Annotated in this window: 86 protein-coding genes, 1 tRNA gene, 4 pseudogenes and 1 riboswitch (1 of these 92 only partly in view); of the genes and pseudogenes, 68 read left to right on the top strand and 23 right to left on the bottom strand. The window is 46.8% G+C overall.

The window, feature by feature from the left end; all coding sequences use genetic code 11:
- The first annotated feature begins 187 nt into the window (after window positions 1–187).
- A tRNA-Ser gene (locus tag C557_RS0103420) sits at window positions 188–278 on the top strand.
- A 380-nt stretch (window positions 279–658) separates the two neighbouring features.
- On the opposite strand, the gene C557_RS0103415 is transcribed toward C557_RS0103420, so the two are convergent.
- On the bottom strand, window positions 659–856 hold the full coding sequence (locus tag C557_RS0103415) for a YjzC family protein (RefSeq protein ID WP_018750425.1): 198 nt from the start codon (window positions 854–856) through the stop codon (window positions 659–661).
- A gap of 270 nt (window positions 857–1,126) precedes the next feature.
- On the opposite strand from C557_RS0103415, the gene rpsF reads away from it, so the two are divergent.
- The 25 genes from rpsF to C557_RS0103290 all read left to right on the top strand — a co-directional run bounded on the left by rpsF (window position 1,127) and on the right by C557_RS0103290 (window position 29,099).
- A complete protein-coding gene (rpsF, locus tag C557_RS0103410) occupies window positions 1,127–1,411 on the top strand; it encodes a 30S ribosomal protein S6 (protein ID WP_018750424.1) in 285 nt (94 codons plus the stop codon).
- A 39-nt stretch (window positions 1,412–1,450) separates the two neighbouring features.
- Window positions 1,451–1,936 (top strand): single-stranded DNA-binding protein, encoded by a 486-nt coding sequence (ssb, locus tag C557_RS0103405; protein ID WP_018750423.1) that lies wholly within the window; start codon window positions 1,451–1,453, stop codon window positions 1,934–1,936.
- Window positions 1,937–1,957: 21 nt separating this feature from the next.
- Window positions 1,958–2,227: a 30S ribosomal protein S18 gene (gene rpsR / locus C557_RS0103400; protein WP_018750422.1), complete on the top strand. Its 270-nt coding sequence runs from the start codon at window positions 1,958–1,960 to the stop codon at window positions 2,225–2,227.
- 472 nt (window positions 2,228–2,699) lie between these two features.
- Entirely contained in the window at window positions 2,700–4,460 is a 1,761-nt protein-coding gene (locus C557_RS0103395) for an ABC transporter substrate-binding protein (protein ID WP_018750421.1), read from the top strand.
- A gap of 82 nt (window positions 4,461–4,542) precedes the next feature.
- Complete coding sequence (locus C557_RS0103390) at window positions 4,543–5,505, top strand: ABC transporter permease (protein WP_018750420.1); 963 nt, start codon at window positions 4,543–4,545, stop codon at window positions 5,503–5,505.
- A 12-nt stretch (window positions 5,506–5,517) separates the two neighbouring features.
- Window positions 5,518–6,441, top strand: coding sequence for an oligopeptide ABC transporter permease (opp4C, locus tag C557_RS0103385; protein WP_018750419.1), 924 nt, complete (start codon window positions 5,518–5,520; stop codon window positions 6,439–6,441).
- A 29-nt stretch (window positions 6,442–6,470) separates the two neighbouring features.
- On the top strand, window positions 6,471–7,460 hold the full coding sequence (locus tag C557_RS0103380) for an ABC transporter ATP-binding protein (protein ID WP_018750418.1): 990 nt from the start codon (window positions 6,471–6,473) through the stop codon (window positions 7,458–7,460).
- Window positions 7,457–8,419, top strand: coding sequence for an ABC transporter ATP-binding protein (locus tag C557_RS0103375; RefSeq protein ID WP_018750417.1), 963 nt, complete (start codon window positions 7,457–7,459; stop codon window positions 8,417–8,419). The genes C557_RS0103380 and C557_RS0103375 overlap by 4 nt, the downstream gene beginning before the upstream one ends.
- Before the next feature lie 213 nt (window positions 8,420–8,632).
- On the top strand, window positions 8,633–9,730 hold the full coding sequence (locus C557_RS0103370) for an LCP family protein (protein ID WP_018750416.1): 1,098 nt from the start codon (window positions 8,633–8,635) through the stop codon (window positions 9,728–9,730).
- Window positions 9,731–9,869: 139 nt separating this feature from the next.
- Window positions 9,870–10,295 (top strand): CBS domain-containing protein, encoded by a 426-nt coding sequence (locus C557_RS0103365; RefSeq protein WP_018750415.1) that lies wholly within the window; start codon window positions 9,870–9,872, stop codon window positions 10,293–10,295.
- A gap of 54 nt (window positions 10,296–10,349) precedes the next feature.
- Entirely contained in the window at window positions 10,350–10,652 is a 303-nt protein-coding gene (locus tag C557_RS0103360) for a MazG-like family protein (protein ID WP_018750414.1), read from the top strand.
- Between the two features lie 6 nt (window positions 10,653–10,658).
- Entirely contained in the window at window positions 10,659–11,576 is a 918-nt protein-coding gene (locus C557_RS0103355; protein WP_018750413.1) for a DUF2232 domain-containing protein, read from the top strand.
- Between the two features lie 10 nt (window positions 11,577–11,586).
- Entirely contained in the window at window positions 11,587–13,566 is a 1,980-nt protein-coding gene (locus C557_RS0103350; protein WP_018750412.1) for a DHH family phosphoesterase, read from the top strand.
- Window positions 13,563–14,006, top strand: coding sequence for a 50S ribosomal protein L9 (gene rplI / locus C557_RS0103345; protein ID WP_018750411.1), 444 nt, complete (start codon window positions 13,563–13,565; stop codon window positions 14,004–14,006). Before C557_RS0103350 ends, rplI begins: the two co-directional genes overlap by 4 nt.
- Before the next feature lies 1 nt (window position 14,007).
- A complete protein-coding gene (gene dnaB, locus C557_RS0103340) occupies window positions 14,008–15,372 on the top strand; it encodes a replicative DNA helicase (RefSeq protein WP_018750410.1) in 1,365 nt (454 codons plus the stop codon).
- 331 nt (window positions 15,373–15,703) lie between these two features.
- Window positions 15,704–17,365, top strand: coding sequence for a pyridoxal phosphate-dependent decarboxylase family protein (locus tag C557_RS0103335; RefSeq protein ID WP_018750409.1), 1,662 nt, complete (start codon window positions 15,704–15,706; stop codon window positions 17,363–17,365).
- An 88-nt stretch (window positions 17,366–17,453) separates the two neighbouring features.
- A complete protein-coding gene (locus C557_RS0103330) occupies window positions 17,454–19,121 on the top strand; it encodes a methyl-accepting chemotaxis protein (RefSeq protein WP_051082405.1) in 1,668 nt (555 codons plus the stop codon).
- A gap of 377 nt (window positions 19,122–19,498) precedes the next feature.
- Window positions 19,499–20,785: an adenylosuccinate synthase gene (locus C557_RS0103325; RefSeq protein ID WP_018750407.1), complete on the top strand. Its 1,287-nt coding sequence runs from the start codon at window positions 19,499–19,501 to the stop codon at window positions 20,783–20,785.
- A gap of 169 nt (window positions 20,786–20,954) precedes the next feature.
- On the top strand, window positions 20,955–21,644 hold the full coding sequence (locus tag C557_RS0103320) for a hypothetical protein (protein WP_240472906.1): 690 nt from the start codon (window positions 20,955–20,957) through the stop codon (window positions 21,642–21,644).
- A 204-nt stretch (window positions 21,645–21,848) separates the two neighbouring features.
- On the top strand, window positions 21,849–23,402 hold the full coding sequence (locus C557_RS0103315; RefSeq protein ID WP_018750405.1) for a peptidoglycan DD-metalloendopeptidase family protein: 1,554 nt from the start codon (window positions 21,849–21,851) through the stop codon (window positions 23,400–23,402).
- 251 nt (window positions 23,403–23,653) lie between these two features.
- Entirely contained in the window at window positions 23,654–24,370 is a 717-nt protein-coding gene (gene yycF, locus C557_RS0103310) for a response regulator YycF (protein ID WP_018750404.1), read from the top strand.
- A 1-nt stretch (window position 24,371) separates the two neighbouring features.
- Window positions 24,372–26,195 (top strand): cell wall metabolism sensor histidine kinase WalK, encoded by a 1,824-nt coding sequence (gene walK / locus C557_RS0103305; RefSeq protein WP_018750403.1) that lies wholly within the window; start codon window positions 24,372–24,374, stop codon window positions 26,193–26,195.
- On the top strand, window positions 26,192–27,505 hold the full coding sequence (locus C557_RS0103300; protein ID WP_018750402.1) for a YycH family regulatory protein: 1,314 nt from the start codon (window positions 26,192–26,194) through the stop codon (window positions 27,503–27,505). The genes walK and C557_RS0103300 overlap by 4 nt, the downstream gene beginning before the upstream one ends.
- A gap of 28 nt (window positions 27,506–27,533) precedes the next feature.
- Window positions 27,534–28,283 (top strand): two-component system regulatory protein YycI, encoded by a 750-nt coding sequence (yycI, locus tag C557_RS0103295; RefSeq protein WP_018750401.1) that lies wholly within the window; start codon window positions 27,534–27,536, stop codon window positions 28,281–28,283.
- Window positions 28,284–28,292: 9 nt separating this feature from the next.
- The gene (locus C557_RS0103290; protein ID WP_018750400.1) at window positions 28,293–29,099 is read left to right on the top strand and encodes an MBL fold metallo-hydrolase; all 807 of its coding nucleotides are present in this window, start codon (window positions 28,293–28,295) and stop codon (window positions 29,097–29,099) included.
- 102 nt (window positions 29,100–29,201) lie between these two features.
- Here C557_RS0103290 and C557_RS0103285 read toward each other — a convergent pair whose 3' ends face one another.
- Window positions 29,202–29,408, bottom strand: coding sequence for a hypothetical protein (locus C557_RS0103285; RefSeq protein WP_018750399.1), 207 nt, complete (start codon window positions 29,406–29,408; stop codon window positions 29,202–29,204).
- A 363-nt stretch (window positions 29,409–29,771) separates the two neighbouring features.
- Here C557_RS0103285 and C557_RS0103280 point away from each other — a divergent pair, with 363 nt between their 5' ends.
- Together C557_RS0103280 and C557_RS24330 are read left to right on the top strand one after the other, a co-directional pair.
- Complete coding sequence (locus tag C557_RS0103280) at window positions 29,772–30,992, top strand: S1C family serine protease (RefSeq protein WP_018750398.1); 1,221 nt, start codon at window positions 29,772–29,774, stop codon at window positions 30,990–30,992.
- A gap of 75 nt (window positions 30,993–31,067) precedes the next feature.
- The gene (locus tag C557_RS24330; protein ID WP_018750397.1) at window positions 31,068–31,235 is read left to right on the top strand and encodes a CxxH/CxxC protein; all 168 of its coding nucleotides are present in this window, start codon (window positions 31,068–31,070) and stop codon (window positions 31,233–31,235) included.
- 72 nt (window positions 31,236–31,307) lie between these two features.
- On the opposite strand, the pseudogene C557_RS22870 reads toward C557_RS24330, so the two are convergent.
- Window positions 31,308–32,143: pseudogene (locus C557_RS22870) on the bottom strand (AraC family transcriptional regulator).
- 174 nt (window positions 32,144–32,317) lie between these two features.
- Between C557_RS22870 and C557_RS25335 the strand changes: the two are divergent.
- Together C557_RS25335 and C557_RS0103265 are read left to right on the top strand one after the other, a co-directional pair.
- A pseudogene (locus C557_RS25335) lies at window positions 32,318–32,524 on the top strand (GNAT family N-acetyltransferase); the annotation flags it as partial.
- Window positions 32,525–32,800: 276 nt separating this feature from the next.
- The gene (locus tag C557_RS0103265) at window positions 32,801–34,540 is read left to right on the top strand and encodes an Imm51 family immunity protein (RefSeq protein ID WP_018750395.1); all 1,740 of its coding nucleotides are present in this window, start codon (window positions 32,801–32,803) and stop codon (window positions 34,538–34,540) included.
- A 222-nt stretch (window positions 34,541–34,762) separates the two neighbouring features.
- On the opposite strand, the gene C557_RS0103260 is transcribed toward C557_RS0103265, so the two are convergent.
- Together C557_RS0103260 and C557_RS0103255 are read right to left on the bottom strand one after the other, a co-directional pair.
- Complete coding sequence (locus tag C557_RS0103260) at window positions 34,763–35,323, bottom strand: hypothetical protein (protein ID WP_026263273.1); 561 nt, start codon at window positions 35,321–35,323, stop codon at window positions 34,763–34,765.
- Between the two features lie 377 nt (window positions 35,324–35,700).
- Window positions 35,701–37,116, bottom strand: a complete 1,416-nt coding sequence (locus C557_RS0103255) for an MFS transporter (protein ID WP_018750393.1) — start codon at window positions 37,114–37,116, stop codon at window positions 35,701–35,703.
- A 466-nt stretch (window positions 37,117–37,582) separates the two neighbouring features.
- On the opposite strand from C557_RS0103255, the gene rlmH reads away from it, so the two are divergent.
- Window positions 37,583–38,062, top strand: a complete 480-nt coding sequence (gene rlmH, locus C557_RS25330) for a 23S rRNA (pseudouridine(1915)-N(3))-methyltransferase RlmH (protein WP_083930068.1) — start codon at window positions 37,583–37,585, stop codon at window positions 38,060–38,062.
- A 639-nt stretch (window positions 38,063–38,701) separates the two neighbouring features.
- On the opposite strand, the pseudogene C557_RS25325 reads toward rlmH, so the two are convergent.
- A pseudogene (locus C557_RS25325) lies at window positions 38,702–39,739 on the bottom strand (recombinase family protein); the annotation flags it as partial.
- Window positions 39,740–40,312: a helix-turn-helix domain-containing protein gene (locus tag C557_RS24020; RefSeq protein ID WP_018750391.1), complete on the bottom strand. Its 573-nt coding sequence runs from the start codon at window positions 40,310–40,312 to the stop codon at window positions 39,740–39,742. It lies immediately after the preceding pseudogene.
- A gap of 360 nt (window positions 40,313–40,672) precedes the next feature.
- Between C557_RS24020 and C557_RS0103235 the strand changes: the two genes are divergently transcribed.
- Both C557_RS0103235 and C557_RS0103230 read left to right on the top strand, forming a co-directional pair.
- A complete protein-coding gene (locus tag C557_RS0103235) occupies window positions 40,673–41,731 on the top strand; it encodes a hypothetical protein (RefSeq protein WP_018750389.1) in 1,059 nt (352 codons plus the stop codon).
- A 58-nt stretch (window positions 41,732–41,789) separates the two neighbouring features.
- Complete coding sequence (locus tag C557_RS0103230) at window positions 41,790–42,752, top strand: hypothetical protein (RefSeq protein ID WP_018750388.1); 963 nt, start codon at window positions 41,790–41,792, stop codon at window positions 42,750–42,752.
- Window positions 42,753–42,972: 220 nt separating this feature from the next.
- Here C557_RS0103230 and radC read toward each other — a convergent pair whose 3' ends face one another.
- The 5 genes from radC to C557_RS0103205 form a co-directional block, all read right to left on the bottom strand.
- On the bottom strand, window positions 42,973–43,590 hold the full coding sequence (gene radC / locus C557_RS0103225) for a RadC family protein (protein WP_018750387.1): 618 nt from the start codon (window positions 43,588–43,590) through the stop codon (window positions 42,973–42,975).
- 112 nt (window positions 43,591–43,702) lie between these two features.
- Complete coding sequence (locus tag C557_RS0103220) at window positions 43,703–43,882, bottom strand: hypothetical protein (RefSeq protein WP_018750386.1); 180 nt, start codon at window positions 43,880–43,882, stop codon at window positions 43,703–43,705.
- 124 nt (window positions 43,883–44,006) lie between these two features.
- Window positions 44,007–44,192, bottom strand: a complete 186-nt coding sequence (locus C557_RS0103215) for a hypothetical protein (protein ID WP_018750385.1) — start codon at window positions 44,190–44,192, stop codon at window positions 44,007–44,009.
- Window positions 44,193–44,222: 30 nt separating this feature from the next.
- Complete coding sequence (locus C557_RS0103210) at window positions 44,223–44,441, bottom strand: hypothetical protein (RefSeq protein ID WP_018750384.1); 219 nt, start codon at window positions 44,439–44,441, stop codon at window positions 44,223–44,225.
- A gap of 324 nt (window positions 44,442–44,765) precedes the next feature.
- Entirely contained in the window at window positions 44,766–45,104 is a 339-nt protein-coding gene (locus tag C557_RS0103205) for a helix-turn-helix domain-containing protein (protein WP_240472905.1), read from the bottom strand.
- 199 nt (window positions 45,105–45,303) lie between these two features.
- Between C557_RS0103205 and C557_RS24015 the strand changes: the two genes are divergently transcribed.
- The 3 genes from C557_RS24015 to C557_RS24010 all read left to right on the top strand — a co-directional run bounded on the left by C557_RS24015 (window position 45,304) and on the right by C557_RS24010 (window position 48,057).
- Window positions 45,304–47,034, top strand: coding sequence for an S-layer homology domain-containing protein (locus C557_RS24015; protein ID WP_018750382.1), 1,731 nt, complete (start codon window positions 45,304–45,306; stop codon window positions 47,032–47,034).
- A 121-nt stretch (window positions 47,035–47,155) separates the two neighbouring features.
- The gene (locus C557_RS24810; protein ID WP_205621579.1) at window positions 47,156–47,347 is read left to right on the top strand and encodes a hypothetical protein; all 192 of its coding nucleotides are present in this window, start codon (window positions 47,156–47,158) and stop codon (window positions 47,345–47,347) included.
- 62 nt (window positions 47,348–47,409) lie between these two features.
- Window positions 47,410–48,057 carry an ankyrin repeat domain-containing protein gene (locus C557_RS24010; RefSeq protein ID WP_018750380.1) on the top strand — a complete coding sequence of 216 codons (648 nt, stop codon included), beginning with the start codon at window positions 47,410–47,412 and terminating at the stop codon, window positions 48,055–48,057.
- A 435-nt stretch (window positions 48,058–48,492) separates the two neighbouring features.
- Here the strand turns inward: C557_RS24010 and C557_RS0103185 are convergent, their stop codons facing one another.
- A complete protein-coding gene (locus C557_RS0103185; protein WP_018750379.1) occupies window positions 48,493–49,320 on the bottom strand; it encodes a DUF5677 domain-containing protein in 828 nt (275 codons plus the stop codon).
- Window positions 49,321–49,603: 283 nt separating this feature from the next.
- Window positions 49,604–50,005: a 23S rRNA (pseudouridine(1915)-N(3))-methyltransferase RlmH gene (locus C557_RS0103180; protein WP_018750378.1), complete on the bottom strand. Its 402-nt coding sequence runs from the start codon at window positions 50,003–50,005 to the stop codon at window positions 49,604–49,606.
- 237 nt (window positions 50,006–50,242) lie between these two features.
- Here C557_RS0103180 and C557_RS0103175 point away from each other — a divergent pair, with 237 nt between their 5' ends.
- The 12 genes from C557_RS0103175 (at window position 50,243) to C557_RS0103120 (ending at window position 65,939) form a co-directional block, all read left to right on the top strand.
- Window positions 50,243–51,703 carry an ATP-binding protein gene (locus C557_RS0103175; RefSeq protein WP_018750377.1) on the top strand — a complete coding sequence of 487 codons (1,461 nt, stop codon included), beginning with the start codon at window positions 50,243–50,245 and terminating at the stop codon, window positions 51,701–51,703.
- Window positions 51,704–54,436, top strand: coding sequence for a Z1 domain-containing protein (locus C557_RS0103170; protein ID WP_018750376.1), 2,733 nt, complete (start codon window positions 51,704–51,706; stop codon window positions 54,434–54,436).
- Complete coding sequence (locus tag C557_RS0103165; RefSeq protein WP_240472904.1) at window positions 54,423–55,361, top strand: PD-(D/E)XK motif protein; 939 nt, start codon at window positions 54,423–54,425, stop codon at window positions 55,359–55,361. Before C557_RS0103170 ends, C557_RS0103165 begins: the two co-directional genes overlap by 14 nt.
- A 19-nt stretch (window positions 55,362–55,380) precedes the next feature.
- Window positions 55,381–57,459, top strand: a complete 2,079-nt coding sequence (locus C557_RS0103160) for an AIPR family protein (protein ID WP_018750374.1) — start codon at window positions 55,381–55,383, stop codon at window positions 57,457–57,459.
- A gap of 16 nt (window positions 57,460–57,475) precedes the next feature.
- Window positions 57,476–59,167, top strand: coding sequence for a DNA cytosine methyltransferase (locus C557_RS0103155; protein WP_018750373.1), 1,692 nt, complete (start codon window positions 57,476–57,478; stop codon window positions 59,165–59,167).
- Window positions 59,094–59,528 (top strand): very short patch repair endonuclease, encoded by a 435-nt coding sequence (locus C557_RS25645; RefSeq protein ID WP_018750372.1) that lies wholly within the window; start codon window positions 59,094–59,096, stop codon window positions 59,526–59,528. Before C557_RS0103155 ends, C557_RS25645 begins: the two co-directional genes overlap by 74 nt.
- 21 nt (window positions 59,529–59,549) lie before the next feature.
- A complete protein-coding gene (locus C557_RS0103145; RefSeq protein WP_018750371.1) occupies window positions 59,550–59,942 on the top strand; it encodes a hypothetical protein in 393 nt (130 codons plus the stop codon).
- A 213-nt stretch (window positions 59,943–60,155) separates the two neighbouring features.
- Complete coding sequence (locus tag C557_RS0103140; RefSeq protein ID WP_018750370.1) at window positions 60,156–63,278, top strand: AAA domain-containing protein; 3,123 nt, start codon at window positions 60,156–60,158, stop codon at window positions 63,276–63,278.
- A gap of 141 nt (window positions 63,279–63,419) precedes the next feature.
- Complete coding sequence (locus C557_RS0103135) at window positions 63,420–64,370, top strand: VanZ family protein (RefSeq protein WP_026263272.1); 951 nt, start codon at window positions 63,420–63,422, stop codon at window positions 64,368–64,370.
- Between the two features lie 94 nt (window positions 64,371–64,464).
- Entirely contained in the window at window positions 64,465–64,857 is a 393-nt protein-coding gene (locus tag C557_RS0103130; RefSeq protein ID WP_018750368.1) for a cupin domain-containing protein, read from the top strand.
- A gap of 55 nt (window positions 64,858–64,912) precedes the next feature.
- Entirely contained in the window at window positions 64,913–65,389 is a 477-nt protein-coding gene (gene greA / locus C557_RS0103125; protein ID WP_018750367.1) for a transcription elongation factor GreA, read from the top strand.
- Window positions 65,390–65,702: 313 nt separating this feature from the next.
- A complete protein-coding gene (locus C557_RS0103120; protein ID WP_018750366.1) occupies window positions 65,703–65,939 on the top strand; it encodes a DUF6953 family protein in 237 nt (78 codons plus the stop codon).
- A 399-nt stretch (window positions 65,940–66,338) separates the two neighbouring features.
- On the opposite strand, the pseudogene C557_RS25640 reads toward C557_RS0103120, so the two are convergent.
- Window positions 66,339–66,505: pseudogene (locus C557_RS25640) on the bottom strand (aldehyde dehydrogenase family protein); the annotation flags it as partial.
- A 177-nt stretch (window positions 66,506–66,682) separates the two neighbouring features.
- Complete coding sequence (gene rbsK / locus C557_RS0103105; protein ID WP_018750364.1) at window positions 66,683–67,600, bottom strand: ribokinase; 918 nt, start codon at window positions 67,598–67,600, stop codon at window positions 66,683–66,685.
- A gap of 366 nt (window positions 67,601–67,966) precedes the next feature.
- Between rbsK and C557_RS0103100 the strand changes: the two genes are divergently transcribed.
- From C557_RS0103100 to C557_RS0103090, 3 genes are all read left to right on the top strand, one after another.
- Window positions 67,967–68,884 (top strand): hypothetical protein, encoded by a 918-nt coding sequence (locus tag C557_RS0103100; protein WP_018750363.1) that lies wholly within the window; start codon window positions 67,967–67,969, stop codon window positions 68,882–68,884.
- Between the two features lie 20 nt (window positions 68,885–68,904).
- The gene (locus C557_RS24805; RefSeq protein ID WP_018750362.1) at window positions 68,905–69,066 is read left to right on the top strand and encodes a hypothetical protein; all 162 of its coding nucleotides are present in this window, start codon (window positions 68,905–68,907) and stop codon (window positions 69,064–69,066) included.
- Window positions 69,067–69,285: 219 nt separating this feature from the next.
- Window positions 69,286–70,179: a class I SAM-dependent methyltransferase gene (locus C557_RS0103090; RefSeq protein WP_040676365.1), complete on the top strand. Its 894-nt coding sequence runs from the start codon at window positions 69,286–69,288 to the stop codon at window positions 70,177–70,179.
- A 117-nt stretch (window positions 70,180–70,296) separates the two neighbouring features.
- Here C557_RS0103090 and C557_RS0103085 read toward each other — a convergent pair whose 3' ends face one another.
- Both C557_RS0103085 and C557_RS0103080 read right to left on the bottom strand, forming a co-directional pair.
- Window positions 70,297–71,154: a hypothetical protein gene (locus C557_RS0103085; protein ID WP_018750360.1), complete on the bottom strand. Its 858-nt coding sequence runs from the start codon at window positions 71,152–71,154 to the stop codon at window positions 70,297–70,299.
- A 144-nt stretch (window positions 71,155–71,298) separates the two neighbouring features.
- Window positions 71,299–72,738 carry a hypothetical protein gene (locus C557_RS0103080; RefSeq protein WP_018750359.1) on the bottom strand — a complete coding sequence of 480 codons (1,440 nt, stop codon included), beginning with the start codon at window positions 72,736–72,738 and terminating at the stop codon, window positions 71,299–71,301.
- Window positions 72,739–72,943: 205 nt separating this feature from the next.
- Here C557_RS0103080 and C557_RS0103075 point away from each other — a divergent pair, with 205 nt between their 5' ends.
- The 7 genes from C557_RS0103075 to C557_RS0103045 all read left to right on the top strand — a co-directional run bounded on the left by C557_RS0103075 (window position 72,944) and on the right by C557_RS0103045 (window position 81,492).
- Complete coding sequence (locus tag C557_RS0103075) at window positions 72,944–73,783, top strand: AraC family transcriptional regulator (protein ID WP_018750358.1); 840 nt, start codon at window positions 72,944–72,946, stop codon at window positions 73,781–73,783.
- Window positions 73,784–73,943: 160 nt separating this feature from the next.
- A complete protein-coding gene (locus tag C557_RS0103070) occupies window positions 73,944–75,095 on the top strand; it encodes a Gfo/Idh/MocA family protein (protein WP_018750357.1) in 1,152 nt (383 codons plus the stop codon).
- Window positions 75,096–75,109: 14 nt separating this feature from the next.
- The gene (locus C557_RS0103065; RefSeq protein WP_018750356.1) at window positions 75,110–76,279 is read left to right on the top strand and encodes a dihydrodipicolinate synthase family protein; all 1,170 of its coding nucleotides are present in this window, start codon (window positions 75,110–75,112) and stop codon (window positions 76,277–76,279) included.
- A 39-nt stretch (window positions 76,280–76,318) separates the two neighbouring features.
- Complete coding sequence (locus C557_RS0103060; RefSeq protein WP_018750355.1) at window positions 76,319–77,140, top strand: sugar phosphate isomerase/epimerase family protein; 822 nt, start codon at window positions 76,319–76,321, stop codon at window positions 77,138–77,140.
- Between the two features lie 39 nt (window positions 77,141–77,179).
- Window positions 77,180–78,406 (top strand): Gfo/Idh/MocA family protein, encoded by a 1,227-nt coding sequence (locus tag C557_RS0103055; protein ID WP_018750354.1) that lies wholly within the window; start codon window positions 77,180–77,182, stop codon window positions 78,404–78,406.
- A gap of 451 nt (window positions 78,407–78,857) precedes the next feature.
- Window positions 78,858–80,156: a GntP family permease gene (locus C557_RS0103050; protein WP_018750353.1), complete on the top strand. Its 1,299-nt coding sequence runs from the start codon at window positions 78,858–78,860 to the stop codon at window positions 80,154–80,156.
- A gap of 199 nt (window positions 80,157–80,355) precedes the next feature.
- On the top strand, window positions 80,356–81,492 hold the full coding sequence (locus tag C557_RS0103045; protein WP_018750352.1) for a glycerate kinase family protein: 1,137 nt from the start codon (window positions 80,356–80,358) through the stop codon (window positions 81,490–81,492).
- Window positions 81,493–81,572: 80 nt separating this feature from the next.
- Here the strand turns inward: C557_RS0103045 and C557_RS0103040 are convergent, their stop codons facing one another.
- On the bottom strand, window positions 81,573–82,601 hold the full coding sequence (locus C557_RS0103040) for a CdaR family transcriptional regulator (RefSeq protein WP_018750351.1): 1,029 nt from the start codon (window positions 82,599–82,601) through the stop codon (window positions 81,573–81,575).
- 239 nt (window positions 82,602–82,840) lie between these two features.
- On the opposite strand from C557_RS0103040, the gene C557_RS0103035 reads away from it, so the two are divergent.
- The 3 genes from C557_RS0103035 (at window position 82,841) to C557_RS0103020 (ending at window position 85,072) form a co-directional block, all read left to right on the top strand.
- Entirely contained in the window at window positions 82,841–83,635 is a 795-nt protein-coding gene (locus C557_RS0103035) for an AAC(3) family N-acetyltransferase (RefSeq protein WP_018750350.1), read from the top strand.
- A gap of 374 nt (window positions 83,636–84,009) precedes the next feature.
- Window positions 84,010–84,492 (top strand): RNA polymerase sigma factor, encoded by a 483-nt coding sequence (locus tag C557_RS0103025; RefSeq protein ID WP_018750349.1) that lies wholly within the window; start codon window positions 84,010–84,012, stop codon window positions 84,490–84,492.
- The gene (locus C557_RS0103020; RefSeq protein WP_018750348.1) at window positions 84,482–85,072 is read left to right on the top strand and encodes a hypothetical protein; all 591 of its coding nucleotides are present in this window, start codon (window positions 84,482–84,484) and stop codon (window positions 85,070–85,072) included. The genes C557_RS0103025 and C557_RS0103020 overlap by 11 nt, the downstream gene beginning before the upstream one ends.
- A gap of 181 nt (window positions 85,073–85,253) precedes the next feature.
- On the opposite strand, the gene C557_RS22840 is transcribed toward C557_RS0103020, so the two are convergent.
- Window positions 85,254–87,905 (bottom strand): family 16 glycosylhydrolase, encoded by a 2,652-nt coding sequence (locus C557_RS22840; protein WP_018750347.1) that lies wholly within the window; start codon window positions 87,903–87,905, stop codon window positions 85,254–85,256.
- A 310-nt stretch (window positions 87,906–88,215) separates the two neighbouring features.
- Window positions 88,216–89,079, bottom strand: coding sequence for a DMT family transporter (locus C557_RS0103010; RefSeq protein WP_018750346.1), 864 nt, complete (start codon window positions 89,077–89,079; stop codon window positions 88,216–88,218).
- A 187-nt stretch (window positions 89,080–89,266) separates the two neighbouring features.
- Here C557_RS0103010 and C557_RS0103005 point away from each other — a divergent pair, with 187 nt between their 5' ends.
- The 4 genes from C557_RS0103005 (at window position 89,267) to C557_RS0102990 (ending at window position 93,627) form a co-directional block, all read left to right on the top strand.
- Complete coding sequence (locus C557_RS0103005) at window positions 89,267–90,154, top strand: LysR family transcriptional regulator (RefSeq protein ID WP_018750345.1); 888 nt, start codon at window positions 89,267–89,269, stop codon at window positions 90,152–90,154.
- A gap of 135 nt (window positions 90,155–90,289) precedes the next feature.
- Window positions 90,290–90,371: riboswitch (glycine riboswitch) on the top strand.
- Window positions 90,372–90,503: 132 nt separating this feature from the next.
- Window positions 90,504–91,838, top strand: a complete 1,335-nt coding sequence (locus tag C557_RS0103000; protein ID WP_018750344.1) for an amino acid permease — start codon at window positions 90,504–90,506, stop codon at window positions 91,836–91,838.
- A 69-nt stretch (window positions 91,839–91,907) separates the two neighbouring features.
- Entirely contained in the window at window positions 91,908–92,633 is a 726-nt protein-coding gene (locus C557_RS0102995; protein WP_018750343.1) for a 3-ketoacyl-ACP reductase, read from the top strand.
- 745 nt (window positions 92,634–93,378) lie between these two features.
- Window positions 93,379–93,627, top strand: a complete 249-nt coding sequence (locus tag C557_RS0102990) for a DUF3781 domain-containing protein (RefSeq protein ID WP_018750342.1) — start codon at window positions 93,379–93,381, stop codon at window positions 93,625–93,627.
- Between the two features lie 76 nt (window positions 93,628–93,703).
- On the opposite strand, the gene C557_RS0102985 is transcribed toward C557_RS0102990, so the two are convergent.
- On the bottom strand, window positions 93,704–94,789 hold the full coding sequence (locus C557_RS0102985; RefSeq protein ID WP_018750341.1) for a GntR family transcriptional regulator: 1,086 nt from the start codon (window positions 94,787–94,789) through the stop codon (window positions 93,704–93,706).
- 253 nt (window positions 94,790–95,042) lie between these two features.
- Between C557_RS0102985 and C557_RS0102980 the strand changes: the two genes are divergently transcribed.
- The 3 genes from C557_RS0102980 to araA all read left to right on the top strand — a co-directional run bounded on the left by C557_RS0102980 (window position 95,043) and on the right by araA (window position 98,918).
- Window positions 95,043–96,656: a xylulokinase gene (locus C557_RS0102980; protein WP_018750340.1), complete on the top strand. Its 1,614-nt coding sequence runs from the start codon at window positions 95,043–95,045 to the stop codon at window positions 96,654–96,656.
- A gap of 1 nt (window position 96,657) precedes the next feature.
- Window positions 96,658–97,353: an L-ribulose-5-phosphate 4-epimerase gene (locus C557_RS0102975; protein WP_018750339.1), complete on the top strand. Its 696-nt coding sequence runs from the start codon at window positions 96,658–96,660 to the stop codon at window positions 97,351–97,353.
- Between the two features lie 140 nt (window positions 97,354–97,493).
- Window positions 97,494–98,918 (top strand): L-arabinose isomerase, encoded by a 1,425-nt coding sequence (gene araA, locus C557_RS0102970; protein ID WP_018750338.1) that lies wholly within the window; start codon window positions 97,494–97,496, stop codon window positions 98,916–98,918.
- A 436-nt stretch (window positions 98,919–99,354) separates the two neighbouring features.
- Here the strand turns inward: araA and C557_RS0102965 are convergent, their stop codons facing one another.
- On the bottom strand, window positions 99,355–99,558 hold the final stretch of the coding sequence (locus C557_RS0102965; protein WP_018750337.1) for an S-layer homology domain-containing protein. It continues 2,946 nt past the right edge of the window; only the last 204 of its 3,150 coding nucleotides appear in the window; its start codon lies off the right edge, out of view; the stop codon is at window positions 99,355–99,357.

Genomic DNA, 99,558 nt, shown 5'->3' with positions numbered 1-99,558 from the left:
CCGCTGCTCCTTCCTTGTTCGTCATATGTCCCCCAAGAATTTTTTCCACCACAACTACCTTCTTTAATTCTGCTCTTGTCAATGTGAATGTCTCCTGTCCCATAGTGACATTATCACAGAAGAATAACAAGAGCAGAAGGTCTCTATTGCATTGGGAATCGATTCATGATACAATCATTCTTGCTGTGGAGAGGTACCCAAGAGGCCCAAGGGGGTTGACTCGAAATCAATTAGGCGTCGCAAGGCGTGCGTGGGTTCGAATCCCACCCTCTCCGCCACTTATCATTTTCTATAACTTTGCCAGTAACTCTTTGCGATATCGCAGGGGGTTATTTTATTATTTAGCACCGTTTGCAATAAATACTGGAAAAGTGAAACAGGACCCTGTGAAGGGCCCTGTTTCTGGTTGACGGCGTACTGATTTTGGGAATTCTTCTCACTATTGAAGAAACATTCTGATATTTGCCTGAGCAAGCACGAATCCGAGAAGAGGGGTCTTCGCACATTCGTGATCTGACGCTTCTACAAAGCCGCGAACAAGATTTCCTTACGGTTTGTTTCTCGATGAAGCTTTTTAAGGCCCAACGGAACCACACCTCTCTTGCACGCCGTCGAGTGTATTATGTGCAGCTTATCAGCTTTTATACATCATATTTTTTTAATGAACTCGAGCTTTCTCTTCCTTTTTCCACTTGCGGTTTTTGTTGGTGGTTTCGGGGAACTTCTCACCCTTTTCAAGTGTGATGCGTTTGGGGTTTTTGATCTCCGTATGAAAGCTTCGCCCTTCACCTACTTCAACATATACACCTGGATTGGGTGCGCGCATGCCCTCCTCAAATTCCGTGATTTCGCCCATGGCCAAGGTCTCCTTTCCAAGACATGTGTGTCCTGTAGTTATAATGTTAAGTTCATGCCTATTGTGTACCGGCAAGGGCTTTTTCATGTAGGGACTTAAGGGGAGCACAAGACGAGGGGATGACGAAAAAGTGAGCTGCCACAGGAAATACATGTTTTTTGCTTGCAGGCGTCTTTCCAATTTGGTATATTATTATGGTGCGAGTTTACGCTCGCTCCTTGCTCCCAAGCGTAAGTATTGGGGGCCATAGTCCAAGAGGAGGTGAATCAGATGCGCAAATATGAAGTGATGTACATTATTCGTCCTGACGTTGAACAAGAAGCTGTTCAAGCTATAGTCGAAAAATTCCAAGGCATCATCCAAAACGGCGGTGAAATTACCAAACATGACCTGATGGGCAAACGCCGGCTTGCGTATGAGATTAACAAGATTCGTGACGGAATTTACGTACTCGTGAATTTCACAGCAACACCTGAAGTTGTTGCTGAGCTTGAGCGGATTTTGAAGATTTCCGACGAGGTTATCCGTTATCTCATTACAAAAGACGTAGCCTAATCAAGTTTGAGTAACCATTGCTTGAAGGAGGGGATTTGATTGTTGAACCGTGTCATTCTCATCGGACGTCTTACCCGGGATCCTGAATTGCGCTATACGCCTGCAGGAGTGGCGGTAACTCAGTTTACGCTAGCCGTAGACAGACCGTTTACCTCGCAAGGAGGAGAGCGTGAAGCAGATTTCATTCCGGTCGTAACCTGGAGGCAGCTTGCCGAGACTTGTGCGAACTATTTGCGTAAAGGACGGCTTACGGCTGTAGAAGGGCGGATTCAAGTTCGGAATTACGAGAATAACGAAGGCAGACGCGTATACGTCACTGAAGTTATTGCCGATAATGTTCGTTTCCTTGAATCGAACCGTGATGGTGGATCAGGTGGCGGCGGTGCGCGGGAGGAAGCTCCATACAGTGGAGGCAACAGCAGCGGCAATAGCCGTGGCGGTGGATTCTCACGCAGCAATCAGAATGATCCTTTCTCCGACGACGGGAAACCGATCGATATTTCGGATGACGATTTGCCATTTTAATAAAGGAAAGGACTGAATAGCATGAGCTTCAAACAAAGAGAAGGCGGAGACGACAAGAGACCGGCACGCCGTGGTGGCCGCAACAAGCGTCGTAAAGTATGTTTCTTCACTGTGAACAAAATTACTCACATTGATTATAAAGATACTGAGCTGTTGAAGAAATTCATCAGTGAACGTGGTAAAATTTTGCCTCGTCGTGTGACAGGCACCAGCGCGAAGTATCAACGCCTTTTGACGATTGCCATCAAACGCTCCCGTCAAATCGCATTGCTTCCTTACACAACGGAATAAAGTAAAGATTACGTTGGATAACAGCCGGACCTTATAGGTCCGGCTGTTATTTTTTTTGCGAAAGCAGAATTTGCTAAGATATTTGTCGAAATATATCAAAATATAGTAACTCACAAAGTTAAATATAAGTAACTAAACATAACATCATGCTATATAAAGTTAATTTTATTTTGAAAAAAACTAAAAAAATGTGAAATAAAGGGGTATTTAAGTGGTATAAAACAAATAAAAAAGATATTGACGTAAGGTATTTTCACATGTATGATGTAGAATAATTCAAATGTTATTTTTCTCCATTAACAAGCTATTATTAACCATCGGTTTAATATTGTAGCTTGCATGTCTATTTCAGACCGGTTACAAATGGGCGTACAAGGGGAGAGAAGCAACAACCTTTTACTACTTCTATGAGTCGGCATAACTTCCGAAGAAGCGTATGAGATCAACGAATAATCATAAGGAGGAGTAGAAAATGAGAAAAAAATGGTGGGGGTTTATTATTCTGACATTGTCGTTTGCTTTAATGCTGGGGGCTTGCTCCGGTGGCAACAACTCGGCAATGCCGCCGACAACAAATAGCGGGGAGAATGCGAACACACCGACAGAGTCGGGGGAAACCTCACCAGAGTCGGATACCGAAGCCACAGAAGGGTTCATCGAAGCTGCGGATATGTCACTTAATCCGCTTGCTGCGGCAAATCGCACCGATACCGTCATTATCGGGACTACTGATCCAAAGGGCGTGTTTAATCCGCTATTCATGGAAACTTCTTATGATTACTACATTAATTACGCCATATTTGATTCTTTCATTGAAGTACAGGCAGATGGTACATATACAAATAGTCTGGCCGAGAAGGTTGATATCTCTGAGGATGGACTGAAATATACTTATCATTTGAAGCCAGGGGTGACATTTAGTGATGGAACTCCGATGACGGTAAAGGATTACTATTTTACATTGAAGCTATATATGGATGCAAGCTATGACGGGCAGTCAGACCCGCTTAGCTGGCATATCGTTGGCGCAAATGAATATAACGAAGGCAAATCCAGTGAGATCTCCGGTGTGAAAATTATCGATGATCATACAGTGGAGATTAGCTTGACTGAATATACGGCTCTCACTCCGGTGGAGCTAGGGAATATGTATGTCTTACCAGAGCATTATTATGGTAAGGAATACAAACAAGGCAATCTGGACGGTGTGAAAAAACTGAATAACAAGCCTCTGGGCAGTGGGCAGTATAAGCTGGTGAGTTATAGTCCCGGGCAAGAGGTTGTTCTGGAATCCAATGAGAGTTATTTCCGCGGTACTCCCAATGTTAAAAATGTAATCTTCAGGACCACATCAGAGACCACAAGCATGCCGATGCTCCAGCAAGGAGAGACGGATATGCAGGACGGTATGAGCGTTACCGAGGATAATGTGGAAGCTCTGAAGGCCATGGGCTTCGTTGATATCAGCTTGCTTCCGAATAATGGGTACGGGTATATTGCCTTCAATCATAAGCTGCCAAAGTTCAGTGATGTCAAAGTGCGTCAAGCGCTTGTCTATGGTCTGAACCGGAAGGAGATCGTGCAAGGGGTTTATGGTCCTTATGGCAACGTTATTAACATTCCACAATCTAATGTGTCCTGGGCCTACACGGATGAGAATATTGAACCTTATGAGTTTGATCTGGAGAAGGCTGGACAATTGCTGGATGAAGCTGGCTGGACATTGAACAGCAAGGGCTTGCGCGAGAAGGATGGCGAGGTATTTAAAATCAACTTCTCGGCCACCGCGGACAATCCAGTTGTAGATGCGCTCTTGCCTATAATGACTCAGAACTATAAGGAATTGGGGATTGAGATCGTGGCAGAAACACTGGACTTTAATGCCGTCATGGATAAATCAAATACCGGGGAATATGAAATGTACTTTGCGGCATGGGGTCTGACGCCTGACCCGGACAATACGGTCTACATCACCAATGGCTCACAGAATGATTACGGATACTCTAATCCGAAGGTTGACGAATTAATGGATAAAGGGAAAAAGACACTGGATATTGAGGAACGCAAAGCAATTTATAAGGAAATGTACCAGGAATTGAACAAGGATGTACCTGTCATTCTGATGTATCAAAGAAAAAATATGGTGGCTGTAAACGGCCGGCTTGACGGGTTTGACATCTCACCATACAAGGATTTCCCATTCAGCTTATATCAAGTGAAAATTGCCCAATAAGTTGGATCTAGTCAGGACAAGGGCGAACGTACCCGGCTGCGAGGTCGGGTACGCCCGCATCCACTAATCAGGGGGAAATCCGATGAGAACGTACATTATTCGAAGACTGCTGCAAATGATCCCTACGTTAATTGGCATATCCATTATTGTTTATGCGATTTCTGCCATGATTCCCGGTGACTATATTACGGCTCTGAATAACCCGAATATGACGGATGAAAGAGCGGAGCAATTAAGAGCGATATATGGTCTTGATCAGCCCCAATATCTACGCTATTTCACCTGGGCCAAAAGCATGCTAACCGGCGATATGGGCGACTCATTTCAGCATAAGAAGCCAGTGATGGAAGTAGTCAACGAGTACATATGGAACTCTTTTATTATCGCCTTCGCCAGCTTGATCCTTAGCTGGATTATTGCTATATTTGCCGGTGTATTTTCAGCCAAGTTCCAGTATTCGTTGTTTGATAAGCTAATTACTCTGTTCGTATTTATTTGTATGTCATTGCCTTCCTTCTTCCTCGGCCTGCTGCTTATACGTATTTTTGCGCTGTCCTTCGGCTGGCTCCCGGTAGGAGGGATGACCACAGCTGGCACCAAGGCGGTGGGATGGGAGTATATCATGGACGTGCTGAAGCACGGAGTACTTCCAATTACCGTGTTGACCATGTTAAGCACGGGCAGCCTGACTCGCTATTTCCGAACCAGTATGTTGGAGGTTATCAGACAGGATTATATTCGGACCGCACGGGCCAAGGGGCTTAAGGAACGGACCGTTATCTTCAAGCATGCCTTGCGTAACGCCATGATTCCAGCGATCACACTGCTGGGCTTCGAATTGCCCGCCTTGTTCGGGGGAGCTATTATCACGGAGAAAATCTTCGTCTGGCCCGGCATTGGGCATGTCTATTTGAATGCAATTAATATGAGAGATTATCCGTTTATGCTCGGTTTTACCATACTATTGGCCGTGCTGACACTCATCGGTAATTTGTTGGCCGATGTGTTGTATGGATTAGCCGATCCGCGAATTCGCTTGAAATAGGGAGGAGATTAGATGGCCACGGAAGTCACGACGATGACCAGACAGACAGTATCCTCGGCCACCGTATCCGAATCGCCCTGGCGAATAGCGATACGGCGGTTCAGCCGCAACAAGTTGGCCTTGGGTGGACTCATTATTTTAATTATCATGTTTTTGATTTGTTTTATCGGTCCATTTTTCTCGCCATATAATTTATATGACTATTCCCTTGTCAGCAAGAACAAGCCGCCATCAGCCGCACACTGGCTGGGAACAGATAAGTTAGGCCGGGATATCCTGTTACGGGTCATGCTTGCCGGACGAATCTCCTTGTTGGTTGGGGTTGTTGCCACAGCGATTACGGTTATTATCGGAGGTACGCTTGGCGCAATAGCAGGTTTCTATCGTAAGCAGGTAGATAGTGTAATCATGAGAATTACCGATATTTTTATGTCCCTCCCGTCGCTGCCGATCCTGATTATTTTGGGTGCGGTGATGTCCGATTTGAAGGTACCCCCACCCACACGGATTTATTATTTGATGTTTATTATCGGCCTTTTAAGCTGGACATCGCTGGCTCGCTTGGTGCGTGGGCAAATCCTTACCTTGCGGGAGCAGGAATTCATGCTGGCAACAGAAGCGCTGGGCCTCAAGGATCGGCGTAAAATATTCCGACACTTACTGCCGAATACGGTTCCGATCATTATAGTTGCAGCCACACTAAGCGTAGCTAGCGCTATTCTCTATGAATCTTCTTTAAGCTTTCTGGGTCTTGGGGTGATTCCACCAACGCCATCCTGGGGAAATTTGATTGCTGATGCTAACAATCTGATCGATTTTCGCAAGCGGCCCTGGCTGTGGATTCCACCGGGGGTATGCATTCTGGTCACGACGGTAGCTATCAATCTCATAGGGGACGGACTGCGTGATGCACTTGATCCCAAGATGAAGAGATAAGCTGATACGCCAAAGAAGGAGATGCAAATATGGCTAAAGATCTTGTGCAATTCCGCAATCTGGAGACTCATTTTCATACCTCGGCGGGCGTGGTCAAGGCCGTGGATAAGGTTAGCTTCTCCATACGCGAGGGGGAAACGATCGGTGTCGTTGGGGAATCCGGCTGCGGCAAAAGTGTGACCGCAATGTCTCTGATGCGCTTGGTAGAAGGTCCTCATGGAGTAATTGCCGGCGGGGAGATTATTTATGAGAACAAGGATTTATTAAAGCTCAGCAAGCGGGATATGGGGCGAATTCGGGGCAAAGAAATATCCATCATTTTTCAGGAACCGATGTCTTCATTAAATCCGGTGCTCACGATTGGACATCAAATTACCGAACCACTAATACTACATCTGCTGCTGGACCGCAAGGAAGCGAAACAGCGGGCTATAGAGCTGATTGAGCTTGTAGGAATCCCGCGAGCGGAGCAAATCTTCCACGCGTATCCACATGAACTCAGCGGCGGGATGCGCCAGCGCATCATGATCGCTATAGCACTAAGCTGTAATCCAAAGCTACTCATCGCCGATGAACCTACGACAGCCCTGGATGTTACGATTCAAGCCCAGATTCTTGACTTGATGCGAGAGATCAAGCAAAAGCTGGGCACGGCCATTATGCTCATTACTCATGATCTCGGCGTTGTTGCCGAGATGGCAGATTACGTGATTGTTATGTATGCGGGCAAGATTATTGAGGAAGCTCCGGTTCTGGAATTGTTCAAGGATCCGCAACATCCCTATACGAAAGGCTTGCTTAAGGCCAAGCCCGTGATTGGTCAAACCTCGGAACGGCTTTATTCCATTCCCGGGCAGGTGCCCAATCCTATTGAATTGGAAGATAATTGTCATTTTCATGATAGATGCGAATTTTGTATGGAGATTTGCAAGCAGCAACAGCCGCCGTTTCGCGACCATGGCGATAGTACGCATAAGACAGCCTGCTGGTTATATGAGGAAGCGAGGGGAGCCCAGTGAGCGCACTTATCGAGGTAGAGGGACTGAAAAAGTATTTTCCGATCACGGGTGGGGTATTTCAACGAACGGTCGGACAGGTTAAGGCGGTGGACGGCGTGTCCTTTCATATTCATCACGGTGAATCGTTTGGCCTGGTAGGTGAATCCGGTTGCGGCAAAAGCACGATCGGGCGGACATTGCTCCGCCTGCATGACAAAACCGATGGTCGTGTGGCCTATCAGGGTCAGGAGCTTTATGACTTGTCCAAGGAAGAACTTCGCAAATTGCGTCCGAAGATGCAAATGGTCTTTCAGGACCCATTCAGCTCGCTGAATCCCCGTATCAAGGTCGGGGAGGCCATAGGAGAAGCTTTGTTCGACCACGGGCTCACCCAACGGCAAGAGGTCAAACAGCGTGTCCTTGAAACGATGGAAATTTGCGGCCTGGCCAAGTACCATTATGATCGCTTCCCCCATGAATTCTCGGGAGGGCAACGGCAGAGAATCGGGATCGCCCGGGCACTGATTATGGAGCCGGATTTTATTGTCGCGGACGAACCGGTGTCGGCCCTGGATGTATCCATCCAGGCCCAGATTATTAATCTGCTCAGCGATCTGCAAAAGGAAAAGCAAATCACTTATTTATTTATTTCCCATGATCTGAGTGTGGTGGAGTATCTATGCAATCGGGTGGGTGTGATGTATCTAGGCTCCATGGTTGAGATGGCGGACACGCATGAGCTTTTCCGTAATCCGCTTCATCCCTACACGAAGGCTTTGATGTCGGCTATTCCTATTCCTGATCCTACGCTGAAGCGGGAGCGAATTGTACTCCAGGGGGATATTCCCAGCCCGGCCAATCCACCTTCAGGCTGTAAATTCCACACGCGTTGCCCCATTGCCTCGGAACTTTGCAAGCAACAGGTGCCGGAGTATGTTAATAAAGGCAAGGACCATTTCGTAGCTTGCCATTATGCTTAAGAAGGGTGCTGTATCTTATTAAGCCAGTCAATCGTCTTTAGATTATTGGAAGAGAGATCTTAGAGAGGGGGCCTTCTCAAGGATCTCTTTTTGCTGATGTTGAACCTCAATTCCTTGGTGTGTTATATTTACGAAGCGGTAGAGTTATTTCGTTGAGACCAACCTTTTGGTTGAGAGAATAGGGAGAACTACAGCAAGTGGAGGCGCATTAAAATGATAGAACGCAAGCATAAACGCCAGAGGACAGGTGGACAATCGGTGAAAAAATGGGGGATTATTGTTGCAGTCCTGCTCGTTGTGGGTACTTCGGCATATCTGTTCCGTAAGCCGCTAGCCGTCATGGCCTTTGATCTGTTCCTCTCCGGCAAGGTAGAACAGACCCTGGAGAAGTCCTATTCTCCAATTGAAGGAGAAGAGACTAAGCCGGTTCAGGAAGAGAAGCAGCAGAAGCTGGAGCCATTCGCCGCGTTGCTGTTAGGCATAGATCAACGCGATAGCGAGGCGGCCCGGTCCGATACGATGATCTATGCAGTAGTCAGACCAGAGGATGCCAAGGTGCTGCTAGTCTCGATTCCACGGGACACCTATACAGAGATCGTGGGCAGAGATCGGGAGGACAAGATTAATCACGCGTACGCCTTTGGCGGTGAGAAGATGGCCAAGGAGACGGTAGAGCATCTCCTGGGTGCTTCCGTCGACTACTATGCGGCGATTAATTTCGATGGTGTAAAGGAAATCGTAGATGCCCTTGGCGGCATTGAGTTACCGATTACGAAGGATATTGTGAATAAGCAAGCCGATCATGAAAAGTTCACGATTAAGGCGAACAAACCGATTTACGATGGACAGGAAGCATTGAACTTCGTCCGGTATCGTGAAGATGGTGGATATAACCGCAACATGCGTCACCAAGTGTTCCTGCATGCGATGGCAGATCGGATGCTTAGTCTTGATCAGGTGACAAAGATTCCAGAGCTAATTAATATGATGGGAGCCAACTTCAAAACCGATTTGCCACCAACTCAAATTATTGAATTATCCAAGAATCTGCTGCTTGTCGGGCAGTCTCCGCAAATCAGTGGCTTCACTATTACAGGTAAAGGCACGCGCATTAATGGCATTTATTATGATAAGGTCAATGAAGAGGAACTGAAATTTGCTCAGACCATGATTGAGGATTGGCTTAATCCCGATACGGAGCCGGCTAACCTGATCACCCCGGAATCCCGTGACGCCAAGCAAGCCGAGAGCGAGTCAGCGGCAACCGGGAAAGATAGCGTAGCGTCCGCTAACGGGCAATCAAGAAGATAATGAACGCATACGATAGGAACGTACCCCTCGGCAGCCTGACTTAACGGCTGCCGATTTCACGCGCTTTGCGGAACATCCGCTGGTTTGAAACGTAGAAATTAAGGGGAGTCTGAAAGAAGGATGAGGAGGATCTGCTCTCATGAATATTGCATTTTTTCTGCTTCCAAAAAATAATGTGGTGGCTGTTACCCTGGATTCCACTTTGCGTCAAACCCTGGAGAGGATGGAATTTCACCGTTATACAGCGGTTCCGATTCTGGATCATGACGGAGCGTATGTAGGAACGGTAACGGAAGGGGATCTGCTGTGGCATATGAAGAACTCGGACGGGAAAATTACGTTTGAGACGGCTTCAAAATTTCTACTCAAGGATGTTCCGTTGAAAATGGACATCAAGCCGGTCCGAATTGACGCCGATATGGAGGATTTGATCAATTTGGCCAAGGTACAGAACTTTGTGCCGGTGGTGGACGACCGAGGGCGGTTCATTGGCATCGTCCGGCGCAGCCAGATTATCGAATATTGTGAGAAATTCGTGACCCGGGATTCGGCAAGTGCGCAATAAAATTGTGCTATAATGAACAATAAAGCTTTTTCGGGAGGGTGGAAGCTGTCCGTCATGCAAAGGGAAATGGATGTGGCCAAACGCGCCAAGGTGATTGAGTGGCTCAAAACCGAAGTAGTCGATCACGTATCCCGCTTGTTCAAGGCCCTGTGGGAAGGCAGCACATCGCGGGTAACGGACAGTCTTGCCAGTCTGATCGTCAGCAGCTACATTCTGGGACGGAGACTGGGAGTCTCCTATCAGCAGTTGGATGATGACATTCTGGATAAACTGAAGAAGCATAAGCAAGAGGGCCACCAACTCGAAGACTGGTATCAGGATATTTCAACTTTGGAAGAACATATGCATAAGAGGTGAACCTATTTGAAGCTGTGGACATCGGTGGCCTGGAGTATCGTATATTTACTTCTCCTGCTGTCACTGGCTACCCCGTTTACGGTCATTACCGTTTTTTTTCTGATCGTACCGGGTATTTTGTTGTATACAACGTTGTCAACCCGAGGATTCTTGCTACATATAGCAATCGTATGGCTGGTAGCTTCGCTGATGGTGGGACCGATTATTTTGTTGCAAGCCATCTACTTCATCCTTCCATCCATTGCGATGGGGGTTGTGTATAAGAGAAAAGGACCTGCCTTCCGTGCGTTGATGGTGGGAGCCGGGACAATCGTGCTGGACTTCCTGCTTATCCTGCTGATCAGTACGGTCTTCTTCGACTTTAACCTGACGATTGCGATTCAGGACATGGTGAATGCCGTTATGGCCCCGTTCCAAAATGTAGCGGATACTCCGCTGGCCGGCAGTATTGCCTGGTCGCCTGAACTGAGCGAGCAATTCTCCTCCCTGACAGTGCGCATCATTCCGTCCACCATGGTCGTCTGTGCGCTGCTTATGGCTTCGATCGCTCATGCGATCTCGCGGCCTACGCTCTCAAGTCTGGGTCATGCCTTGCCGAAGCTGGCTCCACTTCGCGACTGGAAATTGCCGCGTTCGTTGATTTGGTATTACTTGCTCTGTACGTTATTGCAGTTATTTGGAGGAGAGGCTATTCGCGAAGGCTTCATGGGTACGATCCTGGTGAACCTGATTCCACTCCTGCAGTTCTTGTTTATGGTACAGGCGGCCAGCTTCTTCTTCTTCGTAGCGTACCATCGCAAGTGGAATCCTGTATTTCCTATACTGGCTATTGTGGCATTGCTGTTGATTCCGCCGCTATGGATTGTAGGGATGCTTGATATTGCTTTTCCGCTGCGTGATGCGATGACTAGAACAAGACGATAGGGTGAAAGGCATGCCGAATTCACTGCAAAAACGTTGGTACGGTTACCAAACCGTGTGGATGTTCATGCTTCAATTGCTGCTTGTCATCTTCGTCTCTTATTTGAACTGGATTTTGGGGTTGATCTGCCTCTGTCTGGTTGGCGTGTTGACTTTCAGTATGTTTCGGGCGGAGCGGCAATTCCGCCAAGAATTAGTGCGTTATGTGACGGACTTGAATTACCGCATCAAGCGGGTGGAAGGGGAAGCCGTCAGCCGGTTGCCCTTCGGGATTCTGCTGTACAGTGAGGATCGTTCGGTGGAATGGCATAATGAATTCATCGCCGGAATGTATGGCAAGGAATCGGTTGTGGGCGAGCCGCTTCATGCCTTAAAGCTGCCACAGTTGCCGCCGCCTCAGAAGAAGGATGGCGGGGACGGGCGGGTGACGCTGGAGTCGACGGTGAATGGCCGCGTCTATGAGCTGATCATCGACACGGTGGAGCGGATGATTTATATTCATGATATGACCGAGCTGTCCTTGCTCCGCACCCGTTATGAGGATGAGCGGGCGGCGTTGGGTATTGTTCTTCTGGATAACCTGGATGAAGCCACGCAGGGAATGGATGATCAGCAGCGGACAGCCCTGGTCGCCCGCGTATCGACGACGATCACGGAATGGGCCAAGCAATACCGCGTGTACCTGCGGCGGCTATCTTCCGAGCGATATCTGATGATTCTGAATCAGAAATCGCTGAACGAACTGGAGCAAAGCCGGTTCGTGATTCTGGATGAGGTCCGCGAGATGACCGCGGACCTCAAGGTGCCGATTACGCTAAGCATTGGCCTGGCCTTTGGTGCCGAGCGGTTCAGCGAACTGGGCGAGCTGGCGCAGTCCAGTCTCGATATGGCGCTCGGCCGCGGGGGTGACCAGGCCGCCGTAAAGGCCGGCCAGCGTTTGTCCTTCTATGGCGGCAAGTCGGGCGCCATAGAGAAGCGGACACGGGTCCGCGCCCGCGTCATCGCGCATGCGCTGCGCGATCTGATGCAGGAGAGCGACCGCGTGATCATCATGGGCCATCGCGTGCCCGATCTCGACGTAATTGGAGCGTCCATCGGTGTGCTCAAGGCTGCCGACATGTATAAGGTCGAGGCTCATATCGTACTGGATGGCAGCAACCCGGGCATTGAGCGCTTGATGGAGCGCATCGATAAGGAAGAGGCGCTCGCGAAGCGCTTCGTCACGCCGGAGCAAGCTATGGACATGATGACGGAGCATACGCTGCTGGTGCTGGTGGATACGCACAAGGCCTCCATTACGTTGGAGCCGCGGCTTGTGGAAGCAGCCAGCCGGATCGTGGTAGTCGATCACCACCGGCGGGGCGAGGAATTCGTCAACGATGCCGTGTTGGTCTACCTGGAGCCGTATGCTTCATCAGCCTGCGAGTTGGTAACGGAGCTGCTGCAATATATTCACGAGAAGGTGGAACTAAGTCCGCTGGAGGCGACCACGCTGCTCGCGGGGATCACCGTGGATACGAAGCACTTCGCATTACATACCGGCTCCCGGACGTTTGAAGCGGCAGCCTTTCTCCGTCGCAATGGAGCGGATACGGTGCTGGTGCAACGGATACTCAAGGAGGACCTGCAAGAGTACATCGCCAAGGCCGATATCATCAAGCATGCCCGGATGATTCATGGGCATATTGCTTTGGCGGTGGCGGAGCAGAATCGTAAGATTCCGCAGCTTTTAATCGCCCAGGTGGCCGATACGCTGCTGAATATGACGGGGGTGCTGGCTTCGTTCGTCATTAGTGAACGGCCTGATGGCTTGGTAGGCATCAGCGCCCGTTCCTTGGGCAGCATGAATGTCCAGGTAGTAATGGAGCGGCTGGGCGGCGGCGGTCATTTGACCAATGCGGCAGTTCAATTGGAAGGAACCCAGGAGGAAGCGGAGAAAAAGCTGCTGGACGTGCTGGATGAAATAGATAAGGAAGAGGGGTTATTCGAATGAAGGTTATCTTTTTGCAGGATGTCAAAGGACAAGGTAAAAAAGGCGAGGTTAAGAACGTATCCGAGGGCTACGCACAAAACTTCTTGCTGCCGCGCGGACTGGTACGTCCAGCCACGGAAGGCAATGTGAAGACACTGGAGCAGCAAAATGCGGCAGAGCAAAAGCGTAAGCAGCAGGAGAAGGAAGAAGCGGCTCAGCTTGGCAAGAAGCTGGAGGAAATGACGATTGAGCTGAAAGCGAAGGCGGGCGAGGGTGGTCGATTGTTCGGCGCTATCACCAGCAAGCAGGTGGCTGAGGCGTTGGCGAAGCACGGCGTGAAGATCGACAAGCGGAAGATCGAGATGAGCGATCCGATCCGGACCTTGGGAGTAACTCAAGTACCGGTGAAGCTTCATGCGGAAGTAAAATCGACGTTGAAGGTTCACGTTACGGAGGAATAAGATGAGTGGAGATCTGTTTTTCGACCGGATCCCCCCGCAAAACCTGGAAGCCGAGCAAGCGGTACTTGGGGCGGTACTGCTGCAGTCGGAGGCGCTTATTACCGCGATGGAGCGAGTGCGTACCGAAGACTTCTATGATAAGCCCCATCAATTAATCTTTGAAGCGATGGTTCAACTAGGTGAGGATGGTCAGCCCATCGATCTGGTAACGCTTACCGCCAAGCTGAAGGATCGGGGCGAACTGGAGGATATCGGCGGAGTCAGCTATCTGGCCAAGCTTGCTCATGGTGTGCCTACTGCAGCAAACGTAGATTATTACGCTCGAATCATCGAAGAGAAGTCGATGTTGCGGCGGTTGATTCGCACCGCGACGCAAATCGTCAGCGATGGGTATACCGGTGGGGAAGATGTAGCCGGAATGCTGAGCGATGCCGAGCGGCGCATTCTTGAAATCTCTAACAGCCGCTCGGGCAGCGGGTTTATCGCTATTCGCGATGTGCTGATGGAAGTATTCGATCGGGTAGAGCTATTGCACCAGAATCGCGGGAATACAACGGGCATCCCGTCCGGTTTCGTGGATTTGGACAAGATGACGGCAGGCTTCCAGCGAAACGACCTTATTATCGTAGCAGCTCGTCCTTCCGTGGGTAAAACGGCCTTCGCCTTGAACATCGCGCAGAATGTTGCCGTTCGGGCCAAGGAGACGGTAGCGATCTTCAGTCTGGAGATGTCGGCCGCTCAGCTTGTGCAACGGATGATCTGTGCGGAAGCCAACCTGGATGCCAGTGTGATGAGAACGGGGGACTTCAAAAGCGATGATGATTGGTCCAAACTGACGATGGGGATTGCTGCGTTGTCGGAAGCGGAGATATATATTGATGATACGCCAGGTGTCACGGTAGCTGATATTCGTGCCAAGTGCCGTCGGTTGAAGAAAGAGCGCGGCCTGGGCATGATTGTTATCGATTATTTGCAACTGATTCATGGTCGGGGCAAGGCCGGCGAGAACCGCCAGCAAGAGGTGTCCGAGATATCCCGAACGCTGAAGCAGATTGCCCGGGAGCTGGAGGTGCCGGTGATAGCACTGTCCCAGTTAAGCCGGGGGGTTGAGCAACGGCAGGATAAACGTCCGATGATGTCTGACCTTCGGGAGTCCGGTTCCATCGAGCAGGATGCCGATATCGTCGCCTTTCTGTATCGGGATGATTATTATAATCAAGAGACCGAGAAGAAGAATATTATTGAAATTATCATTGCCAAGCAGCGGAATGGTCCAGTAGGGACCGTCGAACTTGTATTCTTGAAAAATTTCAACAAATTTGCAAACTATGAACGGATGCATGGTGACGCTTTTGCAGCCGGATAATTAATGGTGTGTTGCAAAAATTTGCTGAAAGCGTATTTAGCTAGGCAGGAAGGGCTAGGCCAACGATACAATCGTTGGCCTTTTTTTGCTTTTTAGTAGGCCATAAGGCATAAAAACACCTTCCATATCATGGAATATATTCCTGATTACGACCTGTACGTAATATGGATAAATGGTACAATTTAACCTTGTAAGGAAATGAAAAGGGTGAAAGGGGGTCATTAATAACCTTACATCTGCCGATATATATATAGTATATGCCAGAAGGCTTCTTCCAACGGTTGAAATGGTACAAAAGAACCTCAAATCAGATCATTAGGAGAGATCGCAGATGGAAATGAACGGTAGGCCGGATGTCAGAGAATGGTTCCCCAGTGAAGATGGAAATCCGGTCCAGCGTAAATTGCTGATGGAATTGATTGAGCAGCTTGTTAGCGGTGTGGATGAGCTAAAGAATCCTGAGGCCGTTAACCTCAGGGGCGAGAAGGTGCGAAATGCTGATTTTTACGGTCAGTTAATGGCCCAGAGCGTCATTCCCCATGAAGGTGCTGCTATGCAGGAGGTTAATGGCGAGTTATTAAAGCTGCTGCACGGTCATCCGTACCACACGAAGTACTTTTTTACGAATATTCTGCCGATGGCTTCCATTCCAGGCATGCTCGGTATGCTGACGGCTATGCTGGTAAACGGAAATAATCTGTGGGACGTTTATGGGCCTGCTGGTGCAGAAGCCGAGGTCCGCGTGACAGCTATGATGTCCAAGCTTGTTGGTTTTGATGCCTCTAAGAGTGGAGGTTACACAACATGGGGTGGCCAAGGAGCGGTATTTTCCGGACTCCGTCTAGCAATCGCCAAGTATGCTCCGGATGCGCTTCGTCGAGGGGTTCCGAACAACCTGTACGCCTTTTGCTCGGAAGCAGCGCATTACAGTCTCTTAAAGTCAATGGAGGCAACGGGGATCGGCAGCGATCACCTGATTAAAATCAAAACTTTGCCTGATAGTTCCATGGATGTGGCTGATTTGAAGCGTAATTTGGAAAAGGTTGGCTTACTTGGCGGTATACCTATTTATATCGTGGCTACCACGGGAACAACGGATGCCATCGGCATTGATGATATTGGCGAAATTCGTGCCGTCGCTGAAGAAACGGCGAAACGGTTTGGTTTGCCATGCCCGCATATCCACGCAGATTCGGCGTTGGGCGGTTTTTTTGCGTTCTTTAACGAGTATTCCTTGGGAGGCAACCCGCTGGGTCTGAGTCAAGAAGTCCTGGACATGCTGGCACCGATTCAGCGTAAGATGCGTCTGTTGTCCCTGGCGGATTCCTTATGCTTTGACTTTCAAAAGCTAGGTCAGGCTCCTTATGTATCCAGCTTGTTCTTGCTGAAAAATGCCAACGATCTGCAATTGATGGACCTGGAGGCAGACGAGACGCCTTATGTGGGCCATCGCGGTTATGGAGATTACCATACCGGCTACACGCTGGAATGCTCCCGTATGGCCAGCTCAATTAGCATGTATAGTCTGCTTCTGGCCTTTGGCGTGGAGGGATATCAGCGGTTACTGGCTCAGTTCCTAGAGGTCTCCTTAGAGTTCAGGCGGCAAATGATCGCAGAAATTCCACAGGCGGATATTGCCAATCCGGACAATTCGGGCATGTCTACCTTGATCCGCATCTATCCCTCGGGAAGTCCGCGATTTGCCGATGAGGTTAAGGGAACGTGCTCCTTGGAGGAGATTGAACAAAGCAATCGGTTGAATGAACGCCTGTTCGAGAAGCTGGGCGAGCGTCGGGATAAAATGTTCTTCGGCGATACGAAGAAGCATTTGCTGGTCAATACGGTAGAGGGGAGACGGATTCCGTTGTATGTCAGTAAGTTCTTCGTCATTTCACCGCATACCCAGCCCGAGCATGTTACAGAAATCGTCCAATATTTGAAGCAGTGCGTCTCCGAAGTATATGAGACCTTTCACGCAACATCGGTTAACTGACCCTCATACTATACTAACAACCAGGAGTGAGCTTGCAGTGAAGCAAAAGATCAGAAAATTATTTCTAGGCAGCATTTCAGCTAAAATCATGTTAGGTACGATGCAAATCGTTCTTATTACAATTATTTGTTTTGTAGGTTTATTGATTGTAGTGAATTCTACCTTGAGCGGACAGCTGAAGAACCAGCTTGATGAACGCCTGCAAAGCAATATTCATGTGGTGGAGAACGAGCTTGAGCGCATTGAGGGCAACAAGCTGGACATCACAGGCCCGGACACCGTCGTTTATCAGGAAACGCGTCAAGCCATGGACCGTCTGAAGCAAGAATACGAATTGGAGAACATATTTATTCTTTCTAACGACGGCGGCACAGAGCGAATCATTGCCTTGTCGGATACGGAGGGAGATTTTAATCTTGACTATCCATTCTCTGATGATATGAAAAGTACTGTCTCCGAGGGCAAGGAAACGATCAGCGAAATCTATAAGGATGAATTTGGAGTTCACAAGTCGATCTTCATCCCGCTGCAAAAGGGTGACGGCACGACGGCTGGCTTGCTGGGTATTGATCTGGATGCTTCCGCTATTCCTGCTACCACACAGAGGGTCGTATTGTACAGTGTACTGATTACCTTGTTTGTACTACTGCTTGGTACAGGGCTATCCTTCGCCATCGGCCGTATTATTTCCAAGCCCATCAAGCAGCTTGTGCATGCCACGGAACGCTTTGCTACCGGTGATTTAACGGTAGAAGTTGAGGTTCATGGAACGGATGAAACCGGACGTCTGGCCGAATCCTTCCGCACCATGGGCACAAATATGAAGCAATTGATTAGCCATATCTCCACCTCCTCTCGCGAAGTGGCGGATACCAGTTCCCAATTGCTGCACGTTACTAAGGAATCCAGTGAAAGTGCGCAGCAGGTAGCGGTATCGATGAATAGTATGAGTGAGGGCATCAATGAAGTGGTCGAATCAATCACTCATAGCTCTGCTTCGGTTATGGAGATTCAGGAGCAATTAACGGGCGTTGTGTCCGATGTGAATGGTATGCAGTCGATTGCTGAACAGGTAAGCAAACAGTCCGAAGAAGGACAGAACATGGTCAACGAAACCCTGCGTCATATGAACAAAATAGAAGAAGTGATGCGTCATTCGGAGACTACTGCGGGTCAACTGGAGGAACGGTCCAAGGAAATCGGCGAAGTGGTAGGCTTGATCACAGATATCGCCCAGCAGACCAATTTGCTTGCGCTGAATGCTTCCATTGAAGCGGCCCGTGTTGGTGAGATGGGCCGCGGATTTGCTGTCGTAGCCGGCGAGGTTCGTAAGCTGGCTGAACAAGTTGGTGACGCGGCTTCATCTGTTAAAGAGCTGGTTGTAGGGACACAAGAGAACAGCCGTCTCGTCGTTGAAAGTATCGGTGAAGGCAGCCAAGCGGTTGAGGAAGGCCAGGAATGGATGAGCAAGACGCATCGTAATTTCCAGGATATCTTCCAGGGCATCAGCAACTTCTCCGCGCGGACCGATCAATTGCTGCAAACTTTGCTCTTGGTGGAAGAATCTTACCAGACCATTTCTTCATCTGTGCAGCAAATCTCTGGCGTAACTCAGGAACAGGCGGCTTCTTCCGAAGAGGTCGCTGCCGCATCCGAGCAGCAAAGTGCAGCCATGGAGCAGATTGCTATGGCCATCCGTCAGCTCTCCGAGCTGTCGACGGATTTGCAAAAGGCTGTCGCCACCTTCAAGCTGTAACGCCGTTTCTCGGTGTCGCTTGAATAGCCAGAGGGATCTTCGCACCCGCCTGCTCTGGGACGGGGTCGTGAAGATTCCTCTTTTTATCAGAATAAATCCGTTTCAATTCCGAACAATTGTAAAATGCAAAGCACTTATCGTTCGTTTTTGGATTTGACTTTAAAAAAGGAGGCTGTTAAACTAATATTGCTGCGTTAAAGCGGCAACATCACAGCAGATCGTGTCTGTTAAGCGTGTAGCTGCTAGTTTTTGACTATACTTTAGCAGTCCGGGAAGATCATCGGCCGGGGATTTGTGGGAAGCGAACCTGAGGCTGACTTTTGCAATGCTCAAATACTCAAATATAGGTGCCTGACGCACCGTGCGGGGGAATGTACATGTCAACGGTAGTCGTTGTGGGAACACAATGGGGAGACGAAGGTAAAGGAAAAATCACGGATTTTCTGGCGGACAGCGCAGATGTGGTGGCCCGTTATCAAGGCGGTAATAATGCCGGTCACACCATTCTTATCGATGGCAAGAAGTACAAGCTTACCTTGATTCCGTCAGGTATCTTCAATAAAGATAAACGCTGCATCATCGGCAACGGGGTTGTTGTTAATCCTGCTGCACTGATCGATGAGATTAAATATGTTGAAGAGAATGGCTTCAGTGCAAAAAATTTGCTGATCAGCGATCGTGCGCATGTCATTCTACCCTATCATCTGGTATTGGATGCCTTGGAAGAAGATCGCAAGGGAGACAACAAGATTGGCACAACCCGTAAGGGGATTGGTCCGGCGTATATGGATAAGGCTGCTCGCAGCGGCATTCGCATCGCCGACCTGATGGACCCTGAGGAATTTGAAATGAAGCTTCGGCACATCATGAAAGAGAAAAATCATTTAATTGAACAAGTCTACGGCGGGGAGCCGCTGGATGTGGAGCTTGTGCTCAAGCAGTACCTGGAATATGCCGAATTTATTCGTCCTTATGTGGCTGATACTTCGGTTGTTCTGAACGAGGCGATTGATGCCAATGAAAAGGTATTGTTTGAGGGAGCTCAAGGTGTGATGCTTGATATCGATCAAGGGACTTATCCATTTGTAACCTCTTCAAATCCGTCTGCGGGCGGGGTATGTAATGGGTCCGGCGTGGGACCAACGAAGATTCATCAAATCATTGGCGTAGCCAAGGCCTACACGACTCGTGTTGGCGATGGGCCATTCCCAACGGAATTGAACGACGAAATCGGCGATCTCATTCGGGAAACGGGTCATGAATATGGCACGGTCACAGGACGTCCACGCCGGGTAGGTTGGTTCGACAGTGTCGTCGTACGACATACACGCCGGGTGAGCGGTTTGACCGGGTTGTCGCTGAATTCACTGGATGTATTGACTGGCTTGAAGACGGTCAAGATCTGCACAGGCTACAAATATCGCGGCGAAGTGATTACGCATTACCCGGCTAGCTTGAAAATGCTTGCTGAATGTGAAGCCGTCTATGAAGAAATGCCTGGCTGGAGCGAGGATATCTCTGAAGCAAAGACACTGGAGGACTTGCCGGCAACAACTCGCTATTATGTGGAGCGGGTGGCTGAACTGACGGGCGTACCCATCGCCATTTTTTCAGTAGGTCGCAATCGCAGTCAAACCAACCCGGTGCTTCCTATCTACGAATAATACATTTTAATTATATAGAATCTATTGATCACCGCCTCGGCAGGATGGCTACATCCGCTTGAGGCGTTTTTTTCTGCGGTACTTCTGCGGTCAAGGTTGAAATCACGCTTCTCCGTCCATACTGAGAAAAGATAGAGCACGTGATAGTGACAAGGCAGAAGGAGGCATCATGATGCGATTTATGAAATGGATGGGCTGGCTGTTAAAATTAGGTGCGACAGTGGTCGCAGTTAGTGTATTAACGATGGCGACGACAGGCTATATGGTCAATTCGTATGTCCAGTCCTTGCTAGGGAGCTATAATTTACCCGTGACCGGGCACGCTCCCAGCCTGGTTAGTATGATGAAAGGCATGCTGGGCCTGGGCGGAGCACCCTCGATCTCGGATAACCCGTCTGGCAGTCGTTCCAATCAGGATGCGGCAGATGCTGGTGAACAGGCGGGTGGATCGGGCAGCGGGAACAGTAGCGTCAATCCGGGCCGGGCTGCCGTCACCGATGATCTTCACCAAGGGGAGGATACAGAGCCGCAGACGGATGAGAAGAATGGAACAGCACCGGATGGAGCCTTACCGGTCATGGGTGGCCTGGAGGCTGGAGGAGATGCCCTGGTTCAGGACAGTCAGGTCGTAGTGACTCCGGATGATCTGGTGGCGAAGAAGGATGAATTACCCGATCAGGAGAAGGAAGAGATTTTTGCTATTCTCATGTCAAAGCTGCCGCAGGAAGATATGCAACAGTTAACCAATGCGCTGGAAGGCGGCTTGACGGAGACAGAAATGATTAACATCGAACAAATCCTGTCCAAGCATCTGGATAAGGCAGAATATGCGAAAGTTATCGAGATGTTAAAAGAATAAGGGAAGCCATTCACACAACTGTAAATTTTTTCTCTGTTGGCGCCAAGGAGCGTGAACAGCACTAAACCCGCATGGTTATGCGGGTTTTATGCATTTTTACCGGCGGTTGAAATCGGTTGTCCGGCTATGGTAAAGTTAAATAGCGATTAAAGGTTAAAATTTTGAAACTATTTATTGTCGAGTAGAGTCGAAAAGGAGATCGGTATGAAGGGTTTTACGGGAAAAGGCTGGCGGTTATGGCGTAAAAACGATGTTTCTACATCAGGAAAACATGGCCGCTCCGAGAACGATTCAGAGATGTCCAAATTTCAAGGACGGGTGAGCATGGCCTCGTTCTTCAAATATCGCAAGGTTATCATTGCCGGAGCCGCTGTTGTATTGATTGCCAGCACAGTGTATCTGGGGGGGCAGCAGTATGTGAAGGCGAACACGGTATCCTACTACCGGGTGTTCCTGGGTGGTCAGGATATGGGCGCTATCATGAGTGAATCCCAGCTGCAAGCCGTCATTGATCGTAAAGAGCAAGCGTATAAGGAAAAATATCCAGACGTTAATATGGTGGTTAACACCGAGGTTATTACTACGAAGCCGGAGGAAGCGTATAAGGCGGAGATCGATGCCGAGACAACAATGAATGCCCTGTATGGCAAGTTAACCGGCTATGCCAAGGGCATGGAACTTCGGGTGAACGGTGAGGTTGTAGCTATCGTCAAGGACCCGGCTGCAGTGCAAGAGGTACTGAAGCAGGTGAAGAGCAGTTATATTCCTTATTTGCAGGATAGCAGCAATACACTGGCCGCGAAGGTTCAGCGTACAGGGGGCAAGGCTACCAGCAATAATCATGTAAAATCGACCGGAGCCGAGCTGGAATCGGCAGAAATTACCGAAGAGGTCAAGCAGGCGGCCGTCAAGGTCAGCCCTGACCGGGTGATGAGCCCTGAAGAAGCAGCGCAGCTCATTCTTGAAGGTGGCGAGAAGGCCGTACAATATGAGGTTCAAGAAGGGGATACGATTTCGTCAATCGCAGCCCGCTTTGACGTGTCCCAGGCAGATTTGTTCGCGGCCAATCCTGGTGTACAGGAGCGAACGCTGCAAATCGGGACAATGTTGAATGTAAAGGCGATACAACCGGCACTCACGGTACGCTCGGTTGAGCGAATTGTGGAAGAGATTGTCACTGAACCTCAGGTGGTTGTGCAGACCAATCCCAAGATGCGCGCCGGGGAGACCAAAGTGATTTCTCTGGGAACAAGCGGTCTTAAGGCTATGGAATACCGGGTGACCAAGGAGAACGGCATGCTGGTACACGAGGAATGGCTGGGACAAGAAGTTATCGAGCCATCGTCACCGAAGATCGTGATGAAAGGAACCAAGGTTGTATTGGGTGAGGGCAGCGGGCAGTTTGCCTGGCCGGTGCTTAGCGCCAAGATGACAAGCAGCTACGGACAGCGTTGGGGCCGGACTCATAAAGGGATCGATCTGGTATCATCAAACAAGGGGATTTTGGCGGCCGATCATGGCGTGGTGTCCTATGTTGGAACCAAATCCGGCTACGGTAATGTAGTTATTATAGACCATAAGAATGGCTATGAAACATTATATGGCCATCTGAAGGAGTATAACGTGGAGAAGGGGCAGGTCGTCGAAAAGGGTGAGAAGATCGGTGTTATGGGCAATACGGGACGCTCTACCGGCACGCACTTGCATTTTGAAATTCATGAGAATGGCAATGTACAGAATCCATTAAAGTATCTGTAAGTCGTATCTGGCGTTTTTTGATGGAATCTTTTGAGCGACCAAGCTTGGCCCGGCATTTCTGAACCTTAAGGGAACGGAATGACTGGGGCGAGCTTTTTTCTATGACATAACAAGCCAAGAAAGGGATATATGGAGTGAGCGGTTACTTCGGGTTCAGTGGGTTCAGGGGCTTGGATAGCTGATGCAGCTTCGGTTATGGTAAGATAGAGGGATAACAAGCACATGGCTGAAAGTTTGGGGTGAACTGAATCATGCAAGGTAAGATTTTAGTAGTGGATGATGAGAAGCCCATTGCGGATATACTGAAATTTAATCTGGAAAAAGAGGGCTACGAGGTTGTACTTGCCTTTGACGGCATTGAGGCCGTGGAATTGGCCTTTTCCGAGCAGCCGGACTTGATCCTGCTAGATTTGATGTTGCCCGGCAAGGACGGGATGGATGTATGCCGTGAGGTGCGTGCCAAGCTGCAAACCCCAATCATCATGCTGACGGCCAAGGACGGGGAAATCGACAAAGTGCTGGGCCTTGAGCTGGGAGCTGATGATTATGTGACCAAGCCCTTCAGTACGCGCGAGCTGCTGGCCCGGGTGAAGGCGCATTTGCGGCGGCAGCAGAAGCAGACGGAAGTGGAAGGTACGGAAGAAGCAAGACAGGGGATCAGCTTGTTTGAATTGTTCATAGATACGGATATGTATACGGTCCACAAGAATGGGGAGCCGCTGGATTTGACGCATCGGGAATTTGAGCTGGTGCATTACCTCGTCAAAAATGCCGGCAAGGTGATGACTCGGGAGCATTTGCTTCAGGCCGTATGGGGTTTTGAGTATTTCGGCGATGTTCGCACCGTGGATGTCACGATTCGGCGTCTACGGGAGAAGATTGAGGACGACCCGAGCAAGCCCGAGTATATCCTTACCCGGCGCGGCTTGGGGTATATGATGCGCAGCTCCAAGGCGGGGGTATTCTAGCATGAACTTATCCTCCTTCGTTCGCACTCTCCAGGCTAAGCTGATTATCGTGTACGTGCTGCTGATCCTGATTGCGATGCAGTTGATCGGGGTTTATTTTGTCAGCGCGATGAAGACCTCGCTAACCAGTAATTTCACGAAGGAGTTGCAGGAACGGGCGGAGCTGCTCTCGGTCCTGGCTGCACAGAACCTGGGAGTCACGGGAGATTCCGCGGAGGAATCGCTGGATAATTTGCGTGTACTGGTGAACAATTTGTTCAATATCAATGGTGCGGAAATTCAGGTGCTGGACGCCAGCGGCAAGGTACTGACGACCTCCAAGCCTTCCCATGCCGATTATGTGGGGACCAAGAATACGCAGACTGTGGTCAGCCGGGCGTTGCAGGGAATCCGCGATAACGAGGAATACATTATCGATGAGGACAATGTGCGCAAGAAGGTGGTAGCCAAGCCAGTAGCCAGCGGCGGAAAAATTGTCGGTGCCATATACATAGCTGCCTCGATGAGCGATCTATACAGTACGATGGAGCGGATTAACAATATTTTTATCTCCGGTATTCTGCTGGCGCTGGGGCTGACGGCCGTGCTTGGCGTCATTCTCGCCCATACGATTACGTCGCCGATCAAGGAGCTGACCCGACGGGCAACAGCCGTTGCGGAAGGAGAGTTCCAGCAGAAGATGCCTGTGCTGGGCAATGATGAGATTGGGCAGCTTAGCAAGGCATTTAACTATATGACCAGCCGTTTGCGGGATGCACTCGCTCAGAACGAGGAAGAGAAGGAGAAGCTGGCTTCAATTCTGACCAATATGAGCGATGGTGTAATTGCTACGGACGAGCATGGCCGGGTTATTCTGATGAATCGGCGGGCGGGGGAAATCCTCCAGGTGGAGGATCAGCCAGCGATTGGGACGGACATCATTTCGCTGCTGCATTTACCCGAGGAAGAACGCGGCGTGTTGGAGCGGGGCACGATGCATTCGGCGATGCTGGAGGATGATGCGCCTGACGGCGGATTGCTGCTGATACGCGTGACCTTCACGCCGATTCATCGGCGGGAGTTCGGCATCATCGGTACGATCGCCGTGCTGCAGGATGTCACTGAGCAGGAGAAGCTGGAGGCATCGCGGCGGGAGTTCGTTGCCAATGTATCGCATGAGCTGCGTACACCGCTGACGACAATCAAGAGCTATACAGAGGCTCTGGAGGATGGTGCGCTGGAGGATGCGGAACTGGGCCCTCGCTTTGTGTCGGTCATCCAGAACCAGACGGAGCGGATGATTCGCCTGGTCACTGACCTGTTGCATCTGTCGCGTCTTGATTCTCAGGAAGCGGAGCTGCGCAAGCAGCCGGCCAATATGATGGAGATGCTGGAGGAAGTGGCGGATCGATTTTCTTTTCAAATGCAGGAGAAGGATATCAAGCCAACGATCTTTGTCGCAAGTGATGTAGAGCCTGTCCTTATGGACCGGGATCAGATTGACCAGGTGTTGGACAACCTTGTGTCCAATGCGATGAAGTACACGCCGGAAGGCGGCACGATTGCTTTGGAAGCACGTATGACTGAGGATCGCCAGTTGGCTATTTCTGTGCAGGATAACGGCATTGGCATTCCGAAGAAGGACCTGGACCGGATATTTGAGCGCTTCTATCGGGTGGACAAAGCCCGTTCACGGAATATGGGTGGCACGGGATTAGGTTTGTCGATTGCCCGGGAAATTGTGAAAGCTCATGGTGGCACGATTTCCCTGCAATCCGAGTTCGGCAAGGGCACGAAGGTAACCTTTACGCTGCCGATGCAGAAGCAAGGGGGCGAGACGCGATGAAAGAGAAGATTAAATCGTTGGTGCTGGCCTTGCTGGTGGTGTGCAGCTTGGTACAAAGTTTTTTGCTGATCTATCAGCTCCCCGGCAGCAATCCGGTGGTCAAAACAGAGAATGACTACATCCGGACGGAAAATATGGGGGCCTCGCTGGAGGCGGAGACGCTGCTGTTCCCGGCGCAAATTGTGGTTCATATGGGTGAGGGGAGGCACACGCTATTCTACCCGGATTCTACGTTTTACAATTTAATTTATTCGCGGCTGAAAGGGCGGCAGTTCGACGGATTCCAGCGTTATGCGGTGGATAATGTCAACTGGACGGAGATTCGCAGCCAGCATATCGGCGTGGAGTTAGAGTTTGGCGGAGGTGTCCCGATTGGCTTGTTGCAGCGAGTGATGCAGATTGCTCCTGATTCGCTATTTGACGCGGAGAGCATAAATCGGCTCCTGATCTATAATACGGGCACCGAGGATCAGGTGCGCGTGTTCTTCTTTAGCTCGCGCGGCGATGTCGTGTATGAAGCCACCAAGGCGGACTTGACGATGCAGGATGTGCAGCAGCAGGTGGATTTCGGCAAGGATTGGGTGCCGTATACGCTGGAGGATGGGGTTTACCTTCCTGAGCAGTCCATTGACATGGTGCAGGCGGGCCTTGGTATCGGGCTATACTCGACGGAGCAGATGCAGCGGAGCTTGTTTTTTGACCCGAGTATCACCCGCTACATTCGCGAGAAGGATGGTTCCGAGATTTATACGGACGGCAAGCGTAGTCTTCAGGTTAGACAGGACCGGAACTGGATTAACTATACTGATCCGGCAGCGCCCTCGGCGGGGGAGAATTCCTCAAGCAAGAACGTATTGTCTGCGGTTGACTTCGTCAATCAGTATGGCGGCTGGAATGGCAAATACCGCTTGGAGCAGATGAACGACGGGGCCGGAGGCAATCAGCAGCGGGTCTTATTTCAACAGTATTATGGCACAGGACCATCGGGTCTGTTTCCTATTCTGGATTTGGTATCGTTCCATTATGGAGTCATCTCTCTGGAGGTGCGTCAAGGGACGGTTATCGGCTACGAGCGGTCGTTGATCTATGATGCGGATGAAGGCTGGGACAAGCAGGTGGTTGCTTTGCCGGGCGGTGAGGCGCTGCGGGAGCAGCTTGCCGAGCTGAAGGATGAGGCGCGCATTGCCCGGTTATATCCGGCCTATGTGCCTTCTCTCACTGACCAGGGCTTGTTGCTCAAGCCGATGTGGGTAGTTGAGTTGAGCAATGGGGCGACCAGGGTGCTGCAACAGAGTTCGGTTGAACCCTAGGGAAGAGAATGAGGAAAGGGGACGGATTATGGATTGGGGTCGGGCAAAAAATGTGTTGATCTATGCTTTTTTGTTGCTGAATCTGGTACTGGGCTATCAGTTATGGAACGATCTGCGCGAACAGGCCGACTCCAGTCTGGACATTACGGCCTTGGAGAATAACACGCAAAGGGCGATGGATGAAAAGGAGATTCGAGTGCTGGCCAAGATTCCAAGTGAGGCGCCAGAGCTGCCCAAAATCGCCTATCGGTTCATCAATGGTGGGCAGCAAGGCAAGCTGACGGATCTGCCTGCGCCGGTGGATAGCAAGTTGATCTTCTCACCGCGTGACCTAGCGCTTGCGCTGAAGGATAGCCTTCCCGGAATTAATGGCTATTGGTACGATGAGGCCGCCAGCAGCTCGGATGTCTTCATACTCCATCCACTGGTCGACGGCAAATGGCCACTGTTCAAGATAGAGTTGAAGCTGTTCAACAGCAACCAGAAGATCATTTCGTATCAGCTGCAGGCGATCGAGATCACTTATCCGGAAGAGGAGAAGCCGCAGCGGGTGCTGTCCGCCTCCAAGGCGCTGGGAAACCTGGTAGAGAATTTCCTGCCGGAAGGCTCGGTGGTGACTGAGATAGACTTAGGATATTACGGCGAGCTATTTGACTCGGACGCCCATTTGCCGGCGGCACCAGCTTGGCGCTTTATGCTGGAAAACGGCACGGAGTATTATGTACAGGGCATCAGCGGTGACGTGATTAGTCCGAACACGGAGAAGACGAAGGAGTAATGGGAGAACATGGGGATACGGTTTTCGGTACTGTCGAGTGGCTCGACGGGGAATGCGACACTGGTGGACAATGGGGAAACGACCTTGATGATCGATGCGGGCTTCAGCGCCAAACGTATCGATGAGCTGATGCAGGAGCGAGGAATGACCGGGCAACAATTAGACGGCATTCTGATTACGCATGAGCATTCCGACCATATCAAGGGTTTGGGAGCGGTAGCGCGGAAATACCAGCTTCCGGTGTATGCGAACGAGAAGACCTGGCTGGCAATGGAGAAGGCGGTTGGGGCACTGGCCGATGAGCAGCGCTGTGTGCTGGGCACGGGAGAGGTTCGCGATTTTGGCTCATTGCGGGTCGAATCCTTCGCGATCTCCCATGATGCGGCTGAGCCAGTGGGCTATAACTTCTACGATGGCAAGGAGAAGCTTAGTGTTTGCACCGATCTGGGCTATGCCAGCGATAAGGTAAAGGAATCCATCGGCGATGCTGATGTTCTGGTGCTGGAGGCCAATCATGATATAGAGATGCTTCGCATGGGACGTTACCCGTGGAACATCAAGCGTCGTATTCTCGGTGATTTGGGGCATCTGTCTAACGAGGCTACCGGGGAGCTCATGAGCGAGATATTGAATGGCCGTTTGAAGCGGGTGTATCTGGCGCATCTTAGCCGTGAGCATAATTTGCTGGATCTGGCCAAGATGTCTGTGCGCGGAGCCATGGAGGATCGGGGCTGCTTCTATAAGGACAGCGAGTTCAGGCTCTGCGAGACCTACTATGATCGTCCGACGGCATGGGATGTACTGAATGAGCGGTAACCTTTTCAGGAATACTGCTTACAACAAATAGAACGCCTTCCGTTCTTGAAAACGGAGGGTGAGATGTGCCGTCGCAATAATAATGTCACCACGGGTGGTCTCCTAGACCGTAGGATATGGCGGGGGAGTCAGGAACCCGTCGATTTCCTGTGCCTTCTTATCTATCTCCTCTCGGGTCAGAATGCCCTTCTCCACCAGCAGCTCCATCATGGCGCTCAGGGTTAGCCACTGGTGGTAATGCTCTTCCTTTATGTCCGCCAGCTTGGCGAGTAAATTGACCTCGTTCATCGGCGTAGAGTAGTAATCCATGGTTTACCTCCTAAGGGTTTTTGATTAAAGCACAGGGAGAAATTCCCGAAATTTCTCTGCTTGAAAAATGATTCGAAATCACCGAAATATGGTAAGATAAATCTATCAATCTATCGCATTAATATTAGTGTAGTCCGTAATCAAGTCAAACATTCCAATGTTCGGAAAAAAAGCTGCAAAACTTCCTGGCAAGATGGCAACATCTGCGCGGTTCATGGCGTTAAAGAAATAGGTGAAAAAACGCGTGAATATGGCTTTGCCATACCGACATACAGTTGAAGGGGACCTTTGCTTTCAGGGATGTGACCTACGAAGGATGGCCGCCGAATATTGGGGGTAGAGTTACGGAGGGAGAGTGTAGAGATGGGATTATTTGACGATGATTTTTATTCCACCAAGGTACCTGGACGGCGCGTGCGCATGTCCGAGGGCGGCGACCGGCGACGCTGGTTGAGCGGGGCTCCGGGGCACAGGGCAAAACGGGGGCTGTCCACGCTGCAAATCTCCTTGATCTCTTCCCTTTTGAGTGCGGTGGTTGCCGTGCTGTTGTTCAGCTTTATTACGGGAGTTCCTTCCTCTACATCAAAGCATAATATTAGTGCGGCAGCGGCCAAGGTGGCTCCATCCGTAGTCAGTATTCTGAATCATAACGAGCTGTCGATGAATGATCCATCCCAGGCGGCACTTGGCTCGGGCGTGATCTTCAAGAAGGAGAAGGGTAAAGCGTACGTCATTACCAACACCCATGTGATTAGCGGCTCAGACGATCTTGAGATCGTGACCAGCGACGGAAGCTCTCGGGAAGCCAAGGTGAGCGGTGAGGATTCAATCAACGATATTGCCGTGCTGGAAGTCGATGACCATGGAATTAATACGGTGATCGAGTTGGGCGACTCCGGGAAGCTTCGGGCGGGAGAGACGGTCATTGCCGTCGGCAATCCGCTGGGGCTGGGAGGGACGTTGACCTCGGGCATTGTAAGCTATACGAGCCGCATGATTCCAGTGTCCATTAATCAGGACGGCGTCTACGACTGGGAGCAGGAGGTTATCCAGACGGATGCAGCCATTAACGAAGGCAATAGCGGTGGTGCACTGGTGGATTTGAACGGCAAGCTCATCGGAATCAATACGATGAAGATTTCAGATACAGGGGTGGAAGGGCTTGGATTCGCCATTCCGGTCAATGATGTCATGAAAACGGTGGATGATCTGCTCTTGCATGGCAAGGTGGTGCGGCCTTATGTTGGGGTATATACGCTGGACTTGAACAATCCGTATTCGCCCCTCAGTGAAGAGCAGCGGGAGGATATGAAGCTGCCGAGCCAGGTTACCTCGGGAATCATTGTACTTGAAGCCCATGGCCCAGCGAAGGCTGCGGGGCTGAAGCTGAATGATGTAATCACGCAGCTTGATAAGCAGCCGATCAAGTCAACGAGAGAATTGCGCCGTTACCTGTACGAACACAAGAAGATTGGCGAGGAAATGGAAGTCACGTATTATCGGGACGGCGAAGCGCAGAAGGTAACGATGAAGCTGTCCGACAAGCCGTCGGATCAAGAAATTAACGATGGGCTGGATGAGTAGAGGCAAGCCTCTTAACGTTATTGCCCGGTGAACGGAAATGCTTGGTTTGGCAATGTAGAAAGGATGCTTGAAGGTATGTATGTGGTATGCAAGGATCATGTAGAACTGGCGATTGATATGTTCGTGGACGAATTTGAAGAGGCCCCGGATGTAGTTGATCTGGAGCACACGAAGTTTATTGATTGGGAGCCGCCAGTCAAGTGCCAGGAATGCGACTGTGAGGCACGGTTTTTGGTGGTGTAGCGGGTTGAAGCAGAAATGAAGGGAGCGGGCCGATAATGTTCATCGGTCCGCTCCTTTTCAAGAACTGCCATATTATTTGGGCATAACGGGAACCCAGAGTTCATGTCTTGGTGTATGCTTTGCTCCATAATAACATTCAATACATGGTAAATTAGCAAGTTCATAACCTGAGGTCGGGACCCATTCTGAATATAAGCGCCTCCATGCCTCAACTACATTTGGAAACACTGCCCATGTACTTGGGGGAATAATCAGAGTGTCCATATCCACGGGCGGCTGGTTATCGTATCTTACCCCTAAAACTCATCGTCTAGTATAGCCGCTTCCTTTCCACAGACTCCTAGGAGGCCCTCAAGAGTACATTTAGGATTTTCCCACGACATATCTATTAGATCTTGCATGAACCCATCTTTTTTGGCATTGTTCCAAAGTGAAGGTATTGCTTTAAAGGCCTTCCTTGTTTTAATAGATTCCCTTTTTCCTATAATTCTTAGTTCAAAGTCGACATTCTCGATTCTATACTCCATCTCAGTGTCCCCTTTTGTTGAAATTTGAAAAGAAATTTTGGGGAATGCTTTTAGTTGCACTCCCTTTTTTCTAGCATCAGAGGGGGTCAAGCCATGGGTTCTTTTAAAAGCACGTGTGAATGAATCAACAGAATCATAGCCGTATTTAATGGCTATGTCTAATATTCGGGCATCGCTTTTTTGAATGTCAAATGCGGCAAGCATTAATCGTCTCCGTCTAATATATTCTGAAAGCGAGATGCCTGAAATAGATGAAAACATTCTTGAAAAGTGATATTCCGAAGTATAAGCAACTTGAGCTATTTTTTTATAGTCTATTTTGTCATCCAGATTATGCTCAATGTAATCTAATACGTTATTCATTCGATCCAGCCAATCCATACGTGCTCATTCCTCTCGATATCTAATTTAATGGATAAAAGAGTAATTCGTCCGACTTTTTCAGTACAAAAATGACGCATTTATTAGTTTAAGCTATGGTGTTTGGATTTAACTATAACGTAATTGATAGATAATAAATAACTGAAGCATGAGTTACATTAGTTCAAAGTTACGTTTCGAGGCAAGGGCGTGGGTAAATAAGTAGTTGATTTTTGGGAAGATTAGATAAAGCAAGAGGGCTTCAACCTGGTCATGACATCCACTCAGGCTAATGAAGGAGCCCAGCATTTTTATAGAAAACTCGGCTATAAAGATGCCGAATGCCTAATCTTTGATACTCAACCCTTGGAGATCCTCCTGACCAAGAGCTTGGATTCATAGAAAACGTTTGTTCCATGAAATGGCAGCATTCAGGACTTTATTTTCCGTGTCCATGAGTGTTGCTGCTTTTTTTTGTAATCCTTCTATTCGGTTAGTTGGTGGGCCATAATGACTGCTCGTTGTTGCTGATTGACAAGGCTAGGGGTATGGCTGGAATGAGCAGGAGTAGATCAAATTACTCAATTTATAGGGATCAGGGGGCTTGCGCTGGTTTGCAGATGTATAATGCAGAGTAGGTCTGGTAAGATGGAGAAAATGTCTTTATTCAGGAGGTAGATGAAAGTGGATCAAGCGTTGCGGAAGCAGTTGGAACAGTGGTATGAGGTGGATGATCATCAGAATATTGTAGACGCTTTGGAAGCTATCCCTGTTGTGAATAGAGATTATGAAATGGTCGGACAGTTGGGCCGGGCTTATAATAATGTAGGGCGTTACGAGGATGCCTTGGCACAATTTGCCCAGGTTGCTGAGCAGGGGAAGGACGATTCAGCCTGGCATTACCGGTCAGGGTATTCTTATTATTTTCTGGGGAGATTTGCGGAAGGTGCGCAGGCATTTGCCAAGGCACTGGAGCTTGATCCCGAAGATGAGCACTCGCGAGAGCTGCTCGGGTGGTGTCAGGGCCGTCTTGATCGTCAGCAGCAAAATAATATGATCCGGGAGCAGGCATTGCAGCAAAAGGAACAGACTCCTGCGAAGCCGTTCTTCGAGGGTTTGGATTTGTCTGAATTTTGGGATAGCGGCAGCTATGCGGAGAGTACATATACAATGGACCCACCTAGTGATGCGTTGATCGCCAGTGTGGAGGAGGAGTTAGGCTACAAGCTGCCTGCATCCTATATCGCTTTGATGAAACAGCGTAATGGGGGGATTCCCCAAAATACCTGCTTTCCTACGCAAATACCTACCTCTTGGGCGGATGACCATATTGCGATCTCGTCGATCATAGGAATTGGGCGGGATAAGGATGAGTCGCTTTGCGGGGATATGGGTAGCCGATTTATGATTGAGGACTGGGGATACCCGGACATCGGGGTCGTTATTTGTGACTGTCCTTCGGCAGGCCATGATGTGGTTATGCTGGATTACCGTCATTGTGGCAAGGAACCCGAGGTAATTCATGTGGATCAGGAGTCCGACTATGAGATTACATTCCTGGCGCCGGATTTTGAGACCTTTATTCGCGGCTTGGTAAATGAAGAGGAATACGATACCGCTGCCGAGGATAAAGCGAACGATTTGCGCAAGGTGGCTGAAGGTCAGTTCTCGCCTTTGCTGGAGGAGCTATGCAACAAGGCGGAAGCGGTGGATGCGGAGCAGCTTGAATCGCAAATCCGGGCGGTGTGTACACGTATTGTGGAGGAGAAAGGTCACTTCTCCTTCCACGCAGATGAGTTGTCGCTGCTGATGTACGATGTGCAGTTCTGGCTGTACACGAATGCCTACCCACGGCCTACGCAGGAGGAATACCTTGATATTTATCCGAAAATGATCGCGTTCGGTGGAGAATTTGGCCAAAGTGGCTACGCGCCTTCCTGGATCACGGATTGGCTTGATAAACGAATGCAAGCAGGCTGGATTAAGAAGGACCATGGAACGCTGAGCTTGACAGAGGATGCGCGTAAGAAAATCATCGCTCGTCTGGAGCTGGAGGCCGGAGGGAATGCGGTGGAAGATGAGCATACAGATATTGCTCCGTTCAAGCTGGTAGATCAGGGTGAGCGGGGAATGTCGGTCATTTTGCCAGTTGGATCGTATTTGACAGAGCTGTTTGCGTTGCGAGCTGACGAGGGCTTTGAGGGCAGCGGGTATGACTGGACGTCTCTGGCCTTTGTGTATCTGGCCGAGCAGATGCCGGACCTGGAGGGTATCGTCCGCTTCGATCCGGAAGGGTCGATGTTCTGCGCCTATTCCTCCGATCGGGAGGCTCTTAAGGCCTTTGCGGTTGGCTTCAAGCAGGCTTGTGAGAATGAGGCACTGATTCGGGATTTATTCTCGCGGGCCGAGTTGGATTAATTTTAGCGGAGCTTACTTACGGTAGGCGGCATAGTGAAGACTAGGATAGTGGAAATACTGAAATAGTGAAAAGCCAAAACTAAACAGCAAGCGTAAGGGCCGGGAGAAATTCTCCGAGGTGGCTCTGACACTTGCTGTTTTTTGGTGAGTGTAGAGGGACTGCTGTCGAATTCGCTTCACGAATTACTTCGTGATTAGAAGATGACTTTTTGAACAAGCTCTTCAATTGAGTGTAACTTCTTTCTCCCAGGTTAATTCTTGATTTTCCTCATTCACGAATACGAAGGTGACTTTACCTGCTTCGCCCTTTAATTCTTCGGGATAAAAGAAGCCCATAAATTGCCCGTCACCGCTGACATAGAAGCCGTCCTCGCCCGTTTGTCCATGCTCGATGGCCTCTTGGAATGTATTGACGGTGTTGTTATTTTCGGACGACCATTGCATTTCCTGAAGTCTGTAGCCATCGGGAATTTGCTTTACTTGAAAATCAAAGCTGCCTTTGTTCTCAATCGGCTTTGGCGTCTGATCAATATTAATGATGATGTCCTCAGTAGGCTTGTCATTCTCCGGGTTAGAGTCGACAGGGTCTGTGAGTTCATTGTTGGATGAGTCTGGGTTGTTATTGTTGGTATTCCCAGATTGTGTCTGATTCTGATTTGTCGCATTGGATTCGGGTTGATTGCCGGGTTCCGTTGTGCCTGCTTGCGAGTTGTTTCCGCAGGCGCTCATTAGTAATACGGCGCTTAAAGCCGCCATTAATAGGATTGGTTTGTGTTTTGTCATGTGATTTCCTCCAGTTGTGTTTGGGTGTGATTCTTAGATAAAGACAAGACTATGGCAGAGTAATGTATCCTGATACGGCGTAATGTGAGAGCGGGTGACTATCAGGAAAAGGGATGATATATGTTATTCACCGCCAGGCAGAAAAACTAAACATGAGGTGTTTTGAGGCTTACCCCAAGTAAGTCTGGAGGCCGGGTGGCTTTCCCTTGCTCACAATCTACTCAAAAGGCCGCCGTGGATGCCAAAAATAAGGAGCCAAGCTAGAACAAACCGCTTAGCTCCTTAATTTCTTTCAATATCATCCAATTTTATTGCTGGGCTGTAAGTAATTGCACTAATGCTGAACTCTTCCCCTAATAGAAATAATGTTCATATCATTAGTCGTTAATCAGCTGGTTTTGCTCGGCGGAGGCTCGAAAGCTTCGGCGGCCAAGCACGCCTATGAGACTGGCCACCATGCTTAGTCCGCCAGCGAGCAGGTACAGGTTCACGATGCCGATCCATTCGGCCAGCGCGGCCATGCCCACGAGGGAGATGCAGGAGACCAGATGCAGCAGAGAGGCCTGAGCGGACAGCACCTTGGGCAGCAGCAGCTTGCTGACACTGCGTTGGATGAGCGTACGGCGGTTGACGATGGATAGCTCGGCAAATGGGCCCATCACCAGCACTAAAATGAGGGCGATGTAAGGCTCGGTGTTGACGGCGTACACGGCGGTAAGCAGGCCATAGCCTGCCATGCCCATCAGCATCGCTGACAGGAAGCGATCGCCGATCGTTCGCACCAGGGCCAACACCAGCAATCCACCGCTGACGGTTCCTGCAAAATAGGCGGCGTTAATGAAGCCCCACCATTCCTCACCTTGCCCCAGCGCGGTCTGCACAAAGGTGAGTGTAAAGGCGCCAACCCATACCGGACCACCCAGCATGTCGATCACGTCTATGAAGGTGAGCAGGCGGAGGCGTGGTATGCGCCAGATCGTCTTCCAGCCCTCGGTCAGCGTGTGCCAGCGGGATGAGGCGGAGGTATAAGGCGTTTTAGATTTGGACAGGCCCGTGGGCCCGGTGTCTGTCTTGGCTGCGTTGGCAGCAGCGCCCGATGCATCCTTGTCGATGGTAGCAGACGATTCGGAAGCTGTAGTGGCGGTGGCGTGTGTTGCGATAGCAGGGTTAACTTTAGGGTTGGAGTTGGAGGGGCTGTAGTTCTCTCCTTTATCCGATTCTTTTACGCCCAAAGTAAGAGCTGCCGCCAGCCCATAGATCACGGCTGTCACCAGCAGTGTCGAGCTTGGGCCAAGCAGTACAACGATGATTCCGCTCAGTCCCCAGCCGGCAAACAGCACCACCTGGTCGCTTACACTGATAAGACCATTGGCTTTGAGCAGGCTTTGTTCGCTGGGAACGAGCCGTGGTACAAGGGCATTTCGGGTCGGCACTGTCCATCCATCAAGGAAAGACATCACAAAGATGAGCGCAAATACAAGTACTAAGGAAGCGTCGCTTCCCTGGAAGTGCAGGTATCCGGCTAAGGTGATGAACAGCAAAAATTGACCGGTCTGAGATAGCAGCAGCAGCATAGGCAGTTTAAAACGGTTAATTAAGAGCGGAGCTATTAATCCGCTGATCATTTGGGCGAAGTTGCGTATTAACGGCAGCAGCGTCGCAGATATAAGCGAGTTGGTCTGGTCCAGCACCAGTACGGTGAGCGCCATAATGTACAGCACGTCCGCAGCATTCGCCGCCGTCTGGGTGGTCCACAGATAATAAAAAGGCCGGGACATCGGCGAGGATTTCATGTAATTTAGTCTCCGTTTCTTGGGATGAAGTATTATTCGTCCGATATAACAACAAAAAAACACAGGCGGGCTGCCTGTGCATTCAGTAATCGAAATAGAGTGCAGAAATGAATAGACCTGGAGATCACATCAAAGGATTCCGGTCTTCAACTTCCGATTCATTTCTATTCCTTAAACAGGGTTACCGTGAGGCAAACCAATATCGATTACTATGCATAGCAAATAGCCCAAAGCTCTCTATTTCATTCATCGCGCACAGAAAAACCGATATCTTAGTTTACACATGTAACCCTCCGATCCATAAAGTGGTCCCAGTTTACCATGGCAGATATACAACTGTCAAACGATACGGAGCAGCGATACGGAGCAGCAGAAGGCAACGAGGCCCTTTATGTTATGATAGACAAAGCATGGACACAATAGGCAGGGCATAGCCTTAAATACATCAGTATGGTGGTGCAAAGCGTTGAATATACAAATCATTGCGGTAGGCAAACTAAAGGAAAAATATCTGACCCAGGGAATCGCGGAATACGCGAAAAGGCTGACCCCGTACATCAAACTGACGCTAACAGAGGTTCCTGATGAAAAGGCACCCGAGCAGCTCAGCGCTAGTGAGGAAGAGCAAGTGAAGCGCAGGGAGGGGGAGCGAATTATCTCCCACCTAAAGCCAGACACGTATGTCGTGGCCACGGCCATTGAGGGCGAGCTGTGGACATCGGACAAGCTGGCCCAGCACATTGAAGAGCTAGCGACCTATGGCCGCAGCCAAATCGCCTTTGTCATCGGCGGGAGCTTAGGGCTGTCCGATGAAGTCCTTCAACGTGCCAACCTGAAGATCTCGTTTGGCCGCTTCACCTATCCGCACCAGCTTCTGCGGCTGGTGCTGGTGGAGCAGGTGTATCGGGTGGTGAAGATTATGCGGGGGGAACCGTATCGACGCTAATGGTAAGATAGAAAGGGAGGTCATCACCTCCCCCAGCTTGCTTTTATTAAAATTTGCGAGGGTTACTCCATCCAAAAGCCGAGGATTAAAGACCTCTACAAAATCATAATCAGGATATACCTTAGGCAGCAGGCTATACGCTTGCTCATGCAGAGACTCAATGGTAAAGTCAAAGATCAAATTGATCCTTGTGATCCGTCTTCCGACGCGTGGCGGTGCATCTTTGGTAATTTGGATGTCATTGATAATCAGCCTCAAAAGATTACGTTGCTCCTCTGGACTGACACTGGACAGCATACGATGAAAATCGGACAGCAGCTTTTTAAGCGAATCATGGTCTACTGGATCAGTATCCTCTTTACTGAATTCAAGAGAAAGCTCGTCTCTTTGTTGCTGTAACTTTTTTAGCTCCTCTTGTAGTTCTAGCAGTTCGGGCTTAAATAAATCAATCAGATCATCATGAGATAGGATTTTCTCCTTCAAATTCTTCATTTTAATCTGTATCTTTCCAATTCTTTTTTCCACCTGCTTCTTCTCCTCAAGCAAGGGCTGTTCTTTGTTCTGTCTCTCGTAATTCACTTTTTCAACAAGCTTCTTCAGGAAAGAATCATCAGTAACAATTCGGGTAAGCTCCTCAAATACTGTCTTTTCAGCTATTTCAGCTCTTATCGTGTTGGATCTACACACGGACGCCCCTTTGTTGTGGAACTGGCCGCATTTATAAATTCTATACTTTGCATGTGAGCCAGCAGAATGCCCGATGACCATGCCTTTACCACACATTGGGCAGCGGAGAATTCCTCCTAATAGCGTAGGGGTTTCTGACCGTACGGGTGTGTATGATCTCTTCTTTATCAGCCGCTGTACTGTCTCCCATTGCTCCATAGAGATGATAGGAGCATGATGCCCGTCTGAAAGGATGTAGTCATCATTCTTTCCCTTGCGACGCTTCTCAGCCCAATCCTTGACCTGATTGAAGCGAATTTTTCCAATATAAACGGGATTGTTCAATATGTTTTTGACGGAGTGGGTGCTGAACGGGTTCTTTTTCTTTGTTCTAAAGCCAGCCTCGTTAAGTCTTCGGGTGATGGCCTTTAGTCCAAGCCCTTGCTCTGCATAATTAAATATGGTCTGAACAATGCGTGCCTCGTCCTCATTAACGATAAGTTTTTTGTCTATTGCATCATATCCTAAAACGATACCGCCATTATATTGTCCTTGCTTGGCTCGTTCCGTCATTCCCCACTTTACTCGCTCCACGGTCTTGTTGCGTTCAAGCTCATTCATTGTACTGATGATTTGGAACAGTGCCATTCCCATATGATCTGTTAGATCAATGTTTTCAGTAATACTTAAAAGCCGAATATCGTTTTTCTTCAAAGACTCTGCTATCTCAATTGAGTTTTTGGTGTTTCTTGAGAGTCTGTCGGTTTTGTATATTAGAATAGCCTCGAAGCTGTGCTTCTCTGCATCCCTCAAGAGCCGTTTCATTTGCGGACGGCCCTCAATGCTTTTGCCACTGAAGCCCTCATCCACATATCTTGAAACAATTTCAAAATTGTTCTGTTGAGCATAACGCTCCAGATCAGAAATTTGGGCTTGAATGCTAAATCCCTCTGTAGCTTGTTCCTCTGTGCTTACACGAACATAAATTGCTGCTGGACGCTTTGTAGTCATTTATTTTTCCTCCTTAATTAGGCCTTCTTCATTAAGCAGTTCTCTGATCTTTGCTAATACATGTTCCGAGCCTTTACGTTTAGAGACAATCTGGATATAGAGGAATATGTCATGTAGAGCTGACGAAATTGTTTCATTATGCTCAATTGCCATGAATTCCTCTAACAAGGAGGAGTGTAATGCTAGTTCCTCTGCATTCTTAATGCTCATAAGGCTCACAGCAACGTTCATGATGGCATCATGTACATTGGTGTCTGCTTGATTTAGCGATTGTAAGGGAAGCCCCGCCTTTAGCCATAGGTCATAAGGAATTTTAATATCGTACTTATAGCAGGCAGACATCAGTTCAATCATTGTGAGACGAGTCTGAGCCTGAAAGGTTAACACGATAATTTCCTTCATATCCAACCCTAACTCCGTAGCTAGCTTCTGAGCATTCTCCAAAGACGGGGCGTATTTGTTATTCTCCACATCCCGGATATAGGTATGGGATATTCCTGTTTTCTCCGCTAGTTCTCGGTAGCTCAGTTCCAGCTTCTTTCTGTTTGTTTTAAAAAGCTCTGCAATATCCATAAGATCACCTCGATTTGGTTTTGTAAAACAAAAACTTTACAACAATCATACAATATGATTAAAATAAAAATCAAGAAGTGTAAATAAATTATTTTACAGGTGGTGTTTAAATTGAAGAACGACTACTCGTTTGTAAGTGTGCCAACAATCGTTCAATTTGAAGAACAGGGGGCAACCGAATTGCTTCAAGAGCAACGGAAGGACGAACAGCGATTTTTGTATCAATTAGCCTCCCTATTGTGTAGCTGCTTAGAACAGAAAAGAGCTTCCCCTCAATCTCTGGAAGGAGATCAACCTGACCATCCTTACTAAGTAGGTCAGAAACTGTTCGGGACTACGGATCAGAGGAGGAAGAAACCCTTGATAGACACAGTAAAATTCGATATCCGCTTAATACTCACAGAAGCACAAATTGAGCAGATTCCGTGGAGCGAGGTCAAGAAAACCATGAAAAAAGGTTGGGTGACCTGCGAGTTGTTCGATCAAACGGATGATACTCAGCCTCGTTTAGTATACAAGTACAAAGAGGACAATCCGAGCAAAGCCTGGCTAAAGCTTGAACTGTCTGCCCCGCGGTATCTCTACGGCAGCAACGTGTACGAGCTAAAGCAGGCCGACGTTCTACCATTGCTAAAGAAGCTCCGACGCTATGTTGCTGAGAGGCTCCAAATCCCATTATCTCAAGTGCCGCGATATGATGCTTGGGAAGTTGAAAAGCTGCATATCTGCAAGAACTTTAATGTGGGGCTACTGTTGCAGGATTACCTGAATCTGTTGTCCGGCATACAAAAGCCGGGGGGTTATAAAACTGTTCCGTATACATCCGTTGATGGCAGCAAGCTGGAGTCCGTGTTATATCAACGCCTTAGGAGAAAGCGTCGCAGCGTCCATAAGTTCTATGATAAGCAGGCCGAGGTTGGACAGCAGTCGCATTATCATAATCAATCTCAGCACCAATGGGATGCAGATGGTTTGCTTCGGTACGAAGTGGAGCTAACCTACGATGACATGAGGAAGCACAGCCCAACAAGAAGGGCTATTGAGCTATTTAATCCTCAAACCGCCATTGCTGTACTTCAGGACGGTCTGAAAGCCTTAGGGCTTACAAAGCCAATTAAGCAGGCATCAGTGCGAAGCATGCTGGAGGCTGTCAATCGGACAAGCCTAAATGTACGAACAAAAAGCATGCTGATTGCTTTCCTGATGGAACTGCACATCAACGGGAGAGGCTACTGCAAGAAGAAATATCCCAGGTCGACTTTCTATGACAACTACAACAAGCTAAAAGAAGTCCTGGATATGGATGAAATCCATTTTTCCGATATTGCACTGCCGCCGCTCAAGGTGCATAAGGATTCCTTTAAAAACAAAAAGAGCCGTTCCATCGGCGGGCCTGCCGAAGAAACGACTGCAAAGTAAAACGTCTACAGTAATTATACCAAAAAATTAAGATCAACGTAGCAGGAGGTAATTATTCATGATTCAGTATATCGAATTTCACATGCTTGTTAGCTTAACGGACAGAGCTATTAAAGAAATTCAGCAACACTTGAACTGCAACGGAATTACAATACAACTGCTGTCAAAAAAGCATGCAGACGATAGACAAGCTATCAAGGTGTCTGTTGATGTCCCCAATTTTCTTTATCACGGAGACTACGAAGAGAATGTAGTGATCCCCGATAAACACTTTTTTATCGCAGAAATCCGGCAACACCTTATACGTGCTGGATTACCGGCACGGCAATTGCCATATGGTCTACCGTTTAAAACGGAAAAGCTAACCATTGGGTTCAATGCCTTTCTAGGCAACCGGGATTTATACCGGGAGACCATGCCTCCAACCGAATGTATTAGATATGCAGCTTCAAATAAGTGGGTTTATTATATTGGCCCGAAGACAGATTGTTTGTTATCCTTCAATGGGCAAGGAAAACGTCTTATGAGACTTGATGACTTATCTCCTAGAAATGACTACAGACGACACATCTCTATTCAAGAAGGGATACTTAGCTTTCGTTTTGATTTAACTCCTGCTCAAATGAAAACAATTAGCAATGACAGAAATCTGACTGATCTGCTTGACGATGAGAAGCTCAGTGACGTTCTTAAAATATGGTCTGATAAGCTATCCCCCTTGCCAGTGTTTGAATCGTTATACCATATAATTCAGGTAATTGACGAAACCAATGAACCTACTCATACGAAGCAAAGAATAAAACAATTTGCAAAACTTCTACTTGAGTGCGGCCTACTGGATTGGGAGATGTATTTTTCTAAAGCCTCTTTTGTCAGAAATTACTCTGATTTAAAAAGGGTGCTTGGAGTACCTGCAATACTATTAAGGGAGCATAATGACTGCGACACATCATTTCTCCAGCCATATGAGGAATGGAGAAATGTTAGCTGTCAAGGCCGAGGCGAAGCCGAGCTTGCTTAAGCCTTGACAAGCGTCTCCTACAGCAACACTGAATCTACTTCCTTGGCGTTAGCCAAGGAACGCCACGCGGCGAGTGACGGGAGGCGAAGGAGGGCAGTCGTCCTCCTTCGGCCCTCAGGGCAGTGGGTGGTCTGTTGCATTGCACGCATGATGTCTAGCCGCTCACGGCCCCATTACTGCATTGTACATCGCGTAGTACAATGAGTTAGCATATATAGATTTACATAGCTCCACGTTCCTTCAAACTGGTGAATGTTCCGTCTCCGATTATAAGGTGATCAATTACATCGCAAGCTAAGATGCCTCCGCTCTCCACCAAGCGTTTGGTTAGCTGGATATCTTCCGTTGATGGAGTAGGATCACCGCTGGGGTGATTATGACAAACCAGTACAGAAGCCGCAGAACGCTTCACAGCGGCACGAAATACCATATGAGGCGTGACAATTGCGGCATTGAGCGAACCGATGGAGAGTGTCTCTGGCTGTCCGATCAGGTGATTCTTAGTATTCAGGAACAGTACGACGAAATGCTCCTGTTGCAGATATCGCATCTCCGGCATCAACAGGTCAACCGCATCTTGTGGCCTGCGGATGATTTGCGGAATGGTGTCGGCAGGTTTGCCTAATCTACGGGCCAACTGCAACGCGGCGGTGATCTGGCGAGCCTTTACTTTGCCAATACCCTTAATTGATAACAACTCGAACTCGGTGACGTTCATCAACTCCTGTACGGTAGGGAAGCGGTCAAAAAGTTCGTCGACAATATAGGAGCCGGGCTTTTCAGCAAGTGCTTCACCCAGCAGTGATTTGATTGTAGACAGTTCGTTAATAGGGTTCATTCAAAATTCCTCCTGTAAACGCAAAAAAGGAGAAGCCAGTTTTCACTTCTCCCGTTGCATGATATGATGTTGTTCGGTATGATGATTACAAGTTAATTTTCTTTGAGTCGCCTCACTTATGGGCGGCTTCTTTTTCTATTTTCTCAATCTGCATGTTAATCAGGACGAGCCTTACAAGAGCCTGAGCGTACCTCCTGCCCTCCTCTGAATCGAAATGAGTATCTGTATCTATCATCTGCATTGCGGCCTGTAGCCGGGCTTTCTGAGCGAATAAGTGCTTGAGCTTTTCCAAGTTGTTCACCACCCTTCATGGCAATAAAAAATAGCCTGCTGTCGTCCTCTGACGATGCGGCCATCTGCATGATTTCTATAGAAGTTGACATTCGTGCAATTCAATTGCCACATACCAAAACTAGCTATATCTCCATCCGCACAATACTTGGCTGGGCAGTGAATTGAATCAACATGGTCACTTGCCCATTGTGCAATGCAACAACAGCATGTCTACCTTCATCCAATCGCACACTGTAGATGAATCCCTTCTGCTCGCAAAATCCTAAATACTCCTTGAAATTGTTGTTCTTAAATGCTTGATAGCTCATGATTTGATCTTCCTCTCTGAATGTAATGGGTCACGCCTTGACGATGCGATCTTGATGCCGTTGTAGCTGTTGTGGGAATTCACGACGAAAGTATGTTGTCATCCAGCGGGCGGCGGTGTCTTCGTCCACTTGGTACATCCGACGGCAATACACATACAACACTGCCCCTGCCATGCGGATGCCTCCGTTCATGACCAGTTGCCTCAACAACTCCTCCATCTCCAAAGGCAACCCTTTCTTAACAACCATCTGCATACATCTCCTTTGTCCGGCTTCATCTCACAGCCGATGATTTATCTCTGTTAGGCAACGACAAACAGCCCGCTCAGCGTGTGAGCGGGCTTCTTTGCGTATGCTTGTTGTTCCCGGCGATGATCCATTTCAGTGATTACCAGCGATCAAAGCCAACAACAAAAATGCATATGAAAACAAAAAAAGGACTGCTACTACTGTATCAACAGCAGAAGCAGTCCATATGGAGAGGGGTAGGGCATGAAACGGCAGGCCCACCCCTTTGTTATTTAAGGCGTGGTACCTCGGGGAAATTTGTATATTTTTCTTACCTATATGCGGCTATGTCTTCTTTCGATCTAAGGTATTCATAAACTCCTGAGCAACTTTGATGATAAAATCCACCTCATCCGCACTTCGATCAGACAATAACAACATCAAAGTAGCTAATTTATCCTCTGTATCACTGAGAAGTGTCTCAGATGAAGAAGGTTCCGCAAACAATTGGGCAGGCTTAATCCCAAGTGCTTCAATGATTTTCCCCAGTGACTCTAAAGAAATATTACGAGTTCCACGTTCCACATCACTTATATAGCTAAAGCTTAGTCCTGATAGATCGGCAAGCCTTTCCTGTGTCATACCTCGTGATTTTCTGATTCTTCTTACTTGCTCACCTACCATTTGTTTGAACTCCGACAAATCAATCACCTCTACTACAGCGTAGTAGAGTATTCAAGTGACTTTTATCCCAACATTGTATAAGTTAATATACTCTTATAAGTTAAATATGTGGTAGAATAATCCTGCCTGATGTCTTATTTTGTGAATCAGGCTCGCATTCTTATTCAATACAATACAACTCAAGAAAGGAAGAAAACACATGAAACATAAAAGAATTATAGCCTTTGCCCTCGCAACAACTCTAGTATCTGGCTACTCTACCACCGTCTCAGCGGCACTGCCAACCTATGGCGAAGAATGGCAGAATGCAGAAACAACACAATCAACCGTCAGTTTCGCCGATCTTCCATCTACACATTGGGCTTATAACTACATAGCTGAAATGGTGAATCGTAAAGTCATCAGCGGCTATCCCGATGGCAAGTTCAGACCAAACAACACCATCACCCGTGCTGAGTTTGCCAAGATCATGATTACTGCATCCGGCATTACGCCCAAGAAGGTGAATTACTCTTCCTTCTCTGACATCGAGACATCAAATTGGGCTTCTCCGTTTGTGGAATCCGTGAAGGACTACATGACGGGCTATCGTACCGCAGATGGCAAGTACACCTTCAATCCATCCGCACCAGCAACCCGTGAAGATGTGGCTGTTGCCCTCGTCAAGCTCAAAGGCTATGACACCAATCGTCTGCCCGATCAAAGCACCATTGAGGCAATGTTCAAGGACTATAATGGCATATCTGAATCTGCAAAGAGCTATGTTGCATTAGCAGTAGAGAATCGGCTTGTATCTGGATTTCAGGATGAGACATTCCGTCCGCAGGCGACGATCACCCGTTCGGAAGCAACGGTTATGCTTTGGCGTGCCTATCAGTATGGCAATGACAACAAAGAGATTGGCAGTGGACAGACAATAACGAACCCAACACCAACTCCATCCTCACCAGCTACGCCAGACTCATCTGCACCGACCACACCTGTAGATCAACCACCTGCATCTACACCATCCACAAAGTTTACGGTGGAAACACTGGTTGGCGGCTCAGGTGCTGGTGATGTGGACGGCCCTGTGCGGACAGCGAAGATCAATCAAGTCGACAGCATGGTCGTGGACAAGAATAACAATGTCTATTTCCTCGACAGTCAGAAGATGAAGATACGCAAATTCAACAATTCCAATGGCACAGTAGAGACATTCAAGACGATCAATCAGGACTTCAATTGGGATTACAAGGATGCGGATGGGAATGCAAAGCACTATGACTATAAAAATCTGACGCCGCTGAAGCTGGCTTACAATCCGGCTAGCAACAAGCTATACCTCGCGGCGAAGGTATCCGCAAAAACAATCGTTTATGACATCACAGGGGGAGTCAGCGTAGCGGCCTATGACTTTGACCATGAAGAAGCTCGCTTCGTGGACTTTATTGCTTTTCCAGATGCCGAGAGCATCCTGTATGGCGTTACAGGCAGTCATGAGTCACATGTCTATGAAGGCAAGCTGAATCAATCTCAGGTGGAGCGTATCGCCAGCAGTACAAGCTATAACGCTCTGGATTTGTCTGATTACTACGGCTACGCTCCTGTCGCCTCCGCTCATGCAACTGCAAACAATCTATATGTGTTTGGTCGGAGCAAAATGTACAATCTGCAATTGTTTCCGGTGAAGGTAGACAAGGTTGCCGTTTATGAAGATACCCGATTTGATAGTGCATCTGCCTATAACGGGAAACTGTATATGAGTATTGCAGGAACCGTCTATGAAATGGGCGAGGCCGGAAACATGACTACCTTCATTAACGAAAATGACTTGATCTACAAGGATGGAATGCAGATTCGACAAATGAAGCAGATGGGTTTCGATAACAACGGCAATGTCATTTTCTATGATGACAACATCAAGTCCATCTGCAGAATCAATCTGTAACTATCCGAGAGCGGAGTCAAAGCTGCTTGATTGGCTTCGCTCTCTTCATTAAGAATGATATAGCAAGGGTAGCAGGATAAATTTCATTACAACATTACAAGGGAAAGGACTGGATAAGCATATGGAAACAACTGCATTAATGCTGAAAATTATCGGAGCCATTATACAGATTACCAGCATCGCCTATACAATCACCGCAATAGCGAAGAAGAAACGTAAACACATCTGGATCGGTATTGCTTTGTTCATTGTGGCATTCCTGTTACTGAATCAGGCAACGCACATGGAAGACAGTCTTCGCGGTGGCTATTGAGCCAGTGGACTATGAGGAAATGATTATACGAATAACTAGGGTTGGTCTGGAGGTGAATGATAATGAAGATGCGGAGAATATATGCAATTGGATTACTATTGCTATGCCTGGTAGCTCTGACAGGATGCTCTATCGTAGAACGTGTGCTGACTTCCCAGCAGTCTGAACAGGTAAGAACGGATGGCATATTTACGGAGCTAAATGCGGCAATCAGGGAAGGCAATCTGAATGAGGTACAACGATTGCTGGATGAAGGAGCCTCGCCCAACATCGCGGCTGATTATGGTGTTGGAGCGGAGTCGATTCCTGTAGGCAACTTGTCGTTGGCGGTCAACTTCAATGAACACCCGGTGCCGATGGTGAAGATATTGCTGGAAGCGGGGGCTGATCCATCAGAAGACTTTCCAGCTATGCATGATGCCATAGAGAAGGGGAATCTGGAGATCGTGGAATTGCTGGCTCAATATGGTGCGGATGTAGATAGCAGTCTACAATCGGCGGTGATGTTCGATCAGGTTGCTATTTTAAGTCTGTTGTTGGATTATGGTGCTAATCCAAATAAAGGCGTGATGCTGGCGAAGACAACCTACAATGCAGATATACTTAAACTGCTTGAAGAGGCCGGGGCTACAATTGAGAACAGACCAAGGTACGAGACGCATCCAGAGGACTACAAAACAGAAGACGGCGTGAGGGTGCGGATTCGTTGATGAGGATGAACAACATGAACAGCGGAGAGGATGCGGTTGTCCTTTCCGCTGTTTGCTGTTTATAGGCTATCGCCGCGAGGTTGGGTATCCTGATTAACACAATTACAAAATGCATGTTACAGAATCACCATTTTAAGAATAAATAGAATAGCTGACCAAAATGTATGAACCGAATCCTCATTGTTGGCTATAATAATTTGAGCAAATCCCAGCTAAAATACTGATTAGATGAGGTACTACGACAAAACCAAGTGTATTGACTAAAAGTACGCCCAATACCCGCGTTTCCTTGATACAGCTTCCGCTTCATCAACGATAAAGCCAATAAAAAAAACAACTACGCATTTGTAGCCTAATAACCTGTGAGAGTGATCCTCTCCTGTATCGGCCATGTGACAGGGACAAGGACTAACAAGTAGTGGGATACGCAAGTGTTTAAAAAAAATGTCTTCCCGAATATCCAAACTGAGATACAATCTCTTTATTTGATGCAATATATTCTAAAGCTTTTGATTCGTATTCATCCCATTCTTTTTTGTGTGCTTCTAAATTATAGACTTTAAAGAAACAAGAATATACTCCAGTTACTATACTGAGCGTATTCACTAGCAGTGACACATGATTTTCAAAATTTCTAAAAGCCTTGAAATAGAACTTACCTCTTTGATAGGTTATGTTAGACTCCATATGTGTAACACCATGTATTTCTCTACTCAGAGGTACATACAGATCTGTATATAATGTTGACCATCCAACTAACTCAAACAATTGTTGGATGGTTACCTTTTTCCTTTCACAATAGCTAAACCAATTTTCATATCTTTTTCCCGCTTTCAATAAATCAATATAATTTTTATAACATTCTATTTCAGAAATACTATTAAAAAATAACTCTTCATTCGCCGCCGTTCTCTTAATATCAAACATCTGAAATACAGTTGCTCGCTCTCTCATTTGTTCCTTTGAATCAATCATATATCTAAGTTGTACTGCAGACTCCAGTAAAACTCTTAAAACATAGAACCCTGAGTTTATTAAACTCTCCTTTGTCATAACTTTAAGTGTATCTAATAGTTCCAGAATTCTATAAAATTTTGAGTATATTGTTAACTCATAATCCTCAATAGTTTCATCAACAAAAGCAGCATCTAAAATGTTATTGCCGAAACGCTCAAAATCATCATAAAACATCATGTGTTCTTGTATCATTTCTCTGTCTTCATTCGTTAATACATATGTTCTTGAAAACAATTCTTCAACCATTATTTCCCCTCCAATTAAATTGATTTTTTGGAAATGAAGCTAGAATAATAATTATTACCAGTTTATATAATAGCGAAAAGTATGAACAGGGCGAATATATTACAAAGTGGATTTAACTCTAATCCTTATGGTTGTGAAGGATAATATATGTACTCTTAAGCGACAATAATTTGCAAACAAAATGTCTACCACTTTTGTATGACCTAACATAAATTTTTACGATTGCCGGTGTATCGGTAAAATTAGAGGAAATCTTCTAAAACATGCTTAATTGCACTAAATATTATTTGTGATAGGGATGATTGTGGATAATACGGAATGCTCGATATAGTTGCTCAATTAATATGGTTGTTTTAAGCCCTGTGTCCATGTCCATTTGACTCATCGTCAACTTCTCATCAAACGGTGTGTTTTCTGAGCCGATAATAATGGAGATGTCTGATGTCCCCGAAACTCCTAAATCATTAATCTTCTCCGCAAGCTCCTCTGATGACAGTGATTGCTTGGTGTTAGCTATAAGTATTTTATAACTATTGTCACTAAGCTTTTTTTCAAGCTGATCTTCTCTTTTTAGATAAATCAATTTAATGGTACAGTATCGGCTTAAACGCTTTTCATATTCTTTTATAGCTTCAAGATAGAACTTTTCTATTTTTTCGTTAATTATGTATACTGTGAGTTTCATAGTAAGACCTCATTTCATCAATGCGTTAAGTATACCATTATACTTTGTTGAAAAAGCAAATATAGAATTATGAAGGAAAAGGCGTTTTAAAGCATTAAGATGTTATTCCTATATCAGCAGATGCAGAATTAATTAGTAGTGAGGTATTGGGTCTAAAGAACAGGGATATGGGAAATTCTGTCGAACTATTAGAGTATAAAGCAAGTTGATGACTGTTTATGAAAGGGGGAAGCACATATGGAGGTCATTTCTATACCGCCGTATGCACCAGTTCTTATGGAGGCAACCCGAGCAATTGGCTATTCAGTAGAAACTGCAGTATCTGACATTATTGATAATAGCATTACTGCAAAGGCTACACAAATAGACATTATGTTCTTCCCTGTTGAAGAGCCTTATATTGCAATACTGGATAATGGAATTGGAATGGATAAAGAGGAATTAAAAAATGCCATGAGATATGGCAGCAAAAATCCATTGGATGATCGTGCAACAGGTGACTTGGGTAGATTTGGACTAGGTTTGAAGACTGCATCTATGTCCCAATGCAGAAGGCTTACCGTTATTAGCAAAAAAGAGGGCCAGGTAGCTGCGGCACAGTGGGATTTGGATTTTATTCAATCAACAAATGACTGGTCACTGAAAATATTTAGCTTAGAGGATATAACAGATATTCCTCATGTTGAAGAATTAAGTGAGAATGAGTCAGGGACCTTGGTAGTCTGGCAAGCATTAGACCGACTAAGCGTGGCAGAGATCAACTTCGATAAATCAATGGGTAAATACATGGATCAGGTTCGAGGGCACTTATCACTTGTATTTCATAGGTATCTTGCCGGGAGAGAGCCTGGAATCAAAAAGGTTGAAATCTGGATTAACAAGGTGAAAATTGAACCGATAGATCCTTTTTTAGTCGATAGAAGCACACAAGTTATGGATGACGAGAGCATTTTAATTGAAGGACATAAAGTTATGGTAAGGCCGTATACCTTGCCTCATACTTCTCAACTTTCCGAAATGGAATTAAACATGCTTGGTGGAAAAGATGGCCTTAGAAGACTGCAAGGATTTTATGTGTACCGCAATAAAAGGCTTCTCGTTTGGGGCACGTGGTTTCGTTTGATGCGTCAAGGAGATCTATCAAAACTCTCTCGTGTTCGTGTTGACATTCCTAACTCTCTTGATTATCTGTGGACGCTGGACATTAAAAAATCAATTGCAGTACCTCCCGAGGTCGTACGTAAAAATTTGTCTGGAATTATTGGGAAAATTTCCGAAAGTAGTGCGAGAACTTGGACATACAGAGGTAGGAAGGAAACTGACGATTCTCAGATTCATATATGGGATAGGTTGAAAACTCGAGAAGGAGGACTAATCTATAAGATCAACCGAGATTATCCTCTGATTGAAGTGCTAAATTCAAGTACTACCATAGAAAAGCAATTATTAGAGAAACTTTTGATTCAAATCGAGAAAGGGTTGCCTTTAAACCAGTTATACATTGATCTGACAAATGATCGGCGAATTTTAAATGAGAGTGAAATATCCAGGAGTGAAATATTGGTGCTTTTGGAGCAACTTCTATCTGTATGTAGAAGTACGCAGGAAAAAGACGAAATGTTGAAGAGGTTGGAAAATACAGAGCCATTTAGTCAATATCCGCAATTATTAATTCAATTAGTCGAGGAGGCTGAATAAATGTTGAGTCAAGCTGCCCAAATGCTGGAGCGATTCATTTCAGTTGCAATTAATACCAAGCATCCTGATGCTCCGCCAAGTGAAGATGAATTCATAGCGGAAGCCATGGGTCTACGCGAAGCTTTCCCTATAGCAGACGAAGAATTCAATCAAATTATGAAGAATTTAAAGGCGACTTTGGTTATACAAATGGATGTCGGAGTTTATATTTCAAATAAAAATAGTGATCATCAATCGTGGCTTCCAGGCCGCAGGGCAGAAATCGACTTTTATTACTGGAACAGGTTTAAACGATACTTGGAGGATGTAAAAGGTTGGAATACTGGGGTGACCGCTAGTTTAGAGACAGTATCTAATGAAATTGTAGACCAATTTGGAGATCCCCAAAGTAAGAAGCCTTGGCAGAGAAGGGGATTAGTACTCGGGGATGTTCAATCTGGTAAAACGGTTAACTATACTGCTATCTGCAATAAAGCAGCAGATACCGGATATAAAGTGATTATTGTTTTAGCTGGAATGATGGAAAATCTGCGTATGCAAACTCAGAAGCGGTTGGATAAAGAATTTGCAGGCAGATTGAGTAAAGATTTATTGCGTTTAAAGGGGAAGCAGGAAGTGAAAAATGTGTTTGATGGAGTCGGGAAAATTGATTCATCCAAACGGATATCTGCTTTTACGTCGGTGCTGTATGATTTCAATACAAGTATTCTGAACAGTAACGATCTGACCCTGAGAAATATAAGTGAACCTGCCTTGTTTGTTGTGAAGAAGAATAAATCAGTGCTTAAAAACCTGGAGAGCTGGCTTCTTACCAATAATGCAGATAATTCTGGGAAAATAGATTTGCCGCTGCTTCTTATTGACGATGAAGCTGATAACGCATCAGTGAACACAAAAAAGGAAGAAGAAGATCCTACAGCGATTAATGCGGCAATACGTTCAATCTTAAATCGTTTTTATCAAGCTACATATGTAGGTGTAACAGCTACACCATTTGCCAATATTTTTATTAATCCAGAAAATGATGACGACATGGTAGGCGATGATTTATTTCCAAAAGACTTTATTTATTTGCTAGCCCCTCCAACAAATTATATCGGTGCTAATGCTATGTTTGGCAATGATGGCACCCATGAAAAAAATATAGAAGAGATAGATACTGATGAAATTGAATTGTTTTTTCCATTTAAGCACAAGAAGGATCTTGTTGTTGATGAACTACCGCCAAGTTTATATGAAGCAATGGGTTATTTCTTATTGATTAATGCAGTAAGAGACGTTCGTGGAGATAGTAAGGATCATCGCTCTATGCTTGTTAACGTAAGCCGCTTTACTGATGTCCAAGTGAGAATACGTGAGAAAATAATAGTTTGGCTGGAACAAGTTAAATCTGATGTGCATAATTATGGTGCTCTTGATGAGGCACAGACTATGAAAATAAAATCGTTAAGGATGCTAAAACAAATATGGGAAAAGTATCATCTTGAAGAGAAAGCAAAAGTGTCATGGGGAGATTTGCTTGCTACGTACTTACATAAAGCAATCTCTCCAATAGAGATTCGAGCAGTTAACCAAAAAACGGGAGCAGCCAGCTTAAATTATGATGCTTATGAGGATAATGGCTTACGTGTTATTACAGTTGGGGGAAACAGCTTGTCAAGAGGTTTGACACTCGAAGGTCTTTGCACTAGTTATTTTTATCGCAATTCTCAAATGTACGATACTCTTTTGCAAATGGCGAGATGGTTCGGCTATCGTCCTAATTACAGCGATTTGTTCAAGGTGTGGATGTCTTCCGATGCAATTGATTGGTATGGACATATTACCGCAGCAGCCAATGAGTTGAAAGATGAAATTAGCAGAATGAATAAGTACAATCTTACACCTAAAGACTTCGGCCTAAAAGTAAGAAAACATCCTGAATCGCTTATTGTCACAGCTAGAAATAAGATGAGAACAGCGACGGAGGTTAGTAGACCAATCTCAGTAACCGGAAAATTACTTGAAACACCGCGATTAAAATCCAAACCTGATGTTCTTGCAGCAAATGAACGTGCTTTTAGATTGTTTGTGGCGAACTTGGATACAGCAGGTTCGAGACGTGGTGTAGATCAATCGGGGCTTATGTGGTCTGGGATTCACAAGGATCTTATTGTCGAGTTGCTTTATAGTTTTGAGACTCATCCTTGGCATATGTCATTTCAAGGTAAGGCTCTAGCTGAGTATATTGAAAAAAATTCAGGGATGACCGAATGGGATGTGTTTATTCCTTTTGGCTCTGATTCAGATGATTTCGAGCTTGAAGGTGCTAATGGGATCATCAATATAAAAAGAGAGAAACGCTATATTGAAGAAGCAAATGGAATGATAAAGGTTATGGGTACTAAGGTTAGAGTGGGATCTGGAGGTTGTACAAAGGCAGGGCTTACTAAAGGCGAGATCAAGGAAGCTGAGGAGAGATTTAGAAAACTAAATCCTGGTAAAACAAGTAATACTCCTGATAGTGCTTATCTCATAGGGGATCGAAAACCTATATTAATGTTGCATGTATTAAAAAGTACTGGTAAGAAGGATGCTCCAATCAATAATATCAAGATCCCTGAAACATTGTATGCCATTGGGGTTGGGTTTCCTGGGAACGGTTATATAGAAACAGCAAATTACGTTGTCAATATGGTGGATATAAGCAATTGGATGGACGTCGATGATGAGGATGATAATGATGTTGACTAATGAGCAAATTCTCGATAAGTGGAACAGCATTGTTCAATACACCAAGTCGTATGTAAGGATAGATGGCACTCATCCCCTGGATTGGCACATTGGCTATGAAGATATTAATCAAAAATCTCTGTTGATAATTTCCAGCTATGAGCCAAATATTCTGCAATCGTCCAAGTCAATTTTATCCTCAGTCGGACGCCGCGGCGATGGGAAATGGACAATAACTTTTCGTTTAGTTCGCCAAGAAAATGAAGAAGTATTCACTCGATTGTGTTGCGATTTAATTGAATCATCGAGGAGCCAATGCGACTCAGTGCTAGGAATTGAATTTGTTGAAAAGCGGTATATGCAGTGGTCAAAACTAATGGAGCAGCAGAACAGCGGATTATTGGGTGATTCAGAAAGAAAAGGGCTTCTGGGGGAATTAATTCACTTGCATAATTGCATTTTAAATAGAATTCCTATGCATGAAGCAGTTGAGAGCTGGATGGGGCCCGAAGGAGCGGATCAGGATTTCGTTTTTTCGACTACCTGGCATGAAGTGAAGGCAACTGGAATTGGGTCAAAAACCATAATGATTTCTTCAATGGAACAATTAAAAGCACCAATTCCTGGAGAGCTTGTAATATACTTTATTGATAAAACTGCTCCTAACTCTTCTAATTCTTTTACTTTATTGAGCAAAGCGGATGATATACGAGAAGTTTTAAAATGCAATCCAGCAACGCTTGATCTATTTAACGACAAGCTATTGCGAAATGGATTTATAGATTCATTAGAATATAAAGAATACTGGTATAGAATAGGCGGAAACCAGAGATATAGAGTAGATGATAGTTTTCCTAAATTAACTAATACCAACGTTCCGTCTCAAATCGCATCAGCAAGCTATAATATTAGTATTTCAGCAATTGAGAACTGGAGAATTCAATAATTAAATTTGGAGGTGCCATATGGATTTGCAGGATTTTAGAAAAGAATTTCTCGAGGATGTTCGTTCAACTTCTGCAGCCTATGGCGAGGGTTCAAGTGCGGCCTTTATAGGAATTGTTTCAAACTACCTTGTAAACGCTGAAGTGCTCCCGGATTTTGAAGCCTCGTTCTATTTAGGCTCAGGAATGCGTAATCGAAAGTTAAGAATTGATGGGTACGCACTGGACGAGTTTGATTATACTATGAATCTTATTGTGGCGGACTATCTCGGTGACGATGCTGAGAGGACTCTTACTCGTTCTGAAGCAGAGCAAATATTTCAGTGGCCTCTTCGGTTTGTTGAAGAGACTTTCAGTAATAAATTGATTGATAAAATAGAGATAAGTAGTTCAGCAGCAGATTTAGTTGATATATTGAGAACTAATAAGGAGCGTATTCGGAAGTATCGTGTTCTGCTGTTTACTGACGGATTAATGAGTGGCCGAATTGAAAGCTTCCCAGTGAAAGAGTTTGAGGGAGTAAGTGTGGAATTCCAGATCTGGGATGTTGAGCGTCTGTATAAGATGTTTTTGGCAGAGTCTGGCCGTGAAAGTGTCGAGATTAACTTTACACAGTATACAGCTAACGGGATTCCTTGTCTTGATGCGGGCAATTTTGGAGATAATTCCTATCGTTCTTTTCTATGTGTAATTCCTGGTTCAGTGGTAGCTGATATATACGATTATTTTGGCTCGCAATTACTTGAGGGTAATGTGAGGTCATTTTTGAGCACTAAAGTGGCAGTAAACAAAAAGATACGAGAGACAATTCTTAATTCTCCTAAAATGTTTTTTGCTTTTAATAATGGAATTGCAGCTACCGCAGTGGATGTAGTAATAGAAGAAAAACCTGAGGGGAAGTATATTACCTACGTTAGGGATTTTCAAATTATTAATGGTGGACAAACAACAGCTTCGCTATCAAGTGCACGTTATAAAGACAAGTCTAATCTTGATGGGATTAGTGTACAAATGAAACTGACTGAAATTAATGCAGAGCCTGATGAAACCCACAATTTAATGCAGAAAATTTCAAAGTCATCAAATAGCCAAAATAAAGTCAGCGATGCAGACTTTTTTTCAACGCATCCCTTCCATATACGTATGGAACAGATCTCACGAAGACTGTTTGCTCCAGCAACGGGAGGATCTCAACATGACACTCGGTGGTTTTATGAACGGGCAAGAGGTCAGTATCTGCAAACTCAAATTCGTATGACTAAGGCCGAACGCAATCGGTTCCTTACGCAAAATCCTAAGCATCAGCTCATTACTAAGACGGATCTGGCAAAAGCTCGCAATACGTGGCGAGAGTTGCCTCATGTTGTCAGCAAAGGGGCTCAGTCTAATTTTAGAGAGTTCGCCGAATGGATTGATGATGAATGGCAACTATCCGAGGATTCTTTCAATGAAAAGTTTTTTCAAGAGTCGATTGCTCTTTACATTCTATTCAAACACGTTGAGAAGCTGGTTACTCATCAGTCATGGTATGAGCACGGATATCGTGCCAACATTGTAACTTACACAATTGCTTTGCTGGTACATTTGCTAAAAACTCAATGCTCGACCTACGTCTTGGATTTGCAAATTATTTGGAATAAACAAGAAGTGCCAAGTGTGCTTACAAGCCAATTAAATAAGCTAGCCAAAGCAGTATTAGACTCCATAACCGATTCCTCACGAGCTGTTGCTAATGTGACACAGTGGTGTAAGAGAGAAGCTTGTTGGAATAAGGTAAAGAGTTTGAACATTACTCTTGATACAGAAATAGAATCGGTGCTCATTGCTTCAGGAGATGAAAAGACAGAAGTTCGCAGAGCCCGCAAAGAACAGAAAATTGTTAGCGGCATTGAGGCACAGACAAGAGTGGTCAACTATGGGGCAGATTATTGGAGAAAATTGTACTCGTTTATTCTTGAGAAGCAAATACCTTATCACACAGAGGCAGATGCTTTAAAAATAGCTTGCAATATGCCTGCGAAGCTGCCAAACTCAATACATAGCCAGAAGTTGCTTTCTTTGCTTGAAAGGGTTATTGTTGAAGGTTGGAAGGACGCTTGAAAAGAGGTGAAACAACGTGTATAGACTATTGGATTTATTTGCAGGTGCGGGCGGCATGAGTCTGGGTTTTATGCAGACAGAAAGATTTGATATTGCTGTTGCGGTTGAGAAAAATGACTATGCAAAAGCAACATATGAACGCAATCATGAGAATACAGAAGTACTAAGTGATATCTTGGATATAACGGACTACGACTCTTTCAAGCGTTCATATGGAGAATTTGACGTAATTGTTGGAGGCCCCCCTTGTCAAGGGTTTTCAAATGCAAATCGTCAACGAAATCATATTATTAGTCAAAATAATAGTCTGGTTAAGAAGTATGTTGAAGTAATTCTTAACCTGAAACCGAAAGCTTTTGTGATGGAGAATGTTCGGATGCTTAAGTCAGATATTCACCGTTTTTATTGTACACATAATGATGGGGTTGAATTTGAGCAACTGGGGATAGTCACCCGCAACGAAACAATTTGTCTTTTAGATACCGAGTGCCCTGTGGGTGATATCTATGAGTATTTGTTTAATCCAGCTATATTAAATGAACTGATATTGCCTGACAAGGTGTTTTATGCATTAAGAATGCTGCATAAAAACTCCCGGAAGGAAGAGACAAGGGAGAAGGCTCTGAGCAAAGGCAAGCAATGTATCAAGCATATCTCAGTACTGCCTCAAAGAAGCCCAGCTATTTCAAGACAATATATTAATTTTGAGCAAGCTTCGCTTAATGCATTTATTAGATATGCTGGAGAGGAAATAGAATTTGAAGAAGCGGAACATGAGATTTTGAGTTATCTGAATGTTCAACGTCTGATGATGCATGCAAAAGAACTATTGGATCATAGTATAGCTGTACGCAACTTAAAGGTAGATCAAAGAGGCGTGTATGTAGATGCTGACTCATACTCAGTTATTGATTACATTGGCAAAAGGCTGGGGCAGTTGTATCAAATAGATGATGGTGTGCTTAATGCTGCATGGTTTGGGGTGCCTCAGCTTCGTGAAAGATATATTGCTATTGGGTTGAGGAAAGACTTGCATCTTCAACCGAAATTGCCTGTAAAAGTCTATAAAGAAGCAGAGTATTTAACGGTATTTGATGCGATTCAGGATTTGGAGCAGATACATCCAGTTATTAATACAGAGGATGATCCCATTCCGCTAAATAATGAATTTGAAGCAACGGAGCTTACGCGGCTACTACGCAATTCGGCCATGTTAAGCAATCACGTAGCTACAGAAACAAGAGAGACTGCCCAAAAACGTTTTGAAGCTTTGGGTCAAGGGCAGAACTTCCATGATCTTGACCGCAGTTTAATCGAGAATACGTATACTCGACCAGAAAGAACACAAAATTCAATCTATTTAAGACTTGAATATGGTAAGCCTTCCGGAACAGTTACAAATGTACGCAAATCAATGTGGATTCATCCGACGATTCCAAGGGCAATAAGTATACGCGAAGCAGCCAGACTGCAATCCTTTCCTGATGACTATGAATTTGTAGGGACCAAGGATTCGCAATACCAGCAAGTTGGAAATGCAGTACCGCCAATCATGGGGAGGGCTATTGCTGCTAAACTTGCAGAAATGCTCGATTTGTGTAGTGGGTTATCCAACATGCAGGGAGGACTTGCTGATGGTGGACACATTGACAACAGAAGAACGCAGCAAGATGATGTCCAAAATAAAGTCGAAGAACACTGCTCCTGAAATGATTGTCAGGAGGTATCTGCACAACAAAGGTTTCCGCTACAGACTACATGATAAGAAACTACCGGGAAAGCCCGATCTTATTTTGCCAAAGTATAAGGCAGTTATCTTTATACATGGATGCTTCTGGCATGGCCACGAAGGTTGCAAGTACTACCGTATTCCTAAGTCTAATATTGACTATTGGACCAAGAAGCTCAAAGGCAATATTAGCCGCGATAAGCAAGACCAGCAATCTTTACAGGCTATGGGTTGGAGAGTGTTGATAGTTTGGGAATGTGAGCTTAAGAGAAACGCTCAAACAAGATGTAGTACTCTTGTAAATCAAATAGGAAATAAACCTAACGAAACCCAAAAGTAGAAAGACTGGGGGTAGAGCAAAGTGCTTCTTGACGATCTAGTCATTCATCAGGAATATGACAGGCCGTTTCTTGCGAATTTATGGGGGTATAAAACTTGGCATGCGATCGGTAGGGGTATCGTTACCCCAAAGGGAGATAATAAAATAATCTTGTTTGTCACTAGATATAAACAAGAGAGTTTGACTCAATATGCTGACCATTTGGAGGAAGGCATACTCTACATGGAAGGTGAACGAAATCATCAGAATGATGTCAGACTAAAATTGTCAATGTCTTCAGATGATGAGATTTTTTTGTTTTATCGGGAAAGGCACCATATGCCTTTTACCTACTATGGGCAGGTGCTTCTCACTGATTATACAATCTCTGTAGGAGACATTTGCAGTAAATTTGTTTTTAAAGTACCTCATTAGTTGGAGAATAGGGAGAGGCATTTGCCCCTCCCTTTGTCATTTAGTTTACCATATCAACCGATACGGTGAACCGTATCACAAGTAGGGCGTAATAACTGATGACAGAAAGTTTTGGCGCTATTAGAAGAAGTCTAGTTGTATGTGAATAATTAAACGAAGTACACTGGTGAAGCTTATATAATATTTATGTGTAGATAATACTGGGAGGAGAACATGAATAAAAGGGAAGATATTTTAAATGCTTGGATTACGATAGAACAGCTTTCCGAAGGTTCAATTAATAGAAAAGAAAAATCGTTGAAGCTATTACATACAATAGAAGAGGACTGGAATAAGTTTTTTCTAGACTTTCTAATTAGACAAAAAGAAAAACAAAATTTATCCGACAAGCTCTTTGAAAAGTCAGGTTTAGTGTTATATTTTGATATTTTTGACTTTCAAGAAGTTGTTAATATATTGAGAGTGAAGTACAAGATTGCTAAAACCTACGAAGAAGTTAACACCTCAAACAAATTCACTTTCGCAATATATTTTGATAACCGATTAAATTTTATAGCGGATAAATTGTTTCTCACAATGAGTGGCCATATCCGGAAACATGGTAATTTGCCAGAGAATTTTTTGAAAGTTGAGAACTCATTTAGAGAAGATTTAAACAGTAGATTTGATGAGGGCTTTAATATTACTATTTCTAATCTTTTACAGGAGTATAATGCTTCCACGGATAATTTTCGCTATGCATTTGTAAAGAATTTGGAGAATGGAGATGTAAATCTTCATTCATTCTTTATTGATGACCTGAACAAAGCAAAGACAATTACTAATAAAAGCTTGGATCGATATTTTGGTGGTTTTTCAGGATCCAGACAAAATCTAGATAGCAATAAAGAGTCCGATCATTTTAATCCCCAAATTTTTGAGACAACCATTCTACAACCTAAATATTATCCTTTGGGAAGGTTCCCAAGTAATCCTAGTTACGCACTTTCATTTATGCAACAGACAGCGGTGAATCTAGCTCTAAACGACAAAAATGAGATTCGTAGTGTCAATGGTCCCCCAGGGACAGGGAAAACAACATTGTTAAAAGATATTTTTGCTGATTTGGTGGTCCAACAGGCAGCAGAAATTGTGCAGCTTTCTGATAAAAGGATTAAAGGAAGCCTGGTTTATTGGAAAAGCGCTAAAATAGGTGTTTTGCCGCCCTCTATTTCAGCTAAAAATATTGTTGTTGCAAGTTCAAACAACGGGGCAGTTCAAAATATTGTTAAGGAGTTACCAAAGAAGGAAACGATTGCTGACGATTTTCAAAAGCAATTGGATGAAGCTAATTACTTCAAAAATATATCTAATTCTAAATTAAGCGAAGAAGGCTTCGGAAAGAATCACGAAATTAAAGCTAAGCTTTTAAACGAGGAGAATTGGGGTGCTTTCTCGTTAGAGGGCGGGACATCAACAAATGTCAACAAGTTACTTTTATATGTAAAAGCAATTGAAAAAGATTTAGAAGATCATGATCCAGAAAATATAGGTGAAAGTGTATATCAAGAATTTTTCCGGCTGTACGATGAATTAAAACTTGAAAGAGAAGAAATGCAAGAATATAGCGAGAAGATGGCATATCTTCAAAAATTAAGAACCATCTATACGGAGCAAATGCTTGCTTTTGAACATGGAGAAAAAGAGAAACGGTCCAGTTTAATTGCACAGGAAGCAGAAACGACTCGTGAACTTGAAAGACTGAGCCAAGAAAGTAGAAATCTCCAGGATGATTTATCGAATGCTTCTATTGAAATAGAAAGTCTAATCGATCTACAAGCTCAAGCTGAAAGAAATTATGATGTAGTTACTTCACAAAAGCCAAGCTTTTTGTGGTTTCATAAAATGTTTAATCGACCCAAAGCTGAGCAGTACTTCAAAAATTTGAATAGTGCAAATGATCATTTAAATGATCTAATTAAACGAAAAACTAAATTGCTGAATAACCGTATGCAATTAGAAGGCGGGTTAAGGGAAAATGCTAGGAAAAGCATGTACGCTCAAAAACAAATTTTGGAAACAAAAGCTGACTTCGAGCGATGGGTAACCGATCAACAGAATAATTTTAATAAAATGGAACAAGAAGTCCTTTTATTGGAAAAAATCAAATCTCAAAGCGGTATTTATGAACTGGATTTTTCACTATCTTATGATCAGCTGCAAAAGTCTAATCCATGGTATACCAGGCAATTTCGCAAATTGCAATCAGAGTTGTTTATTTCCGCTTTAAAAGTTAAAAAGCAATTCCTGTATGAAAACAGAAAGAGTCTGAAGGCTGCCAGGATGATCTGGAGTAAACAGTTGGATTACATTGGAAAAGAAAACGGGCTGGAATTAATCTCGGAATCATGGCAATGGTTGAATTTCACTATCCCTGTTGTCAGCACGACCTTTGCTAGCTTTGGGCGAATGTTTAAAAATCTAAATAAAAATTCAATAGGCAATCTATTCATAGACGAGGCTGGTCAAGCACTGCCACAAGCTAGTATTGGTGCGATTTTTAGAAGCAGGAAGGTCATGGTTGTTGGCGATCCCTCACAAATAAAGCCCGTTTTGACGTTAGATTCAAATGTTCTAACCTTGATTGGAAGACACTATAAAGTCGATGAGAAATTTGTCTCCGCTGATGCGTCTACTCAAACTATTGTGGATGCGACAAGTCAGTATGGCTTTCAAAAAAATGAGGATGAATGGATTGGCATACCTCTTTGGGTGCACAGACGTTCAAACGATCCGATGTTTACGATTTCAAACGAAATATCGTATGACGGGTTGATGGTACAAGGAAAATCAGAAGATGCATCAAAAGGAAAATCACAATGGTATGATTTAACCGGAAAAGCAAATGATAAATTTGTTAAAGAACAAGCAGATCTACTGAAAAGTATAATTGATAAACGTTTGAAAGAAGATCCGAATATATTGGAAGAAATTTATGTTATCACCCCATTTAAAAATGTGGCATATAAACTTGCACAAGTTCTAGATGAAATTAAATTTACAAAACGAGAAAACGGGAAACCAACAAATGTTGGAACTGTTCATACTTTTCAGGGGAAAGAGGCCGAAATCGTCTACTTTGTTCTAGGAGCTGACTTTGATAGCAGCGGGGCTGCCAGATGGGCTGTCTCTGAACCAAACATAATGAATGTTGCAGCTACACGAGCTAAGGAAGAATTTTATGTTATTGGTGATAAAAAATTGTATGCCTCACTCGGTAGTGATGTGGCAAATAAAACGATCTCAATTATTGATAACTTTAATAATGACAAGACTGCTGAGCCCTGCCCGAAGTAGCGAAGGGAGTGCGCCGACACTCCCTTTGAGCAACTTGGCCTGTTATCAAATTGGCAAGAAAACGTGGATCACGACTAAGGTCCAGTGTCCACCGGCCAGATTTATCCTAATATAGAGTAGGATACGACCGTTAAGGAGGACATGATGACGGCACAGCAGCGTAAGATTATTTTGACCATCACCTTAAGTTATACCGTACTGATTCTTTACTTTATGTTGTTTGCATTTGGCAGAGCAGATGATGCAGCTCAAGTGGCTGGCTACACCTTCAATTTTGTGCCGGGGAATTTTTTTAGGCTGCCGGGTCTATCCGATCTCCTGCATCCTACGCTGATGGATATGGTGGCCATTGGCAATATCGCTGCCTTCATCCCGTTTGGCATATTAATTCCATGGTTATATCGGAGCGGTTTTATACGATTCATTGCTCTGTTTGTCCTGTCCATTCTCGTGATGGAGACGGTTCAGGCGTTGACTTTGCTCGGCAGCTTCGATATGAATGACGTCGTTCAGAACTCCGTCGGCGCAGCTATTGGATTCGGAGCGTACAAGCTTGGCTTCCGTACTCAGCATGTCTGGAGAAATATAGTGGGTGCGGGACTTTCTGCTGTGGTCCTTCTGATTGCGGTATGGGGGAGCTTCGGGCTTATCGACAAGGTGTTCACCAAGGAACTGGACTCATTTGTAGCATTAAACGATCTGCGAGACAGCACCGGAAATCCGGCTGCTGCAGCAGGACGATACGATTTAACCATCGGCGGAGAATATATCGAGCCCCAATATAATGTGTATAGCGCCGAAGGCAACGATGGTGGGACGTTCACCTATCAGTTAGGCAATAAGGAGCTTTACCTGTTGCTAAACTATGGAGCTCCCGACGAAGAAGATGCTGATGGGAGCCTGAGCGTTACCGTTGACGGAGCGGAGCTGCTGTCCGTGTCTTTAGGAGGAGATCAACGTCATGAATCGAATATGTCCTCCATCTATCTTGAACAGGGCAATGAGCTTACAATTAAAATTAAGGGAAATATAAAGCTATGGGACGTTGGGTATAGAGAGATGACCTACTTCTGGAATCGGAGAGGGGAGTAATTTGCGGATTCACCGAACGGGGCATAGGACCCCGTTATACGGCGTCAAACCAATAAATAATGAATTGAATTGAAATGATTGGGGAGCTTCGACTATGAAAATATCCAGAGAAAACGCAGAACATTTTACTTGGGGAGATCACTGCAACGGATGGCGTTTAGTCAAAAATGATGATCTAAGTGTGATCCATGAGACCATGCCAGCAGGTGCTTTTGAGATCAAGCATTACCATCAGAAGGCAAGGCAATTTTTCTTTATTTTGTCCGGGACGGCGACGATGATTCTTGATGAAGAGGTCCTTATTTTGGAGGCCAAAGAAGGCGTGGAGATCCCTCCATTGGTTCCCCATCAAATGTTGAATAAATCCAATGAGAATGTGGAATTTCTGGTGATTTCTCAGCCTAAGAGCAGTGGTGACCGGATTAACGTCAGCGAATTCCCATTCGATGCTGTTCATGATCAAAGGCAGGCTGCTGGAAGTACATGAGGCGAACCGGAAATAAACAAATCAGAATAGTCATTTGAATGGAGTGGGCCAAGGCATGGCGGAAGAAGTAATATTAACACAGGATGGATTTGACAAATTACAGGCGGAACTCGACGACCTCAAATACGTGAAACGCAAAGAGCTGGCGGCGCGTATCAAGCTGGCGATTAGCTATGGCGATTTGAAGGAGAATAGCGAGTACCATTCAGCCAAGGACGATCAGGCTTTTATGGAGACACGAATTATCACTTTGGAGAAGATGCTGAACAATGCCCAGATTGTAGATACCACTCATACAAGTTCAAGCACGGTTCAGGTGGGCTCCAATATCGTATTAAAAGATATCGAATTCGGCGACACCCTGGAGTATCAAGTTGTTGGACCTGCTGAAGCAGATGTGGTGAACGGTAAGATCTCTTATGAAAGCCCGCTTGGTAAAGTACTGATAGGTAAAGCCATCGGCGATACGATCAACGTGGATGCACCGATGGGCATCATTCGATACGAGTTGTTGGACATTAAGGGATGGTAGCGCTAAGCCGCTAAGCCTAGCCTATCAGATACGCCCCTCTTTTTTTGCTGGCTACTGCTTTAGTAGGACCTCAATTTCCCGGGATTCTACTATGAGGTGGAGAGCAAATGGCATGAAAAAAACCATGGAGGGGCGAATAAGGATGAAACAAACTGTTATAAATCAAGCTACGGGTGAGCAGATGTAAAGAACCCAAACTCTTCTTCAGGGGAATGATCTCCTTGGGAGTTACATTTTCCCCTCACATTTATTTCTATTGTATAGCACAAGGTTATGCACACAAAGTTAACTGAGTAGAGAGGAGCAACACCCCATGGAAGTAACCGCGCAGGAAGTAGCGGAATGGATGGTCAAGGAGATCAGGTTCCGAGGGACGTTATATCAGGCGGATGTCATCGAATATGTGAAGACTCATTTTGGTGAATCCTTTGTGTTCGTCAATGAGAACGGAAATGCTTCGCTGTCCAAAGAGGTAAAGAAAGCCTTCCGCAAGCAGCATGGCGGCCGAATTGCCTGGGACCGCGACGGATTCTTTTGGGCTTGGACCTGACCTTGAGTATCGCAGATTTGGCAGATTTAAAAGGAGGAGCACATGAGCTGGAGCAAATTGAAGCAGAACCTGGAGCAGTTTCTGAGCAAGTCCAGTTTTACTGCTGTAGCCAATCAGTATCTAGCCCGTCCCATTGAAGAAAGCCTGAAGAGCATTTGAGGCTCAGTACGTTCTAGAAAGCCCCACCATGCCTCACGCCTCAGTGAACAAATGGTGCCAGACTCTTACCTGATCGGGTTTCTTGAGGGAGAGCTGTAAGGATTGTTCCTATTAGCGCAAAATTTTGCGTACCCACTTGACCTTCTCGCCTTCAATGACACGGATATACGACTCTTTGAAGGTGCTCCCGATCAACTTCTTGATAACCGCTGTAACTGCCGGAGTATTCTCCGAAGGCTATCCAATCTCTGTAGCGTAGGCTTCCAGTTCGCTCTTGTGGAGGTCCTGATACAGTGCTGATAGTAGCCCTCTTGCTTATGCTGCGAAATGGCCTCCGACAGCTTCTGGAGCTGCTCCAGACGGAATTTTGCACTACGGGTATAGCCGCTTGTGGAAGGTCTGGTGATGCTCCCCAAGGATGTCTTCGATCTGCGCTTGTGTCCAAGGCTCCATTATTTTTATCCCCCTTGTAATAACAAGACTAGAGACAATTTCTTTTCTGAGCGGGTTTAACTCATCCACCGGTTCCTGCGTGGACAGCCCACACTAAGGCTGGTTGCTATCTGGTTCAGTATAATGTATTTTTACAACTGGATTTCCTCAAGGCTAGGCATGCCCGCTTGAGCGCCAAACTTCATAACGGATAGCGAAGCGGCCCGGACGGCGAAGGAGAGAGACTTCTCCAGGCTCCACCCTGAGGCGAGGCCAAAGCCCAGTGCACCATTCAAGCAATCACCTGCTCCAGTGGTGTCAACAGCCTTGACGATCGGCGCGGGAATCGTCATGGGCTGGCCATCCTGAAGATAAGAAGCGCCTTCACGTCCCCGGGTCAAAATGACCTTATGACTGTAGTGACGGCTCCATTCATTTAACGCGGCTTGCCAATCTGACTCCGATTGAGATGAATGCCCTTGGAGAGAACCGCTGTAAAAAGCGAACTCGGTCTCGTTGGGGGTAAAATAGTCAGCCAATGCTAAAAGTTGAGGGGTTAGCTCTCGGGCAGGTGCCGGATTAAGGATGGTCGGTACACTGGACTCACGCGCGATCCGTAGAGCGGCTTCGACGCCATCCAGCGGAATTTCTAATTGAACGAGCAGAATATCGGCTCTGCGGATGGTTTCCGCGGACTGCTCTACCCGTTCAGCGGAGACATGTCCATTGGCTCCGGGAACGATAATAATACTGTTGTCCTCAGGGGTATGCACAATGGACGCAACACCGGTATGCGTATCCGTAAGCTGGGAAATGTTGCTCGTAGAGACCCCAAACCTCTCCAGCTCAGCCAGCATGGAGCGGCCAAAGGTATCGTCGCCCACAGCACCAATCATATCCACTTGGGCGCCCAGTCTGGCACAGGCCACCGCTTGGTTAGCGCCCTTGCCCCCAGGGATATAGTGAATAGACTCGCCAGTGAGCGTCTCGCCGGGTAAAGGCATTCGACCCGCAGAGACAACGAGATCTTGATTTAAACTGCCGACAACGGCAATACGTGGACTTTTCATAAAAGGAACTCCTCATCATATAAGAATTTAATAAGTTCAACCTATTATAGAATCATAATTATAATAACTGTGTGCCCAAGTTAAGGCAAACGTGAACCTGCGCATAAGATGTCTTGCCGAGTCTAGGAAGCCAGCGCACATTTTCACAAACAGCAAGACTCCGGGAACGTTTTAGATCCTAATACTCTTACTAAGAGCAAAATAATTAATGCGCACATTCAAGCTTATAATGAATTATGGGATGAAACAGGAGATGAAGTCTGGGAATTTCTCTATAAGTTTTCTAAAAAAGACAATACGAATAGGGTTAATTGGGGGATGAAGATATTGCTTCATCCCCCCCAATTAATAAGGAGATGGTAGAAGATGCTTGTAACTATAAAAATTGGTTTCTTTATTGACTATTCTTATGCCAAACACATTGAATCATTTTTTAATGAGTATGACATTCATGTATCTTCCCCTAAAAAAGGAGTGCGTACATCCGAAATAAGCTACGATATTCCAGTTGTCTTCCGACCAGAGGATAATGTAATTGCAAAGATGGAGGAAATCCGAGGTAGATTGCTTAAACTATTTCCTATTGATCACACCGGGGAAGAAATTATATTTAGCTACGATAACGAAGAATACGACAAAGCGCCGTTCTTCAGATTGCAATCAACTGGAAACTCAGCTAGTGCAAATATAACAAATAACAATTCAGCCATGAAAACAGAAATATTCTGTAAGGCCTGCGGTCTAAAAAGAAAAGAATTGGAATCCCATTTAGTTATGGATACCTCCAAGTTAAAGAGTCGCTATATGGTTAATATTGACAGTATGTTTTGGGTTGTGTCCGAGAAAATGGCCGAGCTTATGGCTGAATGGAATATAACAGGCTATCAGTTAAAAGAGGTTGAACACCGAGGTAAACCGGAGAACAGAGTCCCGGCCTATCAGCTTATTACAGAAAATTCGCTGCCTCCTTTAAGTCCGAATACGAAATATTATTATTTTGTGTCAGAGCCTGAAGAAAGATGTGATGTCTGCGGTATTAAAGGAAAAGTCCATTATCCCTACCTTTATGATCAGTCAGATATTGAAAACTATACGAATGACTTGTATTTAGTAAATGAATGGGCCAGTAATGGCAGCTATGCCTATCATCGCTTGCTATTAAGCCAGCGGTTCAGAAGTTTGCTGCTGGAGAACAAAATAACAAGAGATGTTAGAAGCTTATACGAAGACAATTATGGCTCCAAAGACTGGTTTATGACCCCGGTCTTTATTGATAAGTACTGACGTGTTAATAAGGAGATGTGATGAACAATGTACCTAACTTGCAGACACTTTTTAATGAGCTTATTGATTCTATAGGCTGTAATAATGATGGGCTAGGCAAGCGAGCAGTTGCTCAGATAGTTAGGAATGCAGTAAGAATGCCTGGATTTTCGCTGCTTGATTATTATGTTGAGGCTCTTTGATCGTTTTTGCTTACTTTGTAGGTAGGTACAGTGCAGCAAAAAACATTGCTATTTAAGCTTCAAAATCATATTATAGATAATGTATATCTACAATTTAAATATTGAAATAGAGCGGAGGTCACAATCAGGAAATTAGCCGAGGTTTTACATGCTATAATTATGGATATTATATATCTATAATTAAAAAAATCTAAATTTGTAGAAAGTGTGGGAATGCTGATGAACGATTTTTTTAATGCACAGGTGTGGGAGAACATGTGGAAAGAGGAGTCTGATGTGAAGCGAGCCAGCATGAAGAAGCATGGAATCGATCCTACTCGCTCCTTTGACTCCAAGGCGCAGACCTTTGACAAGCAATCCTTCAGTAGAGAGGGAAAGGAACGAGCCCGGCGAATTATGGGGTGGCTGGAGGGGCAGGGGGTATCGTTCGACAACGCCACTGTACTTGATATTGGCGCAGCATCCGGTGTGTTCTCGGTGCCGTTCGCAGAGCAAGGTGCCCGGGTAACGGCGATAGAGACCTCTCCCCCTCTAATTGAATTGCTGAAGCAGAATACTTCCGATTTTGCCGAAGGGCAGATGCAAATTGTGCCCTCACCCTTTGAAGAGATTGACGTAACAGCGATGGGGTGGGTTAAGTCCTTTGATCTAGTCTTCGTCTCCATGTGTCCGGTCATTCACGACTGGGATAGTGTAGAGAAGCTGATCCAATGTGCTCGCAAGTTCTGTTACCTTAGCATGCCGGTCGTACCTCCGGAGCATAGTCTGGTGAAGGAGGTTTGGCCGCTGGTTACGGATCAGCCCTATCCATCGAAGCTTACCGAAATGGGTTATTTATTGCATTTACTCTACCTTAAGGGGTATGCCTACGAATCGCTTGTTACCCGAGAAGGGAAATCGAAGGAAGTTTCCAGAGAAGCGGCCTTGCAGGAAGTGATGACTTGGCTGGAACACCACCACCGCCTGCCTATGGATGAGCGAAGCTATGAAATCGTCAGTGACTATTTGGCTCAGACCTATCCGTCTGATCAGATCGTCATTCGCGAGGAAGGGCGATATGGCAAGGTATTGATTCGCTTGGAGGATCCAAGTATGTATACAAGAAGTAATTAAGAGCTGCGTTTCCCCCAATCCCCTTCCTCAGTAAAGTGAATGTAGCTATTTGGGAGCAGTCGATTAAGGCGTGCTGCTGGTCAACTCACTGGTTTAAAAGGCCTGCTGGGCCAATAATTAACTTAAGCTTTCCAGCGTTCGGATAAAGGAATACAGATTGTTGGTAAGCAGGTCTGTATTTGTAAAATTGCCCTTGGTGAGTACACTTTGGATATCTTCAATAAATACCGTCAAGCTGGTAGTCGCGGTTTTGCCAAATCTGTTCGCACTCATGATGCTTTCAATAGATTCCATACTTTGGGTGGTTGCTGTCTGCTGGGGCTGCACCCACCCTTTTTGCGTAGGCACTTTCTTGGCAAAGTTGATCAAAATGCTGGCCCAATCTTTGCCGTTTGTGATGGCTTCTTCTAACTTAGCCAAGGTTTCCGGCTCATAGGTTTTCATCATGTAAGTCAAATCTACATAATCCTCCGGGGCTCCGACAGGCCTTTGTGGTATATTCGCAGCCTGGGCTTTACCCGTTTGTGGGTGGGTAGCACGGGCTTGGGAGAGATCGGCGATTTGCCGGAGCGTGTTCATCAATTCCGTTGCATTGTTGCCCTTCATAAAATTGTCCGCAATATATTTCCCTTGCGCCAATCCCAATTCTAATAAGGCTGCTTGGTCCTCGTTCCCAGCGGTCTCGGTGTTTAGATTAGATGAGATAAGGCCATAAACGGCGTCTTTGACCTCATCGGGTTGATCCTGGAGAAGCCGGGATAACGATTCATGGATTTGTGCGTTGCCAAAATAGACAGGCGCATGATGGGTCACATCGGAAGCAGCCAGCTTCCTGGCCGTGGTGCTAATCTCGATTGAATCGGTATCATGAGACAGGGTAGGATAAGTGCCTGACTGTAGGACTGGCTGACCGCTCTGTTTTTTGCCATGAGTATATAGATTTAAGTCTTGTGGGGCAGAGCTTTGAATTTTCATGATAAAGATCATCTCCCATTATTGTTGAATCGATCCTCTTATATCCACATTATCGGCATTCCTTTCCCTATTTTTTACAAATACATAAAAAAAGACAACAGTCAGTTCATATGAACTGGCTGTTGCTTCTTCAAGACTATTCTCTTACCCCCCGTAAATACTATACGCAAAGTGATAGACAACATCGGTAGTATAAACGTTTGAACGGCTAGTCACGCTTGCGACCACACCGCAAAGATCGTAATAGTGAGTAAAGCTTATCGCGCCAGGAAGATACTGGCTAATGCTTCCTGTGGAAGGAGGTAAAGACAACGTAACGGAGAACTGACCATTGCTATTAGTAATGGCTCGTGCACTCCGGTATCTGTTGTTGCTTGACTCAGACCAATAATCATTGACCCAAGTAACTTCGACTTCGGTATTAGCCACGGCATAGTTGTCCGCGGTGGTAGCCACACCGGTTACAGTGAAGGTTCTGCCCGTAATGCGGTAATACTTGCCGTAGGCATAGCTAGGATAATCGTTAGGCCCGCCATCTGAATTGTAGCCAGTGATTACGATTTTATCTGCCCGCAAGACAGGGCGCAGATCCAGCGAATAGTTGGCATCGGAGTAAGTGTTAGTTGTGTATACGCGCAAATAGTAAGTACCGGTTCCGAGTGATACATTACCATTCTGAGCAGGAACCAGCGCCATCCGGTTGCCACTTAAGGCACCATATAATTCGGCCTTGTAGCCGTAGCCAACGGAAGCTTGATCCAGATTGATATGCATGGCATCATAGTTTCTGCTTTCCGGAACGGTAATTGTATACCAATCCTGATCAATTTCCGAATTGATCGAGCGGCTGGACAGGGTAGAGCCTCCCTGGGCCACTGTCAACGGATAAGCATGCAGAGCATTCTCGTCCGTCTCATAAGCGTCATAGGCAGAGCTGGTTGAGACGGTTAGATAGAACGGCTCATTTATACTGGCTCCTACGGCACCATGTACTTCAAGTAAATAAGCCTTGGTATAAGAAGCTGCATTTTGAGTCCCGACATTCTCGGATAACGTCTTATTGTTATTCAGATAAGTTCCGTAAATGGAATAATCAATAGGAGTTGGATTCAAGTCTCCGGTGGACATATCAAATTCATAAAGATATAGATCATAATCTAATTGAGCTGAGGCCGGGCCATCCATTTGCGCTTGTAGGATGCTTCCCGGGTCTACGTAGATAGGATATAGCAAAGAGGAGTTTCCTTCTTGTTCAATATAACCTGTGTAGGTGTAAGTCGCTGCCGTGGCTGCAACGTTACTGAGAACTTGTAAATTTTCCTGTTCTATGGAAGTTGCTCTTGCCGAATCCAGGTTTAACGTGGCTTCTAACGGGTGGGACTTTAATTTGTTTGTATCCAGGTTGGATTCGGCTCGGGTAAGCTCGGATATGATCTCGCTGCTAGGGAGGCGCACCGATTCGGAGATCGGAGTTTCGGGAGTTATCTCCAATTCGGTCACGTCCGGGGCCGCGGACGCACCCATAGCAAAGAAGAGGCTGAGAAGTAAACTCATAACGATAACTGCGGAAAACGTTTTTTTCATATACAGAACACCTCTTTCGCATAATATAATTTTACTTCTATACTAGAATATACCAAATATAGAGCTTTGTTAAGCTTAATTGTAATATTTTCTAGAATGCTAGTGTGAGTAGTGGAAGAGAGTAAACCTTCCGCATATTGTGCCGAAGTTGCTTATCGCGATAAAATAGCCTTAACAAAAGCGCATGACATAAGGAGGTTATGCCGTGACGATCAAGTGGATTGATTTATCCAAAAATGCGATTGACATCTACGAGCAGAAGCATAAGGATGGTCATCTTGTATCCGAGCATTACCACCTGGCGCATCAGCTGCTATTTGTGCTGGAAGGTGAAGGCGCAATCCGGCTGGACGGGAAAGTACGCAAGCTAACAGTTGACGATACGGCGCTGATTGTCCCCTATTCCGTACATTCGGTCATGTCCGACTCCAGACTAACCTTACTAGTGTTGGCTTTTGATGCTGCGGTACTTGATCCGGATACAAGAGAACAGTTGCTCCATGCTTATTTCCCAACCTCTTGTCTGTTGAAGCCGGGGATGTTCGCCGCGAGCGAGCTCCGTCAATGGCTGAGAAAAATGCTGTTCGAGCAATCCAGAGAAGGGTCGCCCCTGGTCCGGATATCACTCAAGGTGCAACTCTCTCAACTGTTGCTCTTGCTGGTGAGTTCGCTCGATGCGGAGGATTCCGCCAAAGGCTCCAGTTCAAACAGGCTGCGCGCAGAGAAGATTCGCAGCTATATTGATTCCAAATATTTTGATCCGCTAACCGCAGGCGACATTGCCTCCAAGCTGGGGATTAGCACGCGGCACGTCAATAATATTTTCAAAGAGCGCTATGACATGACGCCGATTCAATACTTAACCGAGGTACGCATTCGGGTTGCTCAGAAGTTATTGGAGGAGACAAATAAGGACATTATCGCAATATGTTTCGAGGTGGGCTACGACTCGGTGTCCACGTTTTACCGAGCATTTAAGGCTATGGCCAAGCTGTCCCCGAGGACGTACCGGGAACTGAAAGGCCGGACAACTGATTTTAATTAGGAAAAACCTTCATCCCCCATCGGCTGAATGCTGATGGGGGATGTTTCCGGTTTTGAAGAAATCGCTTCCGAAATTGAGAATCCTGTTCCCCGAGTTGTAAGAAAAGTGAAGACGCCTCCGCTACAATACGAAGTATATGAAGCGAAGGGGGCAATTCACAATGGCTATTCGCAATATCGGCATTATTATGAACGGGGTCACTGGACGAATGGGAACCAACCAGCATCTGGTTCGTTCCATTCTGGCAATTCGCGAGCAGGGGGGTGTAACGCTTCCAGGAGGAGACGTCATCATGCCTGATCCTATTCTGGTCGGCCGGCAGGAGAATAAGCTGCAAGCACTGGCAGAGGCGCATAGCATCAAGCGTTGGAGCACCGATCTGGAGGCCTGTCTTGCCGATCCATACCATGAAATTTATTTTGATAGCCAGACGACGGTACGCCGTGCAGGAAGCATCAAGCAGGCCATTGCCGCAGGCAAGCATATTTATTGCGAGAAGCCAACGGCCGTGGATCTGGACGGAGCGCTTGAACTGGCGAGCATTGCTTCCAGGGCGGGCGTGAAAAACGGGGTCGTGCAGGATAAGTTATTTCTCCCTGGCTTGCTCAAGCTGAAGCGTCTGATCGATTCCGGCTTCTTCGGGCGTATCCTGTCCGTACGGATGGAGTTTGGCTATTGGGTATTTGAGGGTGACTGGCAGACGGGTCAACGGCCTTCGTGGAACTATCGCAAGGAGGATGGGGGCGGGATTATTGTCGATATGTTCGCCCATTGGCGTTATGTGCTGGAGAACCTGTTCGGGGAAGTGGAATCTGTGTCTTGTCTTGCTGCCACGCATATTCCGAAACGTCTGAATGAACAAGGCATCCTGTTTGATTGCACGGCAGACGATGCTGCCTATGCTATGTTCGAGATCAACGGCGGTATTATCGTGCAGGCGAACTCATCCTGGGCGGTGCGCGTTGACCGGGACGATTTGCTTACGGTGACTGTGGATGGCAGCGAAGGCAGTGCAGTGGCCGGATTGCGCGACTGCAAAACCCAGCACCGGGTTAATACGCCAAAGCCGGTATGGAATCCGGATATTCCAAATCCGTTCCAGTTCCGTGATCAATGGGTAGAGGTACCGGACAACGCGACGTTCGATAATGCCTTTAAAGTGCAATGGGAGATGTTCCTGAAGCATGTCGTTATCGGGACTCCGTTCCCATGGGATTTGCTTGAGGGGGCAAAGGGCACTCAGCTTGCCGACCTGAGTTTGCAGTCCTGGCGGGAACGCCGCTGGATTGACGTGCCGAAGCTGAGCTTGTAAAGGAGGGGATCAAGATGGCCAAAGCGCTGCTGCTCCCCCGTGCAGGGGGAGCAATATATAAATACACTCCGGGTAAAGCCGCCTTGTTCACCCGGCTAACCCAGCCGTTTGTCGGTCGCATCGCCTTCTCCGCTGCCCATGTGGTCTGCGATCCGTTGGCTGATGCCGATCCGCTGCATCAAACGCCGATTGATTGGAACTCAACGCTCGCTTATCGGCATCATCTATGGTCGCTTGGCCTGGGTGTAGCGGAGGCGATGGATACTGCGCAGCGCGGCATGGGTCTTGACTGGAGCCGGTCCAAGGAGCTTATCCGCGCTTCGATTGCGGAGGCACGCTCGGTCGGGGGCAACATCGCCTGTGGCGCTGGCACCGATCATTTGCTCCCGGGGCCGTCGGTCACGATTGCGGATGTGGAAGCGGCCTATGAGGAGCAAGTTGGCTTCATCGAGGGTGAAGGGGGGCAAGTCATTCTGATGGCGAGCCGTACGCTTGCTGCTTGCGCGGCTGGACCCGAGGATTACGAGCGGGTATACGAGCGCATCTTGAGACAAGTGAAGCAGCCCGTTATCCTGCATTGGCTTGGGCATATGTTCGATCCGGCGTTGGCTGGTTATTGGGGCTGCAAGGATGATGTGGACAGGGCCATGGAGGTTTGTTTGCGTGTCATTCGGGCCAATGCAGACAAGGTGGATGGAATCAAAATATCGCTGCTTGACGCCAGCCAGGAAATCAAGCTGCGTCGTCTGTTGCCGGAAGGTGTCAAGATGTACACCGGCGATGACTTCAACTATCCCCAGTTGATCAAGGGTGATGAGCATGGACATAGCCATGCATTGCTTGGCATCTTCGATGCCATCGCACCCGCAGCGGCCCAGGCGCTTCACGCGCTTGATAGGGGAGATCTGACCGGTTACGATGCGATCATGGAGCCTACCGTTGCCTTGTCACGTCATATTTTTCAGAAGCCCACGTATGCCTACAAGACAGGAATTGTATTCATGGCATACTTGAATGGGCATCAATCACATTTTCGTATGATTGGGGGAGCGGAGGGCTCGCGTTCCATCGTTCATCTGTCTGAGTTGTTTGTACTTGCTGACCGGGCTGGACTATTGAGCGATCCCGATCTTGCTGTCCAGCGGATGCAGCCAGTTCTGGAACTGGCTGGTGTACAGGCGTGAATTGTCCTTATCGATATTTCAAATCCGGGAGGGATTAACATGGAACCGCTTCGTTCCATAAATAGACTCAGCTTGAACCAGATTACGACCGATCGATTAGATATGGGTGCGGCCGTGGAGGCCTGCGTTCGCGCGGATGTGTCGTGGATCGCCCTGTGGCGGCATAAGGTAGCCGAGACTGGCTTGGCCGAGAGCAAGCGACTAGTCCGGGATGCAGGCCTACGCATCTCCAGCCTGTGCCGCGGCGGTTATTTTCCGGCGGCCACCGCCATTGCGCGCCGAGAGCGGATGGACGACAATCGTCGCGCCATCGAGGAAGCCGCCGAACTTGGCGCCGACGTGCTCGTGTTGGTATGTGGCCCGGCGCCGGACCGGGATATCGACTTCGCCCGCAAGACCGTCGAAGAGGCCATTGCGGAGCTGGTGCCGTTCGCCCGCTCGCACGGGGTCAAGCTGGGCATCGAGCCGCTACATCCCATGTATGCGGCTGAACGCTCCGTCATGAATACGCTGGCGCAAGCCAATACGCTTGTGGAACAACATGATCCGCAGGATGTCGGGGTTGTTGTAGACGCATTCCACGTCTGGTGGGATCCCCAGCTATATGAGCAAATTGAGCGGGCCAGAGGGCGAATACTTGGATTTCACGTCTCCGATTGGGTGGTGCCGGTACCGGATTTGCTGATGGGCAGAGGAATGATGGGAGACGGAGTCATTGAACTGCGCCGGATGCGCCATGCGGTCGAGGCCGCAGGCTACAGCGGAGCCATCGAGGTGGAAATCTTCAACCAGCAGGTATGGGATATGCCCGGCGAAGAGGCGCTTGCACTAATAAAGGAACGTTACTTGGAGCACGTTTAATAATTCATCTATAGCCTTGACTAGTGGGGGGAAGGAAATGTGAAGATTTATCGCGCCGCGCTGATCGGGATCGGAGGATTTGGCGTTGAGCATGTAAATATCATGCAGAAGCTGGTCAGAGAGGGCCGCCTGCAAGTTGTTGCTTTTACAGAGCCGAATGTCGACGCTCATCAGGAGTCTTATAATAAGCTGACCGCGCTGGGGGCTGTTCATTATAGCAATCATGTGGAGATGCTCACGCTCCATCCGGATATCGACTTTGTGGTCCTTGCCACCCCAATCGCCACTCATAAGCCGATGTGTATCCAGGTGATGCGGATGGGCTTCCATGTCCTGGTAGAGAAGCCGCCGGCGATTACGATTCAAGACCTCGACGAGATGATCGCCGTGCAGCGGGAGACAGGTCGCCTGTGTCAGGTGAACTTCCAGAATACGTCGGGTCAGGCGTTTCGGACTCTGTTGGAGAAGCTCGACTGCGGCGTACTCGGACAGGTGGAGCATGTAGTTGGCGTTGGTATGTGGAAGCGGTCGCGTGCGTACTACGACCGAACCCGCTGGGCGGGCAAGCTGACTAGCGACGGCCAATATGTGCTGGATGGGACATTCAACAATCCGTTTGCCCATCTGCTGCATAATTGCCTACTAGCGGCCGGAGTCGAGGGGAAGGCGGAATTACCCCCTCAATCGGTGCAGGCCGAGCTTTACCATGTCAATGATATCGAAGGGGACGACGTTTCTTGTATTCGCGTCGTTATGGCTAATAGCGTAGATGTCCATTTTTACGCGATGCTCTGCTCTGAGGGAGGGGGAGAGCCTTTCATTACTATAGATGGAACGCAAGGGAAGGCGCAGTGGGATTACGAGAATAAGCTGACATTTCATACACGGGATGGTGAAGAAGAATTGGCGTTTGGTCCCGTTGATTTGATTCACAACATGTATGTAAACCTGATGGAAGTCATCGACAACTCAGGCAAGCGTCTCTTCTCATCACTGGAGACATGTCGAAGCTTTGTATTAGTGTCCAATGGTACGTATGAGTCGGCCCGTGCTGTTCATGCTATCCCCAGCCAGTTTGTGACGGAAAGGCAGGCTGGTAAATCTACGGTACGTTTGCTGCCGGACTTGTCCGAGAAGATGGAGGATATTGCGGCAAGGCGGCAACTTTACAGCGAATACCCGTTTCCTTGGGCGGTTCCATCCCAACCATTTCAGATGAAGGGGTATGACCGATTTAAGCTTCCTGAAAATATGGTACGCTCATGATTGTATCCATACCGTGAACAGTAAACATCACCTCATCATAGTGGCAATCGTACTTGTTATTAACTTGATTTGTGGGTACGGACGTGTTTAGTCTGACATCATCATATGGGGGGGAAGATAGGGCGCACGTGGCGGCGCTCTATTTTGTCGTCTGCTTTCGCATCAATTGCGAGGTTTAAGATACACTATCTTTTGTATTCTTAGTGCAAATGCACAATGAAATTCATCGGAATTTCAATTGTTTAAGTCTCGCAATCCAAATATAATGAAACCGTATTCATTAATAGGCATACAAGAGGTGTAAGGAGGAGTTCAAACGAGGCGACGCCAAACGGCGGATCAAAGAAGCCTATTATGTGAATAATTGAACATGTTTGGCAAGCCGATTTATGTTTTGGCTACGACATGCTGCACCAAAGAGAAGAGTCTATCTTGAGGAGGATTTTCAACAATGAACGCACTAGACATAAGCTGGTTTGGCGCTTTATCGGGTCTTGCATTAGCCATAGTGTTGATTTTATTGAGACTGGCGCCGACCTATGCCTTGATCCTGGGGGCCATCGTGGGTGGCTTCATTGGCGGAGCCAATTTTACAGAAGTGATTCAGATCTTAATTTCGGGAACGCAAAGCGTTCAGGGAACCGTCATACGCATTATTGCGGCGGGTGTATTTGCCGGCGTAATGATGGAGTCAGGAGCGGCGGAGACCATTGCAAAGGTCATTGTAGACAAGCTGGGTGGAACGAAGGCGATGTTGTCCCTGGCTCTGGCTACGATGATCATCACTGCGGTAGGGGTGTTTATTCCTGTTGCCGTGCTGATCGTGGCACCGATCGCCTTGTCTGTTGGCAACAAGATGGGTTACTCCAAAGTAGCTTTGTTGATTGCCTTATCCGGTGGTGGTAAAGCAGGTAATATTATTTCTCCGAATCCGAACACGATTGCGGCTGCAGGTGGATTCGGTCTGGATGTGAATCAGGTGATGATCGGCGGACTATTGCCGGCGTTAATCGGACTGGCCGTAGCTGTTGTTATCGCATCATTTATGAAATACAAGGGAACTAAAGTGACGGATGCGGAAGCGGCTGAATTGGAGAAGACCAATTCTACCAACCTTCCACCGTTGTCCAAAGCGTTGGTGACTCCGATTATCGCTGTTGTACTTTTGATGATCAGCCCACTCGGAGCCATGCTCGGCATTGATTTCCTGGCTTCGCTAAAGATCGACTCCTTGTTCATCTTGCCTTTTGCCGGAATCGTAGGCTCTCTGGCGCTGGGCCAGAAGAACAAAATGATCGAATACTGTGCTGCCGGCCTCAACCGAATGACACCAACGATTCTGATCATTATTGGGGCTGGCGCTATTGGCGGCTTGATTACAGCTTCAACTCTACCGGCAGAGGTTGTTGCCCTGGTTGAATCCTCGGGCCTTTCCGGTACGTTCCTGGCTCCAATTGCCGGTATCTTAATGGCTGGTGCCACCGCCTCAACATCCACAGGCGTTATTTTGGCGACGGGCTCCTTCTCGGATGCTATTATCAATACAGGTGTTGCGCCATTGGCGGCTGCGGTTATGGTTCATAGTGGGGCTACCGTTATTGACCACTTGCCGCACGGTACGTACTTCCACGTTACTCGTAATGCGATGGCCATGAGCATGAAGGATAGAATGAGAGTAGTTCTCTTTGAGAGTGTGGTTGGGTTTGCGATGACTGTAGTGGCAATCATTCTATACGGCTTCATTTTATAAGCGGTAGTTCAAAAATTCATCTTTTGATCACGAAGCGTATCTAGGAAGTGAGTCCGACATCGAATCTTGAATTCAGCCGGGCTTAGCACAGGCTTCCGTAGCATGTTTCTTGCAGAAACATTTCAATTGCTCACGTAGCCCTGCTTCCGAAGTCGTTTTCTCCGAAAACGTGTATAAAAAAAGAAACGAGGAATTCTATATGAGCAAGGTATTTGTGTTGGCACCCGATTCATTTAAAGAGAGTATGACGGCCAAGGAAGTATGCGAAGCCATGGAGCTTGGCATCAAACGGGCGATTCCAGATGCGAAATGCATTCATGTGCCTATGGCAGACGGGGGCGAAGGGACCGTCCAATCGCTGATTGACGCTACTGGCGGCACCTTGATCGAGAAAGAGGTAACGGGTCCTCTCGGTACGCCGGTGCTCGCCAAATACGGTATACTGGGCGACGGTAAAACTGGTGTTATTGAGATGGCGTCTGCCAGCGGTATCCACCATGTGACGAAGGACACTAAAAATCCATTAATCACCACGACACTTGGAACAGGCGAATTAATGAAAGATTGTATTGAACGCGGTATTTCCAATATTATTCTCGGCATTGGGGGCAGCGCCACTAACGATGGCGGAGCCGGCATGGCCAGAGCGCTTGGTTATAGCTTCCTTGACAAAGACGGCAACGAGCTTCCGCTCGGGGGCGGATTCCTGGATCCGTTGGATCGGATTGATACGAGCGCTGTACTGCCGCAATTAAAAGACGTGAGTATTCTGGTAGCTTCGGATGTCACCAATCCTTTGTGCGGAGAACGTGGTGCATCTGCGGTGTTTGGCCCGCAGAAAGGCGCTACTCCCGAGATGGTGGCAACGCTCGATCACAATTTGCGTCACTATGGCAGCATCATTAAGCAGCAGCTTGGCATCGAAGTGGTAGATGTGCCTGGTGCGGGTGGCGCGGGTGGACTTGGCGGCGGATTGCTGGCCTTCACTAACGCCACCATGAGAAGAGGCATCGAAATTGTCATCGAGTACACCAGGCTTGAGGAGCAACTCAAACAGGCGGATTACTGCATGACTGGAGAAGGCGGAATTGACTTCCAGACAAAGTTCGGCAAAGCCCCTTATGGCGTGGCTCAAGCAGCCAAGAGAGTTAATAAGGAAATGAAGGTTGTTGCTCTAGCTGGCTATGTGGGTCAAGATGTTGAGACACTTTATGAAGAAGGGTTTGACGCGATCTTTGGTATCGTGCCCGGTGCGGCACAGCTTGAAACCTTGCTCGCCCAAGGCAAAGAGAATGTGGCTCGCACCTCGGAGAGCGTTGCCCGGCTGTTAAGCTAAGCAACACGGAAAAAAGGCTGTCCCGGATAACCTGAGGTGAAAATCAGGAGGGACATCCTTTCTTCCCTAGAGCTGATATTTTAAGGAACCCGGTAGATTAGCATAAAGATAAGCTCCACCAAATCCATGATGTTTTTGGGGTCTTTGCCGGTAATGGCCTGGATTTTAGATAACCGATAGTGCAGGGTATTCCTATGGAGCATCAGCAGATTAGCAGTTTCGTTTGCGTTCAAATTGCAGTTGAGATAAGTTTGCAGCGTCTTAATCAGTTCTTCGTTTTGTTCAAGCAGATGGGTCAGCCGCTCTGCCCTGGGGTCGTTCTTCAACAGCCTGGAGGTATCGGCAATAAACTCACATTGCTCATAATAAATTGTTTTTTCGGTAGAATAAACGCCTTTTAATACGCGTAGCGCAGCCTTCGTCTGGATGTATCCCTCAGAAATCGTTGGATTCCATTTGCTGGCGGCAACGTAGGCAGTTGGGTATTGCTTTCGGATGGAAGCAAGAACGGCTTCGGTTGCACTGGATTTTTGCGCGACAAAATAGAGCGAATAACCTGGCCCGTTAAAAAACGGAATGCTCTTCACAAGTCTCTCGTTCATCTCTTGAGGGAACTCGGCGTAAATCATTTGCGAAGGGTTAGCCAGTTGAATTCCATAGTCTGCAGCCTGATCGGTTAATTCTTTGGAATACACCGTATCTGGTTGTACGATCCTATTAAAGAATTCCTGCTTAAGGTGCTCTTCCAGCTTTTCCTTTTCCAAGGCCTTGCTTTGCTCAATCAGCAATATAACCGTTGTCTTGACGAGGTTGCCGAAGGGGCGAGTCTCTTCAATTTCTCCGCTAATCCCCACTACACCGACAATCATGTCGCCCAGCTCAATGGGAAGATTAATTCCCTTCTTTACAAATTCTTCGTCTGTATGGATTTCGACGATTTTTTGTTGTTTAATGGCCTCGGCTGCACCGTAGTGCAAAGTCCCGATCCGGGCTTTATTGCCGCTGCCGATAATAATGCCCGTCCGATCCATAATGTTGATATTATAGGGAATATCCTTCATCATTTTATCCACGATATTTTGCGCTTGATGGTGTGTAAGTTCATACATCGTTGAGTCTTCTCCTTACTCTGGCATATTCCTTATTGTAAGCGCAATCAAAAATAGCGTCAATGGAATTAAATTTGTGCAAAAGAACAATAAGGAAGATATTGGGAGGTACTGCCATGGAATCATTTACGTTCAGGCAGCTCATTTTGACTTTATTTCCATCTCGTATTAACGTTTAAGATGCACTCCGACTTTCGACAATAGACGATAACGGAGGAAGACATACTGGAGGTGAAGACTTGCACACCAAAGAGAGCTTAATTCAACAATTAGAGGCATTAAGCATCAACGGTGAAGGAACGGTATTGATCCACTCTTCCATGAAAAGCCTTGATGAGGTTGAGGGTGGTGCAGACACAGTTTTGGATGCGTTTACAGAATATATGAAAGATGGGCTACTGGTGTTGCCGACCCATACATGGTCTTATATCAATGCGGAAAATCCCAAGTTTAATGTACAGCAGTCCAAAGTCTGCGTAGGTATTCTGCCGGAGTTGTTCCGTCAGCGACCAGGCGTTATTCGCTCCTGGCACCCAACGCATTCGGTGGCAGCCCTGGGCCGCGATGCGGCTGACTTCACGCGAGACGATCACCACTTCGATACGCCGTGTGCCAGAGGATCGGCGTGGGGCAAGCTGCTGGACCGTCAGGCCACGATCTTGCTGGTTGGCGTTGATTTAAAGCGCAACACGTTCATTCATGGTATTGAAGAGTGGGTGGACATTCCCGGTCGATTAACGGATGAACCTGAAAGGTTATACACGATTACTCCAGACGGTGCGGAGATTTCCGTGCCTTCACGCAGACATTGCGGTTTATCCTGGTCTGAGCACTTCTGGAAGGTGGACGAGGTGTTGATCAGCCGCGGGGCCATGTACAAGGGGCAGTTTGGTGATGCCGTTGTCAGAGTATGTGATGCGGCAGCTATAACGGCTGTCCTGACAGAAATGCTGGAAGACGATCCGGATTTATTCTCGGATAATGAGCCGCTGCCGGATCAGGCACGCTGGATGGCAGGAGCAAGCCAGTCCTAGTCAGCCTTCAACAAAAACAAACTGCCAAAAGCTCTCATTGGAGCGCTTCGGCGGTTTTTATACGTAGAATTGGCTGGATTAGGGCTGGGAAGATTGAGCAGGAGGCTTTCTATGCTTGGAGCGAAAAGGCGAGAGAAGAAAAAGCCAAGTGTGATGCTGAGGAAATCAGCTTTCAGGAGTTCACCGACTGGCTGAAGGAATTGTAATCACTTATTTTATCAGCTGAAAAGCACTGAACTCAATTAGAGGATCAGTGCTTTTTCTTTTTCACTATAGTGGAAATTTTTTAAAAATTGAGGTTGTCTTGTAACCTTTCATGATTCTCATTTGTATTATTGGCGAAAGGCCTTTCAAACAGATCAAGGAGCATGCTTATGAAACCATCTGTAGAGATACTGGTTGAAAAATATCGGAGCAATCTTTATGCTGTGGCGTTTAATATGTGCAAAAACGCACAGGATGCCGAGGATGTTGTTCAGGATACCTTCATCCAGTATTTATCGCACAAAAAAGATTTTGAATCGGGTGAGCACATCCGCGCTTGGCTTATCCGGGTGACAATTAACAAGGCAAAGAATAAAAACAATGCTTTTTTTAGACGGAATTCGCTGCCATTGGAGGATTACATAGGGACATTGACTTTCGAGACGGAAGAATCCTCCGAATTATTTGCAACAGTGATGAAACTCCCGGAAAAGTATCGCATCGTCATTCATCTGTTTTACTACGAGGATTATTCTGTGAATGAAATCGCGGATATTTTAAAGGTGATGCCAAGCAATGTAAAAGTAAGATTATCGCGCGGAAGAACGTCTCTTCGCAACACATTAAAGGAGGTATGGGAAAATGACGAATAAGGAAAAATACAAACAGGCGTTTTCTGCGATTCATGCCTCTGACGATTTTTCTTTGGAGGTAGAAAAAATGGAAATAATAAACAAACGTCATAAATTCAAAACCATGATTGCTTCTGTTGCTGTCTGTGTGCTGATTATGGGCAGTGCCACAGCTGCATATGCTGCGGATGTAGGCGGAATTCAGCGCACTATCCAGCTTTGGATTCACGGCGATCAAACGGAGGCAACTATTCAGTTCGATGGAAACGGAAGTTACAGCATGGACTACACTAACGGCGAAGGAAATGTGAAGCACCAAGGTGGAGGTGGGGCTGCATTCGCACCTGACGGAACTGAAATACCTGCATCGGAAGAAGAACTTATGGAACAGTTGACGGCTCCGGATGTGGAATATGAGGATGACGGCTCCGTTTGGGTTTACTGGTTCGATCAAAAAGTTGACATCACCGATAAATTTGATAACGGCGTTTGCTATGTAAAACTTGAAAGCGACAAGGAAACCTTGTACATGACCGTAAAGTATCAAAACGGTTATTCCACCAGCCCTCATAAATACCTTAGCCCCTCTGAGTTTAACTGATGATGTTTTCAGGTGCAGAACAAACCTGAGATTATGTAGCAAGACAAAACTCTAAAATAGCCGACAGGTGCTCTTCTTGAGCATCTGTCGGCTATTTGTTTGATAATACTACCATAGCTTGCTTCGTTTTATTTATACCATTCTTTATGAGAATATCTCGTTTTAGGCATTCCCTAAGTAGTTACGAAGCAGGTGTTCTTTGGGTTACTCCGTGGACATAGGTTTGCCAAGGTGTATCCAAAGCCCCTTGCCCCGGGTTGTAGGTGAAGAAATATTCCACCGTATCTCCTTGCTGCAAGCCCGGCACAGGGTAGGTGTAATTGCCGTTACCATCCGTGTGCATCGCCACGTTAAGCTGGACACCGTTATTGATCTTATAATGCAGATCGGCGAAGGTGGCACCGTTCACGTAGAAAAGCAAGTCATCGCCTGTCTTTTTCAAGCCGCGAACTTCGTCCCCAATGATGATTACCGTAGAGGGCGGTGGGGTTACTGTGATGGTGCTTACCGCTGTTTTGTCGCCATCGACCGTCGTGGCTGTTACGGTAGTCGTCCCTGGCGCAATGCCGGTTACACTCCCATTGGTATTAACCGAGGCGATGCCGGAGTTAGCTACAGACCAGGACACTTGCTTGTTGGTGGCATTGGATGGAGCGACATTAGCGGACAGTTGGACGCTTTGCCCCACTTCCACTTCGGTGGACGAGGGAGTGATGGTAACGCCGCTAACTGCAACATGACCAGGTTCTCCCGGGGTGCCGGGATTTCCTCCTCCCTGGTTACCCTCTTTGTATGCCCGAACGTAGTCAACCTGCATAGTGGCAGGGATATCGCCAGGTCCAGGCGTCAGACCCCCGTCAAAGTTGCCGCCAATCGCCAGGTTCAGAATCAGATAGAACGGTTCATCAAACGGAGCGTTTGGATTGTTTGGAGCTGCGGTAGAGAACCATTGCTCACGGTTAGCCTTGTAGAAGAACTTGCCATCCACATACCACTTGATATTGTCCTCTTCCCAAACGACAGAATAGACGTGGTAATCGTTAGCGTACGTTTGCCCACTTGGGAAATGATATTCCCCGCCAATATACTGGTTGGCTGGCCATTGACCGCCGAAGTGGATCGCTCCGCTGGTGATGCCCGGCAGACGGCCTCTCGCCTCCATGATGTCAATCTCTCCCGAGGCCGCCCAGGTTCCATAGACCGAATCCTGTGGGAGCATCCAGAAGGCAGGCCAGATCCCGTTGCCTGTAGGCAGCTTGGCCCGCATGTCCACTCTGCCGTATTTGAGAGTGAAGTGGTCCTTTGTATTGATTTTACCGGATGAATACAAAGCCACTCGATTCGGATCTTGCGGGAACGATTTAGGTTCGTTGAATGCTCGCAGATTCAAGTTCCCATCCTGTAAGAATACGTTCTGCGAGCTATTCGTATAGTGCTGAAGCTCGTTATTTCCCCAGCCCCAAGTGCCCGGGTCATCATTCAGGTAGTAGCCTTGCTCGTAGTTCCATTTGTTCATATCCAGGGTGGATTGGTTGAATTCGTCCTGGAAGATAAGGCTGTAGCCCTCGATATCCGGGTTGCCTGGTGTGCCGACCGGAATATCTTCCTGGTCCTCAATGTCCGGGCGTGGAGCGTTAGGATTACCGATAAAAGTATATTGAACATAGTTGTTGCCCACATCCCCGCCAGCTTGTCCATTTAATGGATAGCCGACACGGAATTGCATATCCTCTTGAATCGGCTGGAACCACAGTCCGTAGATATAATCGGACCAATACCCCCATTGGTTGGCGGGGGACATGTTATTGTAGCCATTTGCTTGATAAGAGAAGCTGCTCAGAGCGGAGTTATCCATATCAACCCATTGCCCATTCACTTGAATCTGATAGACGAATTTGTCTAGCTCCGATGCGATCGCTGCGCTTCCGTCGATTTTGGGCAGTGGCATTCCGATAGCCCCGTTGGCATCCGCCGTAAAGGAGGTACCCTCATAAGGAGTTATAATATATGAATTCCGTACCGGCTCATTGAAGGTAATGGTATAGATCAGGCTTGCCGAGGAGGTCTTGGATTCCAGCTTGACATTAATAGATTCCGTAACCGTGAACCAGTAGCCACCGCCACCGTCAGTGAATTGCCCGAAGTTCTGGTCGTAAATCCAGCCGCTTGCTGCATTGTTGTCGATATCGATCCAGGTACTGCTATTTACCGGCTTGACAAACAATTTGAGATCATCTGCCACGGCTTCATAAGTAACAGCCGGATCATTGTTGAAGACAGGATACGTGAAGCCAGAGCCACCCGTGAAGCTGGCCGTGAGATCAGGGCCTTGAGTTGGTGTCATCGCTGTAATTGTCGTTTTGTTGATGTTTTGGAACTCCAATGTATAGTTCAGTGTCACTCCGTTAGCTTTGGAATACAGTTGCACTTCTGTCGTTGCCGAGAGAATGAACCAGTAGCCGGTGAAGCCGGCATCGTTCCAGTGACCCCAGTTCTCGTTATATGTGAAGGTGCTGATACTGTCGATATCTACCCAATTGCCATTCACCTTCACATTAACACCCAAATCATCCACGACATCGTTCCATGTGGCGGAGCCTCCGTTAAAGATTGGCATAACAAAGCCAAAGCTGGCTTGTCCAACTCCGGACTTAGCTATCACAGGACCGTCATTAGCCGAGAAATAATCCATTGAGGTAATGGTACTTCCTGCAGCAGATGCCGGAGTTCCCATGACGGGCGATAAACCGAGGCCGACAATCATCACAACGGCCAGCAGCATACTCCAAACTCTTCGATTGAACCTGTTCTTCACCTGGCGAGGTTGCTTCATCCTTGATCCTCCTTTGATAGATATAACATGAGAAATCGCTTACATATATATTCTATCAAATGCAATAATTGGATGATAGGGATAAATATATATTAAAAATTTATAAAGTAGAAAGGAACCGGTCACAAATTTGCTTATTAGGTACTCAGGCGCAGCTGGCATCTGATCAGTTGCGCCTGTTCGTAGTCTATTTAAAGACTATAGAATTTATAAGTTTTGAGCGGAGCTGAACAATTCTATAATCGCGAGAAAAACTACCGCTTAACGTGGTCTGGCTTTAAAGATAGTATATCAATAGATGTTTTTCTTATTAATTTAACGCCTTCTTTATACCCATCTGCTTCATATTTACAATCCATATCCCAGCCAGAACCAATAAAATTCCTACTAATGTTACGAGATGAAGGCTTTCATTCAGGAAAATATACCCGGACAGGATACCCACAACAGGCACAAGCAATAACGATACCGATGCCTTGCTGGCTTCGGTGCGGCTCAGAATCAGGTTCCACATCACAAAGGCCAAGGCGGAGGCAATAATACCAGAGAACAGAATATAAATAATCGGCATCAAGCCCCATTGCACACTCCCACGTTCAAAAGAAAGCGAAAATGCCCATAAGCCTGCTGCGCCAATAGCCATTTGCCAGGTGGTGTATTGAAGAGGATCGGCGTGCTTTAACTTTATTTTGAACAGTAGATTAGCTGCTGCCCAAGAAATGGCTGAGCTAAGCGCTAGCAATACGGCCCAGAAGGAGCCGCCTGATTGAATATTCATAGCTATGAATAAACCTGCTAATCCTACGGCAATCCCCGTCGTCTTTTGCAGCGTCAGGCGTTCTCCTGGAATCCAGCGATGCGCCATAATCGACAGAAACAACGGCATGCTGTAGGTCAAAACGGAGGTCAAGCCAGCGCTAACATAGTTGAGCGAGATTTGAATCGCAATATTAAAAAAAGTCGTTTGCAGCAGTCCGCAGATGATATACCATTTCATATCAGAACGCCTAGGCACCGGGGTTTTTCGGATCAAGCACACGGCAAATAGCACCACCGCTCCGGTCAGGAATCGCAAGGCGGCAAACATGACCGGCGGGAACGCACCATTCCCTAATTTCATAATCACAAAATTAAATCCCCAGACAAGGCATAACAAGGCCATCGCCATTCTCATATCAAGCGTCCCTTTCTTGGATGAACTGTGTTTTCTGTTCTGTTTAATGCGCTTTAATACACTATCGATACTTTACATCGGAATATTATTGTCGTCTAATATATAAGTACCGTACTATTAAGTCGAAATACGACTTATAAAGATAATTCTGGATTATTGTATTTTTGAACTGGAAGGACGACGTCTCATGGAACTACGTCAGATTGAATATTTTATTGCCGTAGCGGAAGAACTGCATTTTGGGCGGGCGGCCAAGCGTTTGCAAATGACACAACCTCCATTAAGCCAACAGATTATACAGCTTGAGAAGGAGCTGGGAGTCCTGTTATTGGAGAGGTCGAAACGGCATGTAGAGCTAACCGAGGCAGGGAAGGTCTTCTTGCAGGAGGCTCGTTATGCGCTTGTCCAGCTTGAACAAGCCAAGTCAGCGGCAATAAGGGCCCATATGGGGCTTGAGGGCAGATTGGTGCTGGGGTTTGTCGGATCGGCGTCATACGATATTCTGCCTGTCGTTGTTCGTGCTTTTCAAGAGCAATACCCTCATGTTGATATGGTTCTTCATGAAATGCCTACTCCTATGCAAATTGAAGCATTTCATAGAAAAGATATCGATATCGGTTTTGTCAGAACACCAGTTGATGATCATCTGTTGTCGTTCCTGTCCGTCCATCAAGAGTTGTGTGTTGCCGTTGTACCCAAGTTGCATCCCTTGGGACAGCACACTTCGGTGTCTATGGAGGAATTGAGTGCCGAGCAATTTATCTTGCTGGAGAGGGCGATTTGGCCAAGCTGGCATGACGATATTGTAGCGAAATGCCATCAGGCCGGCTTCAGCCCGATCATTCGTCAGAGTGTGAAGGAAATCCAAACTGCGATTAGCCTTGTGGCGGCAGGGCTAGGCGTTAGCATCGTACCAAGCTCAGCATCCAATTTACATGCGCGAGATGTTGTCTATCTGGACATTGCTGGAGATGCCCCTCGTATAGATATGAGCATTGCGTGGAGAACGGATAACATTTCCCCCCTTGTCCAACAATTTATTGGGGTGGTAGCACAACTTGATGCTTATAAGTGAAATCTATGTGATAAGTGAAATCTATGTTATTGACAGAATGCCACCCCGGGACTAGTATTGAAATACTTGACAGCCATTGGTAGATACAAACTGAATAATTAGTAAGCTATGATCGCTATGGATCGCACTATAGCAGGAGCAGCTTCTGGAGAGACTGTGGGGACAACCGCAGCGCCGAAGGGTTCATAATCTCAGGCAAAAGGACAGAAGGGTATTAAATAAATGATGAACTATGTGTTCTATTTCACATAATAGCCTTTATTTATTATTCTTGTGACCTTGAGATTGGAGTCCTTCCAATCTCTTTTTTTGTGGGCATTTTATTACCGATCTCAAGGGGGCGTTTGTTTTGGCACAACAAGAATTGCAGAGGAATCTGGAAAATCGACATGTTCAGCTTATTGCCATCGGTGGCACGATTGGGACGGGGTTGTTTCTGGGTTCCGGCAAGGCCATTCAATTGGCAGGGCCGTCCATCATTTTCGCATATCTTATCGTCGGGATGGCCATCTTTTTTGTCATGAGAGCGTTAGGGGAGCTCTTGCTCTCCAAAGCGGGCTATCAGTCCTTCACGGATATTGCCCGGGATTATCTTGGGCCGCGCGCCGCATTCATCACCGGTTGGACGTATTGGTTTTGCTGGATTATGACTGCGATGGCTGATGTAATTGCCGTAGGAGTCTACGTCAAATATTGGTTTGATATCCCGCAGTGGATTCCGGCCCTCATCTGCCTGCTCGTCTTGCTTGTTCTGAATTTGTTAACCGTGAAGAACTTCGGTGAACTGGAGTTTTGGTTCGCCTTGATTAAGGTAGTGACCATTTTGGCCTTAATCGCCATCGGAGCAGTTCTACTGGTCATCGGCTTCAAGACCGATACGGGCACGGTAAGCCTAACCAATATTTGGGGCCATGGCGGCATGTTCCCTAATGGAATCACCGGGTTTATGATGTCCTTCCAAATGGTTGTATTTGCTTATGTGGGGGTGGAGCTCGTAGGCGTATCTGCTGCCGAAACCTCCAATCCGGAGAAAAATATTCCGTCGGCTATCAATAAAATCCCCTTAAGAATTTTGTTCTTCTACGTCGGCGCGCTCATCGCCTTGCTGGCTATTAATCCCTGGACACAGCTTAGCGCTTCTGAAAGCCCGTTCGTCAAAACCTTTACATTGGTTGGGATACCGCTGGCTGCGGGCGTGATTAACTTTGTCGTTTTGACCTCGGCCGCTTCGGCCTGCAACAGTGGCATGTTCTCGACCAGCCGCATCCTGTATAACCTGGGCAGAAACCAACAGGCACCGGCAAAGCTGGCAAAGCTGAACCGTAATCATGTGCCAAGCAATGCGCTGTTTATCTCTACGCTAGTCCTGTCCGTGGGAGCCTTGTTAAGCAAGCTGATTCCGGAGCAAGCCTTTGGTATCGTTACTACCATAAGCGCTATCTGCTTTATCTGGGTTTGGGGTGTGATTCTGATTTGTCATATCAAGTATAAGAAATCCAAGCCGGAGCTTCATGCTAAATCGCAGTTCAAAGCACCATTTACGCCGGGAATCAACTACGCTGTGCTGGCGTTATTTGCGGCTATTCTCATCATTATGCTGTTTGCCGAGGCTACCCGTCCTGCTCTCCTGCTCACGCCGCTCTGGTTCGTACTGCTCTACCTGCTAAGCCTGCGCCGGATTTAGTTCTACCGGCTTTGCTGTAGTATAATGAATAAGTATAAACCATGCGAATAAAGAGAGGAGCCAGTGAGGATGGCACAAACGTTAAAAGACAAAGTGGCAATTATAACCGGCGGAGCCCGTGGAATCGGCAAGGCAACGGCGATTGCATTGGCGAAGGAAGGCGTTCATGTCGGCCTGATTTCAAGAACAGAAGCATCCTTGAAGGATGCTGCGGCGGAAATCGAGAGCCTGGGCGTGAAGGTTGCCTATGCGGCGGTAGACGTTGCTTCCAAGGAACAGGTGGATACGGCAATTGCATCCTTGAAGGAGAAACTGGGACCTGCGGATATCTTGATCAACAATGCGGGGATTGCTACCTTTGGCACGCTGCTCGAGATGGACCCGGAAGTGTGGAAAGGTATGATAGATACGAACCTGATGGGTACATATTATGTCACTCGGGCCGTTCTGCCGCAGCTGATTGCCAAGAACGGCGGCGATATTATCAACATTTCCTCCACCAATGGCCTGAACGGGGCGGCTACCGCCAGCGCGTATAGTGCATCCAAATTTGCTGTTATCGGCTTTACTGAATCCTTGGCACAGGAAGTGCGTCGGAACAATATTCGTGTCTCGGCGTTAACACCAAGCACAGTGGCAACCGATCTGGCCTTGGACCTGAACCTGATCAAGGAGAACAGCGACTCCAAATTCATCCAGCCGGAGGACTTGGCCGAGTTTATTGTTAGCCAGCTTAAGCTTCATCCGCGCGTGTATGTGAAGTCGGCATCTTTTATCGCAACTAATCCTTTTTAATATAAGTTATCAGCTTTAGGCCAAAACCAGTAATGTGCGTTAGGATTTCAAATTCTAGCGCTTTTCTTTTGCCCAAGCGTGCCCGCATCATTGACATATGCTTTAACCATGCTGAATATAGTTTTTGCGACAATTTATCGGCCAGAGGATTTTCGCATATAAATAATGAAGCAAAACGAATATACCTCTAACCGGAAATCCTCATGCTAATTCGCCTGTATTTCACCAAATATCACATATAACGGGAAATCCTCATGTTAATTTTGGGCTTTTTCCCAAAAATCGACCATTTCATAATGATTAGCATGAGGAAATCCATATAAATCCCCGATTTCTGGCGGATTTGAGCCATTTAACGGGAGTTTTTCAGATTGTTGAGAAATTTGGTTTTCTGTACATCTCGGATAGAAAAGCCCTTAGCTTATAAGGGTTCTTCTCCGTATAAATGGTACGTTACGCCCTTTCTCAACAGTTTGAGTTTTTCCCTATAAGTGCGTGTTCAAAAAGTCGGGTTTACAGTACCGAGGTTTAGGCTTCCGATGTTCGTTTTTTCAAAACGCTTGAGCCCCGATGAAGCCGGTGACTGAGTAGCGGAGCTACACGTTTTCGGAGAAAACGACTTTGAAGATGAAGATCTTACCTTTATATAAGAAGTTTTTAATGGCTTCCGGGTCGCTGAAAGAAATGGCGCTTCAGGTGAAATGGTAGTTTGATTGCAAACTGTATATATAGGGATGGTTAAGAAATGGAAGCGTGTAACGAATTAATCGATAATTTAGAAAAACTACATACGACAGAGCTAGGTATGATGAGAATAAAAAGAAATCTCTCTTTGAATACAGACAATGTTGTTCAATGGTGTAAATCTAAAATACAATCTCCTAAAAGGATTATTACGCGAAACGGGAAAAATTGGTATGTTAGTGTGGAAGATTGTATCATAACGGTTAACGCGAATAGTTATACAATTATTACTGCACACAAGAAGAAATAAGCATTGATTTTGGTTTCGAGCCATAATAAACATGTAATCAGCCAACTTTGAACGTCACGTCAGCTAAAGGTTGAGGTCATTTTAGCTCCTTCACCGTTTCCCCTGCAATCAGCACAGGCTGATAATAGTTAGAGCTGCGCAAATCCTTTTTCCCTTGCAGCTTCTTGATAACCCAATCCGCGGCATCCCGACCCATTTGCTCCTGCGGGTGGGTTAGTGTCGTCAGCTTGATCCCGGCATTCTTCGCCATATAGGAATTGTCCTGCCCGATCAGGGACAGCTCGTCAGGAATGGAAATATTCATCCGTTTGCAGGCATGGACCACTTCAAGCCCTACTTCGTCGTTGTAGCACACGATGGCGGTCAGGCTCTCCCGATTAGAGGTGAGAAAATGCTCCAGATTTGTTGGCAGCTCCTGCTTCGTTTCTGTATTAAAGGATAAGACCTGCTCCGGGTGAAAATGCAGTTTGGCCTCTCCAAGCGCTTTGATATAGCCCTTCATCCGGTATTTCCCCTGTAGATCATCCATCTTGGCAATAATGCCGATTTGGGTATGGCCCTTAGAGATAAGCTCCTGGGTGGCGAGATAGCTGGACTGAACATCATCCAGACAGAAGAAGGGCACCTCAAGCTCCTCATAATAAGCATTAATCATAATAAAAGGAACATTCTGTTCCTTAAAGGATAGATAGTAAGCAATGTTAGGATTGTACAGGTTGCTCTTGGTGGGCTCCACAATCAAGCCGTCCACACCATAGGACAACATCATCTCCAGTGCCTTCTTCTCCTGAGCCACATCATTGTTGGTGCTGGCTAGCAGCAGGGAATAATTGTCCTCATTAAGCCGCCCCTCAATACCTCGAATAATAGACGGGAAGATATAGTCGGAGATATAAGTGGTAATCACGCCGATGGATCGATTGTTGTTATTTCCACCAGCCTTGGTACGGTATTGATTGCTGACATAGGTTCCTGACCCTTTCTCGCTTCTCAGAAAACCCTCATTAGATAATTCCAATATAGCCTTGCGTACAGTCTGCCGGCTTACATTATATTTGTCTTGCAGTGCGGACTCGGTGGGAATCTGCTCGCCCACATTATAGGTGCCCGAGAGAATTTCGCTACGAATCTCCTCCAGGATAATCTGATATTTCGGTTTCATTAAACTTCACTTCTTTCCAGGGCAAATAGTTGTATGTACAAATTTATAGACAGAGCAGGGATAACACTCCAGTTGATATCATATGTATAAATATTATTATGTATAAACATTATATAGAAATAAAAATATTTTACCAGTGCCCTATATTTGTATGTATAAATCTTGTATATCATTGACAAATGTACGAACAAAAAACTATACTAGGGCTGTAAAAACAAGCAGGCACCTTCTTGAAAGGGGAGAGCGGATAAATATGGATCAGGCCATCAGACAAGCGATCGAACAAGGTGAGACTTCGCTTGGGATTGAACTGGGGTCTACGCGGATTAAGGCGGTGCTGATTAACCGTCGTTTTGAGACGATCGCCTCGGGAAGTTATGAATGGGAGAATCAGTTGGTAGACGGGTATTGGACATACAGCCTGGAAGAAATTCTGAAGGGACTGCCAACGGCTTATCAGGAAATGAAGCAGGAAATCGCGCAAAAATACAGCATTAAGCTGCAAACGGTCGGTTCGATTGGGTTCTCCGCTATGATGCATGGATATATGGCCTTTGACCGCAAGGGGGGGCTGTTGGTTCCCTTCCGTACTTGGCGCAATGCGAATACGGGTGATGCAGCCAAGGCATTAACGCAGCTGTTCCAATTCAATATTCCTGAGCGTTGGAGTATTGCCCATCTCTATCAGGCGATTCTGAACCGGGAGGAGCATGTGCCGGAAGTCGACTTTATCACTACACTGGCCGGTTATATTCATTGGCTATTGACCGGGGAAAAATCGCTGGGCATCGGGGATGCATCCGGTATGTTTCCTATTGATGAAGGTGCGCGGAATTATCATGTCGGGATGATTCGGCAGTTCGACGAGCTTGTGGCGGACCAGGGTTACCCTTGGAAGCTGGAGCAGATTCTGCCCAAGGTTTGTCTGGCCGGGGAGCGGGCAGGGGAGCTTACGGCTGCCGGAGCGAAGCTGCTGGACCCAGCGGGGGATTTGCAGCCAGGCATACCGCTATGTGCTCCGGAGGGCGATGCTGGAACAGGCATGGTAGCTACGAACAGCGTAAGAAAGCGGACAGGCAACATTTCGGTAGGCACATCGGTGTTTGCCATGATTGTGTTGGAGAAGGACCTGAGTGCTGTTTACCCGGAGATCGACATGGTGACTACACCGGATGGAAGTCCGGTGGGCATGGTGCATGCCAATAACTGTTCTAGCGATATCAATGCATGGATGGGCTTGTTCCGTGAGTTCTATGAAGCGATGGGGCAGAAGGCCAACCCGGATGAGCTGTTTGGCGTGCTGTTCAACAAGGCATTGGAGGCTGATTCTGACGGAGGCGGCTTGCTGAGCTACGGTTATTTTTCGGGCGAGAATATTACGGGCATGCCGAAGGGAAGACCGCTGTTCGTCCGCTCGCCGGAGAGTCGGTTCAGCTTGGCTAACTTTATGCGGGTTCATCTGTTCACCGCTTTTGGTGCTCTTAAGATTGGCATGGATATTCTGACCAAGAAGGAGCATGTGGCTATCGACAGCATTCTGGCTCATGGCGGACTATTCAAGACGCCGGTCGTCGGGCAGAAGATGGTAGCGGCTGCCCTGAATGTGCCGGTCTCTGTGATGGACAATGCCGGAGAAGGCGGGGCTTGGGGAATGGCGATCCTGGCATCCTATATGTTGAATCGGGGTCAGACGGAGAATCTGGATCATTTTCTGGCAAGTGAGGTCTTTAAGGACGTGGCAGGGCAGCAAATACAACCGGATATAGCAGATGTTAAGGGCTTCGAACTCTTTATGGAGCGTTATATTAAGGGGCTGGCGATTGAGCAGGCAGCCATAGATCATCTGGTGGAGAACGGGAGGGCTTGACGTGTTAGAGCGATTAAAGGAACAGGTATATGAAGCAAATTTGGAGCTGCCCAAGCAGGGCCTGGTGAAATTCACCTGGGGCAATGTGAGTGCTGTTGACCGCGAGAGCCGTTTGTTTGTGATCAAACCTAGCGGTGTAAGCTACGAGACCATGAAGCCCAGCGATATGGTGGTTGTTGATTTCGACGGCAACGTAGTGGAAGGGGAGCTTAGACCTTCCTCAGATACAGCTACCCATGCCGTGCTCTACAAGCATTACGAGGAAATCGGCGGTATCGTGCATACACACTCCACCTGGGCAACAGCCTGGGCGCAGGCAGGACTGGATCTCTCGGTGATGGGAACGACACATGCCGACACCTTCTATGGAGCGGTGCCTTGCACCCGCTTTCTAACTCAAGCGGAGGTTGATGGCGGCTACGAGGCGGAGACGGGACGGCTCATTATTGAAACCTTTGAAGAGCGGGGTCTGGATGTTATGGCGGTGCCCGGGGTTTTGCTCAAGGGGCATGCACCTTTTACCTGGGGCAAGGATGCGAAATCTGCTGTGATGAATACCGTCGTACTGGAGGAAGTCGCAAAGATGAATTTGTTGGCGCGGCAATTGAACCCATCTGCCGAGGACCTGCCGCAATACATTCTGGATAAGCACTACTTGCGCAAGCATGGCAAGGACGCCTATTACGGGCAGAAATAGAAATGGCTCAAGCACCCGGGGGGCAGCGATCGGGAAGAACGCTCCGACCCGCAGCACCTTCTTGTCCTAATGCCAACCGCTGATTTTTGGTTTAGAGCCCAACGTATCCAATAAAATTAAAAGGGAAGAGGATGAATAACATGTCAACAGCCATTGCCAAGCAATTCTGGTTTGTCGTGGGGTCGCAGCATTTGTATGGGGAAGAGGTTCTTGCCGAGGTGAAGGCCCATGCTCAGACGATGACCGATGCATTGAACAAAAGCGGTGTCTTGCCATATCCGCTAGTATTGCAGGATTTAGCCGTGAGTGCGGACAAGATTACTTCCATCATGAAGGAAGTCAACTATCGGGACGAAGTGGCGGGTGTGATTACCTGGATGCATACGTTCTCCCCGGCCAAGATGTGGATTCGCGGTACAAAGCTATTACAGAAGCCTTTGCTTCATCTGGCTACCCAATATAATGAAAGCATTCCTTGGGCGACCATCGATATGGACTTTATGAACCTGAATCAGGCGGCACACGGTGACCGTGAATATGGGTTTATTAATGCAAGGTTGCAAAAGCAGAACAAAGTGGTAGTTGGCTATTGGGAGCGTCCGGAGGTACGGCAGCAGATTGCCGATTGGATGGATGTAGCTGTAGCTTACAATGAGAGCTTCAACATCAAGGTGGCGCGTTTTGGCGATAATATGCGCGATGTGGGAGTCACCGAGGGCGACAAGGTCGAAGCTCAAATCCAGTTCGGCTGGACGGTCGACTATTTTGGAATTGGTGATTTGGTAGCGTATGTAAATGCTGTGACGGATGAAGAGATTGACGCCTTATTTGCGGAATATGAAAAGCTGTACGATTTCGACTATGGCAACTATAGCAAGGAAGCTTGGGAAGCCAGCGTCAAGGTGCAGGCAAGCTATGAAATTGCCTTGAAGCGCTTCCTCGATCAGGGTGGCTACAATGCATTTACCTCGAATTTCCAGGACCTGCACGGCATGAAGCAGCTGCCGGGTCTGGCGGTACAACGTTTGATGGCCCAAGGGTATGGCTTTGCCGGGGAAGGCGACTGGAAAACAGCGGCGCTGGATCGCTTGCTGAAGGTGATGAGCCATAACCAGAATACCGGCTTCATGGAGGATTATACGTACGAGATGGCCACAGGTCAGGAGGCAATTCTGCAATCTCATATGCTGGAGGTCGATCCAAGTCTGGCTAGTAACAAGCCTAAAATTCTGGTATCGCCACTGGGCATTGGTGATCGGGAAGACCCGGCTCGTCTTGTGTTTGATGGCAAGGCCGGGGAAGGCGTTGTGGTGTCGATGGCCGACTTCGGGACCCATTACAAGCTGCTGATTAACGAAGTGACAGCCTTTGAGCCTACGGTTCCGGCTCCTAACCTGCCGGTGGCCCGTGTGTTATGGAAGGTGAAGCCGAACTTCCAGGACGGGGTAAAGGCCTGGATCGAGAACGGAGGCGGACACCATACGGTCGTGTCCTTGAATCTGACCACAGATCAAGTGGTTACGTATGCGAAGCTGGTGAATTTGGATTACGTTATTATTAAGTAATCAGGCATTTTATGCAAAGTGAGCAATGGGAAAAAATGACCGGAGCTCACTAAAAGCGCGGTGAACAATAAGGGGCTACGTCAACTTGTTCACCATATTTCCAAGGGGCTGCTCAGCAAGTCAGTGAACACTGACTACTGGCAGCCCCTTGTGTTTTACCTTTAGTGCGTGTTCAAAAAGTAGGGTTTGCAGGACCGAAGCTTATGCTTCCGATGTGCGTTTTTTCAAAACGCTTGAGTTGAATGAAGCCAGGGACTGAGTAGCGAAGTGTACGTATTGGGTACGTGAGCAACTCCAATGTTTCTGCAAGAAACATGCTACGGAAGCATACGCTTGGCCCGGCTGAATTCAAGATTCGATGTCGAATCTACTCCTCGAACAGCTTCGTCATGGGAAGACGGCTTTTTGAACAACCTCTTATAGATTTGGCGGTATTTTATTCGTTAATAAACCCGGCGTATTGCAGCATGTTGCGTATAACAGCGGCGCATTCGGCCCGGGTCGCAAGCTTCTGCGGGGCCAAAAGCGAATCCGTTACGCCCCGCATAACTTGGGTCCCAAGCAGCTGTGCGAACGGCTCCTTGGCCCAATCCGAAACGACCTGGCGATCGTTGAAGGTCGAGAGCACTGTAAGATCGGC

Source organism: Paenibacillus sanguinis 2301083 = DSM 16941, assembly GCF_000374825.1.
Lineage (GTDB): Bacteria > Bacillota > Bacilli > Paenibacillales > Paenibacillaceae > Fontibacillus > Fontibacillus sanguinis.
Note: the sequence above shows the minus strand (reverse complement) of the source record. Positions and strands in the feature narration are given on the sequence as shown.

Bases quoted from the DNA above. Each gene is read 5' to 3' on its own strand.
- C557_RS0103415 (WP_018750425.1), bottom strand. From the start codon at position 856: ATGGGCGAAATCACGGAATTTGAGGAGGGCATGCGCGCACCCAATCCA.
- rpsF (WP_018750424.1), top strand. From the start codon at position 1,127: ATGCGCAAATATGAAGTGATGTACATTATTCGTCCTGACGTTGAACAA.
- rpsR (WP_018750422.1), top strand. From the start codon at position 1,958: ATGAGCTTCAAACAAAGAGAAGGCGGAGACGACAAGAGACCGGCACGC.
- C557_RS0103395 (WP_018750421.1), top strand. From the start codon at position 2,700: ATGAGAAAAAAATGGTGGGGGTTTATTATTCTGACATTGTCGTTTGCT.
- C557_RS0103390 (WP_018750420.1), top strand. From the start codon at position 4,543: ATGAGAACGTACATTATTCGAAGACTGCTGCAAATGATCCCTACGTTA.
- opp4C (WP_018750419.1), top strand. From the start codon at position 5,518: ATGGCCACGGAAGTCACGACGATGACCAGACAGACAGTATCCTCGGCC.
- C557_RS0103380 (WP_018750418.1), top strand. From the start codon at position 6,471: ATGGCTAAAGATCTTGTGCAATTCCGCAATCTGGAGACTCATTTTCAT.
- C557_RS0103370 (WP_018750416.1), top strand. From the start codon at position 8,633: ATGATAGAACGCAAGCATAAACGCCAGAGGACAGGTGGACAATCGGTG.
- C557_RS0103365 (WP_018750415.1), top strand. From the start codon at position 9,870: ATGAATATTGCATTTTTTCTGCTTCCAAAAAATAATGTGGTGGCTGTT.
- C557_RS0103360 (WP_018750414.1), top strand. From the start codon at position 10,350: ATGCAAAGGGAAATGGATGTGGCCAAACGCGCCAAGGTGATTGAGTGG.
- C557_RS0103350 (WP_018750412.1), top strand. From the start codon at position 11,587: ATGCCGAATTCACTGCAAAAACGTTGGTACGGTTACCAAACCGTGTGG.
- rplI (WP_018750411.1), top strand. From the start codon at position 13,563: ATGAAGGTTATCTTTTTGCAGGATGTCAAAGGACAAGGTAAAAAAGGC.
- dnaB (WP_018750410.1), top strand. From the start codon at position 14,008: ATGAGTGGAGATCTGTTTTTCGACCGGATCCCCCCGCAAAACCTGGAA.
- C557_RS0103335 (WP_018750409.1), top strand. From the start codon at position 15,704: ATGGAAATGAACGGTAGGCCGGATGTCAGAGAATGGTTCCCCAGTGAA.
- C557_RS0103330 (WP_051082405.1), top strand. From the start codon at position 17,454: ATGTTAGGTACGATGCAAATCGTTCTTATTACAATTATTTGTTTTGTA.
- C557_RS0103325 (WP_018750407.1), top strand. From the start codon at position 19,499: ATGTCAACGGTAGTCGTTGTGGGAACACAATGGGGAGACGAAGGTAAA.
- C557_RS0103320 (WP_240472906.1), top strand. From the start codon at position 20,955: ATGATGCGATTTATGAAATGGATGGGCTGGCTGTTAAAATTAGGTGCG.
- C557_RS0103315 (WP_018750405.1), top strand. From the start codon at position 21,849: ATGAAGGGTTTTACGGGAAAAGGCTGGCGGTTATGGCGTAAAAACGAT.
- yycF (WP_018750404.1), top strand. From the start codon at position 23,654: ATGCAAGGTAAGATTTTAGTAGTGGATGATGAGAAGCCCATTGCGGAT.
- walK (WP_018750403.1), top strand. From the start codon at position 24,372: ATGAACTTATCCTCCTTCGTTCGCACTCTCCAGGCTAAGCTGATTATC.
- C557_RS0103300 (WP_018750402.1), top strand. From the start codon at position 26,192: ATGAAAGAGAAGATTAAATCGTTGGTGCTGGCCTTGCTGGTGGTGTGC.
- yycI (WP_018750401.1), top strand. From the start codon at position 27,534: ATGGATTGGGGTCGGGCAAAAAATGTGTTGATCTATGCTTTTTTGTTG.
- C557_RS0103290 (WP_018750400.1), top strand. From the start codon at position 28,293: ATGGGGATACGGTTTTCGGTACTGTCGAGTGGCTCGACGGGGAATGCG.
- C557_RS0103285 (WP_018750399.1), bottom strand. From the start codon at position 29,408: ATGGATTACTACTCTACGCCGATGAACGAGGTCAATTTACTCGCCAAG.
- C557_RS0103280 (WP_018750398.1), top strand. From the start codon at position 29,772: ATGGGATTATTTGACGATGATTTTTATTCCACCAAGGTACCTGGACGG.
- C557_RS24330 (WP_018750397.1), top strand. From the start codon at position 31,068: ATGTATGTGGTATGCAAGGATCATGTAGAACTGGCGATTGATATGTTC.
- C557_RS0103265 (WP_018750395.1), top strand. From the start codon at position 32,801: ATGAAAGTGGATCAAGCGTTGCGGAAGCAGTTGGAACAGTGGTATGAG.
- C557_RS0103260 (WP_026263273.1), bottom strand. From the start codon at position 35,323: ATGACAAAACACAAACCAATCCTATTAATGGCGGCTTTAAGCGCCGTA.
- C557_RS0103255 (WP_018750393.1), bottom strand. From the start codon at position 37,116: ATGAAATCCTCGCCGATGTCCCGGCCTTTTTATTATCTGTGGACCACC.
- C557_RS24020 (WP_018750391.1), bottom strand. From the start codon at position 40,312: ATGGATATTGCAGAGCTTTTTAAAACAAACAGAAAGAAGCTGGAACTG.
- C557_RS0103230 (WP_018750388.1), top strand. From the start codon at position 41,790: ATGATTCAGTATATCGAATTTCACATGCTTGTTAGCTTAACGGACAGA.
- radC (WP_018750387.1), bottom strand. From the start codon at position 43,590: ATGAACCCTATTAACGAACTGTCTACAATCAAATCACTGCTGGGTGAA.
- C557_RS0103215 (WP_018750385.1), bottom strand. From the start codon at position 44,192: ATGAGCTATCAAGCATTTAAGAACAACAATTTCAAGGAGTATTTAGGA.
- C557_RS0103210 (WP_018750384.1), bottom strand. From the start codon at position 44,441: ATGGTTGTTAAGAAAGGGTTGCCTTTGGAGATGGAGGAGTTGTTGAGG.
- C557_RS0103205 (WP_240472905.1), bottom strand. From the start codon at position 45,104: ATGGTAGGTGAGCAAGTAAGAAGAATCAGAAAATCACGAGGTATGACA.
- C557_RS24015 (WP_018750382.1), top strand. From the start codon at position 45,304: ATGAAACATAAAAGAATTATAGCCTTTGCCCTCGCAACAACTCTAGTA.
- C557_RS24810 (WP_205621579.1), top strand. From the start codon at position 47,156: ATGGAAACAACTGCATTAATGCTGAAAATTATCGGAGCCATTATACAG.
- C557_RS24010 (WP_018750380.1), top strand. From the start codon at position 47,410: ATGAAGATGCGGAGAATATATGCAATTGGATTACTATTGCTATGCCTG.
- C557_RS0103185 (WP_018750379.1), bottom strand. From the start codon at position 49,320: ATGGTTGAAGAATTGTTTTCAAGAACATATGTATTAACGAATGAAGAC.
- C557_RS0103180 (WP_018750378.1), bottom strand. From the start codon at position 50,005: ATGAAACTCACAGTATACATAATTAACGAAAAAATAGAAAAGTTCTAT.
- C557_RS0103175 (WP_018750377.1), top strand. From the start codon at position 50,243: ATGGAGGTCATTTCTATACCGCCGTATGCACCAGTTCTTATGGAGGCA.
- C557_RS0103170 (WP_018750376.1), top strand. From the start codon at position 51,704: ATGTTGAGTCAAGCTGCCCAAATGCTGGAGCGATTCATTTCAGTTGCA.
- C557_RS0103165 (WP_240472904.1), top strand. From the start codon at position 54,423: ATGATGTTGACTAATGAGCAAATTCTCGATAAGTGGAACAGCATTGTT.
- C557_RS0103160 (WP_018750374.1), top strand. From the start codon at position 55,381: ATGGATTTGCAGGATTTTAGAAAAGAATTTCTCGAGGATGTTCGTTCA.
- C557_RS25645 (WP_018750372.1), top strand. From the start codon at position 59,094: ATGGTGGACACATTGACAACAGAAGAACGCAGCAAGATGATGTCCAAA.
- C557_RS0103140 (WP_018750370.1), top strand. From the start codon at position 60,156: ATGAATAAAAGGGAAGATATTTTAAATGCTTGGATTACGATAGAACAG.
- C557_RS0103135 (WP_026263272.1), top strand. From the start codon at position 63,420: ATGATGACGGCACAGCAGCGTAAGATTATTTTGACCATCACCTTAAGT.
- C557_RS0103130 (WP_018750368.1), top strand. From the start codon at position 64,465: ATGAAAATATCCAGAGAAAACGCAGAACATTTTACTTGGGGAGATCAC.
- greA (WP_018750367.1), top strand. From the start codon at position 64,913: ATGGCGGAAGAAGTAATATTAACACAGGATGGATTTGACAAATTACAG.
- C557_RS0103120 (WP_018750366.1), top strand. From the start codon at position 65,703: ATGGAAGTAACCGCGCAGGAAGTAGCGGAATGGATGGTCAAGGAGATC.
- rbsK (WP_018750364.1), bottom strand. From the start codon at position 67,600: ATGAAAAGTCCACGTATTGCCGTTGTCGGCAGTTTAAATCAAGATCTC.
- C557_RS0103100 (WP_018750363.1), top strand. From the start codon at position 67,967: ATGCTTGTAACTATAAAAATTGGTTTCTTTATTGACTATTCTTATGCC.
- C557_RS24805 (WP_018750362.1), top strand. From the start codon at position 68,905: ATGAACAATGTACCTAACTTGCAGACACTTTTTAATGAGCTTATTGAT.
- C557_RS0103090 (WP_040676365.1), top strand. From the start codon at position 69,286: ATGAACGATTTTTTTAATGCACAGGTGTGGGAGAACATGTGGAAAGAG.
- C557_RS0103085 (WP_018750360.1), bottom strand. From the start codon at position 71,154: ATGAAAATTCAAAGCTCTGCCCCACAAGACTTAAATCTATATACTCAT.
- C557_RS0103080 (WP_018750359.1), bottom strand. From the start codon at position 72,738: ATGAAAAAAACGTTTTCCGCAGTTATCGTTATGAGTTTACTTCTCAGC.
- C557_RS0103070 (WP_018750357.1), top strand. From the start codon at position 73,944: ATGGCTATTCGCAATATCGGCATTATTATGAACGGGGTCACTGGACGA.
- C557_RS0103065 (WP_018750356.1), top strand. From the start codon at position 75,110: ATGGCCAAAGCGCTGCTGCTCCCCCGTGCAGGGGGAGCAATATATAAA.
- C557_RS0103060 (WP_018750355.1), top strand. From the start codon at position 76,319: ATGGAACCGCTTCGTTCCATAAATAGACTCAGCTTGAACCAGATTACG.
- C557_RS0103050 (WP_018750353.1), top strand. From the start codon at position 78,858: ATGAACGCACTAGACATAAGCTGGTTTGGCGCTTTATCGGGTCTTGCA.
- C557_RS0103045 (WP_018750352.1), top strand. From the start codon at position 80,356: ATGAGCAAGGTATTTGTGTTGGCACCCGATTCATTTAAAGAGAGTATG.
- C557_RS0103040 (WP_018750351.1), bottom strand. From the start codon at position 82,601: ATGTATGAACTTACACACCATCAAGCGCAAAATATCGTGGATAAAATG.
- C557_RS0103025 (WP_018750349.1), top strand. From the start codon at position 84,010: ATGAAACCATCTGTAGAGATACTGGTTGAAAAATATCGGAGCAATCTT.
- C557_RS0103020 (WP_018750348.1), top strand. From the start codon at position 84,482: ATGACGAATAAGGAAAAATACAAACAGGCGTTTTCTGCGATTCATGCC.
- C557_RS22840 (WP_018750347.1), bottom strand. From the start codon at position 87,905: ATGAAGCAACCTCGCCAGGTGAAGAACAGGTTCAATCGAAGAGTTTGG.
- C557_RS0103010 (WP_018750346.1), bottom strand. From the start codon at position 89,079: ATGAGAATGGCGATGGCCTTGTTATGCCTTGTCTGGGGATTTAATTTT.
- C557_RS0103005 (WP_018750345.1), top strand. From the start codon at position 89,267: ATGGAACTACGTCAGATTGAATATTTTATTGCCGTAGCGGAAGAACTG.
- C557_RS0102995 (WP_018750343.1), top strand. From the start codon at position 91,908: ATGGCACAAACGTTAAAAGACAAAGTGGCAATTATAACCGGCGGAGCC.
- C557_RS0102990 (WP_018750342.1), top strand. From the start codon at position 93,379: ATGGAAGCGTGTAACGAATTAATCGATAATTTAGAAAAACTACATACG.
- C557_RS0102985 (WP_018750341.1), bottom strand. From the start codon at position 94,789: ATGAAACCGAAATATCAGATTATCCTGGAGGAGATTCGTAGCGAAATT.
- C557_RS0102980 (WP_018750340.1), top strand. From the start codon at position 95,043: ATGGATCAGGCCATCAGACAAGCGATCGAACAAGGTGAGACTTCGCTT.
- araA (WP_018750338.1), top strand. From the start codon at position 97,494: ATGTCAACAGCCATTGCCAAGCAATTCTGGTTTGTCGTGGGGTCGCAG.